Source organism: Blautia sp. HCP3S3_H10_2, assembly GCF_052122375.1.
Classification (GTDB): Bacteria; Bacillota; Clostridia; order Lachnospirales; family Lachnospiraceae; genus Blautia_A.
Window position 1 is genome coordinate 1 of record NZ_JBQKCL010000003.1, and the last position, 115,343, is coordinate 115,343.

The following is a 115,343-nucleotide window of genomic DNA, read 5'->3' on the forward strand; positions in this document are numbered from 1 at the left end:
CTCGATAATCAACCATGGTTATCGACCTCCTATAAATGATAGTCACACATATGTGTGCCATCTTCATTATAGGACTAATCTATGTCCATGCACTATGCAGCGGAAAGCGTGCACTGAAACACCGGAAAGCATGCACTCGATGACCGTGCAGTGTGCACTGATTCATCGGTATTTACAGATAACAGTGGTTCAGTACAAAGCGGAGAGCGTCCGGTGCTTGTCGTTCAGGCAGACGATTATAACCAGAATGCTCCAACGATTATTGTTGCAGCGGTTACAAGTGTAATCAAGAAAAGATATTTGCCATCGCACATTATTCTTGGCGAGGAGTTTGGACTGAAGAAACCGTCAATGGTTCTTCTGGAGCAGATACGGACAGTCAATAGAGAGGATTTGCGTGAATACATAGGTACGGTAGATGACGATAAACTTTTCAGGCAGATAAACGCAACTTTGAAAAAGACTTTTGGACTTTGGGTTTACAAGCCGGAGGGGAAAGAAAATATTCGTTGTCTATGCCCGAAGTGCCTGAATGATTACATCCACAATCCGGACTATATTGTAAGGCGACTTGACCCATTTGCAAAGCGAAAAGACAGATGTGATAAGTGTGATGGGGATGGTTGGGATTATGTTGTTACCGACAGATATTCATCCAAGAAAGAAAAGAGGTGCAAGAATGTCTAATAGCAGTGTAAAGAAGCTGAGTTATAATGTACCTCTTTGGCATAAGCCTAATTTGTCGATTGAAGAAGCATCTATATATTCCAATATTGGAACAGGAAAACTTTATGAAATGACGGAAAAGCAAGATTGCCCGTTTGTACTTTGGATAGGAAGCCGCCGAATGATAAAGCGAAAAATTTTTGAGGAATATATTGCAAATCAGTATTCTATTTAATGAAAAAGTCAAATCTGCGATGAGCAAATTCGCATCGTTGGCTCAGCGTAGATTTTTAAGTATGCTGTAACCACGCAAAGGAGGTTACAGCATATGAACAACGAAAAAGATGAAACAATCTATAATGTCCCACTTTGGGAGAAAGTAATGCTTACAATTGATGAAGCCGCAGCTTATACAGGTGTTGGAAGCAGAAAAATCAGACAGCTTACCGATAATGAAAGATGTCCGTTCGTTTTATGGAATGGCTCAAAGCGACTTATCAAGAGAGAAGAATTTGTTGAATTTATAAAAAAGCAGTATTCGATATGAGGAGGTATTATTGTGAGTAATCCAGTAAAAAAAGAAAGATTAGAAGTACCGATATGGCATAAGCCGTATCTGACCATTGATGAAGCTACTGCCTATACCGGCATTGGCAGAGAAAAACTTCGTGAAATGACAAGGTTTGCTGACTGTCCATTTGTGTTATGGGTGGGAAAACGCCGAATGATAAAAAGAGAATTGTTTGATGAGTACATTGAAAAAATGTATGAGATTTAGGAGGTGGAACGATGAATGTGGATTTTGCAGATGAAGAAATGATTGCTTATCGGGAAAGCCTTATAGAAAAGAAAAAAGAGCAGCCATTTTGGAAAAAGAAATGTTTGTCGGTAAATGAAACAGCCGCTTATACAGGTATCGGAAGGGGAAAAATACGAGAGTTGATGAAAAGGAAAGACTGCAATTTTATGACGACAGACGGTTATCAGGTGTATGTCATCATCGACAAATTTGTGGAATTTTTAAATAGCAGGAATGAAATATAGGAGGAACAGCCGTGGCAAGACCAAAACGAAAAGATAAAACAAGGACAGTTCTTCGCACGGGAGAACTTCAAAGAAGTGATGGAAGTTATCAGTACAGTTGGACTGATGAAAACCATAAAAGAAGATATGTCTATTCAAAAACGCTTGAAGCACTCAGGATTAAAGAGGAAGCGATTGAGAAAGACAAAAGTGATGGCATAAAAGCGGAAGCACGATATGTTACACTCGATGATTTATATGAGTTGTGGAAAGACCTGAAGAGAGGATTGAAAAACAACACTTTTGAGAATTACAAATATATTTATGAAACCTTTGTACGTCGGCAAATCGGTTCTAAGAGAGTTTCAACATTTTTGAAATCAGATATTAAGAGATTTTATAATTATCTGGTTGATGAGCGAGGATTGAAGCCAGCAACGGTTGATGGTGTCCACAACATTCTTCATCAGATATTTGATATGGCGGTTGATGATAACTATATCAGAAACAATCCGACAAATAATGTTTTAAGGGAATTGAAAAAAGCTCATTGCTTCAAGACAGAGAAACGCAGGGGACTTACTCGACCTGAGCAGGAATTGTTTATGGATTATCTGAAGAACTCTAATACAGCAGTGTATTGGTATCCGGTGTTTGCAGTAATGCTTGGAACGGGGTTAAGAGTTGGAGAAGTTACTGGACTCAGATGGTGTGATATTGATTTGGAAGATGGGATTATAGATGTTAATCACACGTTGGTTTATTATGACCACAGAACTTCTGAAGGAAAAAAGGGCTGCTATTTCAATGTGAATACTCCAAAGACAGAAGCAGGAAATAGACAAGTTCCGATGCTCGATTTTGTTAAAGAAGCATTTGTTATGGAAAAAGAAAGACAAGAACTGCTAGGGGTTCACTGCGAAGCGACCATAGATGGATATACAGATTTTATATTTCTCAATCGCTTCGGACAGCCACAACATCAATCGACTTTGAATAAGGCAATCCGACGCATAATCCGTGATTGCAACGATGAGCAGTTTTTGAAAACAGAAAACCCAGAAGTGCTTTTACCACATTTTAGTTGTCATTCGCTCAGACATACATTTACAACAAGAATGTGTGAAGCAGGTGTAAATATAAAAGTTATTCAGGATACACTCGGACATAAGGATATAACAACAACCTTAAATATCTATACTGATGTAACAAAGGAACTAAAAAGAACCGAGTTTGATGGACTGGATAAATACTTTAATAATTCAATAGCGTAGGGAAAAGTGGCGTACTTTAAAATGAAAATTGGTACGCTGCTTTTTTTGGTCTGATTGACTTATTCAATAATAAAGATTATAATTTAGTAAGTAATCCGATTGAAGAACCCATTCTCTCAATCGGGATTTACATCAAATACATCAAATAATACAACTGCTTATGCGGAAAGTAATCAATTTTAAAGGTAAACAAGGCTTTTTATCTGGTTGAAAAAAGCGAAGTAGGGAGTTGCTCAGGAATATGAGTGGCTTCGGAATTGCGTCGGAGAAAGTCCCGACAATGAAGTCACAGGGCGCAGCAAAGAACGAAGCAAACAATGCAGCACAGGAAACAAAGACAGTTGAGAAGATTGATTTTTCCAAGGTAAAAGTTGAGCCGTTATTCGAAGAAATGGTTGATTTTGACACTTTCAGCAAGTCAGATTTCAGAGCTGTAAAGGTAAAAGCATGTGAAGCTGTTAAGAAATCCAAGAAGCTGTTACAGTTCACTCTGGATGACGGAACAGGCACAGATCGTACCATTTTAAGCGGTATTCACGCTTATTACGAGCCAGAAGAACTGGTTGGAAAAACACTGATCGCTATTACAAACCTGCCGCCAAGAGCTATGATGGGAATTGATTCTTGTGGAATGTTACTTAGTGCAATTCACGAAGAAGAAGGAGAAGAAAAACTTCATCTTCTGATGGTGGATGACCATATCCCGGCTGGAGCGAAGTTATACTAAAAATCAAAAAATGTGTTTGTAAAAGTTGCATACTACAACAGAAGTACAACAAATTTTTGTTGTATAATACGTGATAACACTTGATATTACGTTGTTGTGCTTATGAGTTGAACTTTATAAATGTACCGCAAGGACATTTTCCTAAGAGAGATTTTAGGAAAGTGTCCTTTTTTGTTGTAGTCGAAATCCAAATTGGAGTTAAAAATAATATTTTAAAGGAGAAGAAGCTATGACAAACACAGCGTTAAGAGCAGAGAATAGCAATTCTCGCACAATTACTTTCAAGAGCATGGAACACGAAAAATTTTATGAAGAATATCTGAAAAAATGCAGATATCAGGATGTTTACCATCGGGCTTTGGTTTATTGCCTGGGTATCGACAGAGACACAAGAAATAATGTAAATAAAATCTATAATTTTAAAACTGGATGTGTAAAAACGGAATGCCTGCAGGAAGGGTGGCAGACCAGTGGAAGTTTACGAATTGTCCGTATGGTATTTAACCTGTATTGTAATGGAACACCAAGCGTCGGAGAGTACGAAGCAGAAGAAGATCAGTTGAAAGAATGTCAGTGTTATACCGTAGAAAATCTGTTTTGCTGTGGATATGCCCGGTATTTCTGGGAAGCCATTAAAATCCGTTATCCAGAGTATTGCTTTTACAAAGACTGGGAGGATACATATGCTGAAAATTAGATTACAGGGTACTTTAAAGGACATTCAATGGTTTCGCCGTATTTTGGAAAAGCATAAGGAATTGGATGTCCTGGAAGTATCTGATGCTTATGCAAATAAAGGAACAAGTAAATATTTTCGTGTTTATGTAGAAGTAGAAGAAAAACAGTAAATCGGAGGAAAGTATATGTGTAAAGTAATTGCTATTGCAAATCAGAAGGGCGGAGTAGGCAAAACAACGACAACCATCAATCTGGGAGCCGGACTGACAAAGAATGGGAAAAAAGTAGTGCTGGTAGATGCAGATCCACAGGGACATCTGACAATGGGACTGGGATTTCCCAAAAATCTCAAAGTGACTTTAAAGAGTATGATGGAAAATATCATCATGGGGCTGGAGTTTGACCCAAAGGAAGCAGTTTTACACCATGAAGAAGGGATGGATCTGATTCCGTCCAATAAATTGCTTGCCGGAATGGATATGTCCTTATTTACTGTTGAGGATAGGGAAAAAGTACTGAAAGAGTATCTGGAACTGTTGAAAGATGAATATGATTATATTCTGATTGACTGTATGCCATCATTGGGAATGCTGACAATCAATGCGTTGAGTGCAGCGGACAGTGTATTGATTCCGGTACAGCCACAATATTATGCGGCAGATGGACTTATGGAATTATTGAAAGTGGTAAAAGGAATTCACCAGAGATTTAATCCGGAATTGCAGATAGAAGGTATTTTGTTCACAATGGATAATTGTCGTTACAACAATGCAAAGAGAAATAAGCAGGCAATCATAAGCACATATGGAGATGATATTAAGATTTTTGAGCAGACAATTCCAAGAACAGAAAGTCTTGCAGAAACAGCATCTGAGGGTGTAAGTATATTTGCTTATGATGGAAAAAGCAAAGGGGCAGACAGTTACAGGGAACTGGTTCAGGAGGTGTTGAAACATGCGTAGACCGAAAAAAGAGATTCAGCTTACCTCTTATGATGAGTTACTGGGATTGGAAGAAGCACCGGAAAAGAGTATGAACCAGGTTGTGGAAATAGAACTAGAAAAGCTCCATCCTTTTAAAAATCATCCATTTCATGTAAGCGATGATGAAAAAATGGATGAGACAGCAGAGAGTATTAAAAACTACGGTGTTTTAAATCCTGCACTGGTAAGACCCCGATCAGAAGGTGGATATGAACTGATTTCAGGTCACAGAAGAAAAAGAGGCTGTGAACTGTGTGGCAAAACAACTATGTCGGTCCTTGTCCGAAACTATACAGATGATGAAGCTGTCATAATTATGGTCGATTCCAACATTCAGCGTGAAAATATTCTGCCAAGTGAAAAGGCCCATGCCTATAAGATGAAATATGATGCTATGAAGCACCAGGGAAGTAAAGGCGAAAAATATACGGCAGATATGGTTGGCGAAACAGCCGGGGACAGTGGAAGAACTGTGCAGAGATATATCCGTTTGGCTTCATTATCAGATGGATTATTGGAATATGAGAAGAAATGGTTTCTGATGGAACATGAGGAGTATGGAACAAGAGCTGCCTATGTGATTCTCAGTGAGGAAGGTGCCGTAGTCATGAATGACTGTTACAATGGCTTTGATGAAGAAGCCAGACGGAACATCCATAACTTCATGCAGCAACAGGCAGAGCAGGCACAGGAACAGCAGAAACAACAGGAAATGCAGGCACAATCCCAGATCGGACAATCACAATCCGAAGAAACACAAAAGAAGAAACCAGAGCTGGCGAACTGGCAGAAGGTTATGGATAATGGAGAATATCTTCGCAGTGCGGAGATGACAGAAGAAGCCAATTACAACATGATTGATGGACTAATGAACAACACTCTGAAGAAACAAGATAAGAACGCTCCACGGAGATCGGTACTGAAACGACTCCGTAATCATCAAAAGAAGATAGCCAGTCAAGGTAAAGGACAGCCACAGCAACAGAAGGCGATGGAAGAAGAGATGGAAAGAAAGAAGAAGTAAAAAAATTTTGCCGGAATTTTTGATGGTAAAATATAAAAAATGGTTGATTTTTTCTCTCAAATATCATATCATAATATTAACAGGACTCCCCGCACCTCTCACGCAAGTGATGTGTCCCATGGGGAGATATTTTTATTTTTGGAGAAATAATGGTGAATACAAGTGAAACTAAAAATGAAAAGTTGAAAAATAATGAAGCAACTGTACAGGTAATGAAACAACCGAAAACCTTTGCTCAACAAGTTGAAATTATTAAAGAAAAGGGTTTTATTATAGATAATGATACAGAATGTATCGGATTTTTAAAACAGGCGAACTATTATAGATTATCTGCTTATTTCCTTCCGTTTAGAAAAAAGGAGGGGACGTATTTTTCAAATATAAACTTTCACAGAATTCAAAGAATCTATGAATTTGACAGTAGACTGCGTGGTGTATTATTTAATTATATAGAAAAAGTTGAATTATATTTAAGAACGCAATTAGCTTATTACAGTGGACATGTTCATGGGGCTTTAGGATATATGGATGGGGCTATTTACAATGATAGGCACAATCATGAAAAGTTCGTGAAACTGTTAAATGTATGTATAGAGGAAAATAAAAGTACATAAGTAGTTCAGCACCATAAAGAAAAGTATGGCGGAAATTTTCCTATATGGGTTATTGTTGAATTTTTTTCAATGGGAATGCTGTCTTACTTTTATGCAGATTTACAGTCTGGTGACCAGAAATATTTAGCAAAAGAATTATATGGTACATCAGTTGCCTGTTTAAAAAGCTGGTTACGTTGCATCACGGATTTGAAAAACCGCTGCGCACATTATTCAAGGTTGTATTATTGGTCATTTCCCGCATTACCTAAAATGCCAAGGGAATTAGAAATATCACCAAACAGAAAATTGTTTTCACAAATACTTGTATTAAAATTATTATATCCAGACAAAAAAGAATGGATTAACAAAGTCTTGATAGAATTAAAAGCTATTATAGAAGAATATGAGAATGATATATCATTGAGACATATAGGGTTTCCAGAAGATTGGTATGAGCAGTTAGAAAAATAGAGATATATTCTTAGAGTTGATCTAAGAGGTGCTTTTTTTCGTCTTAAGGAAAATGAGACTTCTATCGGCTTTTCCGATAAAAGTGCAGGAGGAAGAAAAACTAATAGAATAAGAAAAAATATAAAGGTGGAAGCAATAGTTTCCACTTTTTCCATTGAAAAAGTGGGGGAAATGTGTAGGGGATCAAAATTAAAAACTAATACCAAAAATTGAATATTTTTAAAAAAGTGGGAATAGGAGATGTTGTTATGCAGATTATCGTAGTTGTCTGTCAGCGAGGGTATAAGGCACCGAAATCTCCATCAAGATGAAAACTCATAAGTGGAACAGTAGCCAAAAAGCCGATACTGTTAAACATGAGTGGATCTTGCTCTGTAACTACGAATCCTCTCACATATACAAGAGGAGAGAGGAAAAATACAGGGGATAAATTATTGATATTTTAACTAGTATGTGATAGCATTAATGTAGACTGTAGGAAGGCAAGGATGATGCCCGAATCCAAATATTCCATTGGCCGGATTAAGAATGGTATATCCATTCTTTTTTTTTACTATGAAAGAGCATGTAACGGATGCCGAATACAGAATTACCAATAGATTTGCATATAAGTAGACTTTTGAATAGTGAAAAAGTGGATATTGAAGAACGAAAAGTGGACATTCAAAGCAAGAAAGTGGACATTGAAAGTGTACTTCTGATAAGGAAATCGATTTTCTCTTAAAACAATTATTCATATCCATAGTTTTTAGCCAGTCGGAAGAATTAAGAATAACAGAAGGAGATAAGCGATATGGAGAATAAATTGCAAAACGTCGGGCAGAATAGCATTATGGATAATTTTGTGAAGACAGACGACATTTTTAAAGACATGTGTGGAATTATCGAAACCTCACAGAAAGCTGCGCATCAGGCGGTCAATACTTTGCTTGTTCAGAGAAACTGGTTACTGGGATATCGAATTGCCAGTGAAGAAATGCAGGGAGAAGATCGTGCTAAATACGGTGCTGAGATTATAAAGAAGCTTGCAAAAGAATTATCGGCTGAATATGGAAAAGGATTTACGAAGACAAATTTATATAACTTTTATCTGTTTTATAAAAACTATCCAGAAATTTTCCACTCAGCGAGTGGAAAATCTGCGATACTTCTTTCATGGACACATTATCGTATTTTATTGCAAGTTAAAGATAAAGAAGCTCGTGATTGGTATGAAAAGGAAGCGGCAGAGCAGAACTGGAGTGTTAGAACTTTACAACGGAATATTTCATCCCAGTATTACTATCGCATGCTCAAAACGCAGAAAAAAGAGCTCGTAGAGAACGAAATGGAAGAATTGACTGCGTCATATCAAAATGATAAGCTGGAATTTATTAAAAATCCGGTGGTCGCAGAGTTCTTAGGATTTTCACAGGACACGAATTTTACAGAAAGTGATCTTGAAAAGAGTATTCTTTCCAACTTACAGAAATTTCTAATGGAATTGGGAAAAGGATATGCTTTTGTAGCAAGACAGCAGCATATTCATACAGAGAAACAGGATTATTATATTGACCTTGTGTTTTATAACTACATACTGAAATGTTTTGTACTCATCGACCTTAAGACAGAGAAGATCACACATCAGGACGTAGGTCAGATGGATATGTATATTCGTATGTATGATGAATTGAAACGAAGTGAGGGGGATAATCCTACGATAGGGATTGTATTGTGCGCAGACACAGATGATGATATTGCTCGCTACTCAGTGATGCATGGAAATGAGTAGCTCTTTGCGTCAAAATATAAGCTATACCTGCCGACAGAGGAAGAACTGAAAGCGGAAATTGAAACGCAGAAAGCAATGTTTTATCTTCAACAGCAGGAAAATCAGAATCAGGAAACGGAATAGATAAAGCTAAGTTGACGGCTTTGAGTAAATTACTATAATAAAAAATATTATTAACGAGGATCATGTAGAGTTACATGGTCCTTTTAAATTTGGTAAAAAGAAAAAATCATCGGAGCCTGTATTTTACACCCTCTCCTTTTGTATATATGAAGGCTATTGATGATCATGCAAATCCAATCAGGTGATCTGGACCATAGAGAATGACCAAAAAGATTCATGTATGCGAAAGGAGATGTTTATATGCCTAAAAATTAGAAAAGAAATTCCGGAACTGGAAAAAACTGGTGTAGACAGGAAGAAATTTGTCCGATATGAGGAAGGTGCAAAACTGTATTCGATTAAAAGGGTGATGGTGGCAGAGTGATTACGAAAACACAGAGTTTTATAGATACCTTATCTGCCGTCTGCCACCTGCCAGCGTATGAATAATAAAAAAGATTGCGAATAGATTGCGATTTGCAATCAAACGAAATATAATGAAGAAAAAAGAAGACGATATCTATGGCAAGAACAGCAAATGTATTTGTACGTGTTGAGCCTAAAGTGGAAGAACAGACAGAGCAGGTGCTTGATCGACTTGGTATTCCAATGTTCAATGCGGTAGGAATGTTTCTGAGACAGATTGCACTCCAGAGAGGAACTTCTTTTGATATGAAACTTCCGGCTTATGAGGAACCTGTTGCGTATGGTTCTCTTACAAAGGAACAGTTCGATGCAGAAATAGAAAAAGGCATGGAAGATATTAAAGCTGGCAGAGTGTATTCAGCAGATGAAGTTGAAGCAGAAATGAAACGGGAATTTTTTTCGCTATTTCTCAAAATTTGAGAATTAAAGATCTGCAATTCGATGAGTTTGATGTATATTTTTGAAAGTAAGCTCGTTATAATAAATGTAATCATTAAGTGATGAAAGAAAATTATTATGTAGAGTCATTCATGAAATGGTGACGGAAGGAGAAAAAAGATGTTAACAATATTATTTACAATTTGTATGATTTGGTTTATTGGCAAGTTTTTTATATTTGGACTTAAAGCATCCTGGGGAATTTTAAAATTACTTTGTACGGTGGTATTTTTTCCTGTGATATTGATCGGAATGGTTGTTGGTGGATTGCTTTATATAGCATTTCCAGTACTGATCATTGGTGGAATTATTGCACTTATAGTATCTAAAGCATAAATCGGATGAAGGAGCAGAAAACATGTATGATTTAGAAAAAGAAAAAAGAGAAGCAATTGGTGCTGGAAACAGAGCTCTGAATAGTCTGCGAACAGCCAGAGAGAACCTGAACAGTGCAAAAAACTGGGGACTGGTTGATATGTTTGGCGGTGGATTTTTTACTACGATGTTAAAACATTCCAAGATGGATCAGGCAAAGCGGAATATGGAGCAGGCGAAATATGATCTTCGTAATTTTAGTAAAGAATTAAATGATGTCAACATGGCATGTGATCTGAATATAGATACCGGAGATTTCCTTTCCTTTGCCGATTATTTCTTTGATGGATTTGTAGTGGACTGGATGGTACAGGACCGAATCAATACTGCAAGACGTCAGGTGGATGAGGCAATTCGGAGAACGGAATACATAATAAACCAGTTGCAACGCATGTAAACAAAAAAGGCAGTGAACCTACTTGCTTAACTTCTCTTTTTCCGCATTGAGCAGGTCGATATTAAGCCCCTGTTCGCTGGCCGTTTTATCAACCCAGAGATTTAAGGAGTCAACAGCAAGAGAGATTTCATCCAGCTTTTTGCTGATAAAAGCGAAATCTTTTATTTCATCATCACTAATCTTGCCGTCTCTGGCAATCTGGATCAGGCGTGCGGTGAGCGGGTTGATCTCATTCAGACTGGCAATTGTCTCAAGAATAATATCTGGCAGATCGGAAATTTCTACTTCCGGAACATATCGATGCCCAATTTCACATTTATGAGAGCAGAAATAATTGCAAAGATCCGGACGCTTATAGGCATCAGCCATCTGAATGATATCGTATGGGGTAGGCTCCTGCATTTCATATTCGAATTTTTCAATTTTAGAGTCGGAAACGGCAGTCATCTTTTCGCTGGCTTCGGATCTTGTAAGACCAGCCTCTTCTCTGCAAATCTGGTAAATCGTCTTATTTTCCCTGGTGGATTGCTTTCCCATGAGAATAACCTCCCTGTATATCACAAACATGAGGAATACTGGTGAGGAAGTCCGCATGTTGTATGTGTGTTGGGTGTATAAGTTTTATTATATCGGAAACGCAGGGAAACAACAAGAGATTGGGAGTGCGAAATTTATAAGTTATGAAGATTTCTATCTGACAACCGGAATAATTAAAGTCCTCTGGTGTTTCTGTTCACTGGAAGCATTCCGTGAGGTGTTTTCTGTGCATTATGAAGTGGTTGCTGTGCGCGGAGTAAACAGTAACCCTTTGGTTATTCGCGTTATGTTTTGGCGAAAAAATCATATTGCACAACTATAATGCTAGCACTTATAATAAGAATATAAAAGAAAGCGATTACGATGATTTCTATATAGCGACAGGAGATGTTATAACAATATCGATAATGAAGTCACAGAGGTTGCAAAGAACCAGGCTAAAAGGGATACTACATTCAGGCTGCATACAACATGACTATTGTGGAATGACCAAGAGCAGATAAAATGTGTCGAAAAAAACAGGAGAACTTCAAATGATAAAACAAATTGTAAGAGACATTTTCTTTTTAAGTCAGCCTTCAGAGCCGGCTACGAAAGCTGACATTCAGGTGGGAAAAGATTTACAGGATACGTTGCAGGCGAATCGGGAACGGTGCGTAGGAATGGCTGCGAACATGATCGGCGTGAAAAAGAACATTATTATCGTAAATATGGGCTTTGTGGATGTGGTAATGTTCAATCCGGTGATCATTTCCAAAAGCGGTATGTACGAGACAGAGGAAGGGTGCCTGTCACTGGATGGCGTAAGGCCGACCACCAGATATCAGGAAATCGAAGTAGAATATTATGATTTCAGCTGGAAAAAACAACGTCAGAAGCTGTCCGGCTGGACGGCGCAGATCGCTCAGCATGAGATTGACCACTTATCAGGAAAGATTATATAGCGATGGATCAAAATGAAATACAATGGGATAAATTGCTGAAAATAAAAACAACAGGCCGGGATGATTCCCATTCAGACCAATACCGTTTCCCTTATGAACCCACGCCCTATTGCGTGTTGGAAAGACTGGCAAACAGCGGATTGATCGGAAAGAAAAATACAGTCTTAGACTATGGAACAGGAAAAGGCAGAGTGTGTTTTTACCTGTCTTATCAGACCAGATGCCAGTCTGTTGGAATTGAATATGATGAGCGGATTTTCGCAGGAGCCAGAGAAAATCAGGAGCATGCAGTGTCAGGTGGCAGGGCATCCTTCGTTAAGACGAATGCAGAAACTTATGCAGTACCGGAAAATGTTGACCGGTGCTACTTTTTTAATCCTTTTTCCGTAGAAATTTTGCAAAAGGTGCTGGCAAGAATATACGATTCTTTTTATGACAACCCAAGGGAAATGCTTTTATTTTTCTATTACCCATCGGATGAATATATCAGTTATCTGATGACAGAAGAACAGCTGCTGTTTTCAGATGAGATTGATTGTATGGATTTGTTCGAAGGGGAGAATCGGAGGGAAAGGATATTGGTGTTTGAGGTGGTTTAGGGCGTGTAGATTGCAGGAATGATTTTTCAAACAGGCTCTAGGGGCGACGTGCGGTAAGTAACTTTAAAAGAGGCACTGTTTTCCCGGGTATTGACCTTTACATAGACAGGAAAGCAAATGTTCCTTGCTTTTCTTGTTTATTCCAGTTATACTAAGCAGACAATACTTATGATAAATGGAGGGGTTTAGATTTGAAGATTGCAGTAACCTATGAGAATGGAAATATTTTTCAACATTTTGGAAAGACTGAATTTTTCAAAATATACGAGATCGAGGAAAATAAAGTAGTTTCCAGTGAAGTGATCAGCTCTAATGGAAGCGGACATGGTGCCCTTGCAGGACTTCTTGCAGAGCAGGGAATCGACGTGTTGATCTGCGGTGGAATTGGCGGTGGTGCACAGTCCGCTCTTGCGCAGGCTGGGATTGAATTCTGTTCCGGTGCGCAGGGAGATGCAGATCAGGCGGTAGAGAAATATCTTGCCGGAGAGCTGGTATCTGGCGGAGTAAACTGTGACCACCATGGAGAAGGTCATACTTGCGGAAACCACGGAGAGGGTCACAGCTGCGGAGACCATGAAGAAGGCCATACTTGCGGAAGTCACGGAGAAAATCACGGCTGTGGAAGCCATGCAGAAGAGCATTCCTGTGGAAGCAGCTGTGGAGGCTGTGGTTCCCATAATACACTCACCGGACGTAATGTGGGAAAAACCTGCCGTACCCACTATAGAGGAACTTTTAACGACGGAACCCAGTTTGATTCCTCTTATGACCGCGGCGAACCATTGGAATTTATCTGCGGAGCAGGACAGATGATCAAGGGCTTTGACGCGGCTGTTGCAGATATGGAAGTAGGAGAGATCAAAGAGGTTCATCTGATGCCGGAGGAAGCCTACGGTCTGGCTGATCCCAATGCGATTTTTACCGTTGAGATCGCACAGCTTCCCGGCTCAGAAGATCTTACAGTAGGACAGCAGGTATACTTATCCAATCAGTATGGACAGCCATTCCCGGTGAAAGTAACTGCAAAGGATGAAAAAAATATTACGTTTGATGCCAATCATGAAATGGCAGGGAAAGAGCTGAATTTCAAAATCGAGCTGGTTGAAGTGAAGTAAAAAAGAAAATGTAAGTAAAAATTTTATTCCACAAGCCTGCCATTCATTCCTTATATCAGAATCTACATTTTACCTGTGATATGATCGGTACAGTTAGATGCAGATCAACAGCAGAACAAAAGATATGGAGATGATGGGATATGAGAAATGAATTATGGAAACGGCTGGCTGTCATGGGAGTTTTGGTTTCGGTAGCGGCAGTGCCAGTCGGGGAAAATGTAGTGAATGTGACGGTACAGGCCGCGGAAAGTGAGGAAGAGCAGCTCCTCTTTGACCAGGCAGTTGAGGATGCAATGATCATAGACCAGGACGAAATCCTTCCAGTGGTAAGCCTGGATAAAGGAGAACCGTATGCCGTTTACGACCAGGAGGGCAGAGTTCTTCTTTATACATTCCATAAGTATCCGGACAGCTATCCAGATGGCACCGAGGTAAAGCTGGAATGGGGAAATGTATGGGCATTTACAGGTGGCGAACTAGAAGACTGGTATCAGAAAAATAAGGATGGTGTAACAGACTGGCAGACGAGAATGAAAGAGTTGATAGGTCTGCGCCCGGATAATGAATCCGATTATTTTACTGCCATGTGGGCAAATCCGGAAGATGTATTCCGGCCTGCATATGTGTGGGATATCGGAACGGTAGAGATGACAGATTCTTTTTCAGATACAGTCAGTGAAGAATATAAGGCGTGGTTTGACGGGAATATTATTTCCAGCTATTTCGATGGAAAGTATCCATGGACCAGACTGGGCTATACCTATGACTGGGCAGATAATGGCACGGAATATGGACTGTCTGAATTTATCATCAAAAAGGACAGCACAGTGAAAGTGGCCTATACAGTTGATCTTGAAGAGATGGTGAAAAAACTGGACGACAATTCATGGAATCCTGAAATGCCTGAATCCTGAAAGAGAGAAACTTTGAAATGCTAGAGCCTGTTTGAAAAATCATTCCCGCAATCTGCACGCCCCACTTTGCGGTATATTTTGCCTTCTTTCAGTCGGCGTAGCCCGCTACGCCTCCATCAATCAGACAAAATCTCCCACAAATTGTGACGTACATCTTGCAGAAAGCCTTTTCCAAACACGCTCTAGAGCGTGTTTGAAAATGGCTTTAGAGTCCTAATATAAAAATACTCCCCTCCAGACTGACAAGTGATCGAAAACTTGTCATCCGGAAGGGAGTATTTTTTATGAAAGATTCAAGATAACTTATTTAATTATACTTCTGAAGCGTCAATTATACTTTGGGGATTTCAATTAAGCTTCTGGCAATTCAATTGCATTTCTGGCATTTATGCCCCAATTGTAAATTCATAGCTTCCAGCTTCCAGTGTATAAACTGCGCAGGTAGTTCCGTTGTGTGTTGTCATTTCTACAAATGTAGCACCTTTCGGAGCGGTAGTAGCATTTGCCTGCTCCTCGGAAATTGGAAGATAAAGAGTAGCAGTTGTGTTTGCAGGAACAGTAGCGGTGTAAGTTTCCATAACGCCGTCGTTTGCAGTCCATCCGCTGTAAATTGTTCCGTAGTTGGAATCATAGGAACCATTTGCATAGGTGAAGGTGCCGCCAACAGTTGGCTGTAATACAAAGCTCTTGTAACCTGCCTGTCCGTCTTCTCTTGTAATACCAAGCTGGTAAGCCATCATCCACTCGGAGATTGCGCCAAGAGAGAAGTGGTTGAAGGAGTTCATGGAGTTGTTTCCGTTGAAGCCACCCTCTACAGTGTAGGAATTCCAACGCTCCCATACGGAGGTTGCACCCTGGGTTACCGGATACAGCCAGGAAGCATAATCTGTCTGCTCAAACAGCTTGTAAGCTTCTTCTGTGTAACCATATTTTGTCAGTACAGGAACCAGGTTCGGAGTTCCGGAGAAACCAGAGGTAATGGTGTAACCGGCTGCTTTTACAGTTTCAACATAGTTTTCTACTGCTTTTGCTTCGTTTTCTTCATTAAATACACCATAGCGGAGAGGTGTTGCGTAAGCTGCCTCTGTATCGTAGTAGGTGATTTCCGGCTCTTCCAGTTCATTTCCATCCTGATCGGTAGTAGTTGTAGTGTAAAGTCTGCAGGTGTCTGCTTCTACATAGCAGTCGTTCCACTCTGCTTTTGCAAGGTCGTACTGTGCAGCGTATTTGTCGTGAAGCTCGGTATTTCCGATGATGTCTGCCATATCTCTTGCAAGGCCGATAAGATATACATAAACAGCATTGTTGATCAGGCCTGCATCTGTGGAATCAACAGACAGCCAGTCAGCCAGGATACCAGTTCTGCTGGTAAGGTGGGTAAACTCTTCACTCATATCGTAGCTGTCAAGGTAATCCAGATATCTGTCAATGGCATCCATGTTGTCTTCGATGATGGCAGTGTTGCCAGTCTGCATGTACATGTTATAAGGAATAACAGTAAGTGCTGCATCCCAGGAAACACCGGAGAAGCCCATTCCGCTGTATTCATCTTCCTGTGGCTCTGCTGTAGGAGCGTATACCGGAAGGGAACCATCCTTACGCTGGCATGCACGAAGGGATTTCAGCCAGTTTCTGTAGAAGTTGTAAACGTCTGCATTGTAGGAAGCTGCCATGGAGAATACCTGTGCATCACCAGTCCATCCAAGACGCTCATTTCTCTGCGGGCAGTCTGTCGGAAGGGAAAGGAAATTGCTTGTCTGCGAATTCTGTACGTTCTTAAACAGACGGTTTACGTTCTCATTGGAACTATCATAGGTTGCGGTCATATTTACAGAAGAAATAACCTCTGTCTTGATGTTTTCAGCCGGGAGCTCTTTCTTAAGTCCGCTGATCTCGATATAACGGTAACCGTGGAAGGTGAAATGAGGCTCAAATACCTGATCTCCCTCTCCTGCGATATAGAAGTCTGTACAAAGGGCTGCACGAAGGTTTTCTACCATCATGGTTCCAACAAGTCCGGCTTCCTGATATTCCGGAAGATCCGGATAAAGGATCTCTGCGTAGCGGACAGTTACGGTGCTGCCTGGATCTACATACTCAGCAGGAATGGTGATCTGCGGAACACCGATAACGTTCTCGCCCATATCGTAGATATAGGAACCGGAGCCTTCCTTGGACTCACCAAGAGCTTCTTTCACATCCAGTTCTTTTACGATGGAAGCCTCTTCATCGTAGCGTACCACGAAATCAAAATCATTCATTCTTGGCTCATGGACAACAGGAGTTTCCCAGTCTTCGGACTCTGTATAATCTGCAGTTGCCCAGCCGTCATATTCAGCTTCTGTCTGAGCATCATATCTTTCACCATTGTAGTGGGATTCGGATTTCACAGGACCTTCAGTGGAAACAGACCAGTCATCCTCATTTGTAACAATGGTATCTGTAGTGCCGTCTGTGTAAGTGATATCCATACGCGCCAGAACTGCCTGGTAAGGATCATAATAGTTGTAATCGCCAGTGGTGTAATTCAGTTCGCCGCTCCACCAGCCCTGTCCCATCTGAACGCCGATGGCATTGTCTCCGGACTGGAGCATATCGGTTACATCGTAAACCTGATAAGGCATGTAAGTAGAATATTCTTCATTTCCAGGATTGAAAAGGCCATTTCCTACTTTGTCGCCATTGATGTACATTTCATAAGTACCCTGTGCGCTGACATACATTCTTGCGCTGGCAACCTCTTTGTCCTCTGTGGAGAATTTGGTTCTTACCATAGGAGAAGCGCCGTCGGAAGGATCTGCGTAAACGAGGGTTCCGTTTTCCCCGCCTTCTACCGTGATCTTGTCCTCTTCGCTGTCAACGGTAACTCCGTCAAGTCCTTCGAAGATGCTGTAGGTTGTGCCGGTTGTTTTGTCAAAAAGAACCACACCATCGTCATTGTCTCCGTACATGTCTACTGCCAAACCGTTATAATAAGCGGTTTCCCCTGCATTGACTGCGAAGCCGATGGAGTTCAGGTTCGGGAAGGTATTGGAGTTGTGGTCACCGCCAAGTGGATTCAGCTGGCGTCCGGTGTCTACGTCCACGCCGTTCATGGAAGCACTTAACTGGTTGCACTGGTTGGTCCAGATACGCAGGGTAATCGGATCATTTACAGATTTTCCGTCAAATACTTCTGCTGGAATCGCAACGGTAACGTCTGGTTCGTCTGCTGGATTTTCTTCTTCCTGGGTGATAAGGGAAGGTGTGAGTCCTCGTCTGGATTCTACCATAACAGGCTCTCCATTCTCATCCAGTTCATTTACGGTTGCCGGCATACCGACTACATAAATGTTAAGCTTAGGATTCTCAGGATCAGAAACGTCCACTTCGTAGCGGAAATAATTCTCGTTTTCTTTATTCCATACGTTCATGGCTTTGTTCTGAGGTCGGAAATCGTTTGCCCCCAGGATGACAGAAGCTTTGGTGCTTCCTTCCGGAATGGTCACGTCCACATGCATGTCGAAGAGATCGGCAGCAGTAGCATCCAGGTTTTTCTTGGAGGAGCCGATCCATTTGGCATCGCCCCAGGAATCATAGGTGGTGTCCAGGAAAGAGGTTTCGAATGTGTTCAGGTCAGATTCCCATGTGTTGCCCTCTTCATCTGTGACAGCTACCTTCCACTGGTATTCAGTTTTTGGCTGAAGGGTATCTCCTTCATATTTGATATTTGTGGATTCTCCACTTTCCACAACGCCGCTGTCCCAGACGGTATTTCCGTCCATATCCATTACCGTTATCTGGTAAGCGCTTTGGCTTGCACCTGTTTTGCCAGATTCCATCTGCCAGGTGAAAACCGGTGTCTGGGTGTCTACGCCAATTGGGTTAGTAAGTCCGTCTGTGGTCAGTGCCACGATACTTTTGGAATCATCTTCAGCAGCCATGACAGGAAGTGCGCTGGCAATACCGGAGCCAGCCATCACAGCGGTCAAAGCGAAGGTGACGCTTTTTTGAACCAAGTTTCTTTTTTTCATAAAAACCCTCCGTTTAATTATTTTGTAAGTTCATTATAATAAACGGAGGGTATCTTTTTGATTTTAATTTGGTATACAATTTTTAGGTATGAACTGTAGATTGCAAGTGAGAGCGTGCCTGGTTTAGCCATTTTCATAAGCTTTTTGCATTTGGGCAGTAATGTAATTTACGGAGATGGAAGCACCGGCGATTTTCTGGGAAAGTCCGTCTTCCAGCGTCCATTCCACGTCGCCCTTCCAGCCCTGGTTGCAGTTGTTGGTGTACTGGCCTTTTTCCTGAAGGTTAAGGAAAATCTGCCATATATTGTCTGCGCTGCTTTCTTCAGTGGCAGAAGCATCCGCTGGTGCATACAGCTTATTGAAAATTTGTTTACATAATTCAATATGCTTACTTCCTGAATAAACCGCGGTACCATTTCCTTTGGAAATAACCGTATAAACTGGCTGCCCGACATCATTGGCAGGTAAAGGAAAAGCGCCGACTTCATCCTCGCCCATAGCTGTTGTTAAAGAGGGGTAAGTGAAATTGGCATTGAAAAGCATAGCAGCTTCCCCGTTAGTAAAGCGCTCTATTGCTTCTGAATTACCCATGGTCAGGGAATGCTCCAGAACATAGTTGTTTTTGAAAAGCAGCAGATACTGGTCCAGAACCTTATCCCAGGTGCCAGGATCTGTAAAATGGGTGGTTCCGTCTGCCAGCTGTGCGTTAAAATCAGGATTTTCGGCATAAACCTGACTGGCCGCAATCTGATAAAGGCAGAACTGCATGGTGTAAGAATCTTTGTTTCCTGCGACAATAGGTGTGATACCATTCTGCTTCAGTGTTTCACATACATCGAGAAATTCCTGCCAGTTCTGAGGAATGGAGAGTCCTAGCTTTTGGAAAACAGATTTATTGTAATAGGTGCATAAGATCATGGAGCCGTCATCCAGAGAATAAATATGCCCATTGTAAGTGAACGGATCCGTGTTGTTTTTATCTGTGCTTTGTATGACAGGAAGGTCGTCCAGGGGAACCAGATAATCAGCCGGTGCCAGCTTCTGGACCGCGTTTGGACCTGCCCAGTAGGACTGGATACGGAAGAAATCGGGCCCGTCACCCATGCTCAGTTTCGTATTAAGGGTGCTGTAATATTGTTCATCCGGGTAGGCTTCCACTGTGATCTCGATATCTGGAAAATCATCCAGAAGCTTCTCCTCCAGTGATTCTTTGTAACGCTGGGCGTAATCTCCGGTTCCGCTGACCATAAAGGTAATTTCTGTTTTCTCCTGGGAAACAGTATCGGCCGGGGTGGCGGCTAAGACACTGGATAAAGGGCTTAGAAGTAAGCTTGCGGTTATAGCTGCGGTCTGAAACAGGACAGATAATTTTTTCATAAAAAATCCTTTCACTACCAAATTGAAGAAAGTTGTGATAATATGGCTCTAAACAATTAAATCAGCGGAGACACTGATGTTATTATTTATAAAGTATAAAAGTTCTCCCGAAATTTGTAAACAACAGATTTGGATTAAAGGAGCCACATATGAAACTGAAAACTCGCTTTTTTCTTATTTTTTCCGCACTGGCTGTGGTGCCTATGCTGCTTTTTTCCTATATTGCGTACACAAATTATACAAGACTGTCCAATGCCAGGATTACAGAGACATCTTCTAATATTATGGAACAGGCAGTGGAAGAGACCACCTCTGTGCTGAAAGGGATGCAGCATATTCTGGAAATCGTCCAGTATACATCACCGAATGAGGAAACGCTGATACAGGAACTGCGCAAATTTACCGGTTCAGAAGAATCCTATACAGACCGGGATATTTATGAAGCAAACCAGAATATGAAATACACCTTTCAGGATTTCACTTTTTCCACAGAAAATGTAAATGGTATTTTTATTTTTACCCCATCTGGCGTTGTGCTGGGCCAAGGCTATGGAAACGGAGTGGATGTCTACAGTGATTATGATCCGAAAGGGGAAGAATGGTATGAAAACACTCTGGCATTAAAGGGGAAAATATATGTGGAGGGAACCAGAGAACGGGACTATCTGCTGAACGACACTCCTTCTGTGTCTTTTTCCATGTGTATCTATGATGTATATTCCAGAGACTTTCTGGGCGTGCTGTATGTGAACTGTGCGCCGGAAATTTTTTCGCTGGATCAGATAAATGTGCTTCCTGACTCCGCAGAATTCTGTGTGAGCAGAGATGGAGAAGTGATATACCAGAGCGGTTCTGCAGGGGAAAAGAAGCAAAAAATTGAATACGAAAGAGAAATTTCGGAAGATGGACTGACACTTACAGCTGTTTTTGACAAAGCAAGCCTGGATTCAGATTTCAGAATCACATTGCTTGAGATGATTTCGGTTCTGGCAGTATTTTTTATTATGTTTATTATTCTGGCCTATTTCCTGGCCCGTTATCTGACGGAACCGATCACAGCACTGAGCCGGATCATGGCACATCCAAGAGAAAAGCACCGGATCGTGGAATCTCCCTATCTGAACCGGACGGACGAGATCGGGACATTATATAATCAATACCGGACGATGCTGGAGGAGAATAACCGGTACATAAAATCTGAGTATGAGAATAAAATCGTCCTCATGGATACCCAGATGAAAGCATTGGAGTCCCAGATCAATGCCCATTTTCTTTATAATACGTTGGAGGCAATCAACAGTCTGGCAGAAATTGAAGGCTCCAGGGACATTTCCGTAATGGCACTGGCGCTGGGGGATATGTTCCGATATAGTATCAAGACCAAGGGTGCACTTGTACCTCTGGAAAAAGAACTGGCTCATGTGCAGAATTTTGTTGCCATTCAGCAGATCCGTTTCGATAATGGATTCTCATTTCAGCTGGATGTTCCGGAGAAGCTGCTTTCTTGCAGGATACTGAAACTGATTCTTCAGCCATTGGTGGAAAATGCCCTGTATCACGGACTGCTTCATTGCAATGCAGGGAGTACGATCTGGCTGTCAGCCCGGAAACAGGGGAAAGTAATCTGCTTTTCTGTAAAGGATGATGGAGTGGGAATTCCCCGGGAAAAGCTTGAAAATCTTCAGCAGATGCTGGCTGGGAAACCAAAGTTCCAGGAATTAAACCAGAGAGAAAACGGAAGTATCGGACTGAAAAATATTAATTCCCGTATCAGGCTGTATTATGGGGATGATTACGGATTAGAAATTACCAGTGAGCAGGACAAGGGAACTACTGTGCAGATACGGATCCCGGAGATTGAGGATGGGAAGTAATTGCGATAGATGGAAAAAGAGGTTGGAAATTGCCTGGTAATGTGCCGGAAAAAGGCCGATAAGTGCCGGACAGATAAACGATGAGAGCTGACAGGAAGGAAGAGAACAGGATGTATACTTATATTGTAATCGATGATGAACCGCTGATCCGTCGTGGAGCGGTGAAAAAACTGGAAAATTATCCAGATGTTACATGCGTTGCCCAGGCTTCCAATGGAAAAAGCGCGCTGGAACTGATTGAGGAAAAGAATCCGGATTTTATTATCACAGATATGAAAATGCCGATCATGGACGGAACCCAGCTTTTGCCGGTTCTGTCTACCCAATATCCGGAGAAATATATTATTGTGATCAGCGGATATAAAGATTTCGATTATGCCAAGGAGGCCCTTCGCGCCAATACACTGGATTACATAGTGAAGCCCTTCAGTCAGGAAACTCTTTGGAACGCTGTGGACAAAGCAGTCCGGCTTTTGAAAAACCAGAAAAGCCTACATGAAAAATTAACATTGGATGAGCAGGAAAAGGAAAGCCTGAAGTATGAGTATGACAGGCAGATACTTCGCAATGCATTGTTTGGCGAAGGCAAGGAAATGCCGGTATTCAGTTCCCGCAAGATGTGCAGACTTAAGGAAGATCACCGGTTTGCAGTAATGACAGTCACGTTATCTGGTAAAACAAGAGAGAAAGCATTGACAGAATTTCTGACTATGCGGGAGGTGGAAGCAGAGACGATTCTGCTTGCCAGGGACAATATCGAGAATCTGTATTTTCTATTGCTGTTTTTCCCGAGGGAAAAAGAGGTGAAAGAAGAGGAAATCCTTCAGATAAAAAACCTTCTGGATTGTTTTCTGGAAAGCCTTCGGATTGAACCTTTTTATGGAATCAGTCAGGTACAGGAAAGTTTCACGCAGCTGAACCGGGCATATTCCCAGTCTCTGCAGGCACTGAATCAGATGACTCTGGGGATGAAAAGGGATTACCTGTTTTTTGAAGAAAAGACGCAGGAGAACTGTACACTGGAATGGCCTAAGCTGGAGCAGTTTCTGTTTCTGGTAGAATCTGGAAGAACCAGTGAAGTGGAGGCGGTGTTCCCGGAATTATTTCATTATTTTGCAAGAAATGAGAAATGCAGTCTGAAGGACGCAAAAGAATACTGTCTGGAAATCGCGGAGATCTTGAAAAAATCCCTTCCGCGGGATTTGCAGGTGCACAAAAGTGCCGCTACAAGCCTGAATCTGATCAGCAACCTGAATCTTATTTTCCGTTTCCAGGAACTGGAGGAGTATTTTGAACAGATTTTCAAAAATATGTCTATGGCATTTGAGAATGCTGGATTTTATTCGGAGAAGGACGTTCTGGAAAATGTGAAAAATTATATTGACCTGCATTATGAAAAAGATCTGACCCAGGAATTTGTTGCGTCATTATTCCGTCTGAACAGAAGTTATCTCAGTTCTGCGTTTAAAGCGCGGATGGGAATCAGTTTTGTGGATTATGTAAACCTGGTCCGCGTCAGCCATGCAAAAGAGCTGTTGAGAGGCACCAGCAAAAAGATGTATCAGATCGCACAGGCGGTAGGCTATGAAAATGTGAAGTATTTCTTCAGGGTATTTAAAAAAATAGAAGGAATTACACCAGAACAGTATAGAAACAGCCAGAATCAGTAAATAAAAAGAAATGGCAGAAGAACCTTCGGGTTATTCTGCCATTTCGCTTTCTGGGATCAATACGCATGCACAGAAATTCTCCAGGGGCTGGAAGGCCTTGATGAGAATATTTTTGCCGATGTGGGAGCTGTAAGTGTGCATATGGCATTTCCCGCCATTTACCGCTACATCTGTGTAGGTGGCAAGAAGCTTGCGGTCGCCATCTGGAAATACCTGATAGAAGGACTGATCGACTATGTCATTTGCAGTCAATTTTTCCAGACGGAGCAATTCTTTATTACAATAACGGAAGACGAAATCGATACCGGTTCCCCCTTGATTGAAAATAAGCTCGATCACACAAAATGCCAGCGGCATATTGTCCAGCACCGAAAAACGGGTACGGATATTGGTGGAAGCAATTTTGGAAAGATCCTGGTGAAGGGATTTGTTTAAAAGCTTATGGGTGGCAGCACCTCGTTTACGCCCCTCGAGACGGAGACCATCCCGCATATAGTAGGTGCAGTTTTCTATGTGGTCGATCTGGTTTCTGGCGACAACAGTGCCCTTATTTATGGAAAGATAGTCATAAGGTATCAGGACATCATACAGATCCTTGACTGTGATGAAGGTTCTTACGATACGTCCGTCTTTCATGTAAATGCAAGTCTTATTCTCCTGTCTAAGCAGATATTTGATATCATTGATATGGATCTTATGCTTTTTAAAGAATTTCAGAATTTTTTCATCCATTAAATATCCCTCCCGACTTTCCTTTATGGTGATATCTGCGTAAGCAGACATGCCTGTTTCGTTTATGATAAGATGTCAGGGAATGATATTGTGTATCCGACATCTGTAACGGTAGGCAACAGCATAAGTATACCATAAATGTAGAGATTTGTCAGTATGATTTCACCCCGAGATTTCGGATTTCTGTGATTTAGCTGCTTTTATGCAGCATTTTTAAACCGAGAAACGCTTTACCAAATTTGCTGAAACTTCAATTTTACAGGTATGCTGCTGCGGGGCATCAATCTGTGACAACAATTCCCTTGCGGCAACCTGGCCCATATAATGGCGTGGGATACTGATGCTGGTAAGGGAAGGGTCAATGATCCGGCCTTCTGAAATATTATCAAAGCCTACGATCGCTATCTGTTCCGGGACTTTATACCCACGAAGCTTCAGTGCTTTGATGGTTCCGATAGCAATCAGGTCATTGTCTGCGAAATAGCAGTCTGCCAGTGCGTCCCCACGATCGATCACAGCCAGCATATCTGCCATTGCTCCGTCGATGGTAGGGGAAAGCTGGTGAATGATACAACGGGAGCGTGACATTCCATTATCATGGACTGCATGGTAGAAGCCCTCCAGACGCTCGGAAAAGTTCCGGAGCGGATAGGTGGACTGCAGATATCCTGGCTGCTTCATCCTACGGCTGATGAGATAGTCCGTAGCCAGGTAAGCACCCTGCCGGTTGTTTGGAACAACATAGGTACAATCCAGATTCTCGAAATAGGCATCCAGGATTACCACCGGGAAAGGCAGCTTTAGGAAAGGACGTACCATTTCTTCACGCATTTCTGTTCCAAACAGGATAAGTCCTACGCAGTCTGTAGTCCGAAGGTCTTCCAGATAATGTTCCAGATTGTCTCTTTTTTCATAAAAGGTGATCACCTTCAGCTTGTAGTTATTCTTCTGGACCATGGATTCCATTCCTTCTACCATTGCGTCAAAAATAGGAGAGTAGGACATAATGGCATTGTGGGAACGGTAACTTACCGCGTAAATACTTCCTGCTTTATTTTTCTTTAAGGAAAGTCTGGTAAAGTCATAGCCGTACTTCTCAGCTGCCTCCACCACCATACGCCGGGTTTCTGTGCTGACTCCGGGCTTGTTATTGAGAGCCATGGAGACGGCAGTCTGGGAAAGCTTCAGCTTCTGGGCCAGTTCTTTTGCGGTAATGGACATTTTATGGACACCTCCCGGGAAATTTACTATGTTGCATCAATTGTTCAAAGCGAACCTTCAAAATATGTTGCATTTCGTTGATGCGGCGTATCTGTCAAGTGAATTATTGTATATATTGTACTTCTTAATTGAAAAATAAACAATATATTCACAATAAATAAAGTAAAAATAAAGTGGAAAATACTTTATTTTATATAGAAATAAAGTACAAAGAGCCATATACTAGAATCAAAGAAAAGCAAATACGAAAGTATCAAAAAAGATGAATTGCAAGAAAAAAATTCAATTGAAGCTTAAAAATCAGAAACTATAAAAATTATAAAATACAAGGAGGACACCCAGAATGGCAAACATTAAGATCGGCTACGCGCCAACCAGACGAAGCATTTTCAGTGCACCAGATGCAGTAAAGTATCGTGGACTTACTGCAGACAGATTAAGAGAGTTAGGAATTGATTTTGTAGATATCACAGATGTAAATGATGAAGGACTTCTGTATGATGAGGCAGGCCGCATCAAGATCGCAGAGAAGTTCAAAAAAGAGAAAATCGACGGACTTTTCCTTCCACACTGTAACTTCGGAACAGAGTTTGAGTGTGCAAGACTTGCAAAAGAGTTAAATGTACCGGTTCTTCTGTGGGGACCTCTTGATGAGCGTCCGGATGAGAACGGCGTACGTCTCCGTGATACACAGTGCGGACTTTTCGCAACAGGTAAAGTACTTAGAAGATTCCGCGTTCCATTTACATACATGACCAACTGCAGACTGAACGACCCTGTATTCGAGCGTGGCCTTCGCGATTTCATGGCTGTCTGTAATGTAGTAAAAACCTTCCGTAATATGAGAATCCTTCAGATTTCCACAAGACCATATGAGTTCTGGTCAACCATGTGCAACGAGGGCGAACTTCTGGAGAAATTCAACATCCAGCTGACTCCGATCCCAATGCCAGAGCTGACAGATGAGATGAAGAAAGCCAAAGCAGAAGGAACAGAGGTTGCCAAGGTTGTAGAATACTGCCGCGAGCATATGGAAATCTGCATCAAAGACAACGAGCTTGAAAATGTAGCAGCTCTTAAGGTTGCTATGAAAAACCTGATTACAAAATATGGCTGCCAGGCAGCTGCAATCCAGTGCTGGAACCAGTTACAGAGTGAAATCGGAATTATGCCATGTGCAGCAAATGCCCTTCTGAACGAAGAAGGAATCCCGGTTGTCTGCGAGACAGATATCCACGGTGCTATTACAGCTCTTCTTGTTGAGGCAGCAGCACTTGATGATACCAGAAGCTTCTTCGCTGACTGGACCATCCGTCATCCTGATATTGAGAACGGTGAGCTCCTTCAGCATTGTGGACCATGGCCGATCTCTGTTGCAAAAGAGACACCGAAGCTTACTTATCCGCTGGCATTCAGCCATCCGGGAAGTATTACAGCAGAAGCAAAACATGGCGAAGTAACTCTGGCACGTTTCGACGGTGATAACGGAGAGTACTCCATGCTTCTTGGAAAAGCCAAAGGCGTTGACGGACCGAAAGGAATGGGAACTTATCTCTGGGTTGAGGTAGAGAACATCAAACGTCTGGAAGCCAAGATCGTAGAGGGACCATACATCCATCACTGTGTAGGTATCCATAAGGATGTAGTTCCGGTACTTTATGAGGCATGCAAATATATGGGAATCACTCCTGATTTATATGATCCTATTGAAGAAGATGTGAAAGCATATTTAAGAGGTGAATGAGAATGGAAAATTTAAAGGCAAAATCTTTTGATTTAAGAAAAGATACTGTAGATATCATCGTTGCCGGAAAGGGCGGACACATCGGCGGTGACATGAGTGTGATCGATACTCTGATTAGCCTGTATTTCTGCCAGATGAACATCTCTCCGGAAAACATGGATGACCCGAACCGTGACCGTTTCGTACTGAGCAAAGGTCATTCTGTAGAAGCTTATTATGCAGTACTTGCAGCAAAAGGCTTCCTGGATCTTGAAGATGTAAAAGAGCATTTTTCTAAATTTGGTTCTAAATATATCGGACACCCGAACAACAAGCTTCCAGGAATCGAGATGAACTCTGGTTCCCTTGGACATGGACTTCCGGTCTGCGTAGGTATGGCTCTGGCTGGCAAAAAAGACAACAGAGACTACCGTGTTTACACCGTAATGGGTGATGGTGAGCTGGCAGAAGGCTCTGTATGGGAAGGCTTCATGGCTGGACATCAGTATAAACTGGATAATCTTTGCGCAGTCGTTGACCGTAACCGCCTTCAGATTTCCGGAAATACAGAAGATGTAATGGGACATGATGATCTGTGCGAGCGTATCCGTTCCTTCGGATGGCATGTGATCGATGTAAAAGATGGTAATGACATTGACCAGTTAAATGCTGCTTTTGAAGAAGCAAAAACTGTTAAAGGCAAACCAACCGCTGTAATTGCAAATACCGTAAAAGGCTGCGGCTCTTCCGTAATGGAGAACAAGGCAAACTGGCATCATAAGGTTCCTACCCAGGAAGAATATGATCAGATCATCGCGGATTTTGCAGCAAGAAAGGAGGCCACTCTTCATGAATAAGATTCCAAACAGACAGGCCATCTGTGAAGTACTGATGGACAAGGCAAAAGAAGACAAAGATATTATGGTGCTTTGCAGTGACTCCAGAGGATCTGCTTCCATGACACCATTTGCAGATAATTTCCCGGATCAGTTCGTTGAGACTGGTATCGCAGAGCAGAACCTGGTAAGTATTTCCGCAGGTCTTGCAAAATGTGGAAAGAAGCCTTTCGCATGCTCACCAGCCTGCTTCTTATCTACAAGAAGCTATGAGCAGGCCAAAATTGATGTTGCATATTCCAACACAAATGTTACCCTGATCGGTATCAGCGGTGGTGTAAGCTACGGCGCACTGGGAATGAGCCATCATTCCGCACAGGATATTGCAGCCATGTCTGCAATCCCGAACATGAGAGTTTATCTTCCAAGTGACCGTCATCAGACCAAGCACCTGATCGAGGCTCTGTTAAAAGATGAGAAACCGGCTTACATCCGTGTAGGAAGAAATCCGGTTGAGGACATTTATACAGAAGATAACTGCCCATTCGAAATGGACAAGGCAACTGTTCTCAGAGAAGGAACAGACGTAGCGATCATTGCCTGCGGTGAGATGGTCCGCCCGGCAAATGAAGCTGCCAAATTACTGGAAGCACAGGGAATCTCCGCAACAGTACTGGATATGTACTGTGTGAAACCTCTTGATGCAGACGGTGTGATCAAAGCAGCACAGAATGCGAAAGCAGTGATCACCGTTGAAGAGCATGCTCCGTTCGGCGGACTTGGCTCCATGGTTGCACAGGTAGTTGGTGCTAACTGCCCGAAGAAGGTGCTGAACATGGCACTTCCGGATGCACCAGTTATCACAGGAACCTCCCAGGAAGTATTTGATTATTATGGATTAAATGCTGAGGGAATTGCGAAGAAGGCTGTGGAAGCTTTGAAATAAGGCAAAATTTCCTGCAAAGTGAGTGTGCAGATTGGTGAAAGTTTTTTTCAAATACACTCGCGGAGAAGTGGTAAAAAGTGAATAACAAAACAAGCTTTAGCGTGACTGACAGACTGCAATAAATGCAGCTCCTGGGTATGTTCTGTTGCTGATAGATCGGAAATCGACAGCAGAGCATACCTGGTCAGGCACGCTTGTTGTTTTTTGAATAGTGATAAAGGGGATAGCAAAAATGGCAAAATATATCATAAGTATCGACCAGAGTACCCAGGGGACCAAGGCACTTCTTTTCGATGAGACTGGCAGTATCATGCGCCGTACTGACCGCCCGCACAGACAGATCATCAATGAAAAAGGCTGGGTTTCCCATGACCCGGAGGAAATTTACAGCAATGTACTGGCTGTTGTGAAAGAACTTCTGGAGGGTGTTGACAAAGAATGCGTAGTTGGTCTTGGAATCAGCAACCAGCGTGAGACTTCTCTTGCATGGAACCGGATTACAGGCAAACCGTACGGAAATGCAGTGGTATGGCAGTGTGCCCGTGCAGTGGATATCTGTGCCCGTGTAGAGAAAGCCGGTGCAGCAGAAATGATCCGCCAGAAAACAGGTATGAATCTTTCTCCGTATTTCCCGGCATCTAAGATTGCCTGGCTTCTGGAAAATGAAGAAGGCGCTAAAGAAGCGGCAGAACGCCATGAAATCTGCCATGGAACCATCGACAGCTGGCTGGTTTACAAGCTGACTGGGGGAAAAGAATATAGAACAGACTATTCCAATGCATCCAGAACCCAGCTTTTTAACATCTTTGACCTGAAATGGGATGAGGAAATCTGTGGGCTGTTTGGCATTGACCCGGCCAATATGGCTGAGATGACAGACTCTGATGCATGCTTTGGTGAGACCGACTTCGAGGGACTTCTCCCGAAGAAAGTACCGATTCACGGTGTGCTTGGTGATTCCCATGGTTCTCTTTTCGGACAGGGCTGCCTTCAGCCTGGCATGACAAAAGCTACCTATGGAACAGGCTCCTCCATTATGATGAATATCGGGGAAAAACCAACCCTCAGCACTCATGGAGTTGTAACTTCCCTTGCATGGAAAATCGGCGGCAAGGTAAATTATGTCCTGGAAGGAAACCTGAATTACACAGGCGCGGTTATCACATGGCTGAAAGATGACCTCCAGCTTATTTCTTCCCCAGGTGAAACTGGCAAACTGGCAAAAGAGGCTATTCAGGAAGATAACCTGTACCTGGTTCCGGCATTCAGTGGTCTTGGCGCACCTTACTGGGATAGTGAAGCAAGAGCTTCTGTAGTAGGAATGAGCCGTACTACCCGCAAGGCAGAGTTTGTACGTGCAGCAGTAGAGTGTATTGCTTACCAGATCACAGATGTAGTGCTGGCAATGGCAGAGGATGCTGGGGTTCCGGTTAAGGAACTTCGTGTAGACGGCGGCCCCACCAGAAATGATTACCTGATGCAGTTCCAGAGTAATATTGCGGACGCAGGTGTACTGGTTCCGGACTCTGAAGAGCTTTCCGCAATCGGACCGGCTTACGCGGCAGGACTTCGTCTTGGGGTATGGGATGAAAGGATTTTTGGCAAACTGAACCGTGTGTCTTACAAACCGGCTATGGATGCAGAGAAACGGGAAAAGAAGTATGCTGGATGGAAGAAAGCGGTAGCGTCGGTGATTACGAATAAATAAATTTGTAATTGCGCGATATTGTCCAGATAAAAAATGTATATTTAAAATGATATAAAACGGGATTTTACATGGCGGTATCATGCTTGTGAAATCCCGTTTATAAATATGGAATTAATAGAACTGTTCAGGGCAAATCGCAAAAATGTTTCGTATTTCGATGATAGGCTTTAACACAAATAAAAGTGACACTAAATAAATAAATTGGACTTGACGCGGACAGCTCCATAATCGTAAAATTTTTGTATAGATTATTAAAAGATTGGACGCAAAAAATCATATTTGATAGGCAAAATTAACAAGTGAAACTATAAAAGTATAAGATCAGAGAGCTTAACAGCGTCTTAAGAGAAGGAGAGAGATAAAATGAAATTAGGAATTGTTTACACAAGTACCACACCGGAATTAATTGAGTGCGTGAATGAAGAAATCAGAAAGAATCTGGGCGATGCACCGGAGATTTTGAATTATCAGGATCCGTCTATTCTGGCAGAGGTAAGAGAACATGGCTATGTAACTGCCGGAGCAGCAGCCCGCCTTGTTGGCATGTATATGCAGGCTGTTTCCGACGGAGCTGATGCAATTCTGAATTGCTGTTCTTCAGTAGGAGAGGTTGCAGATGCAGCGCAGAGTATCGGACGTTATACCGGAATCCCTATTGTGCGTATTGATGAGGAAATGTGCCGTGAAGCAGCCCGCCTGGGACTTCGGGTAGGCGTACTTGCCACTCTTCCTACCACTCTTGAACCGACGAAAAATACAGTTGCACGTGTTGCAAGAGAAATGAATAAGCATGTAGAGCTGGTAGATGGACTGGTAGATGCGTTCGGCGCAGATCAGGACAAGTTTAAAGCTTTACTTTGTGGAAAAGCAGCAGAGATTGCAGATCAGGTAGATGTAATTCTTCTGGCACAGGGCTCTATGGCTTATGCAGAAGATGCAATTCATGAGAAAATCGGCAAACCGGTACTTTCCAGCCCGCGGTTTGGTGCCCAGGCACTTGCTGCTGCACTGAAGGCTAAGGGATTATAAAATAATTTATATACATAATGATTTTTATCAGAATTAAGGAGAACAACCATGCTTACAGATACAACCAGATCCCCATACGCAAAGGTTCACGCCCTTGACGGAATGAAAGTAAAATGGACAGGCGGTCTTTGGAAGGAGCGCTTTGATACCTGCGCCAACAGCACAGTGCCCCAGCTGAAGCACATGTTTGACAGCAAGGATATCAGCCATGTAGTAGAGAATTTTAAAATCTGTGCAGGGGATGCGCAGGGGGACTTTGACGGAACCGTTTTCGGCGACGGAGACTTTTATAAATGGATGGAATCTGCCATCTATACAGCGTATCAGACAGATAACCGGCAGCTGAAGGACGAAATTGAGGATTACATAGACCTGATCGGCAGGGCACAGCAGCCGGACGGATACCTTTCCACTAAGCAGATCATTGGGGAAAGAAGCGGCAACGGTGTTTCCAGAATGGGAGATATTAACGATTTCGAGGTCTATAATTTCGGACATATGTTTACCGCTGCCTGCGTACACAAGAGAATTACCGGAAAAGATAATTTCCTTGCCATTGCAGCAAAAACAGCAGACTATCTGGAGCATCTTTATGAAGAGGCAGAGCGCACCGGGGAAGTGCAGACCGCAGTCTGCCCATCTCACTATATGGGACTTGTGGAAATGTACCGTACTACTGGTGACAAACGTTATCTGAAGCTTGCGAAACAGGCAATCGCTCTTCGCGATAGTGTGAAAAACGGTATGGATGATAATCAGGATAAAATTCCGCTGAAACAGCACGAGAAGATTCTTGGCCATGCAGTGCGTGCCAACTATCTCTATGCAGGCGTAGCGGATCTTTGTCTGGAAGAGGAGGATCCTGATTATATGGAAGTACTCCACAAAGTGTGGAGAAGCCTTGTGGATAAAAAAATTTATATTACCGGTGGCTGTGGAGCGCTATACAACGGAGCATCTCCCTATGGATATTTCTTTGACCACCAGCTTGTACATCAGGCTTATGGTTATGAATATCAGCTTCCGAATATTACTGCATACAATGAGACCTGTGCGTCTCTTGGCGGTGTTTTCTGGGCATACCGTATGTTCCAGCTGGAGCCGAAGGCAGAGTATTTCGATATTCTTGAGCGCATGATGTTAAATACCAATCTGGCTGCACTTAGCCTGGATGGGAAGAGATTTTTCTATGAAAATATGTTAAGACGTGCCAAAGAGCTTGATTATAAACTGATCTGGCCCCTTACCAGAAGTGAATATATCCTCAGCTACTGTTGCCCTCCAAACCTGGCAAGAACCATTGCACAGTCCAGCGAATATGCATATCTGACCTCTGATAACAGTGTATGGACTGGTATGTATGGTGCAAGTGAGGCACAGGTGAAACTGGAAAACGGTGGTGAATTTACACTTGTTCAGTCTACAGATTATCCTTTTGATGGAGCGATTCATTTCACTGCAAAAGATGTGAAAGTAAACGCACCGGTTCACCTGAGACTTCGTGTCCCTGGCTGGTCGGCAGGCGGTTCCATCAAAGGTGGGGCAGTAGATCGTGAGCTTACAAAAGAGGATGCAGGAACCTATCTGGATATTCTGGTGGAAGACCCACAGAATATGGATGTACAGCTGAATCTGGATATGGAAGTCCGCTATACAGTTGCCAATAACATGGTGGAGGAAACCGTGGGACAGGCAGCAATCGAGCGTGGACCGCTGGTATACTGCTGTGAAAGTGTGGATACACAGGCGGCCACTCTGGATGATATTTATCTGGATCTGAATGCAGAATTTACTCCTGTGGAGTACGAGATCCAGGGAAGAAAAATGATAGCTCTGGAAACAGAAGAATATGCCATTGACCGTTCTGAATTCGACAGAAATGCCCTGTACCAGTCGCTGAAATATCACGGTATGGGCAGGAAACAGGTACGCCTGATCCCTTATTATGCGTGGGATAACCGTGATTACGGCGAGATGCGGATCTGGTTCCCGATTGCGTATACAGTATAAAAGCTGCCTCTCAAAAAAGTAAAGATTCAGAATGGAGAATTTATAAATATGGAATATAAGATCATTCCTTTTACAACCATAGAAGAAAGAACCAAAACGGATGAGAGCAAAGCTGAAGATCTTCTTGCCCAGGCGATGGAAGGTTTCCATAAAAAACTGGTGGTACTGGATGACGATCCCACTGGTGTACAGACTGTTCATGATGTGTCCGTTTATACAGACTGGGAGGAAGAATCCATCCGCAAGGGATTTCAGGAAAAAGAATCAATGTTCTTTATCCTTACCAATTCCCGCAGCTTTTCCGTGGAGGAAACTACCAGAGTCCACCAGGATATTGCAAAAAGGGTGAAGAAAGTAGCGGATGAACTGGGACAGGATTTTATGATCATTTCCCGTGGCGATTCCACTTTAAGAGGCCATTATCCACTGGAAACCAGAATGCTTGCAGAGACATTGATGCAGAACGAGGAGACTGGGAAAGATAAGAATAATTGTACAAATATAGGCGATAGAAATCCTGTGACCTTAGAGATAGATGGCGAAATTCTTTGCCCGTTTTTCCCGGAAGGCGGCCGTTATACAATGGATAACATCCATTATGTAAAAGAGCAGGACAAGCTGATTCCAGCCGGGATGACAGAGTTTGCCAAGGACAAGACCTTTGGTTATAAATCATCTGATCTTACAGAATATGTGGAAGAAAAAACGGAAGGAAAGTACCATAAAGAGGACTGCATTTCTATTTCCCTGGAAGAATTAAACGCATTGGACGTACAGGGAATCAAGACGAAGCTTATGTCTGCGCAGAATATGGCGAAGATTATAGTAAATGCAGTTTCTTATGCAGATCTGAAAGTATTCTGCGCAGCACTTGTCCTTGCCATGAAAGCGGGAAAACATTATATGGCAAGAACTGCAGCTGCTTTCACAAAAGTAATGGGCCGTGTGTCTGACCAGCCTCTTCTTGGAAGAACGCAGTTAGAGGGGGATACCAAGAATGGGGGAATCGTGCTGATCGGTTCCCATGTGAAGAAAACCACAGATCAGCTGAACTGTCTGAAGGAGCTTGAAGGACAGGCTGATTTTATGGAATTCCAGGTAAATACCGTATTTGAGGAAAACGGACTGGAAAAAGAGGTAGAGAGAACGGTAAAAGCGGCAGAGGAAAAAATTCTGTCTGGCAGAACCGTTGTAATTTATACAAGCAGACAGCTTCTTGCCCCGGAGAATATGACTCCGGAAGAAAAACTGCAGATTTCCGTAAAGATTTCCAATGCAGTGACAAGTATTATTGGAAAGCTTTCTGTGAAACCCAAATTCATTATTGCCAAGGGCGGAATCACATCCTCAGATGTAGGAACCAAGGCGCTTCGCGTGAAGAAGGCCCGTGTTATGGGGCAGGTGAAAAAAGGAATCCCGGTGTGGATGACAGGGGAAGAAAGCAAATTCCCGGGAATGCCTTATATTATTTTCCCTGGAAACGTGGGGGAAGTTGCTACGTTGAAAGAAATTGTAGAAGAGTTGATTTGAATTAAATAGCAACGCAATGGGAGGTTTATAAAATGCGAAAAGTAATCATATCCCTGGCTCCGGTACAGGCGGGAACCAGTGTAGATGCAGTAAAACTTGCAGAAGATGTAGAGAAGAGCGTGAAGCTTGGTGCAGCCATGTGCCATCTTCATTGCAGAAAACCAGATGGCAGCCTGACTCCAGATATTACTTATATGTCTGAATGTTTTGATGAGATCCTGAAACGTACCGATGTGGTAGTCCAGGCATCTACAGGTGGTGTTTCTGACATGAATATCCAGGACCGCTGCAATCCCCTGGATTATCCAAAGGTAGAAAGTGCCTCCCTGAATGGTGGCAGCACAAACCTTGGAGAAGCCGTATACATCAATTCCTTTGATGATATCCGTTATTGTGCAGATGCAGTTTATAAAAGAGGAATCCTTCCGGAAACAGAAGTATTTGACATTGGAATGATCCATAATATGCAGATCGTAAGAGGAGAGCAGCCATTTGCAGATCCGATGCTGTTTAACCTGGTATTCGGACATAAAGGCGGTATGCAGCCAACCCCGGAAATGCTGGCAGCTTTCCGTTCTTTTGTCCCATCAGATTCCCTTTGGGGTGTTACTCATTTCGGACGTGACAATTGGACCTTCCTGGCTGCTGCAATTGCCATGGGTGCAACAGTAGTGCGTGTTGGCTTTGAAGACAGTGCTTATCTTTCTGATGGAGTTGAAGCCCAGTATAACTGGCAGGTTGTGGAGAAACTGGTAAATCTGATCCGCGCTATGGGTCTGGAACCTGCAACCCCGGATGAAGCAAGACAGATGCTGAAGCTGAGAAAGCGCTGATACATGAAAAAATTTTGGCGCGGAGCAATTGACTTTCATTCATGGAAATGTCTGCTACGCCGAAATTTCCGTTTAGATAAGTATTCGGCAAAATATAACGCAAGATAGATATGAGATAGTTACGAGAAAGGATCGGGAAAATAAATGCTGGCAATTAAGAACATCTACATGGATTATGAAACTGCCCCGGTGGGCGTTTCCCATATGCCCCAGTTTGCCTGGGAGCTTACAAGTGATAAGAGAAATGTAAAACAGAAATTCTACGAACTTCAGATCGCCAAGGATCCTGCTTTTGCGGAACTGATTTATGACAGCGGCAAAACTGAATCAGAGGAATCTGCACATGTTTATGTGGAAGGTGCAGCTCTTGAAAGCGGCAGACGTTATTTTGTCCGCGCAAAGGTAAGTGACGGTGAGGAAGAAACGGACTGGAGTGAGACAGCTTCCTTCGTAACTGCACTTGCAGGGGAACATGGTGAATGGGAAGAAGGCGCACCTGCGTGGAAAGCACCTTTCGTATCTACAGAAACAGATGATTCCTACAAAAGCGTTTCCAAGGGAACCTATGTAAGAGGAACCTTTGAAATCAAAAAAGAAGTAAAAGAAGCTTACGCATTTACAACTGCTCTTGGTCTGTATCAGTTCTATCTGAATGGAAGAAAAGTAGGCGAGGATGAGATGACTCCTGGATGGACCTCCTACAGAAGACATCTTCTTTATCAGACCTACGATGTAACAGAGTATCTGCAAAAAGGTGTCAACGGTGCAGGTGCAATGTTGGCTCCAGGCTGGTACAAGGGCGTAATGGGACTGACAAAGGCACGCAATAACTATGGCGACCAGACTGCTTTTACCATGGAAATCCTGGTTCGTTATACCGACGGAACTACAGAATCCATCTGTACAGATCCCTCCTGGAAGGGCTGTGATTCACCAGTCGTGTTTGCCGAAATTTATGATGGTGAAACTTATGATGCGGCTCTGGAAATTCCGGACTGGTCTAAGGCTGAGATTCCAAAAGGGGACTGGAAACCGGTACAGTTAGTATTTTTTGACACTCAGGTTATGCGTGCGCAGTATGGCGCCAAGGTACATGTAATGGACCGCATTCCTGCAAAGCGAATCTTCAAAACACCAGCAGGAGATACAGTAATTGATTTTGCCCAGAATATGGCAGGCCGTATTGAAGTAACTGCAACAGGAAAGCCAGGGGATGTGATCGAGCTCCACTGCTTCGAGGTTCTGGACAAAGACGGAAATGTTTATCTGGATAACCTCCGTGCAGCCAAGGCAACCATGAAATATACGTTTGCAAAAGAAGAAACCGTGACCTGGCATCCTACCTTTACCTATATGGGCTTCCAGTATGCACTGATCGTTTCCTATCCAGGTGAACCGAAAGCAGAGAACTTTACGGCATGTACACTGCATTCCGATATGGCGTCAAACGGAAGCCTGGAGTGCTCCAATCCGTTGTTGAATCAGCTTCATCACAATTTCCTGTGGGGACTTAAGAGCAACTTCCTGGATGTGCCTACAGACTGCCCGCAGCGTGACGAGCGTCTGGGCTGGACTGGCGATGCGCAGATTTTCTGCCGCACAGCTACTTACCTGATGAATACCTATACATTCTATAAGAAATGGCTCCGCGACCTGGAGGTTGACCAGACACTGGAGGGCGGTGTGCCCCATGTTATCCCGAACATTGAGGAAGGACGCACAGATGGCAACTGGCTTCTCAGCCAGGGACCTCATTCCGCAGCAGCCTGGGCAGATGCAGCGATCATCAACCCATGGACCATGTACCTGATGTACGGCGACAAGGATATTCTGAAAAAGCAGTACAACAGCATGAAAGGCTGGATTGATTTCATGCGTGCACATGCTGTGGATTATATCTGGAATTACAAGCTGCAGTTTGGTGACTGGGTTGCACTTGACGCAGAGGAAGGCAGCTATTTCGGCGCCACTCCAAACGACCTGACCTGTACTGCATACTATGCATATTCCACTGGACTTTTTGTAAGAATGGCCCGTGCACTTGGAAAAGAGGATGTGGCAGCAGAGTATGAAGCACTTTACAATAAGATCGTAGATAAATTCCAGAAAACCTTCTTTGATGAGGATGGAAATATGACAGCCCAGACACAGACTGCCCATATTGTGGCTCTGTATTTCCAGCTGACACCTGAGAAATATATTGAAAAGACAGTAGAAGGTCTGAAAAAACTTCTGGATAAAGAGAATGGCCATCTGGTTACCGGATTTGTGGGAACCCCGTATTTCTGCCATGCACTCAGCCAGAATCACAGCCTGAAAGAGGCCTATGACCTGCTTCTGAAAGAGGATTTCCCATCCTGGCTGTATCAGGTGAAAAAAGGTGCCACAACCATCTGGGAGCACTGGGATGGACTGAAGGATGATGGAAGCATGTGGAGCGCAGATATGAACTCCTTTAACCATTATGCATACGGTGCGATCGGTGAGTGGATGTACCGCGCAATGGCAGGAATTGAAGCTGACCCGGATCAGCCAGGCTTTAAGCATGCGATCCTTTATCCGAGAATCGGTGGTAACCTGGAATATACTGTCGGAAATTACCATAGCATTTATGGCAATGTTGGTGTAAAATGGGAAGTCCAGGGAAAACAGATCGTGCTGACGGTTCATATTCCGGTAAATACAACGGCCCAGATCCGTCTGGATGAAGCGAAACTGGTGAAAGAGAGCGACGGACTTACCTTTACCCAGGAAGCCGATTATATGGCTGCGGAAGCTGGAAGCGGTATTTATCGTATTGTATTTGAACAATAAAAATTTCTGCCAATTTTACTGAAAGGCAGATTGGGTTTGCTGCGCCAGAGCGAAGGCAAATGAATTTACGTTGTGAGCGTATTCTTTAATACGCCTTAAAATACGAGAGGGTGATGGAAATATGGAAAAAAAGAAACAGGTTTCGGGAATACAGAAAGCATGGAGGCAGCTGAGTATTCAGAATCAGATTTTTCTTTCCATGTTTCTCATCACCCTTTTGGGTGTGGGAGTTTTGATGAATATTGTATACAAAACTTCTATAGAAGCCATCGAACAGAACTACCGGGCATCCTACCAGTCCACGCTTAAGAATTCCAGTCGTGTTATGGACATGAATCTGAAAAATATCGTGGATGTGGGACGTAATTTCCTGAATGACGAAGCTCTTCAACAGATACTGGAAAAGGGAGATGAATATGGTGGAAGTAAATTCTCTTCCACTGACCGTGTGAATTTGCGTAAGATCGCAAATGAGATGGCGAGCCAGCAGGTCTGGGTAAATTATATTGTGTTTACAGATCTTTATGGTCATGTTTTCCAGTTAAATAATGTAAATGAAGGCACCTATGATTTTTATAATTATTATGAAGACAAAGATATCCTTGAAGAGGACTGGGTAAAACAGGCTCAGGCAGCAAGAGGAAAAGAGGTGTTTTTCAGAGACAGTATTCTGAGCGCAGGTACCAAAACCGGATTTTCCTATGCGAAATATATGATCAATCCATCCGATGGAAAGGGAATGGGATATATGATCATTGGACTTAGTCAGAAGCTGCTTGGCCAATCTTTTGTCATGGGAAACGAGAGCTTTGATTCCAGTAATTTTATGGTGGTGAATGAGGCTGACCAGCTGGTTTATTTTGTTGGAAATGAGGAACAGGAAAATGCGATCATGGAGGCATTTTCCAATCCGGAAAAGAATCGGGCGTATCTATTTTCTTCTGTTAATAATGGGACTACAGGCTGGAAAATAGTGAACGTAGTAGAGAAAGACGAGATCAGCGAAGAAAGCAAAAATGTCCGCCTCACTTCCTTCTGGGTGGCAGGCTGTGTACTGCTCGTTGGTTTTATCATGGCAAGGATCATTTCCAGAACAATCAGTCATCCGCTGAAGCAGCTGGAAAATACCATTGCCAAGGTCGGAGAGGGAGAGCGTCATATTACAGAAGAGTTTGATTACAGTGAGGTTGGCCGGATCGGACAGAAATTTAAAGAGATGGTTAATACAAACCTGGAACTTTCCGAGCATCTGATGGCGGTGAAGCTGAATGAGCGTGAGGCAGAGCTTTTGCTTTTACAGTCCCAGATCAATCCTCATTTCCTTTATAACACTCTGGATTCCCTGTATTTTGTGGCAATCATGCACGGGGATGACCAGATGGCGGAAATGGTGGAGGCGCTTTCAGACAATTTCAAGCTGGCACTGAATAATGGAAGCAAATACATTACAGTTGCGGATTCTGTGAAATGGATGCAGGGGTATATGAAGCTGCAGAATATGCGTTATAATAACCGTTTTGAGTTATTTGTAGATATCAGCCGTGAAATCCTCCCGCGGGAGACCATCACCTTTATTTTCCAGCCATTTATCGAAAATGCCATGTATCATGGCCTGGAGCCGAAAATCGGAAAAGGTAAGATTTCTCTGCGTGGCTGGCAGGAACAGAACAATATGATCTTTACCATTGAGGATGATGGTGTGGGAATCGATGATATGTCCAGATTGGAAAAAGGATATGGAGTGAAGAACGTAATTGAGCGTATTAAGCTGAATTATGGTGAAAAATACGGAGTGACCTTTGAAAGCAGTCCGGGAGAAGGGACAAAGGTGACGATTGTGGTGCCAGTGAGGTAAAATATGCAGAAAGCTTTTTCAAAAATGTTTTAGAGATACAGGAGGGATTTTCATGTATCGCTTGGTAGTAATTGATGATGAATATATAGTTGTGCAGGGAATCAAGGCTTTAATTTCCCGGCTGAAGCTGGATTATGAAGTGATAGGTGCTGCCTATGACGGAATCCAGGGGCTAGAGGTGATACGGAATGAGAAACCGGACGTGGTAATTACGGACATCCGTATTCCAGGACTGGACGGACTGTCTGTAATTGAAGCCGCAAAGGAGGAATGCCCGGAGACTTGTTTTGTGGTAATCAGCGGCTATTCTGAATTTGTTTATGCGCAGCGGGCTCTGACCCTTGGAGTAAAAGACTATATTGATAAGCCTGTAACTGCCGAAAAGCTGAAAAATGCTCTTTCCAGAATTGAAGAGGAATGGGCAAAAAACCGCCACGAAGACAATCGCAAGGCACAGGCGAACCGGGAGAAATTCCAGGAACTGGAAAAGATTTTTGAAGGAGGCATTAAAAGCATCACAGGCTGTGACGCAGGAGCCTTCCGTGAATATTCCAGAGAGGCAATCCGTTGCCTGAAAGAACTTTATCCGGAAATGCAGGATTTCCGCAGGGAATTTTATAAACATCTCTGTGTACTCAGCGATGTATTGATCGAGAGTCAGAAACAGGTAGAGCGCGGCTCCCTGGTATCCTTCCAGGAAATGGAAAAATGCCAGAGCATTGAAGAAGTGCAGGCATATGGAGAAAGTGTGCTTTCTGATATTGGCAAGCATCTTACAGCAGACCAGACTGGCAGCAAGCACCGTGTGATCCTGGAACTGCTTACTTATCTGGATGAACATTATAACCAGGATATCGGGCTTAGTGAGCTGGCAGACCGGGTAGGCATGAGCACGGCATATCTGAGTGTCCTTTTTAAAACAGAGGTGGGTACTTCCTATGTGAAATATCTCACGGATCTGAGGATCAAGAAAGCGAAGAAGCTGCTTCAGGACGGCTATAAGGTCAATGAGGTCAGCGAGATGGTTGGCTATAATAATTACCGGTATTTTTGCGATATTTTCAAGAAGCATGAAGGCATGACACCGAATGAGTACAAGGGGAATGTGTGGAAGGCGGAGAATTAGCTTTGATGCGATAGTTTTGCTCAAATAGAATATTGTGCAAAAAACATATTATAATCTTGTGTAAAATTACCTAAATGTATAAAACATATAACAAACAGCTTTTGAAAACATAATTTTTTAATACAAAACAGTCTAAAAAATCTGCACATTACCAAAAAAAATAGGCACTGGTAAAAAAAATGAACAATGGTATTATATAACCATAAGATATTTCCCGGGGATAAAAAAGAAACAAACATGACCGAAAAGTAAATTGGCTGAAAAGTAACAGAGGGAATCTTAGAAGATTCCGAACACAAACTCAAAAATTGAAAAATCGGAGGTTTTTACAATGAAAAAGAAAACTTTAGCTCTCTTAATGGCAGCAATCACAGCAAGCACCATGTTCGCAGTTCCAACATTCGCAGCAGATTATTCAGGCGATGATCCGCAGCTTGAGAAGAACGTTAAGATCCTTACCATCTGGGCAGAGGATTCCGATAACGGTGCGCTGATCAATAAGATCTGCGAAGACTATCAGAAAGATGTAAACCCGAACTTCACATGGGACTATGAGATGGTTGCTTCTGATAACCTTCAGCAGAAAATCGCTACACTTGCAGCATCCAATGACCTTCCAGACCTGTTCGCTTATGAAGCTGGTGCTCCACTTAGCGTACTGATCGATTCCGGAAAGGTTAAAAATATCACAGAAGCAGTTGATGAAATCGGAACAGCTGATTATCTGAACAGTGGTGCTGTTGAGCTTCTGAAAGGATTATCCGGAACAGATGATCTTTATGATCTTCCACTTGGACTGAACGTAGAGGGCTTCTGGTACAACAAAGCTCTGTTCGAGCAGGCAGGCTGCGAAGTTCCTACTACATGGGCAGAATTCGAAGATGTTCTTCAGAAACTTTCCGATGCTGGTATCCAGCCTCTTACAACAGGTGGATCTGACAAATGGGGTGCAACCCGTCTGATCAACGCTTACGCAGTAAGAACAGCAGGAAACGACATCATGACAAAAGCAGCTAACGGCGAAGTTGATTATACAGATGAGAAACTTGTTGCAGCAGCTGACAAACTTGCAGAGTGGGCAGAAAAAGGATACTTCGGAGAAGGTATCACAACTGTAGATATGAACACAGCAGGATCCATGCTGATGAGCGGTAAAGCAGCTATCTTCTACAATGGTTCCTGGTTCACACAGAACCTGACAGATGATTCCCAGAACCCGGCAGGCGAGGACGGAATTGGATTCTTCAACATTCCGATCGAAGATGAGTCCATCAGCTCCGCTACTTCTTATTCTATGAACTGTGGTAACATCCTTGCACTTGACAATGACAAATATGATGAAGGTACCGCTTGGTTCCTGAAATACTTCATGGAGAACATTGGTAACGTAGCAATGGAAGAGCAGGGAACAGTTAAAGGTTACACCTATGATGTAGCTGCTGATGATATGGACAACTACACCAAACTGGTTCTTGATGAGATTGACAAATCCACAGAGGGATTTGCTTGGTGGGAAGCAAAAATGCCTAGCGAAATCTCCAAGACTGCACAGGAAAATGTACAGCCTCTGCTGAATGGCGAAATGACCGGCGAAGAATATATGCAGTCCATCCAGGATGTATATAACATGCAGTAAGACACAGCCTTGGCAATATAAGCTTTGAACTTTACATGGGAGTGTTTGCCAGCAGACACTCCCTTTTCTATGGGGAAAATCCATTTAAAGGCAGCATCAATATTTATTTAGACACAGAAAGAAAGGAAGGAATTTTATGAACAAGGTATTAGGTAATAAGAAAGCGATATCCCTTTTCGTAGTTCCGGCACTGATTATTTATACCATTATTGTAATGGTACCGGTTATCTGGTCACTGTATTACTCATTCTTCAGCGGCAGCCCGGGACTTCAGTGGGAATTTGCAGGCCTTGACAACTATGCAAGACTTTTCAAGGATAAGAACTTTTTGAACGCATTAACCGTAAACTGTAAATATGTACTGGTAGTAACCATCGGTCAGGTAGGAATGGGGCTTCTTCTTTCCCTGATGTTTAAATTCTGGCTGAAGAGATGCAAAACCATCGTAAGAACACTGGTTTTCTTCCCGGTAGTACTTCCTACAGTTGCAGTTGGCCAGCTGTTTGCGAAGATCTATGAGATCCAGCCAAACTACGGTCTGTTAAACTCTTTACTGGATTCACTTGGTTTCACAAACCTTGTTCAGCCATGGATTGGTCAGTCCAGCACAGCTCTGTGGGCATTGTGCGTAATGGATATCTGGGTAGCCATGGGCTTCTATTCTGTAATTTTTTATGGTGCACTCCTTGATATCTCCGATGATATCCTGGAAGCAGCCAGAATCGACGGCTGTGGCGGATGGCAGTTATTTAAGAACATCCTTCTTCCACTGCTTCGTCCAATGGTAATCACCAGCCTTGTATTCAGTTTCTCCGGAACTGTAAAGATGTTCGAGTCTGCTATGGCTCTTACAAAGGGTGGTCCAGGAAGTGCGACAAAATCACTGTCTATGTACATGTATGATGTTGCGTTTACCTACAATAAGGTTGGTTACGCCAGCGTTATCGCCATCGTAATCTTCCTGATCTGTGTAATTGGTTCTCTTGTAATCAACAAATTTGATGTAAAAGACTGAAAGGAGGAAATATTATGAAAAAAGTAAAAGCAGCTTTACGAGGAATTGTAATTTTCCTTCTTTGCATGGTTGAGATTTATCCGTTATTCTGGATGTTGACAGCATCCTTTAAGAAACAGGCAGAGTGGAGTGAGAAACCGGCATATGCATTAAATGATGGTTTCTATGTACAGAACTACGCTGATGCATGGACCAGAGGTCACATGTCCACATTCTTTAAGAACAGCTTGATCACCACACTGGTGGCACTGGTATTTATCGTGTTCTTCTCTGTAACAGTTGGTTTCGCAGTAACCAAGATGAAATGGAAATTCAGAAATGCAGTTGCACAGTATTTCCGTTTCGGTATCATGATCCCGGTTGCGATCGCATTGATCCCGCTGTTCCAGATTTATTCCAGATCAAATCTTCTGAATACCAGAACCTGTCTGATCATTACCTACATAGCATTTGGTCTTTCCTTGTCAATTTATCTGGTTCAGGGCTATCTTCGTTCCTTCCCGGATGACATTATGGAAGCAGCAGTTATTGACGGATGCGGTATTTACAGACTGATGTGGCACATAGTAACACCCCTTATGAAGAACTCTATTGTAACCGTACTGGTTCTTCAGTTCTTCTTCAAATGGAACGATCTTCTGTTTTCCATGACATTCATCAGCGATTCTGCACTGAAGACTGTGCAGACAGGACTTCTGTACTTCTCTGATGAGTTTGGATCCAAGAACTGGGGCGCGATCTTTGCATCCGTATCCATGAGTGTATTCCCACTTCTGATCCTTTATATGGCACTGAATAAGAAACTGATGGAAGGTATGACAGCTGGAGCTGTAAAGGGTTGATATTATGGAAGACAAAAGGACAGAGCAGTACAGACAGAATCTGAAAAAATTTGTAATGTCTCACACGGAGGATGTGCTTAAGAATCCGCGAAGCTTTATCCGTTACCCATTTATTGATCCGGGTTCTATTTATGATGGAAATGTATGGGACTGGGATACTTACTGGTCCGTATATGGCTTCTTAAATCTGGCGGATTCCTATGAGGATCCGTCAGTGAAGCCAAGAATTATAGAGCATGCACAGGGAAATATCCGTAACTTCTTTGATCATCAGCTGGAGGATGGTTACATCCCTATGATGATCGAGGTGGCTGAATGGCCGGAGCCCTATCTGAATATGCGGCACAAGGAAGGCAAGATCATGAATATGCATAAGCCTTTCCTTTGCAGCCAGATGTGCCTGATCAGTGATTATATTGGTGATTACGCCTGGACCGAGGAGTTTCTTCCCGGCGTGGCGAAATATTTTGACTGCTATGATCATTATTACTTCCATGAAAACACTGGACTGTATGTATGGGCTGATGACATTATGATCGGTATGGACAATGATCCGGCGACTTTTGGCCGTCCGCCATTTTCTACTGCAAATATCTATCTGAACAGCTTCATGTGTGTAGAACTGGAAGCTGGCGCCAAATTATACAGACAGTTTGGAAAAGAGGAAGCGGTTAAGAAGCTTCTTGAAAAGCGGGGCGCGCTGATCAGTGCAATCCAGCAGGAATGCTGGGATAAACGTGACCACTTCTTCTATTCTGTTGATGTGGACGTTAAGACCAGAAAATATGACTGGTTCCACCAGGGACTTGGGGTTTTCTGGAAGACACTGCCGATCAAGGTTCGTGTATGGTCTGGCTTTATTCCAATGTATGCAGGAATTGCTACCAAAGAGCAGGCGGCAGATATGGTGAAACATATTTTTGATCCGGATACCTTTGGTTCTGACTTCGGTCTGACCACGCTTTCAAAGGATGAAAAAATGTTTGACCTGTCTGTTACCAATAACCCATCCAACTGGCTTGGCCCGATCTGGCTGGTTGCAAACTATGTGGTATTCCGCGGACTTTTGAATTACGGATACCGCATGGAGGCGGAAATCATGTACAAACGCACTATGCGTCTTCTGGGAGAGGACCTGGAGAAAACAGGAAGCCTTCATGAATACTACAATCCATTTAATGGAGAGCCGGTTATGAACGGTGGATTTATTAACTGGAATGTGCTGGCACTGAATATGGCAGATGAGCTGGAAGGGAAGAAACCTATGTGTCTGCCGGAGCTGTGTGCGGAAGTGAAAAAGTGAGAAATTGCGCTGTGCGCTAAGTGAAATAAAACCCTTACTGGTTTTTGAAGTAGAACCAGTAAGGGTTTTTTGTCAGGTAAATTTAGAATTGGTTTTATACTCAGGCTTTCTTCAAAGCTTTCTGTTTCTTAAAGGTCTGTACGCCTTCAGCTACCAGGAACAGTGCCAGGATAGCCATTGCAGCTGCAAAGAATAACTGGAACCAGTCGCCCCACAGAGCCTGTCCTGCACCGATCATAACGATCTTGTTTTTCACGGTGATCAGAAGACTGCACAGGGTAGCTGCAAGCATGAATACCATGGGAACATAGAACATTTTGTTGTTCTTGCCTGCCTGACCAAGCCATGCGCATACTGCCATAAGTGCAATACCTGCAAGAAGCTGGTTGGCTGCACCAAACAGTCCCCAGATCTGGCTTAAGGAAAGACCGCCAAGGATACATCCGATGATAACCAGAAGAGAAGTTCCAACAAGGGGATGAGCCAACACTTTGCGAACGCCTGTGGCATCCTTCCAGGTCTTTTCATCTTCTTTAAGGAAAAGCTCAGAGAACAGGAAACGTCCAAGACGGGTTCCTGTATCCAGGGAAGTTAAAGCAAATACAGATACTGCCAGGGTAAGCAGTGCGTAAATGGTGTTGTAAGCACCAGATCCCTCATCAGAGAACATGGTTGCGATACCTGCCGCAAATGCTGCCGGAGGCCCACCAAATGCGCCGCCTGTGTACTTGTCAAATACCATACCGACTGCAATCAGAGCAACGATGCCAAGTGCAGATTCGATCAGCATGGAGCCATAGGCAATTGGTTTAGCATTTTTTTCATTATCAAGCTGCTTGGAAGAAGTACCAGTCGCAATCAGACTGTGGAAACCGGAACATGCACCGCATGCAACTGTGATAAACAATGCCGGGAACAGGCTTCCGATGGAAGTGTTCCAGCTGGTAAATGCCGGAATATTGAAGGTAGCGCGTCCTGTGAAGCCACAGACGAAGATTCCAAGAAGAGCCAGGATCATCATTCCGTAGAGAAGGAAGCTGGAAAGATAATCACGAGGCTGCAGAAGGATCCAGACTGGAACCAGGGAAGCAACTGCGATATAAATTCCAATAAATACGATCCACTGGATACGTGTCATTACGAAACCGAAATTCAGACCAAGAATCACGATGGCAACGATTCCGATGATGCCGCCGATGGTTGCTGGCAGAGTGCCAACGCCAAGACGGTTGGTGATGTATCCGTAGATAACAGCGAGTACGATAAACAACAGGGAAATCATGGCTGTGGTCTGGTTTCCGGTTGGAGCGGCATCCACTCCGAAACCACTTTCGCTCATGAAGGTACCGGCAACAACATTTACGAAGGAAGCGATAACCAGGATCAGCACCAGAAGTGCGAAGATGGTGAAAAGCTTCTGGGCTCTGCGGCCCATGGAATCACGGATGATCTCACCTACGGATTTACCTTTGTGACGAATGGAAGCAAACAGGGAACCAAAGTCCTGAAGACCTCCGAAGAAAATACCTCCGATGATACACCAGAGGAATACCGGAACCCATCCAAACACTGCGGCCTGGATTGGTCCGTTGATAGGACCTGCACCTGCGATAGAGGAAAAATGATGTCCCATCAGAACTGCTGGTTTGGCTGCCACATAGTCAACACCGTCTTCCATTTCATGGGCTGGTGTTGGCTTCTTCGGATCGATGCCCCATTGCTTTGCAAGCCATGAGCCATAGCCTACATAACCGATCAGGAGCAGTACGATCGCAGCCAGAATGATCAATATAGCTGTCATTTTTGTTTCTCTCCTTTCCCAGTGGGAGTTTAATATGGATGTTAGGGTTCCAAGGTCAAAAGCTTTATCGTGCAAGCACGAACAGCTTTTTGACTTTGGAACCCTTGGCATCATAGTTTGTTAAAGATTTTTCTTAGAGAGCGCCCTTGCCGGTTACAGAAGGTTTTCCCTGAGGAAAGATCTACAACAATCAGGTGGTAATGACTGAAGCCCTGGAGACTCATGCGGTAACTCTTGTAATGCTTGAGAGCCCGCGCCAGCTTTCCGGCTTCTTCTGTAACGGAATCAGCGATCACGATCAACGTGACGTCGGTGTTGCGGTGATTAGCATGTGGCTTTACACGGGAAATCCCTTTCTCCCAGGCGGCATGATCCAGATCTGCCAAAAGAGATGCATCCAGATTTTCAGATGACGCAAAAAAAACGTATTCGTGAGACTCTGCTTCCCCCAGGGTGGCACTTTTTACCAGAAAATAGGCGTCACTATGGGAATGAAAAGCGGCTTCCGCTTGAAATGGCGCTTCAGGTGTCTCCCTGTTAATGTCATAATAGGCAGAATATGAGCGCAATGCTTTCTCAAATACTTCTTCTCTGTTCATTTGTTCTATGTACTCCCTAATCCGTTACGTTTCGTCAGGGCTTAGGTATAGAGAAGTTTTCTCATTAAGCCTGACACTTTAACATAATAACACATTAAGCTGTAAAAACCAACTGGTATATGAAATTTCTCACACATATTCGGATTTGATCCAGATAGGTATCTTCATTGTAGCTCTCATAGGATTGTGCTATACGATCTTTGGGAAAAGAAAATAGCCGCCCACTACTCCCAATAGTGAACGGCTGATGCTGAAAAGCATTTAAGTATTCATTGTCGGAAGGTAGGCCGTGTGTCGTTGGCTTCCCTTTCTTTAATTAAATATAGCACATCTGACATCTGGTGGCAAGTAAAATTGTCAAAATGGCTGGCTTTGAACAGCAACATGCGTAGCAGAATAAATATCAATGATTTTATAAAATGGATTACAGCAGATGGAAACTATGGTAAAATATATAGCAATGAAAGCATTGGAAAATCAACACAAGGAGGAAACCGAAAATGATCCATAATCCCATCCTTCCGGGCTTTTGTCCGGATCCAAGCATTATCCGTGTAGGGGATGATTATTATATTGCAAATTCCAGCTTTGAGTGGTGGCCGGGAGTGAAAATTTACCATTCAAAAGACTTGAAACATTACGAGCAGCTTCCATCTCCGCTGAACAGAATGAGTCAGCTGAACATGGTGGGAGAAGGAGATTCCTGCGGTGTCTGGGCACCGGATATCTCCTGGGACGGAGAGTATTTCTGGCTGATCTATACAGATGTGAAGACCCGCACAGGCGGACTTTTTAATACACATAACTATCTGGTGAAATCGAAAGATATCCGTGGTGGCTGGTCTGAGCCGGTTTATCTGAACAGTTCAGGTTTTGATCCCTCTGTTTTCCATGACACAGATGGGAAAATGTACATTGTAAATATGATCAATAATTTCAAGGGAATTCTGGTGCAGGAGTATGATCCGGCACAGGAATGTCTGGTAGGAGAAGCGAAAAATGTTTTTCCGGGAACAGGAAGAGGCTATACAGAGGGACCGCATATTTATCATATTGGAGAATATTATTATCTGCTAATGGCAGAAGGCGGAACCGGTTATGATCATATGGTGACAATGGCCCGTGCGAAATCCATCTGGGGACCTTATGAGGAAGATCCGGGGAACCCGGTGCTGACTTCAGATATGGAGAATCCAGATGAGCTGCAGCGTTGTGGACATGCAGATATTGTGTGCACCCAGAATGGCGAGTGGTATATGGTTCATCTTTGCAGCAGACCGCCGAAAGGCAGCAGGCAGTGTGTATTAGGCCGTGAAACTGCAATCCAGAAAATGGTATGGAACGAAGAGGGCTGGCTGAGAATGGCCTGCGGTGGTAACTTCGGACAGTGGGAAACGGAAGAGCCTGTGGGACTTGCAGAATGTATTTTCCCTGAGGAAGCGGGAAAAGACTACGGAAGAGATGATTTTGATATTGCTACTCTTTCATCCGAGGTTCAAAGAAGCTGCGTGGAACATGACAGTGCTTTGTGGGAGAAGATAGAACGAAATGAAATTGTTACATCGGAATATCTGGATGTACGTTATACCTCCCTGCGTCAGCCTTATGACAGCTACACAAGTCTGACAGAGCGCCCAGGCTACCTGCGCCTCTACGGACAGGAATCCCTGAACTCCTGTTATAACGTAAGCCTGGTGGCAAGACGACAGATGGAGCGTCATGTACAGGTGGAAACATGTGTTGAATTCACCCCGACCTGCCGGGAGCAGATGGCAGGTCTTGCCTACATGTATGATACCGGTAATTTCTATCTCCTGGTAAAAACCAGAGACGAAGAGTTTGGAAATCAGACTCTGGATCTGAAAAGTCCGGCCAAGCTTCGCCTGATAAAAAGCGATCATTTTGACGTCACAGACGTGATTCCGGAAATTTCTATTCCAGAAGAAACACCATTGTTCCTGCGGGTTGTGACAACCCAGGAAGGTCTGTATGCGAAGTTTTTCTACTCTCTGGATGGAAAAGAGTATAAAGAACTGGCAGAACTGCCGACCAAAATCCTTACAGATGAGCAGAGTGATGGTTTCACTGGGGCACATTTCGGAATGTATTGCCATGATATGACAGGGTTGAGACGGTATGCGGATTTTGATTATTTTGAAATGAAGCTGTATTAAAAAGGCTGTATTGATCAGGAATAATTTTTACTAATAAATTCTAACATTTTCATAATAAAGTAGCATTGCAGAACCTATGCTTTCTGGGGTATGATGATACCAGAAAGTATAGGCTTTTGTATGTTAGGAGGAGCAAAAAACTATGGGAATAAGCTATGCAAAAACAGTGGAAAAATGGGGCGTTTTTGAAGTGACAGTGACCGGCCCGAAGGAGGGGAATCCGTTCTGCGACCAGTGGATCCGGGGAATTTTTGAGTGCAAAAACGAGAAAAAAACAGTGGATGGTTTTTATGATGGGAATGGAATTTATAAGGTGAGGTTTATGCCTTCTTTTGAGGATACATATAACTTTGAGATTGAGGCATCCTTTGAAATTGGAAATGCGGAAAAAACAGCTGATCGAGGCAAAACATCAGAACATGAAAATAATGAAACTGGCAGCTTTACTGCTACAACTCCGTCAGCAGACAACCATGGCCCAGTCCGTGTTGCAGGCACATACTACCTGGCATATGAGGATGGCAAGCCATATCACTGTATCGGAACCACCTGCTATGCATGGAATCTGCAGAATGAAGAATTACAGAAGCAGACCTTGAAAACTCTGGAAGAAAATGCATTTAACAAGATCCGTTTCTGTATTTTTCCCAAGCATTACGACTATAATCTTCATGAGCCAATCACTTATCCCTATGAAGGAACACCATGTGACAGCTCTGTATTAAATGAGGAGAATTTTGCAGAATATAATGGCTGTGCACCTGGAAACGACTGGGATTTTACCAGATTTAACCCGGCGCATTTCCAGCACATCGAGAAGTGCATTCAGGCACTTATGAAGCTTGGAATTGAAGCTGATCTGATCGTGATGCATCCTTATGACAGATGGGGATTTTCCATGATGAAAGCAGAGGATGATGACCGCTATTGGAAGTATGTGCTGGCCCGTTTTTCGGCATACCGGAATGTGTGGTGGTCCCTGGCAAATGAGTACGACCTGATGAAAGAGAAAACCCTTGCTGACTGGGAAAGATATGCGAAAATTATTTGCGAAAAGGATTCTTATCATCATCTCAGATCAGTCCATAACTGCAAGGATTATTATGATTATAACCGCCCATGGGTGACTCATTGCAGCATCCAGCGAACCGAAACCTACCGTTCCTCTGAGCTGGTGAATGATTGGAGAGAGAAGTACCACAAGCCGGTAGTTCTGGATGAAATCTGCTATGAGGGAAACATTCAGTTTGGCTGGGGAAATATCAGTGGAGAGGAAATGACAAGAAGATTCTGGGAGGCATTTTGCCGTGGCGGATACCCGGGACACGGGGAAACCTACCTTAGTCCGGACCGCATTCTCTGGTGGTCCCATGGCGGAGTTCTGCACGGAACCTCACCAGAACGTATTAAATTCCTGGCACAGATCATGGAAGAAACACCAGGCCTTGGAGTGGAACCGATGCCATGCAAATGGGATGAGGTAGCATGCCGGGCTGCAGGGTTTCCTGCAAGAAAAGATTATTTTATCTATTATTACAGCTTTATGCGTCCAGGCTTCCGTGACTTCTATTTTGATGATACCACAGAGTATCAGGTGGAGATTATTGATACCTGGGAAATGACCATCACAGATGGTGGTGTACATAAGGGGAAATTCAGAGTGCAGCTGCCGGGGAAAGAGTATATGGCGGTAAGATTGCGGGCAAAGAAATAAAGACTGTACAAAAAATCCAGAACAGTTATACCTAAGTCACCAATAAAAATATGGAGGTGTCAGGAAATGATATGCTCCCTTTGAGGGAGACAAGTGAAATAATATAAAACTTGGTACCTGGAAGTGAGTATTTTATTTGATAGATTTCCCTTAAGTAGACAAGGTAAATAACCAAAATCTACTTAAGGGAAATTTTTTTTAGGAAAGACCATATGTGGCGGTCTATTGTAACACTTCTTTCATTTTTACTGCTATTATGCATTCTGCTTCTTATAATTCTCTCCCCAGTCCCACATTGCATCCAGAATGGGTTTTAGGCTGTAGCCGAGGTCAGTAAGGGTATATTCTACTCTGGGTGGAACCTCAGCGTAGACTTTACGGGAAACCAGCCCGGATTCCTCCATCTGGCGGAGCTGAGCTGTGAGAACCTTCTGAGTCACATGTCCAATAGATTTGCGCAGCTCGCCGAAACGCTTAGTTCCAGGCATAAGGTCACGGAGAATGAGAACCTTCCATTTATCACTGATCAGGGTGAGAGTAGTTTCCACCGGGCAGGCTGGAAGTTCGTGGATAGTTTGCTTTGAAGATGTAGTGGTTGAATTTTCCATGGGAAACCTCCTGTTTTACACAATAGTATTCTTTGGTATCAGTCAATGGTATCATTTTGGTAACTATAGCACAATATTGTGCCTACTTTACGTTTGGTCTGTATGGGCTTATTATAAATTCATCGAAAGGAAAAAACAACCTTTTAGGAAAGAAAAACTTTTAAAAAGAAAAGCTTTTAAAAGGAAGAATTTTTCAGAAAAAGGAAGCCCCCTTTCAAAACCCAAAAGAAAAATAAATGGAGGAATTTACAATGAGCAAAGTAGTAGAATTTTTAAACGCAAACCCTGTACAGTATCTTGCAACCGTAGGTCGTGATGGAAAGGCAAAATGCCGTCCGTTCATGTTCGCTGGTGAGATGGATGGAAAATTATGGTTCTGCACAAATAACACAAAGGACGTTTACAAAGATATGCAGGAAAATCCGGAAATCGAGATTTCCACTTCCAGCCCGGAATATGCATGGATCCGCCTTCACGGAAAAGCAGTATTTGAAAACAATATGGCAGTAAAAGAAATGTGTATTGCAAACCCAATCGTAAAAGGTCAGTATCAGACTGCTGATAACCCAATCTTCGAGGTATTTTACCTGGAAAATGCACACGGTGTTATTGCTGATTTCTCCGGAAATCCACCATATGAGTTTTAATAGATTCAAATAAATAGTGTTAGAACATTCATAAATCTCATAGATTAAATTTTAGAGCGTGTTTGAAAATAACTCCTAATATTTTTCGAACATGGCCAAGTGTAAAAGCTTTAGATATTTAAAATTGGATGATGAGAATATGAATATAGTTTCATGTATGTATTGAGTGAAGAGTGGAGCAGTGGTTGCCTTTTATGGAAATAAACCTTCCATTGGAATTACTTATTATAGATAGAAAAATTTCTCTATATTAATAGTCTGTATTGTTTTGTGATGGTGAAAGAAGAAGGTAACTCTGCTCCAAATGAGAAGTAATAAGCCAAGAAATAAAATAAGATACAAAACAAAAATAAAAATCAAGTTCTTCGGGGCAGGGTGCGATTCCTGACCGGCAGTATAGTCTGCGAGCCCATTTTGGCGGCTGATACGGTGCAATTCCGTAACCGACGGTAAAGTCCGGATGAAAGGAGAAAAAAATGAGTACAGAAACAGTAAATATAGAAATAACGAACAAAAAAAATATAAATGTAAGAATGCTGACAATGACCGCTGTACTGGCAGCAATCGCATACATTCTGGCATTTCTGGAATTTCCGGTGCCGTTGGCACCATCTTTTGCAAGGATGGATCTTTCGGATTATCCGGCACTGATCGGAGCTTTTGCATTTGGCCCTCTTTGCGGGCTTTTAGTTGAACTTGTAAAAAATGCCCTGCAGCTGCTTTCCAGCTCCACCGGTGGAATCGGCGAGCTTGCCAATTTCCTTATGGGAGCATCTTATGTAGCTGCAGCTGGCTTCATATATAAATATAAGAAAACGAAAAAAGGAGCAGGAATCGCCTGTGTTGCAGGTAGCTTTGCAATGGGAATCGTGGCAGCAGTAACGAATTATTTTATTCTTTTGCCATTATTTGAAAATTTCATGCCGCTTGACCAGCTGATTGCTTCTTTCGGAGAATTTCTTCCTTTTATAAAAACAAAACTTGACATTGTATTGTACAATGCATTTCCGTTTAATCTGCTAAAAGGTCTTGTAATTGGCGGATTCACTATGATAACCTATAAGCAGATCAGACCGGTTTTAAAAGGAATGCACTAATTTGTGCCTGGAATATGAACTTCATGATGTTATGGGCAAAGCTCTTTTGCCTATAACATCATTTTTGTAAAAGAGATTAAATGAAATATTTTCATATATAGAGTAGAAAGGTGCGGGCTGTTATGGAGAAAAAAGATTATCTGAAAATACTGGTGGAGCAGATACACTCCACAACAATTGCTACAATTGGAGCTGACAGTCATCCTCAGACACGGGTGATCGATATGATGCTTTGGGATGAGGATGGCGTGTATTTTCTTACTGCGAAAGGGAAGGCTTTTTATACACAGCTGATGGAACAGAAATATATCGCGCTGTCTGCAACAAAGGACAAAATTTCAATCTCACTTCGTGGAAAAATCCGCAACATCGGCAGTGAGAAGCTGGATGAAATATTTGAAAAAAATACATATATGCAGGGGATTTATCCTGGAGATACAAGGTCAGCGTTGGAGGTTTTTAAGCTGTATGAAGCAGAAGGGGAATACTTTGACATCAGCGAGCCATCCCACATTGTAAGAGATAGCTTTGTGATTGGAAATGCGGTAAAAACCCAGGGCGGCTACTATGTAGGAGATGGCTGTATCGGCTGTAAACTATGCTATTCAGTCTGTCCACAAAAGTGTATCAATATAGATAAAATTCCTGTAGAAATTGACCAGAATCATTGTCTGCACTGTGGAAGATGTGCGGAAACCTGCCCGAAGCAGGTAATTGTAAGAAGAGCCTGATGATTAATATTAGAAGGGAATGACAGCCATGAACCAAAACGAAAGACGAATCTTTTTAATACAGGAGCTTTTAAAGGAACGGGAGAACGAAAATTACGGTACGATGACCATTCCCCGGGAAAAAGAAGACCAGAAGCTGCTTCTTCGTGTTCTTATGAATGTACGTCCGCCGCGAAAGATAAATCCCAGATTTCTACAGGTTCAGGATGAATATCTGACAGAGGAAACAAAGGCAAAAGGAATCGTGGAACTGGATGAATTACAGCCCGTTCAGCCTGGAATTTATGTATGGCAGGGCGATATTACGACCTTGCATTGTGACGCCATCGTAAATGCAGCGAACAGTGGAATGACAGGCTGCTATGCACCAAATCATGCCTGCATCGACAATTGCATCCATACTTTTGCAGGAGTCCAGCTGCGGCTTATGTGTGGCGAGATCATGGAAAAACAGGGTTATGATGAGCCAACCGGTCAGGCGAAGATCACACCTGCATTTAATCTTCCATGCAGATATGTTCTCCATACAGTTGGTCCTATTATCAATGGAAAATTACGGAAAGAAGACTGTGAATTACTGGCAAGCTGCTATGAATCCTGCCTGAAGCTGGCAGCAGAAAATGGCCTGGAGAGCGTTGCTTTTTGCTGCATATCTACAGGTGTATTTCATTTTCCAAATGAAAAGGCAGCGGAAATTGCAGTGAAAACCGTGCAGGAATTTCTGAAGAAAGAGACAAGTGTGAAGAAAGTAATCTTTAATGTATTTAAAAATCTGGATTTGGAAATATATAAGAAATTGTTGACAAGAGCTTAGAGCCTGTTTGAAAACATGACTGGTAGTATTGAATATAAGAGGAAAAAATGACGATATATAATAATATATTTGGTGATAAAGAAACTTTATCCAACAGGAAATATCAGGGAAAAATGGAAAAATTAAGAACAGTAATCCAGGAAGCAGATGCAGTGCTTATCGGAGCCGGAGCCGGACTTTCTACATCCGCAGGATTCGTATATACAGGAGAAAGATTTACAAAATATTTCTCCGATTTCGCGGCGAAATACGGCTTTAAAGATATGTATTCCGGTGGCTTTTATCCCTTTGATTCTTTGGAAGAGTACTGGGCTTATTGGAGCAGATATATTTACATCAACCGTTATATGGATGCGCCGAAGCCGGTTTATGAAGACTCGCTGAAGCTGGTACAGGGCAAAGACTATTTTGTACTTACTACCAATGTGGATCATTGCTTCCAGAAGGCTGGATTTGATAAGCACAGACTGTTTTATACCCAGGGCGATTACGGCCTCTTGCAGTGCAGTAAGCCATGTCATCATGATACTTATGATAATGAAGAAATCGTGAAAAAAATGGTAGAGGAGCAAGGATATAAGATCGCAGAAGATGGAACGCTTGTTTTGCCGGAAAATTCTATTTCCGGAAGTGCTTCTAATCGCTCGTTGGAGGATTCTTCCAATGTTTTTTCAACAGGTTCTGTAAAAATGAAAGTACCCTCCCAGCTGGTTCCTCACTGTCCGAAGTGCGGTGCACCAATGACCATGAATCTGCGTGCTGACAGCACCTTTGTGGAAGATGATGGATGGCATAAAGCCGCTTTCAGATATGACGATTTTGTCAGAAGGCATAAAGGAATGAGGATGGTTTTTCTGGAGTTAGGGGTTGGCTATAACACGCCCGGCATTGTGAAATACCCGTTCTGGCAGATGACAGCAGAGAATCCGTCTGCAGTGTATTGCTGTATCAATTACAGGGATGCTGCGTGCCCGTTGGAACTGCAGAATCAGGCGATTTGTATAGAGGGTGATATTGGAGAAGTTCTATCGCTTCTGTGACCGGCTGCTAATTGATATATGCCATTTTACAGTGTATTTGGCGAATTATGTCACACCGACGAAATGTGAAGCATTTTGGAGAATAGCTCAGAATAGTTGTGGACAAAAATGTGCGTTTCGACGATATTGTCGGACGCACATTTTTGTAAGTATCTAAGAAAAGGTGAGAAAATAGCTTACTCAAATTTGATGACATAAATTGTTCCGCAATTAAGCTACTTCCGTAATTCCTTTATTCTAGATATTATAAAGCTTAAACAATAGACATGAACCACTCCACTGTCTTCGGATCATAATGTGAGAAGAATAAACTTTCCCCTCCATCAAGAGCTTCAATAGCAGCCATATCTTCTTCTGTCAGTGCAAAATCAAACAATTCAAAGTTCTGCTGCATACGATCCTTATGAGTGGACTTTGGAATGATGACAACATCACTCTGGAGCAGGAAGCGCAGTGCTGTCTGTGCAGCTGTTTTTCCATATTTTTTGCCAATCTCAGTCAGAACCGGGTTGGTAAACATATCCTTGCGGCCTTCTGCAAATGGTCCCCAGGACTCAATCTGGCAGCCATATTTTTTCAGATATTCTTTGGCAACCTTCTGCTGCTGGAATACATGAGTTTCCACCTGGTTGACTGCTGGTTTGATTTTTGCAAAATGCTGGATATCCAGATAACGGTCAGGTCCAAAGTTGGAAACACCGATGGCGCGGAGCTTTCCAGCCGCATACATTTCTTCCATAGCACGGTAAGTGCCGTAGTAATCTCCGAATGGTTGGTGAATAAGAAGCAGGTCAAGATAATCTGTGCGCAGGTTTTTCAGGGATTCTTCGATGGAAGCTTTTGCAGCTTCATAGCCTGCATTTGAGATCCATACCTTTGTGGTAAGGAAGAACTCTTCACGAGGCAGACCGGATTCGGCAATTGCGGTACCGACACCTTCTTCGTTACCATAAGCCTGTGCAGTATCAATGCTGCGGTATCCAACATCAATCGCATCCAGCACGCAGCGTTTTGTATCTTCTGGCGGTGTCTGATATACACCGTAACCAAGCTTAGGCATTTTGATTCCATTATTCAAAGTAACATATTCCATAAAATAATACCTCCTGTTTTAATAGGTGATTTTAAACTGTGATAATTTGCGGCTTCCGTGCATGAAGCGAATCGTGACAATTTTACTGTTCCCATGCATGATGTGTACCGTGATGGACTTACTTTTTCTGTGCATAAAATGAACAGCGGTATTGCTTTTGGCTCACATGCAATTTATTACAATTCATACTTTACAACCATTCTTTGATATTGTACATTATTGATAACGCAAACTGCTTTTCATAATATGAAATGTGTGGAGGAGAATATGCTGGATTTATATGAATTACGTCAGCTGGTAGCATTTGCTGACCTTGGGACACTAAGCCGTGTGGCAGAAGAATTTCATATTTCCACACCCTCTGTCACCCGTTCGATGCAGCATCTGGAGGATGCTTTTGGAGTTGCACTTTTTACCCGGGGAAAGAATCGGATCGAATTGAATAAGACGGGGGAAGAGGCTGTGGAAGTTTCAAGGAGACTTTTGCAGGAAGCTAGGAAGAGTGTGCAGCAGGTGCAGGATTTCGATCAGCGTCAGAGGACGATTGTGATCCGTTCTTGCGCTCCAGCGCCGTTGTGGGAATTACAGCAAAAGCTGAATATCCTTCAGCCAGGTACGATCGTGTCATCTGTTATCTGTCAGAACGATGAGGTATTGGCTGCCTGGGAGGACGGTTCCTGCGACATTGCTATCTTGCCATTTCCTGTTGAAGGGGCGAAGGCTTTTATGAGGGAAAATTTGTTTGTCTGTGTACCACCGGGGCATGATCTGGCGAAATATCATTCACTGACTTGTACTGAAATTAATGGGTTTAATTTCTTACTGCGCACAGAGCTTGGCTTTTGGGACACTTTCTGCCGGGAAAAAATGCCTGCATCTAAATTCCTGGTGCAGCCTGATCCGGTTGTGTTTGATGAGCTGGTCAATGCATCTTCTCTTCCCTGCTTTACTACCGATTATGGCATGCTCCAGGGAAATTATCCGGATCGTGTCAATATCCCATTGACGGACGCGGAAGCCCATGCCACCTTTTATGTGGTAAGCAGAGTGTCTGGTATAGCATTTTCGGATAAACATAATATTCCAGAGCATGCTTGAGAAAGGATTTTTGCAAGTGGGGTATCATAATTAGCGAGAGAATTTGTCCGGATGAGAGCGTTGTAGTTGGATTACGCAGGTCGAATTCTGATGAAATATACTGTAAATTGGGATGTGCAGATTGCAGGAATGATTTTTCAAACAGGCTCCAGGGCTTGGAATTATAGGAGGAGAAATATTTTTGGAAACAAAAGAGATAAATCAGGGGCAGAATCCCCTGGGAACAGCGCCGGTAGGCGGCTTGATCACGAAGTTCGCTATTCCGGCAATTATCAGTATGCTGGTCAGTGCATTGTACAATATTGTAGACCAGATTTTTATCGGTCAGGGTGTGGGAATGCTGGGAAATGCAGCTACCAATGTGGCATTTCCTGTGACGACTATTGCCACTGCATTAGCACTTCTTCTTGGAATCGGAAGTGCATCTAATTATAACCTGGAAATGGGAGCAGGAAGGGAGAAAAAGGCCAGCTCCATTGCAGGAACAGGACTGTCTTCCCTGGTAATTATGGGTGCAATCTTAGCTGTTATCGTCCTGCTATTTTTGCGTCCGTTGCTTAGCTTATTCGGGGCAACGAAGGATGTTATGCCTTACGCTGTAGATTATCTTGGCATAACAGCAGTGGGACTGCCTTTTTATATTTTATCCATTGGCGGCAACCACATTGTACGTGCAGACAGAAGTCCTACATATTCTATGACTTGTGTACTTACAGGTGCGATTATCAATACGATTCTGGACCCTTTGTTTATATTCGGCTTTGGATGGGGAATAAAAGGGGCTGCCTGGGCTACCGTGATCGGACAGGTTGTTTCCGGAATCCTGGTAGTCATATATTTCTGGAAATTCCGCAAAATGTATATGGAAGCGGGGATGCTGAAGCCTTCTTTTACTTGCCTGAAGGCCGTTGTTTCTCTTGGAATGGCGGCATGTATTAACCAGATTGCCATGGCTGTTGTGCAGATCGTAATGAATAATATTCTGCGCTATTATGGTGGAATGTCCGTCTATGGAAGTGATATTCCCATTGCCTGCGTAGGGGTTATTTCCAAGGTAAACCAGGTGTTTATGGCAATCTGTATTGGTATTTCCCAGGGCTGTCAGCCAATTTGGGGGTTCAATTATGGAGCCGTTAAGTATGACCGGGTAAGGCTTACATACCGTTATTCAGTGACTGCATGTACTGTGATTGCTACCATATTTTTCATTTGTTTTCAGCTGTTTCCACACCAGATCGTCAGCATTTTCGGAACTGGAAGTGACCTTTATTTCCAGTTTGCAGAGCGTTATCTGAAGATCTTTATGTTCATGACATTTGCCAATGGAATCCAGCCTATGTCCTCCGGATTCTTCACTTCTATCGGAAAAGCGAAGCTTGGAATCGTTATGTCTCTGACCAGACAGGTACTGTTTTTACTGCCACTGATCCTGATCTTCTCCCTGCTTATGGGAATTGACGGGGTGATGTATGCGGGACCAATTGCGGATGGAGCTGCCTTTGTACTGGCGGTGATATTTGCGAGAAGAGAACTGGTAAAGATGAAAAAGTAAGAAATTTACGCAATCAATTTCTCAAATTTTTTCATTTCCATAGGCTTATAATAGTAATATCCCTGTAATTCATCACAGCCTTCTTCAACCAGAAAATCCACCATATCTTTCGTCTCCACTCCTTCGCAGACGATAAATTTATGGGTTCGTTTCAGCAGATGGAAGATCTCCTGAAGTACGATTTTTCCCTTTTCGGTCAGGTCGTCAGACAGGAATCTTTTGTCAATTTTGACCTCATCAAACAGGATATCCTTTAAAGTATTTAAGGATGAATAGCCGGAACCGAAGTCGTCCATGGAGATCCGGATATTCTGGTCATGGAAGAACCGGATCATCTGGTTGACTGATTCAATATTATGGATATAGGTAGTTTCTGTGATCTCAAAAATCAGATACTGGGAAGAAATTTGGTATTTCTGGATCAGTTCCATAACCTTTCTGGTAAAGGTCTGGATCTTCCGGAAATGCACCGGAGATACGTTTAAGGATAAAGGAATCAGTTTAAGACCAGATTCCTTTCGGGCAGCAAGCCATCGGAAAGCTTCCTCATAAACATAGTAATCCAAAGCTTCAATCTCACCAGTTTCTTCCAGTATAGGAAGAAAACTATCCGGAAACCAGAGTTCTCCATTGCTTCGTTTCCAGCGTACCAGAACCTCTGCACTGGCGATTTTCTGTTCCTTTCCATTGATCTTAGGCTGGAAATAAATCTGGAATTCTTTATCTGAAAGTGCTTCCTGAAAAGAGTGGATTGTATCTGCTCTTTTTTGCTCTTCCAGGGCAATTTCTTCTGTGTATTCGCATACTCCAAGGAGAGAAGATTTTGCTTTTCTGCGTACGATATTCGTATGGGAAATAATCTCATCGCAGGGAATCTGACCATTTTCCAGATAATAAATTCCGGTATTCAGGGAAAAATAATTCACCGGATAACTGCCAAGAACTTCCTGCGCAGTCTGTTTATTATAGGCAGTGATTTCCTTTTTTACATCTGCATATTCCTGTCCGGTGATGTCAATAATGCTGACAAAAATATCGGAATGATAGCGGTTGACGAACAAAGTTTTCGGGAAAAGTTCGAGTTTTTTTAGGATAAAATTCAGAATATCAGTACCCGTTTCGTATCCCCAGTAATCATTGATCAGATGAAAATTATTTACATCTGTCATCAAAAAAGCATATTTCTTTTCACCATTGCTATTGGTTAAAATGGTAAAAAGCTTCTCTTTCAGGGATTCTGTGGAGATGCTTTCAACCAGACGGGAACGGAAATGCGCTTGTGTTTTTCCTGCAAGAATTTCCTTTTTATAGCGTTTGTCCTGGTACATTTTCTGGTCTGCGATCTGCAAAAGATCCATGATCAGATAGTAGTGGTTTTTGCAGCTGATATCGTATCCAACAGCATAACTGATGGGGTGATCCGCTGTCTGATTGTAGGCATCCAGCATGGTCTGGAGCTGGATATTCATTTGCTCCAGCTGGGACCAGGTGGCATGATTCTGGACGATCACAAACTCATCTCCACCGAATCTGGCGAGAAAACTATCCTCAGTGAGAATGCGGGTAAGATAAGAAGCAAAGGTCTGGATAAACACATCTCCCTGTTCGTGCCCATAGGTGTCGTTGATTTTTTTCAGATTATTCAGATCGAACATCATGATTCCCACATCCAGTGTATCGTCTGCATTTTGAAGCTGAAGAAGCTTCTTTTCCAGAGATTTCTTGTCGTGGACTCCAGCCACATCAAAGCCAGAGTTCTGGATCATGGTTCTGAGATAATCTGCCAGCGTAAGGGAAACGGCACATCCAACAAGAGATAAAATTACCAGCAGAGCGAAGATTTTTCCGTTCCTGCTATATTTATGATGCGCAACCAACGAGATTAAAGATACGATATAAAGTGCTGTCTGCAAATAGCAGAGTTTCATGATTGTTTTATTTCTTTCCATACATTTCTCCGTAAAATCATAACTGACGTGAAGTCTGGGGACAGAGAAACTGACACCAAAAAACACGTTTTAGTAATAAAAGTTAGTAACTGTCCAATGCTTTCACAGTTATAAGTTATTAGATTGCCAGATAAGTCTTATATTCATGGCGGCCTCAGCCTGCATACACGATAATTTTCTTTGCCAGGTCCTTATCCAGGCCAATCTTACTTCCTTTTATCATCACCACATAATAGCCGTGCAATTCGGATAAAATCGTAACCTGGGTACCTGGCACAAATCCCAGGGATTCCAGATAATGGCGCTGTTTTTCCAGTCCGCAGACTTTGTTAATGATGTAGAAATGGTTGAATTCGGTTAAGCTTAAGGGCACGAAGATACCTCCTTTGTATTGGGAATTTCATAATAAACACATATATTTTCGAATGCGTTATATGAGCGATTGCTTTATTTATATAGTTAGAACAAACTAACAAAGAGTATACCACGTAATTATAAGAGGTGATACAGAAAAAGCTTTGTTGAGAAATTTTTTCAGGGGTGATCAGACAAAAAACGGCGTTTATTTTGTTTACGTCTTATGGTAAAATCTGTAAGGATATCTTTCACATCTGAAAGTTTGCGTATGAAATGTACGTTATCTGGATGCAATAAAAAGTTGGTAATAGAAAGAATGGAAAACTTTATGAATCATTTACTTGAACAGATAAAAAGAAACAATGCCAGTGCCTTCACCCACAGTGGAAAATTCCATGCGGATGACGTATTTTCCGCAGCATTACTGCTGTATCTGAACCCGGAGATCAGCATTACCAGGGGAAATAAGGTGCCGGAGGATTTTGAAGGAGTCGTGTTTGACATCGGCCGTGGGCAGTATGACCATCATCAGAAGGACAGCCGTATCCGTGAAAATGGAGTCCCTTACGCGGCATTTGGACTTCTCTGGGAAGCTCTTGGAGAGGAAATTTTAGGTGAAGAACTGGCGGAAAAATTCGATCAGTCTTTCGTTCAGCCGTTGGATAATAATGATAATACTGGTGAGAAAAATGAGCTGGCAACCCTGATCGGAAACTTTAATCCGGCCTGGGATGCACAGGGAAATAATGATCAGGCCTTTTTTCAGGCAGTCAGTGTAGCAGGAATGATCCTGGAAAATAAGTTCGAACGGTATCGTGGAAATGAACGTGCGGATAAACGTGTGGAAGAGCTTCTGGAAGCTCATGAAGAGGAAATCCAGTCTGGGAAAACGGCAGAAAAAGAGGCAAAAATCCTTATTCTTCCGGAGTTTGTGCCTTGCCAGAAACGTTTATCAGAGACGGAAATTGCTTTTGTTATTTTCCCATCTAACAGAGGTGGTTATTGTATTCAGCCGCAGAAAAAAGAGTATTCCCTAAATTATAAATGCAGCTTTCCTGTGGAATGGCTGGGGCTGGAAAATGAAGACCTGGTGCGTGTGACCGGGCTTGAAAGTGCCGGATTCTGCCATAAGGGCGGCTTTCTTATGACAGCCGGAACCCTGGAAGATGCGGTAAAAGCATGCGAGATCAGCCTGAAAGAATTCCATGAAAAGCCGGTTGTGGTGAATTTTGGCGGAGATATCTCTGTGGATGAACTGCTTCTGCAATTGCCCAAATTGCAGGCTGCAAAGGTGGTACATATTGATTTTCCACAACTTCCAGAACTGGAAATGCAGGGGATTTATGGAGAAGTTCTGATGGAAAAACAGGAGTGGAAAGCAGCTGTTAAAGAGCAGGTGAAGGAGATCCTGAAGTATAAACCGGAGGCAGTTTTCGTTGGAAATACTACTTTTTCTGCGTACCCCGTGGTGCATATGCTGCGGAAAAAACACATTCCGGTGCTGACGATGGTGGAGAGAAACGGAGAAAAAATATTGGTCAGAATACCTTCTGGTTCGTAAGTTGGATCTTAAGAAGTGATTTCGGATTTTCTATATGCATTTTGAAGAAAAAACGTTTTGAATATTCTATAAAGCATCTTCTTGAATTATTTGAGAAAGAAAACAGGAGCTAAAAAGAAATGACAGAAGAGAGAAAACAGATCGCAGGCCATGTTCTTGCCTGCGGAACCCAGATCATGTGGGGCGCAACCTTTGTATCCAGCAAAGTATTGCTTGAATATTTTTTGCCCTCAGAAGTTTTATTTACCCGTGTGGTGCTGGCATTTCTGGCATTATTGATCGTGTACCCCCATCATCTGAAGCTGGAGAACCCAAAGCAGGAGGTGGTGTTTGCAGGAGCCAGCCTGTTTGGAATCGTGCTTTATTTCATGCTGGAAAATACGGCATTGACATTAACGTATGCTTCAAATGTAGGGATTATCGTGGCATGTGCGCCGTTTTTTGTAGCGGTGATGGTTGGATTTTTCTTTAAGAATGAGAAATCCGGACTGTTTTTTTATATCGGTTTCGTAATCGCAATGGCTGGTGTCATTATGATCAGCATGAGCGGCCAGAAAAGCTTCAACCTGAATCCCCTTGGAGATGGACTTGCATTTCTGGCAATGATTTCCTGGGGTGCATATTCTGCACTGGTGAAAAAAATCGGGGAGTGGGATTATCCTACAGTTGCAGTGACAAGGCGCATTTACTTCTATGGAATCGTGTTTCTGATTCCGGTGTTGATCTTCCAGAAGTCCTCCTGGGATCTGAGCATTATGCTGAAACCCCAGATCGCAGTGAACTTCCTGTTCCTTGGACTTGGTGCAAGTGCTATGGGATTTTTGCTTTGGAATCTGGCAACGAAATGGATCGGGGCGGTGAAGACAAGCGTGTATATTTATGTTTCACCGGTGGTAACGGTGGTACTGTCCGTGTTTGTGCTTCATGAGAAAATGACGGTGGCTTCCATTATTGGATCGGTGCTGATTTTTGTGGGACTGATCGTGTCACAGAAAAAGACAAAAGAAAATGCATAAAAAAAGCCAGGTTAAAACCTTTTTTCAGAGGTTATAACCTGGCTTTTTTTATTTAAAAGTAGTATCAGTTCCGGTCTTCAAGTACACCCTTTTTCTGTAATACAAGCATAAATCCCACACAAAGAATCAGCTGCAATACAGAGGACATTGGGGTTGCCAGTCCGATGTGGAACAAGGAGGGCCTGGCCTGGATACTCATGATGTAAGATACCGGCACTCTGACACAAAAGGCACCGATAATTCCCTGTACCATAACGAATCTTGTCTTGCCAATACCATTGTAAAATCCGGTGTAGCAGAAGAAAATGGCAGTAAACAGACAGTCAATGGCGTAAGCCTTCAGGTAATCAGCTGCGGCCAGGATAACTTCTTTGTCAGAGGAGAAAATGCCCGCCAGTACATTTCCATGGAAAAAGGTAATTACGAACATTACCACACCAACAGAGAATGATACCAGGATGCCATAGTGGAGCGCTTTTTTTGCCCGGTGCATATGCCCTGCGCCGTAGTTCTGGGCTACAAAGGCAGACATGGACTGCATAAAAGCAGAGGAGATCAGCATGATAAAAGCACAGACCTTTTCTGCCACGCCTACACCTGCGGAGGCGATAACTCCCATGGCATTTACGATAGCCAGAATGATCAGGAAGGAAATGCTTACCAGAAGATCCTGCAACGCGATCGGTGCACCGAAGCCCACCATTTTACACAGATAGGCTTTGTGAATCCGGATATTTTTCCTCTTTAAAACAAAGGGCAGCTCTTTTTTACTGATAAAAAGCAGGGATGCCACCACACTTATGGCCTGGGCAAACACAGTGGCAATCGCAGCTCCTGCTGTGCCAAGGTGGAAAACAGCGCATAAAAGCAGGTCTCCGGCAATGTTAAATACACAGGCGATAGCGACTGTGATAAGTGGTGTGTTGGAGTCGCCAAGACCACGGAAAATACAGCCGATCAGGTTGTAAGCTACGATGACCAGCATACCGCCGCCGCAGATCCGGATATAATCGACAGTTTTCTGGAAGGCTTCCTCAGGCGCATTCATCATACGGCTGATCCCGGGGGCAAAGATCACCATAATGATGGACATTACCACTGCAATTATGGCAAACATGAGAATTGCAGTTCCTACGGTGTGCCCGCCTTCTTCCCGTTTTCCACTTCCAATCTGCTGTCCAAGCAAAATGGTCGTTCCCATTGCAAAGCTGCTGATCAGGTTTGTCAGGGTGGACATGATCTGGGAACCGGTAGATACGGCGGATACATCAGCTGAGGACGCAAATTTTCCTACAATGAGCAGATCCACAGCACCATACATAGCCTGGAGAAATAAGGCAAGCAATACCGGAAATGCAAATAAGATCAAGGGCTGCAGGATTTTTCCTTCAGTGAAGGATGTGTTTTTCTTCATTGGAACCTCCTTAAATTTACTAGGTAAATCGTTGTTTCTTTGTATTTGAGGGGGCACAGGCTCAAAAGCATTATTGGGTAAAATGGATAAAGCTTTTGGGCCTTTTTTCTTAATATCAAAAAAGCTGGATAGGAAAGCAGACATCTCAGTCTGCCATCTTATCCAGCTATTGTTTCTAATTGAACAAATTGCCCTCCGATGAACACTCACGATTATATAGGATACAATTTTTATTGTCAATTTCTATTTGTTTATTTTTACAGCACTTTGTGTCCTGTGGCTGCTTCGAAATGGTATTTCACGATTCCAAGGTCGATTTTGGAATAAAAACCATTTAAGGCTTTGGCAGTTACTTTCCCATTTTTCAGCTCAAACAGGAATTTTTGCTGGTTCATGGCAGTGGGAGCCAGGCTGACAGCTTCCATTCCTTTAAGAAACCAGTCGGTATCCTGGTCTGCTTTGCTAAGCTCAGACAGCCCCTTACTTTTGTGGGGAACACCTGGGTTTGCCCCATAGCCAAGGGAGAGAACGATCAGAAGCTTCTGACCTTTTTCGATTTTTGCCTTTGTTTTACCGTGGGTCATAGCTACCCAGCAGGTATTCAGTCCCAGGCTCTGGCATTCCAGAACCAGTTTTTCCCCATAATATCCGGCTTTTTCCTGATCCTGCCTGGAACCTACGATAGCGATATAGTTGGAGACACCTTTAAATTTTCCGTAGTGGGCCATAAAGGAATCAAAGCAATCTGGCTCATCGAAAAATACCTGCATATGCAAGCCACTTTCCTGATTGAGTTCGGAAATGCTCTCAGTAAGTGTGCTTCTTAATTCTGGTGTGATCGGCTGGTCTTTGTATTGACGTACACTATGTCTTTCTTTCATTAACTGTAAAATGTCCATGAATCATTTTCCTTTCTCATATAATATTTTCCTAACTTAATTCTCTGGTGACTTACAGAATACCACAGTAAGAAAAACTTACGGTAAACTATAAAGGCAGATACACAGAAAAAGCGGCGCCTTCACCAGGCTGGCTTTTTACAGTAATGGTGCCCTGGCAAAGATCTATGATCCGCTTAACCAGTGCCAGTCCAAGTCCATTTCCTTCTGCCTGCCTGGAATTGTCACCCTGGTAAAATTTTTCAAAAATGTGTTTTTGCATTTCGGGAGTCATGCCATCTCCATGATCGGTAATGATTACCGATATTCCTGTTTCCATGCGGGAAATCGTTACCTGAATGGTGCCACCGGCAGGTGAGTGCTTGATCGCATTATCCAGAATGTTGATCCACACCTGTGACAGGAGTGTTTCACTGCCATAATACATCTGCCTGGGAAGCTCCATGTCAAATTCAATATTCTTGTCAGCCCACTTTCCTTCCAGTGTCAGGATGGCTTTTCGGATCTGTTCGTCCAGCCGGAAATCTTTTTTATCCACGATCATTTCCTGATTTTCCAGCTTGGAAAGTGTGAGAATGTTGGTGGATAAATTAGTAAGGCGTCTGGAATTATCCAGAATGATCCGCACATAACGGTCATATTTCTCCTGGGTCAGATTTGGATTTTGAAGCAAGGTTGCATATCCTTCAATGGCCGCGATGGGGGTTTTAAATTCGTGGGAAACATTGGCAACAAAATCACTTCTGAGAGTTTCTATGTGGGAAAGATCATGGGCCATGGCATTGAAATGCAGCGCCATTTCCCGAATCTCATCCACCTTCTGATCGGTGGGAATCCTTACGGAAAAATTCCCCCTGGAAAGCTCGTTAAAAGCGTCCCGCATAGTCTGGATCGGCTGGATCATCAACTTTCCCACAAACAATGCAATGATGGTTCCAAGCAGTGTGCTGCCAAGGCAAAGCAGCAGAATTGGAATGTGCTTGGTCTGAGGATCTACATGGATCAGCTTCAGCTGGAACAGGGCGAGCCAGATCAGGGTAATGAAGGTGAAAACGCCGAAAATAGTGGCAAAAATAATTCCGGTAAAGTACAGCCAGAGCCTGGAGTGGGGTTTTCTATTCAACTTTTTTCACCGCCTTATAACCAAGTCCACGTATGGTAACGATCTCGAAGTCAGAGCAGTCAGAGAAACGGTCACGCAGACGATTGATGTGTGTGTTAATGGTACGCTCATCCGTCTCGGAAAACATTCCCCAGATTTCATCCATAAGCTGCTGGCGTGTAAAAATCTTATTGGGATAGGAAAGCAGTTTATAAAGTAAGTAAAATTCTTTTTGGGGAAGAATGGTCTCTTTGCCATGAATGGTTACGGTCAGTGCATCATAATTCAGCACGGTAGAACCGATGGTGATCTTCTTTTCGCTGGAGATCTTTGCCCGGCGAAGCAAGGCTTCTACCCGCAGAACCAGTTCCCGGACATCAACAGGTTTCACCATATAGTCATCGGTTCCGGCACGGAACCCCTGCTGCATATCGGCAAACTGATCCTTGGCTGTTACCATCAAAATGGGAGTCTCCCATTTGGAATCGCGAAGAGTTCTGGTAAGCTCATAGCCATCCATATTTGGCATCATGATATCTGCGACGATCAGATCGATATATTCTTTTTCCATAATATCCAAAGCCTCTAATCCATCAGAAGCCGGGAGACAGCGATAGCCGCTGTCAGATAAAACCGTGCAGAACAGCTCTCGCATGTCTGGGTTATCTTCTGCTACAAGTATATTAAACATAAGGAAACCTCTCTTTTGGGTGTGGTTAGATTGAAGTATGTCATGAAAAAATTCTGCAGTCTGTGAGCTTGGTTTGTCCACATATTTTGTGTTACTGGGTATGGCGTAAACGGTTACTATCTGGCAGTGTGGGACATACTCCGGATTTAACACAAGTATATCATAGGAAGGACAAACCAAGATAAACAAAATACATATCTGGCACATTTTATAGAGGATTTTTTCGTTTATTTTCAGTTTATGGTGACGTGTCCTTGAGTTTACCTGAGCATGTTATAGTCGGGAACGTGGCTGACGGATCGTGAAACAGCATAACTGTGAAACAATCTGTGACAGTAAAGAAGGCGCGAAAGCTACCGAAAAGTGTGGCGTGCTCTGACATCATATTCTCACGAAAGGAAATATACGACATGCTTCAGTTAAAAAACATTGTAAAAACCTATGTCACCGGTGAAGTGAAGCAGGATGCTCTCAAAGGTGTATCCATAGGCTTCCGGGAAAATGAGTTTGTGTCGATTCTGGGACAAAGCGGTTCTGGCAAAACAACCATGTTAAATATTATCGGCGGACTGGACCGGTATGACAGCGGTGATCTGATCATCAATGGCGTTTCGACCAAAAAGTATAAGGATTCAGACTGGGATTATTACCGGAATAATTCCATTGGTTTCGTGTTTCAAAGCTACAATCTGATCCCGCATCAGAGTGTGCTTGTGAATGTAGAGCTGGCACTGACTCTGGCTGGTGTTTCCAAAAAGGAACGGCGGCAGAGGGCGATTGAGGTGCTGGAAAAAGTAGGGCTGAAAGACCATATCCACAAAAAGCCCAATCAGATGTCCGGTGGCCAGATGCAGCGTGTGGCGATTGCCAGGGCGCTGATCAACAATCCGGATATCCTGCTGGCGGATGAAACGACAGGAGCCTTGGATAGTGAAACCAGTGTGCAGATCATGGAACTGTTAAAGGAGATTGCGAAGGATAAGCTGGTTATTATGGTAACCCATAACCCGGAACTGGCAGAGCGGTATTCTACCAGACTTGTAAAGCTGCTGGACGGCCAGATCGTCAGTGATTCCAATCCATATACACCAGATGAGACGCCTGCCGTCCCGCAGAAGCGAAAGAAAATTTCCATGTCCTTTTCCACGGCACTGTCTCTCAGCTTCGATAATCTGCGCACCAAAAAAGGACGCACCTTGCTTACCTCTGTGGCTGGTTCAATTGGAATTATCGGGATTGCATTAATCCTGGCTCTTTCAACAGGAATGAGCACCTATATTTCCGATATCCAGAAGGATACCATGGCTTCTTATCCCCTGACCATCAGTGCCCAGATCATTGATATTTCCAGTGTGATGGGACAGCGGAGGGAAATGATAGAGAGCAGGCGTGACACAGATGGGGAAAATACGGAATCTGCAAGCCTTTCTGCAGTTTACGCGGATTATTCAGATATGGAAGCCAGGGAAAAGATGGCCTCCAGTATTGTAGAAAACAATTTAACGGAGTTTAAGAAGTATCTGGATGACCCGGATAGTGAGATTCAGCAATATCTGGGAGAGCATGGTGTAAATTATACTTATGATGTGAACTTCCAGGTATATTCTAACAATAAAGATGGTGTATTGGTAAACAGTGATGCAGATACTGACGCGTTGCTTCTGGATGAAAGCGAAATGGACAGTATGGCAGGAATGGAGAGCCAGTCGGGTGTGAATAGCCAGTCAGCGGTGGGAAGTCAGTCAGCTGTGAGCAGTCAGGCAGGAATGATGTCCGCTGTTTTAGGAAATACCTCCTCTGGTGCTGAGAATTTCTCTGAACTGATGGCAGGCACAGATAATAAGACAGTCAGCCCGGTAGTAACAGATAATTATGACGTTTTATATGGAAGCTGGCCGGAGAATTATGACGAAGTGGTTCTTGTGCTGAATGAAAATAACGGAATCTCTGCGGGAACTTTATATCAGCTGGGGCTTATCACAGCTGAAGAATATGAATCTGCAGCAGAAAAAATAGAAGCGGAAGAAGAGGCAGAAAACGCGTCTATTTCCACGGCAGTTGGTTATACCTCAAAACTTACGGAGTACATTATTGACCATACAGATGAAAGTGCAGTGGTTACGGCACAGGAGGATACACCGGAAATCAATGTGCTGACAGGGCTGAGTTTTGATGTCGCGAATGATACAGCGCAGACAAGTCCTGTAATTGAATCATCAGATGCTGCAAAGGCATATAATGTCAAATCAACATATGAGAAAAATCTGGAAGCATTCGGAAAAGTCAGCTATGACGCACCTGCTTCTATCAGCATCTACGCTGATAGCTTCGAAAACAAAGAGGCAATTGCCGACTGTATTGCAGATTATAATGAAACAGCCGAGGAGGACGCACAGATCACTTATACAGACTATGTTGCACTGCTTACCTCTTCGATCACAACCATTATCAATGGAATATCCTATGTATTGATTGCGTTTGTTGCAATTTCCCTGATCGTTTCCTGTATCATGATTGGCATTATTACCCATATTTCTGTCATGGAACGGACAAAGGAGATCGGTATTCTGCGTGCTCTTGGAGCTTCGAAACGTAATATCTCCCAGGTATTTAACGCAGAAACCTTTATTATCGGTTGCTGTGCCGGAGTGCTGGGCATTGGAATTTCTTCCCTGCTGCTATTCCCGATCAATTCACTGATTGAGAAGATTTCCGGAATTTCAGGAATTACAGCCAGAATTCCAGCAGCATCAGCAGTTATCCTGATCGTGATCAGCATAGTGATCACACTGCTTGGCGGCCTGATTCCGGCGAAAAAGGCAGCGAAGAAAGATCCGGTTATTGCGCTGCGCACGGAGTGACGGGGCACTATTAAAGTAATGAAAAATGATTACCTAAAGCTAATTCCAATACCTACCGCGCCAGGCCCGGTATGAACACTGATGCTGGCAGAAAGTGGCTGATAAGCGATATCAGCATCCGGGAAAGCGGCATGCAGCAGCGCCAGCCATTCTTTTTGCTGGGAATTGGTCAGTCCGGCGCCTGCGGCTCCAATATGTAATCTGGACATATCCTGGCTGGCAAAGCGGTTTCTAAGGTCAGACTGAATGGCAAGGATCATTTTCTCCTCGGCTTTTTTCATGGAACCACGGGATTTGGCGTAAGAATCCAGCTTTTCTCCCTGTATCGTTAAGATCGGCTTGAGGGAAAGTATGGTTCCGATCAGAGCCGCCGCAGGTGTGATACGCCCGCCTTTTTTCAGGTATTCTAATGTATTTACGGCAAGATAGATGCTTGAATTGTAAGCATCGGCCTCTAAAACAGTTTTAATTTCCTGTGCAGAAGCGCCTGAAAGAGCAAGCTCCCGAGCCTGCAGAACGGACTCGTACATGGTAACAGAGATTCTGTGATTGTCAATAACCACTACTTTTCCATCGTATTCCTGGGCGTAGCCCATAGCGGCAGCACATGAGTTGGACAGACCGCTTGACATGGGAATATATACAAGCTCGTCATATCCATCATCCAGAATCTGATTCCACAAATCCATTACATCTCCAGGAGAAGGCTGGGAAGTGGTGATACATTTATCACTGGAAAGAGCCTGGAAAAACTCAGCCTCGGTGATATTATCATTTTCGTAAAAAGTTTTTTCTTCGATAATTACAGGCATATGTATTACATATATTCCAAGTTCTCTGGCGGTCTCCTTTGTGAGACCGCTGTTTGTGTCAGTCATGACAGCTGTTTTCATGATATTTTCCTCGCGCGGTTTTTGCATAATTGGTAACTGTTCAAGGCCAAGCGGATTTTGTATAAAAGCTATTTGGCGGCTAAACCTCAACGATAAAATGCGAAACATTTGAGAGGTTTGCTTGAACAGTTATATTTTAAGTAAAATGAATCAAAGTCGGATTGTAAAAAACAATAAATTGTTTTATAATGATGTTACAGATTGTAACACTAAACGAGAGGGATTTCAATATCATGGTATTAAAAAATGACAAATAAAAGGCAAAGCCAGACCAATATTCAAGTAAAACAGGACATGTATAAGGCATTATTGAAGCTGATGGGAGAGAAAGCATTTTCGGCAATTTCCGTTTCCGATATTACAGCAGAAGCGGACGTTTCGCGGATGGCATTTTACCGGAATTACAATGCTATTGAAGAGATTCTGACCGGACATCTGGAGGAAGTGGTAGAAGAGTATCGGGAAGAAGATGTGGCTTCCATAGATAATGAGAATGTATTTTACGATAAGAAATATATGCTTCACTGCTTTCAGTTTTTTTATGAACATCGTGAGTTTATAAATGGGTTGCTGTCAAGCGGGATGGGAGATCTGTTTCTGGCGAAAATAACAGAATATCTGGTTCACAAATGGGTAGATGAAAAAAGCGGAACAAGAGAAGAAATGCTGAAAATCTGCGCATTTGCCGGCTCTATTTATAATATGTACCGGGAATGGAGCCATGGGAAATTTAAGGAATCGCCGGAAGAAATTGCAGGGATTTTGTATGATCTGATGAAGTAATCAACAGCTGGAAAATATTTTATACGAATGAGGATGATAAAAGGCGTGATTCAGACAAAGAAAATGATTAAGGACACTTTCTGGGAAATACTGGAAGAGAAGCCATATAATAAGATTACAGTACAGGATATCGTAAATCGCTGCCATGTCAACCGGAATACATATTATTACCATTTCCAGGATATTCCCACCTTGATGACGGATTCGATCGAGGACTGGATGATGGATGTAATTCAAAAATATGGAACACTTGAATCACCGGTAGACTGTCTCACTTATATGGCACAGGAATGTATGAAAAGAAAAAAGGCATTTTTGCATCTGTTTCGTTCTGTACAGAAGGATGTTTTTTTATCCGGTTTAAGCAAAATGGGGGATGATATTATCCGCTCTTATGTAGAGAAGCTTGGAAAGTATGAGCGGGTTTCAAAAGCAGAGAAAGAAATACTCATCAAGTGCTACAAATGTGTATTTATAGGAAGCATTCTGGACTGGCTGGAAGAAGGAGCATCTTATAATCTGGAAGAACTATATGAAGAAATGTGTAAAATGTTTGCCGGATCTGGCAAACGTGTGCTGTCTGCATATAAGGAATAAAGTGGAATTTTATAGTTTTATGCAAGGGAAAACCTGCCCCCGTGGCCAGGTTTTTCCTTGCACTTTATGAAATATATAGTAGGAAGGAAAGAAAATCCAATATATTATTTAAGCTTTGGAATGTTTTTCATTGTATTTCTTACGGTTCTCTTCCCAGAGCTTATCCGCTACCGGTTTCCAGTGTTCTGCATAGTGGTCACATTTGGCACAGAGATGTTCGGCAGTTTCCGGTGACTGCATGTCGGTGGAGTGGGCGCCGGCAGAAGCAACCATTTCACGGAGCTTCTGGGGATTTTCCAGCATAGGACATGGACGAAGCATATTTTCATTGAAAGGCTGGTTCTTGTGGTACGCCATCATCATTGGAGAACGCAGGGCTTCCAGTAGAGATTTTTCCCGGATATTGGAATCTGAATAATGAATGAATACGCAGGGATCAATGTCACCATTGGCATTGATATGTAAATAGCGGTAGCCGCCGGCAATACATCCGCCCACATATTCTGCGTCATTCTGGAAATCCATTGCAAATAGTGGCTTTGTGGCACGGTAATGACGGATTTTTTCGTAAACGCCGGTCCGCTGCTCTGGCGAGGGGAGCAATTCCGGAGCAGCGTCATTTCCTACCGGCATATAATGAAAATACCATACAAAATAGGCACCCAGGTCAATCAGCGAATCGTAGAATTCTTCTGAAGTGATGGATTCATAATTTGCACTGGTATAACAACAGGAAATGCCATAGATCAGCTTTTTCTCGCGAAGAAGAGCCATCGCTTTTGTTACCTTCTGGTAAACGCCATCACCACGGCGGCCGTCGGTTGCCTCTTCAAATCCTTCAAGAGAAATAGCAGGAACAAAATTTCCCACGCGGAGCATTTCATCCGCGAATTCCTCATCGATCAAGGTTGCATTTGTGAAGCATAAGAATACACAGTCAGAGTGCTTTTCGCAGAGCCGGATCAGATCCTTTTTCCGCACAAGTGGTTCACCGCCAGTGTAGATATACATGTAGACACCAAGCTCTTTTCCCTGGCAGATAATATCATCGATCTCGTCATAAGTCAGATTAAGCTTGTGGCCGTACTCTGCGGCCCAGCATCCGGTGCAGTGCAGATTACATGCAGACGTGGGATCAAGAAGAATTGCCCAGGGAATATTACAGTCGTATTTCTCGCGGAGTTCTTCCTCTTTCGGCCAGCCAACCAGCGCTGCATTGATAAAAAAGTTCACAGCCAGTGTTTTGGCTACATTGGGATCAACTTCTGTAAAAATTTTGCGGATATAGGAATAATATGGGTGCTCCGGATTTTCAATTGCTTCCCGGATGGCTTTTCGCTGGGATGGAAAACCGCCTTTGGAAAATTTGTCAGCCCAGTCCATCAGCTTTCCCATGTTTTTATCCGGGTCCTTATAAATGTAGTTGAAGGTCTGTTCGATTCCAAGCTTCTTCAGTGTGTTTGCTGCATTCATAGTTATGATCTCCTTCTATAAATCTGTTATTTTGATAGCTCATTATCATTCAGGTAACGGTAATCAGGCAGCTGGGCAGTATGTCTTACAATGTAATGGCGCATACCTCCCTCTGCCAGAAGTGCACAGCCTGCAAAGAAAAGTGTATTTTTCAAAAGAACGATAACTCCAAAAGTGCCAGACACAATAGAAAACAAAAGAATATATTTCCATGAGGACAATCCAAATCTTCTGGAATCAAGTGCGGTCTGAATACTCAGGAGACTGTCAAGTAAAATAAGTGTGCCAAGTGCGGTGAGAAAGAATGAGGATTTAAATTTCTTTCCAATACATAACGTGGTAATTCCAAGCACGATTAAGAAGATTCCGCAGGCAAGGTCGTATTGAAAGGCCAGACAGTAGAGATCCTTCGAAAAATAGGCGATGATTTTAATAATGCCGTATGCGATTAAAATAATTCCGGCTAAGAATCTGCCATAGGACTGTATGAAATCCGGGAATATGATACAAAACAGTCCTGTGATATAAAAAACGATGGAAATCAGAATATAGCCGGTACATGCAAGCTTTATCTGCTTCAGAGTTATCACCTCGCTTGTTTGATTGGTATGAGGCTATCTTAAGACAGGAATTCAGATCAGACAATGGACAATTGAAGGGCTGGTATCCAAAAACCAGACAAAGAGACGCCGCCTGTCTAATTTATAATGGGTGGGAGTTTGCTATACTATAACCTGTTGAAAATTTTGATGTGAGGTAAAATAAGATGAAAGAAAAAACAGCCAGAATCATCCGGATCATAACGATTCCGCCCATTGAAGCGATGGTCATGCTTCTGATCCTGTATGGGTTTAGGAAAACTGAGTTTGGAAATGCAAAAAATTTACTGGTGGTAATAACATTTTTGACGATCATACCGCTTTGTGCATATCCGATCTCATCAATAATAAAAAAGAAAGGTGATACACGGGAAAGTCAGAGAAACATGGCATTTATTTTCAATTTTGCTGCATATCTTCTGGCAATGCTGACCGGATATTATATGGGATATTCCCCGATGCTGCAATGGATCTTGAATGATTATTTTCTGTCAGTTCTGGTACTGACCATTGTAAACAAAGGCTTTAAGATAAGGGCAAGCGGACATGCCTGCAGCTGTACACTGCCCTATTTGTTCCTGAGCTATTATTTTGGCGGATATGTGGCAGGAATTTGTGTGCTCTTTTATCTGGTGGAGCTTTGGGCTTCTGTGGAATTGAAAAGACATACCAGAAAGGAATTTTTCCTGGGAAGTATTGTGGCGTGTCTGGTATTTATGATTAGGCCATGAAATTTTTTTACTTTAAAAATGTTGGCGTAAACCTATATTAGTCCAACTGTTGTTTTTATAAAACGTGAGAAAAGAGACAAAATATGATCATAAAACGTGAAAAAAAGGATAAAATAATGCAAAAAAACGTGAAATCAAAATTGACACGGTGTTAGGAAGGATGGTAAACTCTTAGGAAAAGGGAGGGGCACCATGTATTTAAAAAGAAAAATTGATGATTATTTAATGGAGTGGAAAAGAAAGGAAGACCGCTTTCCGCTGATTATAAAAGGTGCAAGGCAGATTGGAAAAACAGAATCCATCAATCATTTTGCTGCACAGAATTACACAAGCGTTGTCTATATTAATTTTGTATTGGAACAGAAGTACAAAACCATATTAAGTGAAGGGTATGAAGTAGACGAGATCATCAAGAATATTTCCATGATAGATCCTTCAAAAAAATTTATTGAGGGAGATACCTTAATCATTTTTGATGAGTTACAGGAATACCCCGATATAGCCACATCTTTGAAAGCATTCAAAATAGACGGAAGGTTTGATGTTATATGCAGTGGCTCCTTACTTGGAATTAACTATAAAAAAATTCATAGCAACAGCGTGGGATATAAAATAGATTATGAAATGTTTTCTATGGACTTTGAAGAATTTTTGTGGGCAAAAGGCTATTCGGAAGAACATATCAGAGATATGTTAGAGCATATGCTTACTGGAAAAGCTTTTTCAGAAACGGAACTATCTGTTTACAGAAAATTGTTTTTAGAATATTGTGTGCTTGGGGGAATGCCGGCCGTCGTCCGGATATATATCGAGAAGAACGTTTTTACAGATACTCTGGAAATTCAGAAACAGATACAGCTGGATTATGAAGAAGATATCAGAAAGTATGCAGAAGGGCTGGATCAGACTAAAATTGTAAGCGTTTACCGTAATATACCAGTACAGCTTGCAAAAGAAAACAAGAAATTCCAATTGAGTAAAATAGATAAAAAAGCAAGAAGCAGGGAATACATGGGATGTATAACCTGGCTTGAGGATGCCGGGGTAGTATCTGTGTGCTATTGTCTCCAATATCCGGAACTCCCATTGAAAGGAAATTATGATGATTCGAAGTTTAAACTTTATTATCCGGATACTGGATTACTAATCGCGTCACTAGATGAAGAAGCGCAGGAGGATCTAAGGGCAAATAAGAATCTGGGGGTATATAAAGGCGCTCTATATGAGAATTTTGTTGCAGAAGCATTTAGAAAACAAGGATTGGGACTGTATTATTATAAAAAAGAAAATGCAACGCTGGAGGAAGATTTTTTTGTAAGGACGAAAGATGAACTGGTGCCGGTAGAAGTGAAAGCAAATAAAAACCGTTCTAAATCTTTACGGCAGTTAATATCGAATGATTCTTATGGGGACATTCACTGGGGCATAAAGCTTGCAGACAGTAATGTGGGAATAGAAGATGATATTTGCACGTTTCCATATTTCTGTGCATTCCTGTTGAAAAGATATCTGAGGGGAAGAGAAAAATAATTATATGTGTGATATAATGTTGCTGAAATATGGAGGGTGACATTATGATACGTGTTGCGATCGTTGAAGATAATCCGGCGGACAGAATGCAAATAGAGCAGCATACCAGAAGATTTTTTGCAGAGAATGAGGAAGCGGTTCAGATATATACATTTGGTAATGGTATTGATTTTTTAGAACATTATCGTGCCCATTATGATGTGATCTTTCTGGATATAGAGATGCCATTAATGGATGGGATGGAAACCGCTGAGAAAATAAGAAAACTGGACCCGTACGTTATACTTATCTTTGTTACGAATATGTCACAGCTGGCATTAAAGGCATACGAGGTAAACGCATACGATTTTATAGTAAAACCAATGGTATATTCCGCATTTGATTTTAAAATGCGAAAAGTAAAGCGAATTTTGGACAAACGGAAAAGAAAATTTGTAATGCTGCCGGTAAAAGGAGCATTGGCAAAAGTATCTACGGACGATATATATTATATTGAAGTAGAAAACCACCGTTTATATTGTCATACGAAGGAAGGGCGTTTTCTGTTAACCGCAGGAAGCCTATCGGGAATGGAAGAGAAGCTTGAAGGGGAGCATTTCTGCAAATGTAACAGTTGTTATCTTGTCAATTTACAGCATGTAACTGCTGTTGAGAAGGATTTTGCAGTTGTAAAAGATGTAAAGCTGGCAATAAGCAGGGCGAAGAAAAAAGGATTCATAAAAGCATTGACGGATTTTGTGGAGGAATATTAATGCTGTATTTTTACATTAGTTTTGGAATGCTGCTGCTGGCTGGCTTTATTTTCTTACTGTTCTTTTCAGAAAAAAAGTATAGAGTGCTGCTATTTTTGATGGAAGCAGTGCTTTCCATGGTATTTTATATATTTTTATGTGGACTTCTTTTATCAGAAGCGGATGGAATACCTAGAAATGAATTCCGGTTGGTAAGACCTGTTCTTTCCTATCTTTTTATTTTTATTGTTATAAAAACATGTAGTGGACTAAAAATCAGTGTCAGCGTATATTTAGCAGGATGGGCATACCTGCTTAGAGAATTGTGTTATGATTTTGGCGAAATTGCAGGCTCTTATCTTAAACTATGGGAAGATACGGAAGTGCATACATTTTCAGCAGTACATATTTTTATATATTCAGCGGTGTATACGTTGACAATGTGTTTGATTCTATATCAGAAGAATAAGATGGTGAAATCAGCTATTACGCAAAAACAGGTAGTATGGTCGGTTATTTTTTGCGTTGTTGCAATATTGCTGAAGATTTTTAGTCTGTCGCCTGTATTTCATACACAGCAGTTACAGGATAGTTTTTTTGTAATGATACTTGGGTGGCTGCTTTTCGCACTTCTAATCATGTATCAACAGTATACGGTTGAGCAGGAGATGCTTTTGCGCGTAGAACTTTCTGTACAGGAACGATTATGGAAAGAGCGGGAAGCCCAAATGTGGGAAGAGAAGGGAAACCAGGAAGTACTGAACAGGAAATATCACGATTTAAAGCGTTTTATAGCGTATTTGCGGACAGAAAAGGATCATACAATTACAGAAAAAGTCTTAGATGAGCTTGAAGATGCAGTGAGAAAAGCAGATATTTCAATTCACACAGGAAATGAAATTCTGGATACGATACTCATGGAAAAGAGTCTGGAGTGCGAACATAAGAACATAACAATGACCTGTATAGCAGAGGGAAAATTGTTGTCAGGAATGGAGAATGTTGATCTGTATGTGATGTTTTCCAATATATTGGATAATGCCATTCAATATTTGGAAAAACTGGAAGACTTGGAGAAACGCTTACTTTCGGTAGCTGTATTCAAAACAGACAAATTTGTAAAAATTCAGGTGGAAAATTATTGTGAAAAACCGCCAATTGTAAAAGACGGGAATCTGGTGACCACTAAGCTTGATAAAGTTAACCATGGACTTGGCTTAAAAAGTATAAGAAGTATTGCAGAAAAATATAACGGTAATGTATCTACACAATGGGAAAATGAAATATTTATTTTAAACATTCTGTTTCTGTCTACACCAATGAAACTGGGGAGAACCAGTTACGAGGAAAAAATGACCGATTAGAAGAAGAGACTTGTACCAATTATAGTTTTTTAATAATATCTAGGCATATGAAGCTTACACCCGGGAGTAAGTGAAGTTGAAAATCACAAAAGGGAGGAGCCATTATGCTCGAGATTAATATCAATGATATAATTGGCGTATTGAATTCATGCAAACAATACTTAATTGCAATGGCAGTTGTATTGCTTCTGGCTATTGGAATTTGTGTAGGCTGTAGAAAACGTTCTGCGAAAACAAAGTATCTTTTTAGAAGTCAGTCTGTAATATGCGGATTTTTGGCACTGATTCTTATTGCAAATTTAATTGCTGTTGGTCCTATGTCAACTTTAATCAGTCTTGCAGCAGGGAACGGAACAGTAACACAGGAAACTGCTGATGAGGCCTCAGGAATTGCAGAAGATATTGCTGGTGAGGGAATGGTTCTGTTAAAGAATGATGACATGTTACCACTGAAAGACCAGAGAAATATAAATTTGTTTGGCTGGTCATCAATTAATCCGGTATATGGCGGTGCCGGTTCTGGCTCAATTAATGACTTATGGCCAATCGTAAGTCTGGAAGAAGGTCTTGAAAATGCAGGCTTTCAGTTAAATACAGAACTTCATGATTTCTACGAAAATTATACTTCAAGCCGTCCGAAAATGTCTGAAAGCAAACAGGCGTGGACATTACCTGAGCCAACTGCAGATATGTATACAGAGGATTTAATGAATAATGCCAAGGATTTCTCTGACGTTGCAGTAGTGGTTATATCAAGAATTGGTGGAGAAGGCTATAATGATATGCCGAAGGATTTAAGCCAGGTTGCATATGATTCCAATTCTGATAAGTATGATGATTTTCCAGAAGGACATCATTATCTGGAACTTTCACAGACAGAAAAAGATATGGTAGATACAGTATGCAATAACTTTGACAATGTACTTTTACTTTATAATTCAGCACATTCATTTGAATTGGGATTTGTAGAGGAACATCCGGAAATCAAGAGTGTTATCTGGTGCCCGGGAACAGGAAATGTAGGTTTTAATGCACTTGGAAAGATTTTGACCGGAGAGGTGAATCCTTCCGGACGTACTTCTGATACTTTCGTATATGATCTGACCAATACTCCATGGTGGAATAATTCAGATCAGTTGGTATACACCAACATGGAAGATATGGCTGTTACCTCATACAGACGTGATGGAACAGAAATGGTGACAAAGCCGAAATTTACCAACTATGTAGAAGGAATCTATGTAGGATATAAGTGGTATGAAACTGCGGCAGCAGAGAAGTTTATCGATTATGAGAAGACAGTCCAGTATCCGTTTGGCTATGGTTTAAGTTACACTGATTTTACCCAGACTATGAGTGAGATTCAGGAAAACGGAAATGAGATCAGCTTCGATGTAACAGTGACTAATGTTGGAGATACAGCAGGAAAAGATGTGGTTGAGGTTTATGTAAATCCCCCATATACCAATGGTGGAATTGAAAAATCAGCAGCTAAACTGTTAACATTCGAAAAAACAGATTTACTGGAAAGCGGAGAATCACAGGAAATCCATATCAGTTTTTCAAAAGATGATTTAGCTTCTTATGATGACCAGAATGCGAACGCATATGTTCTGGAAGAGGGAGATTATCAGATTTCAATTAATAAAGATTCCCATAATATTCTGGATTCCAAAATTTATACTGTAGAGAAAGCACAGGTATATGATAAAGAAGCAAGAGAGTCCGATAATATTCCAGCTGTAAACCAGTTCGATTTTGCAAATGGTGGAGTAACCTATTTATCCAGAAAAGATGGTTTTGCTAATTATGATGCTGCTACAGCTGCACCAGCGTCAGTAGAATTACCAGAAGAGTATATTGATACATATTACAATAATGATAATTTTGATTACTCAATGTACATTGACGACAGTGTAGAAATGCCGGTTACTGGTGCCAACAATGGAATCAAACTGGCAGATATGCGTGGACTTGCTTATGATGATCCGAAATGGGAAGATTTCCTGGATCAGCTTACTGTAGATGAAATGAGTGATCTCTCAGGAATGGCAGGATTTCAGACCGCAGCAGTTAAGTCTGTAGATAAAGTAGCTACAGTTGATTGTGATGGACCAGCTTCCATTAATAATAACTTTACAGGAACAGGTTCTATTGGTTTCCCGGTTGCAGTTATGATCGCATCTACATGGAATAAGGATCTGGCTTATAAGTTTGGTGAAAGTATTGGTAAAATGGCCAATGAAATGAATGTTAATGGCTGGTATGCACCGGCTATGAATACCCACCGTACACCGTTTGGTGGAAGAAACTTTGAATATTATTCAGAGGATGGTGTTCTTGCAGGAAATATCGCAGCAAATGCAGTTGCGGGTGCAAAGAGCAGAGGGGTATATTCTTATATCAAACATTTTGCAATGTATGATTCAAATGCCATGATGGTATCTATCTGGTCCAATGAGCAGGCAATGCGTGAAATTTATTTAAAACCATTTGAATATGCAGTAAAAGATGGCGGTGCAAATGCAGTCATGGAAGCATGGTGTTATATTGGAAACCGATGGGCTGGAAGCTGTAGTGAATTACTGAAAACAGTATTACGTGATGAGTGGGGCTTTGAAGGTTTCGTGCTTACAGACAACTTTGCTAACAGTGGTTGGGGTTATATGAATGCCGACATTGCATTTAATAATGGAGTTGATGCACTTTTGACTACATATGATTCCGGGCTGAACAGAATGTCAGATTTAACTGCTGCATCAAATGTAGCTGTATTAAGAAATGCAAGTAAAAACATTATGTATACAGTTGTCAACAGCAGTGCATATGAAAGTGAAAATATTAATGCTGGTATGGAAAACTGGAAATATGGTCTGATCTTAGCTAACGTAGTAGTTCTGGCGATTCTGTGCCTGATTGAATGGTTCGTAGTAAGAAAGCACTATAAGAAATTAAATAGTGTTGAGGCGTAAAAAGATAATTTAAGAGAAGCTGGGAAAAGAGGCTGTCGCACTTAGTGTGACAGCCTCGTCCATTTTCAGCGTTCTTTTTTACAGTGATCTCCAAGAATCATTGCAGTCAGAATCATTATGCGAACTAAATCGCTCCAGCTGTTGTTTCTCTCATAAAACGTGAAAGCGAAATTCAAGCAGCTCTAAAACCCAGCTCGCAGCATCTTTGCAAAATCTTCAATATAATACCCGGAATTATCCTTTCGCCAGAACGCACAATATGTTTTTTTGACAGGTTCTCCATTTCTGACGAGAGGAATCCGGTCAATGGAAGTATCAAACCAGGCCTGTTTTCCAATTACGTCCACAGGCATATATCCCTGGCCGGTAATGATCTTTAACCGTGCTTCCTGAATGGAATCTGCGAAAAGATAGTCTCCCTTTATTCCGACGATGTCTTCATAATACGCTCTTTCCTCCTGCTGTCCGGCTGAGGTGATCACCAGGATGCAGGGGGTATTTTTTAATTCAGATACTTCGATCTGGTTCAGCTTACTCAGTGGATTACGGCTGGAAATTTCAATGTACATGTGACTCTGGGAGAGTATTTCGTTATTGTATGCATCTGAGAAAGCACGCCTTTGGTCATTTAACACCAGATCGACTTTATCATTTTCCATTGCTTTGTACAGTTCTTCATGGCTTCCTACCATGATACTTATTTCTACGGATGGGTATTTAGAAGAAAATTCGGCTGCTGCTTCTGAAAGCTCATTGCCATGATAGCCCTTATAATAGCCGATTCTAAGGATGCTATGCTCCTTGTCTGCAATCTTTTTTGTTTCCCGTTTCATCTGCTCGATATCATTTGTGATGACCAGACTTTTCCTGTAAAAATGTTCTCCTGCTGGAGTCAGGGAAAAAGTCCGGTTATGTCTGTGGAGCAGTTTCACACCAAGTTCATTCTCCAGCTTTATGATCTGCTGCGATATGGCAGATTGTGAAACATTGCATTTCTCGGCTGCCTGATAAAAGCTTCCGGTTTCGATCACTGCCTGTAGATATTCAATTTGTCTAAATAACATTGGATTGTTCCTCTTTTTGAAAAGATTTGCACGTTGTTGTCGGCATTAACATGAATAAAAGATAGTTGCGCGTGTTGGTTCCTATAGATTTTGCATCGTAGTCTTAGCTATATCATATATCAATTACTTTAACTTATCAATATGAGAAGTATAAAGAATTGATTGAACACTTATACTTGATTATACTAAAGCCCAAATAGAAAGCAGGAGGAGAAACCAAATGAAGGAAGTAATGATTCTAACCGGAGCAGGACAGATCGGTATGGCAATTGCCCGAAGAATGGGATATGGAAAGAAAATTGTGATCGGGGATAAAAACTTAAAAAATGCCCTGGCAATTTCCAAAATAATGAATGAGGCTGGTTTTGACACGGAACCAATAGAAATGGATCTGTCTTCCCGTGAATCCATCCAAAATATGATCCAGAAAGCACAAAGCCTTGGAGAAATCTCCATGCTGGTCAATGCAGCAGGAGTTTCCCCAAGTCAGGCACCCATTGAAGCAATACTGAAAGTAGATTTGTACGGAACTGCAGTCTTGCTTGAAGAAGTAGGAAAGGTGATCAAAAAGGGCGGTGTTGGTGTGACAATTTCCAGTCAGTCCGGATGGCGTATGCCAGCTCTCACACAGGAGGAAGATGAACTGTTTGCAACCACACCTACGGAAGAGCTTCTGAAGCTTCCCCTTCTTGCGCCGGAAAATATCCGCGACACCTTACACGCATACCAGATGGCAAAGAGATGTAATGAAAAACGTGTCATGGCACAGTCCGTTGAATGGGGAAAAAGGGGAGCCAGATTAAATGCAATTGCACCTGGAATCATTGTCACACCCCTTGCCATAGATGAATTTAATGGTCCAAGAGGCGATTTTTACAAAAATATGTTTGCCAAATGTCCGGCGGGAAGACCAGGGACAGCAGATGAAGTGGCAAATGTGGCAGAGCTTCTGATGAGCGATAAAGGAGCATTTATCACAGGGGCTACCTTCCTTATGGATGGCGGTGCGACGGCAAGCTATTTCTATGGACCTCTCAGACCGGAATAATTACTAAAAAATCAGCAAGCCAATATGATAAACAATACAGGAAATCAGCAAAGCAGATACCGTATAGAACACCCCGATTTTTGCAGTCCACTTCACAGAGTGGGTTTCCCTTGAAGTTGCAGCCAGGGCACTGACGCAAGGCATGTTGAAGCTGATGGCATAGATGAAGGCCAATCCCTGTGCTTTGGTGAAATTGTCAGAGATTACAGATGCCACAGCACTTCCACTGCCCGCAATTTTTGCACCAAAAGTGGAGCTGACCAGGTTTCCCCCTGTTCCGTGCAGGGTATTCAATACGCCAAGCAGAGATTCCTTTGATATGGCAGAAGCCAGGAAAGCCAGGAACGCCTGCCACTTCATACCAAAGAATAAGGTCACCGGTTCTATAACGACTCCAAGCTTATACAAAATACTGGATTCTGCGTTGCCGCCAAATCCATATGTCAATATGAAGAACACAACGGATACAATTGTGATAACCCGCAGTGCCCGGACGAAAATGTCTAAGGTACGTTCAAAGGTTACATACAGAGTGTTTCGGAAATTTGGCTTGTGGTAAGGCGGCAGTTCCATGATCATTCCCACACGTTCTGCTTTTGGAGACAGTGTATTTCCAAAAATCTTATATACGATCCACATCATTAGAACCATAAGAAGGAAAACAGATACAATAACCAGGAAACCGCCAGTGCTTCCGAACATGGCAACAGCAAGCATAGGTACTACTGACAGGGTAGCGCCGCAGGGAACTGCCCAGCTCATGGCAATGGCAAGAACACGCTGCCCCCAGTTGTCTACAACTCTCGTACCGGTTGTACCGGCTATAGTACAGCCTAGTCCCATGAAAAATGGCATAATGGTTTTTCCCTGGAGACCTACCTTCGACATGGTATGGTCAAAGAGAAAAGAAATTCTGGCAAGGTAGCCGGTTTCCTCCATAAGATTAAAGCCCAGGGAAATTCCCAGCACAAAGGATGCCATCATAGTTGCGAAATAGAGCACATTGAAGAAAACATCAAGGATCAGGGAAATTAAAAGCTGGGGAATGTGACACCCAGTCATAACAGGTCTTAATCCGTCTGATACCATATTCAGCAGAGCACCGACGGATCCGCCTATAATACCAGAAAATATCATAGCTACGAGGAAAACTCCAAGGACGATTCCGAAGGCAATGAATTTTCCCTTCACAGGAGATAATGCAATCTGGTCAAATCTGGAATATGCTTTTTGCTGTGTTTTGGATGCAGTAACTACATCTGAGAGCAGATCATCAATGAAAGCTATTTTTTCAGAAACAGAGTGCATTTTTCCATGGGAAATCATTTGCGGGTTTTTCAAACTGTTTTCAATTGTTTGGTATAACTGGGAATAATCTTTTTTCTTTATTGCAGACATAGGAACTACTGGAATCCCAAGCTTGTGGGAAAGCCTGTCTGTATCAATACGGATTCCCTGTCCTTGGGCTACATCCATCATGTTTAATATCAGGATGGCGGGAAGCTTGGTTCCTGCAAAATCAGCCAGCATATAAAGACTTCTTTTCAGCTGTGAGGCGTCTGCCATAACCAGAACAAGGTCGGCTTTTCCGGCATTTATGTAGCTTTCTGTGATTACCTCTTCGTCGGAATCCGCAGACAGAGAGTAGCTTCCAGGCAGGTCGGCCAGGATCATCCGCTGCCCATCTAACTGAAATTCTCCTTCTTTTTGATCTACAGTTTTTCCAGGCCAGTTTCCTACATGCTGGTGGGAACCGGTAATAAGGTTAAAAATCGTTGATTTACCGGAATTTGGCTGGCCAAGCAATGCGATAACAGGAGTATCTGCATCCTTTTGGTAATAAGTACTTTCTCCATGATATTTACAGGAATTGCAGGAACCGCACGCTTCACATTTACTCATCTGAATCACCACCTATCTTTATTTTCGTACATTCCTCACGTCCGATTGCCACCAGAGTATCCCGGGCAAACAGAAGAACAGGCTGTTTTTTCTTGTTCTGGCATATTTCAATTTTGGTTCCGGTCAGGATTCCCATAGAGGATAACCGGTTATTAAGCCGGAGTTCATCCTTGATTTCCCTGATAAAATAGCTTTTTCCAGGAACAGCCTCTGAAAGCAGGATTTCTTTCATTACGCATTCTCCAATCCGAATAATATTTGTTAGACTTTGCTAACTATATGAATTAATATTACATAGATTACCAGGTGGTGTAAAATCCATTTAGACATTTTGAGCCCGTTTAGCAATAAAAATGTGTGGTGGGATTGTGATAATTGGGAGGAAATGGTAGGATGAGAAAGAAGAGAAATCTCCTACAAATTGTGACATACATCTTGCAGAAAGCCCTTTTCAAACCAGGAATGATTTTGGAGGTATACTCTAAGGCATAAGTAAAAAATGGAGGAAAATTATGGAACCATGCGCACAGACACATCTGGCATTTGAAGGCGATAACGACAGCAGAGTAGATTATTACATACTTGCACCCGGCGTCAGTATTCTATTTAACCGTATCTATGTCAGCAGCTGGGGAAGAGAGGGAATGCCTGTTTCGGACCGGATACTTAATCTGAACTTTTGCATAAATGGAAGATGCGATGTCAGCCTTGCCGGAAATCAATATGCCATTGTGAAAAAGAATCAGCTGTGCATTAGTACTATGCCGCCAGACAAAGATTTCTACTATCCGGGGAAAATATATGAAGGAATCCAGCTGTTTATTGACCTTCAGCTGTTGGAAGAATTAAAACAAAATTATCTTGAGTATCTGGGAATTGATCTGAACTACATCGAGAAGGTCTTTTGTTCGAAGAAGGGGATTTACTTTCAGCAGATGGATGACCATATATCTGGAATCATTATGAAAGCATGGGCCACAAAAGACGATCTGGATATTCCGGCGCTCCGCTATCTGTCTGCGCAGATTCTCCATGAGATCATGGTGCTGCCAGTCAAAAGTGAGGGGGAAACCTTTTTTACAAGGTCACAGATCGCCATCGTAAAAGAAGCCGAAGCACTGATTCTGAAAGATCTGTCACAAAGAATTACTGCGAAAGAGATGGCTGACCGGTTCGGAATCAGTGAAAGCAGTTTTAAGCTTTATATAAAAGGAATTCTGGGAGACAGTTATCTGTCCTATTTTCGCAAAAAGCGAATGGAGAAAGCCGCGGAATTGCTGGAATCAACCAATATGAAGGTAATTGATATTGCAATAAGTGTAGGGTACGAGAATCAGGGAAAGTTTGCCAAGGTATTTGCAAATATGTATGGGGTTTCTCCGTTGGAATTCAGGCGGCTTTCGAAGTAGCGCATAGCAATCAGTGAAACACTCTTTTAAAGTAGTCAATCTGGCTGCGAAGATACACGGCATAATATCTGATAAATTTAGCTGGTAGTATCCCTGCGAATCAGCACAGGGGTAATCTGTTTATGAACCGGTTCCAAAAGAGGAACCGGTTTTCTTTTTTTGCGCTCCTCCATTTGCTGTACCAAAAGCTCCATTGTAGTTTTGGCAATAAGGTCAATTTGCTGTCCGATTGTTGTGATGGGAAGGATGGCTTCGCTTGCAATAGGAGAGTTATCGAAGCCGACAATTTCATAGGTGTTAGGCAAGCATCCGTATTTTTGAAAAATCAGATTTAAGAACATATTTGCATATGTGTCGTTTGCAAGGAAAACACCCTTCTTTTTGTCTGGATATTTTTGGTCTATGGTAGAAAAAATATGTTTCATTTGTGTATAGATATCCTGATAAGAGTCTCCAACTACATTCAGATTGAGTTCATATGGGACATGATATTCTTTACAGGTATCCTGGAAAGCACGAATTCGATCATAGGAGGGGATTGATTTATCAACATTTGTGTTAATGTGTATTAAAATGTCGCATTTATTACGGATTAAAAGCGTGGTTGCCTGAAGTGCGCCCATATAGTTATCGGTAGTCACACCACAGATATTCTTTGCTTCACGTTCAATGGCTATGACTGGAATCTGATACGATGCCAGTTTTTCGGAGGAAAGAGTGTGACTCAATACAATTAGTCCCTCAATCTGGTATGCCATCAATTCTTCGATATACTGTTCTTCCTCGGCTGGTCCCTTATCACTGACGAAAACAAGAAATTTATAGTGGAAATCGCTATAGCTGGAAAGAAGCTGTGTAAGCATTTCGGAATAATAATGCAGATAAAGGTTTGGAACAATGATTCCGATAAATTCACTTTTCCCATTGGCGAGTACTTTCGCAAGCTTATTTTTTTTGTAGCCTAAAGCATCAAGAGCCTGTGAGATCTTTTCCTGATTTTCCAGAGTCAGAGAGTCTGGATGATTAAAGTATCTGGAAATTGTTGTTTTTGAAAAATGAGTATATTCGGCAATGTCAGCAAATGTTACTTGTTTTTTTCCCATATGGAAGTATTCTCTCCTTTTTATATGCTATGTATTATAGTATAGCAAGGAGAAAGAAAAATAGCAATCAAAAATAACTGGTTACGTAATCGGTTACTTTAATAAAGAAAAGTATTGACACATATAACAGTTTGTAGTACTATCAAAACATAAAGTAACCGGTTACTTTACCGGTTACACAAAACTGGTAAATAAAGGGAACGGAGGAATAAACGCATGAAAAGAATGCAAAAACAAGCCGGCAGCAAGCTGGCTTATGTGAAGAAAAACTGGCAGTTGTATGTCTTTTTTCTAATGCCGGCACTTGTACTGACAATTATCTTTAAGTATCTTCCGATGGGAGGTCTTTTGATTGCATTTGAAGATTACAATGTAATCAAGGGTGTTCTGGGAAGTCCATGGGTAGGATTGGAATATTTCCGAAGATTTTTATCTTCGCCGGACTTCATGAGCTATTTACTTAATACGCTGAAGCTGAGTATCTATGGTTTGTTATGGAGTTTTCCAGTGCCAATTATTCTGGCACTTCTGTTAAATAGAATCCGCAGGGAAGGAATGAAGAAAAAGATACAGCTGTTAATCTACGCGCCGAACTTTATTTCAGTCATTGTTCTTTGCGGTATGGTGCGCATGCTTTTATCTCCGGTAGGACCGTTAAACCGTGTACTGGGACTGAATACTAACTGGATGACAATGCCATCTGCATTCCGGACCATTTATATTGCAAGTGGAATATGGCAGGGAGCAGGCTGGGCATCAATTATGTATACGGCAGCATTAGCAAATTCAAGTAAAGAATTGGAAGAAGCGGCTATTATGGATGGCGCGAATCTTTTGCAGCAGATCTGGTATGTTGAACTTCCTGCAATTAAGGATATCATTGTGATTCAGTTTATTTTACAGGCTGGAAATATTATGAGTATCGGATTTGAAAAAGCGTATGCATTGCAGACAGATATGAACTTACCGGCTTCTGAGATTTTATCAACATATGTATACCGGATCGGTCTTTTAAATGGTGATTATGGATATTCTACGGCAGTAGGCTTGTTTAACTCAGTTATAAACGTGATTCTGCTTATTTTTGTAAACTGGGTAGTAAAGAAATTAAACGATGGAGAAGGATTATAGGAGGAACGTGGAATGGAAAAAGCTAAAAAAATAAAATATTCACGGACAGACCGAATGGTGCTTGGAATCGGCTATGCTATTCTTGGTATATTTGTTCTTTCAATCGTTATACCATTGGCTTACGTGCTTCTGGCATCTTTTATGGATCCGACAGTATTAAATAATCAGGGCCTGAGTTTTAAGGTAAAAGACTGGACATTGAATGCTTACACGCGTGTGCTGGAAAATGGAATGATCTGGAGAGGATTTTTAAATTCATTTTTGTATTCAGTTGTATTTGCAGCAATTTCAGTATTTGTAACACTTCTGGCAGCTTATCCTATGTCAAAGAATGATTTTGTTGGAAGAAAATTTTTCAATGTCATTTTTCTGATAACCATGTTTTTTGGCGGCGGAATGATTCCGACCTTTATTTTGATAAATCAGCTTCATATGGTAAACACGGTCTGGGCGATCTTGCTTCCGGGGGCTTTTAATGTCTGGAATATGATTCTTGCGAGAACCTATTACCGGTCTATACCAGGTGAGTTAAGAGAAGCATCTGCAATCGATGGTGCAAATGAGATTCAGCATTTCTTCCATATTATGCTTCCGGTATGTAAGCCTATCATTGCAGTATTAGCATTGTGGTCTTTTGTTGGTATGTGGAACAGTTATTTTGACGCTATGATTTACTTAAATGATGCAAATTTACAGCCATTACAGCTTGTTCTCCGTTCGATACTTGTACAGAATACTCCGCAGCCGGGAATGATCGCTGATATTCAGAGCACAGCAGAGCTGGCAAAGGTTGCAGAGCAGCTCAAGTATGCAACAATCGTAGTATCAAGTTTACCATTGCTGGTGATGTATCCATTTTTCCAAAAATATTTTGATAAAGGAATTATGGTAGGTTCGGTAAAGGGATAAGCAGAAAGGACGTGGATAGCTATGTACAAAAATAGTATAAAGAAAGGTTTGGCAATAGGACTTGCAGCTGCTATGATGACCAGCATCGCAGGATGTGGAAAAGAACAGCAGCTTGCGGCGGAGATCAATCCGGATACACCTGTTTCACAAGTGCAGTTTCCATTGAAAGAGCAGGCTGAATTGTCTTTTATTACAAGTGCTCCGGCAACATCGACGCAGGATCCGAACGAGAGAATTATCTTCCAGAGAATGGAGGAACAGACGAATGTACATATTGACTGGACCTGCTTTGTAGCAGATCAGTTTTCCGATAAGAAAAACCTGGCATTGGCGCAGTTTGGAAATCTTCCGGATGGTTTGTTTAATGCGGGGATGAGCGACTATGATCTGTTGCGTTATGCGAAACAGGGAATCATTATTCCTCTGGAGAATCTGATTGATAAATATATGCCAAATTTGCAGTCCGTATTTGAAAAATATCCGGAATATCGGACGATGTGTACGGCTCCTGACGGGCATATTTATTCATTCCCGTGGATTGAGCAGCTTGGGTCTGGAAAAGAAGCGATTCAGGCAATCGGAGATATTCCATATATCAACAAAAAGTGGCTGGATTATCTGGAACTGGATATGCCGACCACCACAGACGAACTTGAACAGGTATTGATCGCATTCAGGGATCATGCAGACGAGCTGCAAAAGGAATTTGATATAGAAGGCGATGTTATTCCTATGTCATTTATCATAAATAATGGCGATCAGGATCCGGCCATTCTAATAAATGGATTTGGTGAAGGATATGGAGATACCGGCGATCACTTTGCCGTTACGGATGACGGACAAGTGATTTATACAACTGTCCAGGAAGGGTATAAAGAAGGAATTGAGTGGCTTCATAAGCTTGTAACAGAAGATCTGGTGGATCCGGAAGCGTTTACACAGGAATGGTCAACTTATGTAGCAAAAGGAAAAAATCACAGATATGGACTTTGCTTTACATGGGATATTGCAAATGTTGATAATAATACAGATTATGTGATGCTTCCAGCATTGACAGGCCCTGATGGAGTCAGAAATATTACAAGACAAAATAATAGCGAAACAAGTGGATTTGACAGAGGGCGTTGCGTACTCACTTCCAGTTGCAGAGATACTGCACTTGCAGCTGCATGGATCGACCAGATGTATGCACCATTGCAGTCTCCGCAGAATAACTGGGGAAGTTATGGCGAGAAGGATTCCTTTAATATTTTTGAGTTATCTACAAACAAAGATGGCGGAGAAATGCTTAAGCATATGGACTTGGGAGAACAGTCACCGGTAGAGGTGCGTGAGGCTCAGTCTGTCAATGGACCTCTTGCGGTACTTAATGAGTATTATGATGTGTATGTTACACAGCCAGAGGATGCAAAATGGCGTCTGGATAATATGCATGAGACTTATCTGAAGGATATGAAAAGCAAATATGTATATCCAAATGTTTTTATGAGTATTGATGATACCAATAAAGTATCCCAGTATGATACGGATATCAAGAAATATGCGGAACAGAAAAAAGCTGACTGGATTTTAAACGGCGGTATAGAAGAAGAATGGGATTCCTATTTAGATAAAATGGAAAAATATGGACTTTCCGATTATCTGAAGATCAAGCAGAAATATTTTGACCAATATCAGGAATCTTTAGCAGAAAAGTAGGAGAATTTGTATGAGCGATATGTTAGAAAAGGCAAGAAAGTATGAGACGGAAAAACTGGCACATACCGACAAAAATACGAAACCATTATTTCATATTTCGGCACCAGTCGGCTGGATAAATGATCCAAATGGATTTTCTGTCTATGACGGAAAAATTCATCTGTTTTATCAGTATTATCCGTATGAACGGGCATGGGGGCCAATGCACTGGGGGCATAGTGCTACGTCAGATATGATCCGCTGGGAGCAGCTTCCGGCGGTACTGGCTCCGGATCAGGAATACGACAAAATAGGATGTTTTTCAGGAAGTGCTATTGAAGCAGATGGGAAACACGTACTGGTATATACTGGTGTTACAAAAATCAATATGCCTGATGGAACCGTGCAGGAGAGACAGAACCAGTGTATTGCGTTTGGTGATGGTATAAATTACGAGAAATATGAGAAGAATCCTGTTATTACGGGAGATACGCTTCCAGAAAACTGTAGTCGGATTGATTTTCGTGATCCGAAAGTCTGGAAAGAAGATGATACATATTATCTGATTGTTGGAAGCAAGGGCATAGGTCAGATTGGACAGGTGGCAATTTATTCCAGCAAGAATCTTACCGATTGGAAATTCGAGATGATGATTTCAGATGATAGTACTGGAAAAGTTGGAAAGATGTGGGAATGTCCGGACTTTTTTCCACTTGGGGATAAGCAGGTACTGATTTGCTCTCCGCAGAACATGAGAGCAGAAAAATATGAATTTCATAACGGACATAATTCTGTTTATTTTCTTGGTGATTATGATAAGAAACAGCATACCTTTAAGAAAGAAGAACCATATGCATTGGATTATGGCCTTGATTTTTATGCACCGCAGACAACCTTACTTCCAGATGGAAGACGGGTTATGATCGCATGGATGAAATCTTGGGATGCCTGTGTGGTACCAGATACGCAGGACTGGGAGGGGATGATGACGCTCCCACGTGAATTGGAAGTTAAAGACGGACAGATCTGGCAGCAGCCGGTACGTGAATTGGAGGCTTATCGTAAAAATCTTTGCCGATATGAGAGCGAGACCATAGAAGGAGAAACGATCCTTGACGGTGTAAATGGACGTACCATTGATATGACTGTCACAATAAATGATGGAGAGTATACGACTTTTTCCATGAAACTGGCTTGCAATGATGAATATGAGACAAGCTATACATATTATAAAGCAAGTGAAATATTGGAAATTGACAGGACTTATTGCGGTGTGACAAAAGATATCGTATGTGTGCGTAGGCTAAAAATAAAAGATACCAAAAGACCATTGAAGCTTCGCTTTGTATTGGATCGCCAGTCTATAGAGTTATTTATCAATGATGGACAGCAGGCGGCAACAACTGCCATTGGTACACCTCTTGAAGCAGATGGCATACGTTTTTTCAGTGATAAAGCAGTTGCGATTGATGTAGAAAAGTACGACATTGTATTGTAGGAGAAAACAGCATGGATGTAGTAGCATTGGGTGAATTACTGATCGATTTTACGGAGAATGGTGTCAGCAGACAGGGAAATCCATTATTTGAGGCAAATCCAGGAGGCGCACCCTGCAATGTGCTTGCAATGTTATCCCGTTTAGGTCATAAAACGGGTTTTATTGGGAAAGTAGGAAACGACTTTTTTGGAAAACAGCTGGAGGATGCGATTACGGAAGTCGGTATTGATGTGACTGGACTTCTAAAAGACGATAAAGTGCATACCACATTGGCAATGGTTCATACATATCCAGATGGTGACAGAGACTTTTCATTTTATCGTAGTCCGGGAGCCGATATGATGCTGTCGGAAGAAGAGCTACCGGAGGAGATGATTCGAGAGGCAAAAGTATTCCATTTTGGAACTTTGTCCATGACACACCCGGGAGTACGTGCTGCAACCAGGAAAGCAATTAAAATTGCCAAAGAAGCAGGTGCGGTTATTTCTTTTGATCCCAATATCCGTGAGCCGCTTTGGGAATCTATGGAAGATGCCAGAAAACAGGTTCTATATGGACTGGGGCAGTGCGATATCCTGAAAATATCTGACAACGAAATCCAGTGGCTGACAGGTGAGAACGACTATACGGATGGTGTTGGCCGGATCAGAGAAAAATATAATATTCCGTTAATTCTGGTTTCCATGGGAAAAGAAGGAAGCCGGGCATATTATAAAGATCAGATTGTAGAAGTAAAGCCTTTTATTCAGGCGAACACAATTGAGACAACCGGTGCAGGGGATACGTTCTGTGGGTGCGTTCTTCATTATATATGCGAGTATGGATTGATGCAGCTTAAAGAAGAGAATCTATATGAAATGCTGACATATGCAAATGCAGCTGCATCAATTATTACAACGCGCAAGGGTGCACTTCGTGTGATGCCCAGTTCGGAAGAGATTGAGCAGTTAATAGCCTCTCGTGGATGAATTTAATCGAACATTGGGAAGCGGCATTTTGAGAATTATTTGCAAAGTAAAGAAAGCCGGACTGCGGGAGCCAGATCAGTGAAACACCCTTTTAAAGTAGTCAATCTGGCTGCGAAGATGGAAGCTCCAATGGTGCCAACAGATAACGTACTTTCCATAACCTATGGATACATCAAAGCATGGTTACTATACACTGGGAAAACGTGTAGGTAGTGCCTGAATGCAGAACGCAGAAGTCAATTTGTGGCATTAACAATTCTGAAACAAAACTTCAATAAAACCCAAACATTAAAATCCTATGCTATACAGGAAATGTGTAGTATAGGATTTTTTTGGAGTTTTTAATTTATGAAAGAAAAAATACTCAAAATTACGAAAAAATTATTTTTTCTGCCACCAGTACCAACGCTTGTCATAGCGATTCCGTCATTCGCATTTGTAATCGTAGTGCTGGCAGGACGGATAAAATCTCCAGTACTTGAATATATAGCGTATTTGCTGTCTGCATATGCATTTGTCATTAGTGTGACGGGTATTTTCAAGATTGTGAGCTTCATAAGGAATGGGTTCACGGAGCAGTCGTTCATAAAGAGGCTTTGTTCAATTACAATAGTGGACAAGCTTATCCATGAAAATACATTTCGGACAGAAATAGGATTATACATGGGCTTTTGCATCAATGTGGTATATGTTATTTTCAAAACATCAATGGGAATTTATTATCGGTCTGCTTGGTTTATATCGCTGGGCGTGTATTATCTGGCACTGGCTAGTATGCGTTTTTTGTTGATACACTATATACGATTCAGAAAACAGGATTCTGATATAAAGGATGAACTGCGACGATACCGTATGTGTGGATGCCTGCTTTTCCTGATAAATGTTGCGCTTGCTGGAATTACAATACTTGCTGTGAAAAAGAACGCCGGTTTCTCTTATCCAGGCTATCTTGTATATGTGATGGCAATGTATGCGTTTTATTCCGTTGTTACGGCTGTGATAAATCTTGTGAAATACAGGAAATACGGAAGCCCAGTATTATCTGCAGCAAAAGTTATAAATATGTCAACAGCACTTGTTTCTATTTTTTCCCTGGAGACGGCCATGCTTGCCCAGTTCGGTGGCGAGAATTCGGAGAGCTTCAGGTTGGTTATGACCTCACTCACTGGAATTGGCGTAAGCCTTATTGTGCTTGGGATGGCAGTATTTATGATTGTTCGCGCGAACAGTTTGCTTAGAAACAGTACTGCGGATTAGAGCCTGTATTTCCACACCAGCATCTGGTATTATAAGGACAAGCGGCCAGAGTGACCTGTATCTGTAAAGAAAAGTAAATACAAAGAATTCACACGGAGGAACCGACATGGTACATATATTAGTCGTAGATGATGACGAGAAACTAAATAAAACCATATGTAAGTGGCTGAATGATTGCGGCTTTGCGGCAAAAGGCGTATTAAACGCAGGGGATACATTTGAAGAAATGTATAACAGCCTATACAGCCTGATCATTTCCGATATTATGATGCCGGAAATGGATGGCTTCGAATTTGCAAAAAGGGTGAGGGAAGTAAACAAACATATTCCGATTTTATTTGTATCAGCGAAGGATGACCTGCCCTCCAAGCAGAAGGGGTTCCAGCTGGGAATTGATGATTACATGGTCAAACCCATCGAACTGGCAGAACTTGAGATGCGGGTACGGGCGCTGCTCCGCCGGGCCAATATTGAGATGGAGCGGAAGCTTACAATAGGAAATCTGGTGCTTGATGCCGACGCCATGACAGCAGAGATTGACGGAGAAGAAATTCCGGTTGCGACGAGAGAGTTTAATATTCTCTACAAACTTTTGTCATATCCGAAGAAAACTTTTACCAGGGCACAGCTGATGGATGAATTCTGGGGACTGGATACAGATACAAGCCTTCGGGCCGTGGATGTCTACATTACCAAGATCCGGGATAAATTTTCTGCCTGTGACGGATTTGAGATCAAGACCGTAAGAGGCCTTGGATATAAGGCGGTGCTGCTGTGAGGGTAAAAAATAAAGTAAACGGACAGACAACAGAGGATACGGTCTCTATGGAGAAAGAGAAACAAAGAGACCAGCGGATTAAAAAAGAGATATTTCCAGTTTCCATTTTTATAATCTCTCTTGTATTTTTCGCAGTGATCACAACCATACAAATGAAAATCATAGGAAACTACATTAATTATACAGAGATTTCCAAGACTGCACTCATAAGTGTATTCGGATTCTGGTTTCTTGGTTCCGTCGCCTTTACTTTCTTTACAGGCTGGCAGACCAAGAAGAAATATACAGACCCACTGGAAAAATTATCGGATGCAGCCAGAAAAGTGGCAGAAGGGGATTTTTCCGTCTATCTGCGACCGTGGCATACGAAAGACAAGGCAGACTGCCTGGATGTGCTGGTACAGGATTTTAACAAAATGGTGGAAGAACTGGGAAGCACCGAAACTCTGAAAACAGATTTCTTTTCCAATGTTTCCCATGAGTTTAAAACGCCGCTTTCTGTGATATACAGCAATGCCCAGATTCTGCAGCGGCAGTCTCTTGCCAGCGAGCAGAGGGAATGCGTGGATAATATAGTAGATTCCAGCAAAAGAATGTCAAGTCTGGTCCAGAATATGCTGAAGCTGAACAAGCTGGAAAAGCAGACGATCACACCGGAAGTAGAGGTTTATGATGTATGTGCGCAGCTTTGCGAATGTGCAGTGCAGTTTGAAGATAGCTGGGAAAAGAAAAATCTGGAATTTAATGTGGAAATGGAAGACCGAGCATTCGTATCAGCGGATCCAGGGCTGATGGAACTGGTCTGGAATAATCTGTTGTCCAATGCAATCAAATATAACCAGGAAGGTGGGACAATCACACTTTCTGAGATCAGTGATGAAGAGTATGTGAGGATTTCTGTTGCAGATACAGGATACGGAATGAGCAAGGAAGTGATTCGCCACATTTTCGACAAGTTTTATCAGGGAGATGAAAGCCATTCGTCTTCTGGAAATGGGCTGGGTCTTGCACTGGTAAAAAGAATTCTTGAATTGTCAGATGCGTCTATTACGGTGGAGAGTATTCCGGAAAAAGGTTCTGTATTTACTGTGATGTTGAAAAAAGAAGAGAAAACAGAGCAAAAACGAGAATAGAACATAATCGAGAATAAAACATAAATGAGGTGGTAAAAGTGGAAGAGAAGAATAAGAAAGAACAGACAATGTTTATCGCTTACGAATACAAAGACCTGAACGTGAAGAAAGAACTGGCTTCTTTTTACCTGGATTGTTACGAGAATTTCGGCTGGCAGCAGGACGAGAATTTTCCACCTAAGGAAAATGGGGAGAAGATAAGCCTGAAACTGAAACGCAACCGAAAAATTGTAAACAAGGTGGAGCTTACCCGCCTGCAGCGTCATTTTGAAGCGGATATGGAAGATATTTTTTCACTGGAAAATTCAAAGACAACGAAGGCGCTGATCATAGCCCTCACAATAGGTATCCTTGGGACTGCATTTATGGCAGGCTCCGTGTTTGCTGTAACAGCAACGCCGCCGATTATCTGGCTGTGCATTATTTTAGCAATTCCCGGATTTGCGGGATGGATTTTGCCATATTTTGCTTACAAAAAAGTAAAAGAGGACAAGGCCAGGAAAGTAACCCCATATATCGAAGAAAAATACGATGAGATATATGAAATCTGCGAAAAGGGACATTCTTTATTATGATACCAGAACGTGCCCACAAAATCACTTTTGCAAGTTGCACGTTCTACTGTATTTCGCCTGAATCTGGTCTATGCGACTGTTACGAAGAACTTATCCAGACAAAATTTCAAACAAATTGTAATGCACATTTTGTAGAAAAGCTTTTTAGGTCTAAAAGATCTTTGTCATAAAAATTTTACTATAGGAGAACAGGAATATGAGAGCAGCATTATATAACGGACAAAAAAACATTGTTATGACAGAAATTGAAACGCCGGTAGCTGGCGACTACGATATTGTAGTGAAAAACATCTATGCAAGCATCTGCGGGACAGATGTGGCAGTTTATGAGCATGGCCCAAATACCGGGCATAGGATTACCATTGGTAGTGAATTCGGGCATGAAATGGTATCAGAGGTTGTGCAGGTTGGAAAAAATGTGAAAAATATCAAAGTGGGAGACAGAGTGTATCCATATCCAAGACTTGCGAAGGGAGATCCCAAAAGAGCGGGAACTACAGGTGGATTCTCTGAATATGTGCTGATTCCCAATGCAGAACTGGGAAAAGGCGTGTATGCAGTACCAGATGAAATTTCATCAAAGACAGCAAGCCTGATCGAGCCATTTACAGTCGGATGCAGAGCGGCCAGACGGTCTTTTCCACAAAAAGGGGAAAAGGCAATTGTATTCGGCACTGGAACAATTGGTATTGCGGCAGCAATCGCACTGAAATATTTCGGATGCAGTAAAGTAATGATCTGTGATCACTCTGACTTCCGCCTGGAAAAAGCGAAAGAGCTTGGATTTGAAATTTGCAATAATGGAAAAGAGAACCTGCAGGAAAAAGCGGTGGAAATATTTGGCACAGCAATGTCTGCACTGGGAGAAACTTGTGATGTAGATATTTATATTGATGCTGCAGGTGCAGATGGCATTATTGAGGCATACCAGAGTATGGGAAAAGTGGATTCCCGCATGGTTGTAGTAGCAGTAAAAGCAGGGCTTCGTCCGATCAATGTGCTTGCAATGACATACGGACAGCACGCACTTATCGGTTCCGGCGGATATAACCCGGAGGATGTGAAAGATGTTCTTGCAATTATGAAAAGTGGAAAATGGAACATAGAGAGTATTATCACAGATGAATATCCATGGGAGAAACTGCCAGAAGCGATTGAAAAGGCAGCGAAGGTGGACGAGGCGCTGAATGTGGTAATCTATTATTAGAAGATATTGGATATACAGAACTGGCTTTTGGAAAATTTTCAGAAGCCAGTTTTTTTCCTCTTTTATTCTGAAAAAGGAAGATTAATATTATCGAAACAAAACTCAAACAGTTCTTAAAAATTACACAGGTATCCTATACCCATAATACAAAAAGGAAAGAAACGAGGTAAAACAAAATGAAAAAAAGCAATTTCACAGCATTAATACTTGGCACTATCGGAATGGTATTTTTTGCACTTGGTATGTGCATGGCACTGATCGAAGAATGGGGAATGTTCCGCCAGGGAATCGTATCTGGCGTCATTGGATTGGTAGTTCTTTTGCTCACATTAATTGTGTGGAGAAAAATGGAAGGCAAGGCTCCGATTAAATTAAGTGGTAAGACAGTCGGCACTGTTATCCTGGCAGTTTTCGGAGCATTGATTCTGGGTGTTGGAATGAGCCTTTGCATGGTATTTGGAAAAATGGTGCTGGGCGTTGTTGTTGGACTTGTTGGGATTGTAGCATTATTAATGTTGATTCCGATGACAAAAGGACTGAAATAAGAAAGGTAGTATTTGAAATGGCAAAATCTAAATTAGTAGCAGCAAATAAAAAAATCGCTGATAAGGTTGTAGGTGGATATAAAAAAATAGAGACCGGTGTTGTAGACGGATACAAGAAAATAGAAAACGGTGCCGTAGGTGGATACAAAAAAATAGAAAACACGGTTGTAGATGGATACAGGAAAATAGAAACAGCATTCATAGACAGATATCTGGCATATGATGGGGAGTCTGCCGAAGAGGCACGGAGAAGACTTTGTAAAGAACAAGAAAGACGCTAAAAAGAGCATGAAATAATGGAGAGAGTTATAGACAGACACAAATAAAACAAAAACTCCTTTGGAGTAAGAACGTCAGTGGTGACAATTCTTACCCAAAAGGAGTTCTTTTATTTTTTAGATATTGGGCGATCATTCGCCCAGGTGGATTGCAGACAAAATTATGAAATAGCAATTACCCGCCCCATTTTTGCATTCACACGGTGGGAAATTGAAATAACTGTTCTGTTTGCAGCTGACCGCTGCAATGCCTGAAGTACTTCTTTTTCTGTCTGGACATCCAGGCTGGCGGTGATTTCGTCCAGAAGAAGGAGTCTTGGATCTGCAACAGTTGCGCGGGCAATGGAAAGAAGCTGCCATTGTCCCTGGGAAAACAGTTCCTGTGTACAAGGTGTATCATAGCCAAGTTCTAACTGTTCGATCACCGTATCCAGTCCCACCATCTGGGCAGTTTTACGGACTGCTTCCATACTAATGGAGGAGTCATATAAAGTGATCTGGTCTTTGATTGTCCCCGGAACCATATGAAAGGATTGCTCTACATAACCGAAAATACGGCGTTTGTCTGTATCGGGGATATGGGCAGCAGGCATTCCTTCTATTAATACCTGACCCTGTTGCGGCTCATACAGGCCTAACAGCAACTTGAAAATGGTACTTTTTCCAGCCCCGGTTCTGCCGGATAAAGTGACCTGCTCACCTTCCTGGACAGAAAAGCTTAGATTTTTTAACACTTCCCGATCAGTTTCATGGCCATAGGAAAAGGTTACATCTTTAAATACTACACAGGGAGATGCGTTTTCTGGCGTGTGTGATGTGTTAATCTGTGTTTTTTCCCAAGAGCACTCATCCAGCTGGAAGAACTCGTTGATCCGGTGTACGCCTGCAATAGCAGACTGGATCGTCTGAATCTCCATGCCAAGACTTTCTACAGGAGTGAAAATCTGGGAAATATAATTGATTACGGAAACTGCGGTACCAGCTGACATTCCAAACAGTGTGAGTACGGCTGGATTCCCAGATGCGGAAAAGAGCATGACCACAGCGACGACCACTGCATTGAGGATTAAAATAACAGGTGAATAAATGGCATCATAGAAGTTTGTCTTTTCCACAGCCCGGAAACTGTCCACAATAGCGTTGTCATATCGTTCTTCCATATAATCTTCTTTGGCAAGACAATGAATCGTCCGGATATTATGGACTGTTTCCGGCACGTAACCAGAGGCACGGCCAACTGCCTGCCGGTTCTCAATCTGGGCTGCCAGCATACGCTTCTGCACCGTACGCGTAAACCAGAAAAGAAATGGTAACAGAACCAGCAGCACCAGTGTCAGTCCACGGTTACGAAACCAGATTACACTCAGGATACTGATGATCTTACAGGCATCTGCGAACATACTGACAATGCCTGAGGTGAAAAGATTTTCTACAGTATCTACATCCCCTACGAAGCGGGATACGATGGTTCCTGGCTCCTGCGCAGTCAGCTCATCCGTTGTAAGCCGTGTGTATTTGTCCATCAGGCTGCTGCGGAGGGCGTGGGTGATCTTTTGTCCGAATACGGTCAGCAGGCTTTCACGTGCGCTTTCAGTTATGCCGGTCAGTGCCAGAAAAATATAATAAAGTATCACCAGAAAAACTGGCAAAGCCTGTCCGGTAGTCAGCGTATCGATCACGATTCCGAGAATCATAGGGGGCAGCAGAGCCATTACAATGGCGCCAATTACTGCGAACAGGATACCAAGTGAAAGTAAAAGATGCAGCCGTATGGTTCTCAGGATTACTTTGCTTACCCGTTCTTCATGTTTCATGCTTTTGCACCTCCTTCCTGTTCCAGATACAGCTTCGCATATTCTGGTTGTGACTGCATTAACTCTTTATGTGTGCCGGTTCGCCCATGACCATTTTCCATCCATACGATCTGATCCAGCTCTGGAAAAAGATATAGCCTGTGTGACAGTAAAATTACAATACTGTCTGCGGTCAGCTCCTTCAGGTGATCAAATACCTGGCGTTCTGTAGCCCGGTCCAGAGCTGAAAAGGGGTCATCCAGGATCAGGAGCGGTTTTGCGTGGCATAAGGTTCTTGCAAGTGCAAGCCTTTGTGCCTGACCGCCAGACAGCCGTACGCCGCCGTTTCCGACAACGGTGTCTGCTCCCTGTTTCATCGAGGAAACTTCCAGATCCAGACATACTGCTTTCAGATACTGTTTTACATCAGTGTTTTGCTCTCCAAGCAGAATATTGTTTTTTACAGTGTCGTCAAAAAGTTCCGGATCATGACCAAGATATCCCACAATGCCTGTGCGCTGTTCTGGTGTCATCTGCTGAAGCTCTTTGCCTCCGAAGCGGATACTGCCTTCGTAGGGTGACTCACAAAGAAAAGTTTTGCCCAGAGTGGATTTTCCGCAGGCCACAGCTCCTGTGACGCCAATGATCTGTCCTGGTTTTGCCGAAAATTCAATGTTTTCATAAATGCGTGTGCCATCTGGAGAGGTAAAAGCCAAGTCTGAAACCTCCAGAAGGGAAGGTTTCTGAATACTGATTTTGTGGCTGGCTTTTTCCTGCTGCATCAGTGGCTTGATACGTTTCCATGATACCTGGGCCTTATGAACCGCATTGAACAGCTTTGCCGCGCTGGAGGATTTTACCGCCAGCTTGGTGAAACAGGATAAAAATGTGGTGAATGCTGCAATATCCCACGCTGTCCAGCCAGTCCCAAGTACGTTCCGGCCTCCGAAATACAGGATAAACAGTACGCCAGTCAGGGAAATTGTCCGGTACAACGGCTGCATGGCGGAACTCCAGATATTTGCTTTCACTGCAGCCCGTTCGTACTGTGTCAGATGCTGTTCATAGGCTTTTTGCCGTTCCTGTTCGCAGCCATACACCCGGTATGTCACAGCATTGGAAGCCCGGTCCAGCGTTGCTGTGCTTAAAGCTCCTGCCTGAACCTTATATTCTGCACTTGTGCGCTGTACGATGGTTTTCATTTTCTCTGCCAGCAGATAGGAAAACGGGGTAAAAAGCATTCCAAGAAGTGCCAGGCGCCAGTCATAGTATAGGAGCATTCCGGCGTAAGCTGCCAGTGCTACGCCGGTATCGAAAAATTCTGTTGTGAATTTCCGCATACCTTCAACACAGTCGTCTACATCCAGAATGGCCTTTGTCATTACGCTGCCGGTAGCTTCCTGGTTCAATTCCTGTCTGCTTTTGTGGACAAGTGTGCCATACAGGATCTGTTTCATCTGGCGGTTTACATTATTGGCGAAGCGTCTGACATAGAGCCGCTTCAGGTATCGGGCAATCTGCACGATTGCGATTACCAGGGCATAGGAAACGGCCAGTGTGAGCATATCGCGGAATTCTGCTTTATCCCCCAGGATATCTGCCAGGCAGCCTGCCATTTTTCCCTCGAACCACGGTCCTGCCAGAAGTCCAATATTATAGATGAGTCCGGAGATGGTAACAGCGGCCAGTATGCGCCATTCTTCCTGAAAATAAGACAGGATACGGTCTGGCTGAAAATTCTTCTGACTTTTTTCTTTACTTTCCATGGGCAGTCACGCTTTCTGAGGGCGATAAGGAAGAGGTGCCTGTATGTCTGGCAATCACCTCTGTCATGTGAATGAAATCCGCTTTACTTTCTTTCTTTGAACGCTGGTATAATTTATCCAGTGTTTTACAAAAGGCAGCTTTTTCTTCCTCCGGTAATTCTGCCAGAAGCCATTCATAGTAAAGAGACTCGATCTGCGCCTTGGAGTTTTTCAGATTTTCAGCCTGAGCTGTGGCATATAGCAGGCGGCTTCGACCATCGTCGGGATTGTCTCTTCGTTCCAGATATCCTTTGGCTTCCAGATTAGCTGTCTGACGGGCAACAGCACCTTTGTCCAGCCCTGTGATCTTGCAGACTCCGGCCTGGGTGATGCCGGGATTTTTGCGAATGGCATGGATCACATCAAATTCACCAGAGCCGATTCCATCAGCCCGCATGGTCCGCACTGTAAATTTGCTGATCTCACGGGCGATTTTCGTTATTTGTCTTTTGGTACTGTCCATGATAACCTCCTTGCAAAAAAAAAGATGTAGTATCAACTAAAATTAATTAGATGATACCACATCTTTTTTGCTTGTCAAGAGAAATAGAAGCTGTAATTTTAAATCACAAATTCTTCACAAAAAAATAGCACTCACCTCTTGACAGTGCTAACAATGCGTGTTATATTACATACAGAACAAAGGAAGAGAGAAAAAGAAAGCTTCCAGTTCCAGTGAAAATGTTAATAAAACACATAAGTGTTCACAATATAAGGAGGAATGAGTTATGTTAATGCCTAGTATTTTTGGAGAAGATTTATTTGATGATTGGATGAGAATGCCGGTAGAAAGAGAGAATCGCAGAGATTACAGAACTGCTGAATTGATGAAGACAGATATTAAGGATGTAGATGGCAATTATGAACTGAGCATAGATCTGCCAGGCTTTCATAAAGAGGATGTGAAGATTCAGCTGAAGGATGGTTACCTGAATATTCAGGCGTCCAGAACCGAGAATAAAGATGAGAAGGATAATAATGGCAAGTTTATCCACAGAGAACGTTACACCGGACAGTGTTCCAGAAGCTTTTATGTAGGCAAGGATCTGGAGCATGAAGACATCCATGCGAAATACGACAATGGTGTTTTGACCGTCACCTTCCCGAAGGAAGCGAAGAAGAAAGTGCCGGAAGAGAAGAAATTCATTTCCATTGAAGGCTGATCTTGCAAGAATGACTTGAAGATTATCTGAGTGACATAGACGAAATAAATTAAGTGCGTTGTCCGTGAACCAGAAGCGGCGGCCGGCGTAAAGAACTGATGTGATTGCAGTACGAATAACATTTATAGGGCAATCACGAGATGCTTGAGGACAGCTTCTTTTCATATAGATTTGGTATTGCTTATTTCTTAAAATTTACATAGATTTTGTTTCATACCCCCCTCATTTACCTGCCGGTTACCCGCCGGCAGGCTTTTTTAATCTGTCTATCCCCTTTTTTCACATCTTTACATCAATTCCCTTGTCTGTTATACTTGTCTGGACTTATTACGTGATTTTCCAGAAGAAGGGATTTACCCATGAATTACATTGTATTTGACCTGGAGTGGAACCAGAGCCCAGGAGGAAAAAGGTGGTCTAACAGCCGTCTGCCTTTTGAAATCATAGAAATCGGCGCCGTAAAACTGAATGAAAAGAAAGAAATCGTGGACAGCTTTCAGTGCCTGATCAAGCCCCAGGTGTACAATTGGATTCATGACAGCATTCATGAAGTCATTCACATGAATTATAAAGATCTGCAGAATGGGACACTTTTCCCACAGGCTGTTACAGAATTTCTGGAGTGGTGTGGAGAAGACTATATTTTTTTTACCTGGGGAAACCAGGATGTAATGGAATTGCAGCGCAATATGAAATATTATGGTAAGCTGCCATTACTACCGGGACCGGTAACTTACTATGATGTGCAGAAACTATTTGCCATCCGCTATAAAGAAAATGACGAACGCCGTGCTCTGGAATTTGCCGCTGACCAAATGGGTGTGGAGAAGAAAATGGATTTTCACCGGGCACTTGGGGATGCTTATTATACAGCATGTATTTTGCAGAAAATAGAAGATGAGTACATTTTTCCAAATTCATCTCTGGATGTATATCAGAACCCAAAAAGCAAGAAAGAAGAAATCCATATCTCTTATCCTGGCTATGATAAGTATGTATCCAGAGAATTTTATTCAAGGGAGCGGGCCATGAAGGACCGGGAAGTGACCAGCACGAAATGTCCGTTGTGCCACAATCCTGCCAAGCGTAAGATCCGCTGGTTTATGAATAATTCCAAGGTATATTACAGTGTTTCTGTCTGCCAGGAGCATGGCTTCGTATTAGGCAAGATCAGAATCCGCCGGACTGAGGAAAATATGTATTATGTAATAAAAAAACTGGCGAATATTACAAGTGAAGAGGCGGATGAGATCCGGCAGAAGAGGGACGCCCACAGGGCAAAGAGGAAGCTAAAGAAGGAACAGGAATAGCGTTGTAAATGCGAAAAGAGCGATCAAACCAGTAGAAGAGAAGTATTAATAAAAGACGGAACATATGGAAGAGTCTAAAGGTTAGAAGAAATCTAACATTTGAGACTTTACCATATGCTCCGTCTTTTTGAATGGGTGCTTAAACGCCAGGATTACAAAGTGGGAATCGTCAGCAAATCTTTCATAACTGACCGTTCATACTGCATTCCCCATCCCACCATTTGTCCATTAAAGTAATACTTACTCTTTAATCGCAGAGGTCCTACAGCATTGGAAAGAATCGCCTGTTTCTTACTAAGAGTGCCCAGTTCGGTCCCGGTGGGAACGGTCACGTAGACATTTTTAGTATAGTAGAATGGATACGTGTTTCCACAGTTATTCAGCAGATACTGTTCACTGGGAAGATTCTTCTTCGGAACAGGATTTTTGCTCAGCTTAACTTTCTGGACTTCGAAATTATCAAATCCATAATCTAAAAGGCTTTTCGTGTCACTCCATGCACCGTTCACGGAGTTCAGGACAACTGCTACCAGAGTCATATCACCACGTTTCGCATAAGTGATAAGAGTGGCACCTGCCGCATCTGTGTAGCCGGTTTTTCCACCGAGAACGCCATCATAAGCGTAATCCCTGCCTGCCATCATCTTGTGATGATTCAGAAGATAACGGGTTTCTGTGAAAATATTCGTCGGCGGAATGTTATACAGGTCTGTGGTAAAAAATTTCCTGCAAAGGGGATTCTGCCACGCTGCCTTGGCTATTTTCGTCATGTCGTTTGCTGTTGTGACATGGGTTTCATCCGGGAGTCCGTTCGGGTTATTAAAATGGGAGTTGGTGCAGCCAAGCTGTGTAGCCCTTGTATTCATTAGTTCAACGAACTTCTTCACGGATCCGGAGACCTCTTCGCCAATGGCAAGGGCCATTTCGTTGGCCGATTCCAGCATAAGAGCCATGAGACATTGCTCAACTGTAAAAACTTCTCCTGCATCACCGTAGATGGTGGAGCTTCCTGCTTCAATACCGTAAGCCGCCTGCTGCGACAGGGTAATCTGGGCATTCACATCCAGGTTCTCACAGCCAAGAAGGCAGGTGAGAAGCTTGGTAATACTGGCAGGATAAAGCTGGGTGTTGGCATTCTTGGAATAAAGAACCGCCTCTGTATTCAGATCCATAAGAACTGCCGCCTGTGCTTCGATCTTTGGTCCCTCAGGCCAGCCCTCAATAGAATCGGTGTCAGCCGCCTGGGAATAGTACTGGGTGTGCGGATCCGGAGTGGGTGTGACAGAAGTGGCTGCATTGTCAGAAACGGCAGTGTCTGTCGATTCTGCCCATATGGCGCTTGTCTGGGTAAGAAGCATACCAGTTGCCAGAACTCCGCAAAAAATCCGCTTTATTTTCATATGAAGTTTTTTTCTGTTCATATAAAATCCTTTCTTATAAATGCTTGTAACTGTTTAGAAACAAGCTCAGAATGCTTGAAAAATTATTCGCATGCCCTGCTCGAGGTACCCTGCGCAAAGTTATATGGTAATATTGATTTCTAAACTATCGTTTTATTATACCACTTTTCCTTATGTAAAACTATTAAAAGAGTGTGAATTGTTCCCTGGTCTTCTGAAAATAGACAAATTCAGCAGTATTTTCCCCTATTCGAGCAGCTTTTTCAGCGGAAAAACACTTGACATATAGAAATTCTCCCCCTTATAATAGACAGGAAAACATGATAGGCAAAGACTGCGATGGAGACAGTAAGCTGGTTTTGAACGTCTAAGATCACTGGGGGAAATGGCCTGCGATCTTTTCAGCGAGACGGGGATGGTGCAAGCCCGCCGCAAGTAGAGTCAGCCGAAGATCACTCCGGAGTTTTATCTCTGAATTTAGCTGTGTTAATTATACAGACACAGAAATAAATGCAGATTATGTTCGGCATTTTCAAGTAGTAAGAGATAACGGTATTCCCCCGTTATAAGGAGCATGTATCGGTCGCGGATGCGAGCCCGTACAATGTAACAGGTGGTATAACGAGTGCTGACAGCCTTCGTCCTTTTGCAGGATGGAGGCTTTTCTTATATAGATAGAGGAAACTCCTCTGGCGTTTCGCACGTGCTCTGGAAGTCCTGACAGCAATCGACTTCATCTAAAAAAGACAAGGAGGAAAAAACTTTGTACCAGAAAGTAGACACGAATCTGAATTTCGTAGATCGCGAGAAAAAAGTAGAAGAATTCTGGAAAGAAAACCATATTTTCGAGAAAAGTATGGAAAACCGTAAAGAAGGCCCGACTTACACATTCTATGACGGACCGCCAACTGCAAATGGCAAGCCACATATCGGTCATGTGCTCACCCGTGTTATCAAGGATATGATCCCGAGATACCGCGCAATGAAGGGCTACATGGTACCTCGTAAAGCTGGATGGGATACCCATGGTCTTCCGGTAGAGCTTGAGGTAGAGAAGAAGCTTGGTCTGGATGGAAAAGAGCAGATCGAGGAATATGGTATGGAGCCATTTATCCAGCAGTGTAAGGAAAGCGTCTGGAAATACAAAGGAATGTGGGAGGATTTCTCCTCAACAGTTGGTTTCTGGGCAGATATGGAGCATCCATATGTAACTTATGAGGATAATTACATTGAGTCCGAATGGTGGGCGCTGAAAGAAATCTGGAACAAAGGCCTCTTATATAAAGGGTTCAAGATCGTTCCTTATTGCCCACGCTGCGGAACCCCGCTTTCTTCCCAGGAGGTTTCCCAGGGCTATAAATTAGTAAAAGAGCGTTCTGCGATCGCACGTTTCAAAGTTATAGGCGAGGACGCATATTTCCTGGCATGGACCACTACTCCGTGGACATTGCCATCTAACGTTGCACTTTGCGTAAATCCGGATGAGACCTACTGCAAAGTAAAAGCAGCAGACGGATATACCTATTATATGGCAGAAGCCCTTCTGGACAAAGTCCTTGGCAAGCTTGCAAAGGATGAGGAGCCTGCTTATGAAGTTCTTGAGACTTATAAAGGTAAAGAGCTGGAATACAAAGAATACGAGCCGCTTTTCAAATGTACAGGCGACTACGTAGCAACAAAAGGCAAAAAAGCACACTATGTAGTATGTGATAACTACGTTACCATGAGTGATGGTACCGGTATCGTTCATATCGCTCCTGCATTTGGTGAGGACGACAGCCGTGTTGGCCGTGAGTATGATCTTCCATTCGTACAGTTTGTAGATGGAAAAGGTAATCTGACAGCTGAGACACCATATGCTGGTGTATTTGTCAAGAAAGCAGATCCGATGGTACTGACTGACCTTGACAAAGAGGGCAAGCTGTTCGACGCTCCGAAATTCGAGCATGACTATCCTCACTGCTGGCGTTGTGATACACCACTGATCTACTATGCAAGAGAATCCTGGTTCATCAAGATGACAGCTGTTAAGGATGACCTGATCCGCAACAACAATACTATTAACTGGATTCCGGAGAGCATTGGTAAAGGCCGTTTCGGAGACTGGCTTGAGAATGTTCAGGACTGGGGTATCAGCCGTAATCGTTACTGGGGAACTCCACTGAATATCTGGGAGTGCAGCTGCGGTCATATGGAATCTGTTGGAAGCCGTCAGGATCTCTATGAGAAAACAGGTGACGAGCGTGCCAAGACGGTAGAGCTTCATCGTCCATACATTGATGAGCTTACCATGAAATGCCCGAAGTGCGGCGGCACTATGCACCGTGTACCAGAGGTTATTGACTGCTGGTTTGACTCCGGAGCAATGCCATTTGCACAGCACCACTATCCATTTGAAAATCAGGAGCTGTTCAAACAGCAGTTCCCTGCAAACTTTATTTCCGAGGCTGTTGACCAGACAAGAGGATGGTTCTACTCCCTTCTTGCTGAGTCTACCCTTCTGTTTAACCAGGCTCCATATAAGAACGTTATCGTTCTTGGACACGTACAGGATGAGAATGGCCAGAAGATGAGTAAGTCCAAAGGAAATGCGGTTGATCCGTTTGAAGCACTTCAGACTTACGGTGCTGATGCGATCCGCTGGTACTTCTATATCAACAGTGCACCATGGCTGCCGAACCGTTTCCATGGCAAAGCTGTACAGGAAGGTCAGCGTAAATTCATGGGTACTCTGTGGAATACCTATGCATTCTTTGTACTTTATGCAAATATTGATGGCTTTGACGCTACTAAATATACACTTGACTATGACAAGCTTCCGGTTATGGATAAATGGCTTCTTTCCAAGCTGAACACACTTGTAAAGACTGTTGACGAAGACCTGAACGACTACAAGATCCCGGAGACTGCAAGAGCACTTCAGGGCTTTGTAGACGAGATGAGTAACTGGTATGTAAGACGCTGCCGTGAGCGTTTCTGGGCAAAGGGAATGGAGCAGGATAAGATCAATGCTTACATGACTCTTTACACAGCACTGGTAACAGTTGCCAAGGCAGCTGCTCCGATGATTCCGTTCATGACAGAGGATATCTATCAGAACCTGGTAAGATCCCTGGATAAGACTGCACCGGAGAGTATCCATCTCTGCGACTTCCCGGAAGTAAAAGAAGAGTGGATCAACAAAGACCTGGAAGACAGCATGGAAGAGGTTCTGGAGGTCGTAGTTCTTGGACGTGCCTGCCGTAATACAGCAAACATCAAGAATCGTCAGCCGATCGGAACTATGTATGTAAAAGCTCCGAAGAAAATGGATGCGTATTTCACTGATATCATTGCAGATGAGCTGAATGTAAAAGAAGTGAAATTTGCAGATGATGTGGAATCTTTCATTTCCTATAGTTTCAAACCGCAGCTTCGTACAGTAGGACCGAAATACGGCAAGCTTCTTGGCGGCATCCGTACTGCACTTGCAGAGATCAATGGAAGCCAGGCTATGAACGAGCTGAAGACAAATGGTGTACTTGTACTTGATATTGATGGAAACAAGGTTGAGCTTACAGAGGAAGACCTGCTGATCGAGACTGCACAGACAGAGGGTTATGTAACAGAGACAGAAGGTGAGACAGCTGTTGTTCTGGATACCAATCTGACACCTGAGCTCATTGAAGAAGGCTTTGTCCGCGAGATCATCAGCAAGATCCAGACTATGCGTAAAGAGGCTGGCTTCGAGGTTATGGACAAGATCC

99 protein-coding genes, 5 pseudogenes and 1 riboswitch (1 of these 105 running past the window's edge) are annotated in these 115,343 nt (G+C 42.5%); of the genes and pseudogenes, 76 read left to right on the forward strand and 28 right to left on the reverse strand.

Going from position 1 to position 115,343, the window contains the following annotated elements; all coding sequences use genetic code 11:
- The first annotated feature begins 150 nt into the window (after window positions 1–150).
- The 16 genes and pseudogenes from ACTQWB_RS03565 (at window position 151) to ACTQWB_RS03640 (ending at window position 10,951) form a co-directional block, all read left to right on the forward strand.
- Window positions 151–687 (forward strand): type II toxin-antitoxin system PemK/MazF family toxin, encoded by a 537-nt coding sequence (locus tag ACTQWB_RS03565; protein ID WP_441500402.1) that lies wholly within the window; start codon window positions 151–153, stop codon window positions 685–687.
- The gene (locus ACTQWB_RS03570) at window positions 680–901 is read left to right on the forward strand and encodes an excisionase (protein WP_022146404.1); all 222 of its coding nucleotides are present in this window, start codon (window positions 680–682) and stop codon (window positions 899–901) included. The genes ACTQWB_RS03565 and ACTQWB_RS03570 overlap by 8 nt, the downstream gene beginning before the upstream one ends.
- 93 nt (window positions 902–994) lie before the next feature.
- Complete coding sequence (locus tag ACTQWB_RS03575; protein ID WP_022146405.1) at window positions 995–1,213, forward strand: excisionase; 219 nt, start codon at window positions 995–997, stop codon at window positions 1,211–1,213.
- Window positions 1,214–1,225: 12 nt separating this feature from the next.
- A complete protein-coding gene (locus ACTQWB_RS03580) occupies window positions 1,226–1,444 on the forward strand; it encodes an excisionase (protein WP_022146406.1) in 219 nt (72 codons plus the stop codon).
- 11 nt (window positions 1,445–1,455) lie between these two features.
- A complete protein-coding gene (locus ACTQWB_RS03585) occupies window positions 1,456–1,710 on the forward strand; it encodes an excisionase (protein ID WP_024853349.1) in 255 nt (84 codons plus the stop codon).
- 11 nt (window positions 1,711–1,721) lie between these two features.
- Window positions 1,722–2,963, forward strand: coding sequence for a tyrosine-type recombinase/integrase (locus ACTQWB_RS03590; RefSeq protein WP_022146408.1), 1,242 nt, complete (start codon window positions 1,722–1,724; stop codon window positions 2,961–2,963).
- 274 nt (window positions 2,964–3,237) lie between these two features.
- Window positions 3,238–3,690: pseudogene (locus ACTQWB_RS03595) on the forward strand (lysine--tRNA ligase); the annotation flags it as partial.
- A 229-nt stretch (window positions 3,691–3,919) separates the two neighbouring features.
- Entirely contained in the window at window positions 3,920–4,387 is a 468-nt protein-coding gene (locus tag ACTQWB_RS03600) for a DUF6075 family protein (protein ID WP_441500403.1), read from the forward strand.
- Window positions 4,374–4,538 (forward strand): hypothetical protein, encoded by a 165-nt coding sequence (locus ACTQWB_RS03605; RefSeq protein WP_004612805.1) that lies wholly within the window; start codon window positions 4,374–4,376, stop codon window positions 4,536–4,538. The genes ACTQWB_RS03600 and ACTQWB_RS03605 overlap by 14 nt, the downstream gene beginning before the upstream one ends.
- 15 nt (window positions 4,539–4,553) lie before the next feature.
- Window positions 4,554–5,330, forward strand: coding sequence for a ParA family protein (locus tag ACTQWB_RS03610; protein ID WP_441500404.1), 777 nt, complete (start codon window positions 4,554–4,556; stop codon window positions 5,328–5,330).
- On the forward strand, window positions 5,323–6,375 hold the full coding sequence (locus tag ACTQWB_RS03615; RefSeq protein ID WP_441500405.1) for a ParB/RepB/Spo0J family partition protein: 1,053 nt from the start codon (window positions 5,323–5,325) through the stop codon (window positions 6,373–6,375). The genes ACTQWB_RS03610 and ACTQWB_RS03615 overlap by 8 nt, the downstream gene beginning before the upstream one ends.
- Before the next feature lie 212 nt (window positions 6,376–6,587).
- Window positions 6,588–7,442, forward strand: a pseudogene (locus tag ACTQWB_RS03620) (Abi family protein).
- Window positions 7,443–8,235: 793 nt separating this feature from the next.
- Window positions 8,236–9,213, forward strand: coding sequence for a PDDEXK nuclease domain-containing protein (locus ACTQWB_RS03625; protein WP_441500406.1), 978 nt, complete (start codon window positions 8,236–8,238; stop codon window positions 9,211–9,213).
- Window positions 9,214–9,837: 624 nt separating this feature from the next.
- On the forward strand, window positions 9,838–10,161 hold the full coding sequence (locus ACTQWB_RS03630; RefSeq protein WP_441500407.1) for a type II toxin-antitoxin system RelB/DinJ family antitoxin: 324 nt from the start codon (window positions 9,838–9,840) through the stop codon (window positions 10,159–10,161).
- Between the two features lie 138 nt (window positions 10,162–10,299).
- Window positions 10,300–10,515, forward strand: a complete 216-nt coding sequence (locus ACTQWB_RS03635) for a hypothetical protein (protein ID WP_441500408.1) — start codon at window positions 10,300–10,302, stop codon at window positions 10,513–10,515.
- A gap of 22 nt (window positions 10,516–10,537) precedes the next feature.
- Window positions 10,538–10,951 carry a hypothetical protein gene (locus ACTQWB_RS03640; protein WP_441500409.1) on the forward strand — a complete coding sequence of 138 codons (414 nt, stop codon included), beginning with the start codon at window positions 10,538–10,540 and terminating at the stop codon, window positions 10,949–10,951.
- 18 nt (window positions 10,952–10,969) lie between these two features.
- On the opposite strand, the gene ACTQWB_RS03645 is transcribed toward ACTQWB_RS03640, so the two are convergent.
- A complete protein-coding gene (locus ACTQWB_RS03645; protein WP_441500410.1) occupies window positions 10,970–11,488 on the reverse strand; it encodes a helix-turn-helix domain-containing protein in 519 nt (172 codons plus the stop codon).
- Window positions 11,489–12,021: 533 nt separating this feature from the next.
- On the opposite strand from ACTQWB_RS03645, the gene ACTQWB_RS03650 reads away from it, so the two are divergent.
- The 4 genes from ACTQWB_RS03650 to ACTQWB_RS03665 all read left to right on the forward strand — a co-directional run bounded on the left by ACTQWB_RS03650 (window position 12,022) and on the right by ACTQWB_RS03665 (window position 15,060).
- Window positions 12,022–12,432, forward strand: a complete 411-nt coding sequence (locus ACTQWB_RS03650) for a peptide deformylase (RefSeq protein ID WP_441500411.1) — start codon at window positions 12,022–12,024, stop codon at window positions 12,430–12,432.
- Window positions 12,433–12,434: 2 nt separating this feature from the next.
- A complete protein-coding gene (locus ACTQWB_RS03655) occupies window positions 12,435–13,031 on the forward strand; it encodes a class I SAM-dependent methyltransferase (protein WP_441500412.1) in 597 nt (198 codons plus the stop codon).
- 191 nt (window positions 13,032–13,222) lie between these two features.
- The gene (locus tag ACTQWB_RS03660) at window positions 13,223–14,146 is read left to right on the forward strand and encodes a NifB/NifX family molybdenum-iron cluster-binding protein (RefSeq protein WP_441500413.1); all 924 of its coding nucleotides are present in this window, start codon (window positions 13,223–13,225) and stop codon (window positions 14,144–14,146) included.
- Window positions 14,147–14,286: 140 nt separating this feature from the next.
- Window positions 14,287–15,060, forward strand: a complete 774-nt coding sequence (locus tag ACTQWB_RS03665; protein ID WP_441500414.1) for a hypothetical protein — start codon at window positions 14,287–14,289, stop codon at window positions 15,058–15,060.
- Here ACTQWB_RS03665 and ACTQWB_RS03670 read toward each other — a convergent pair.
- Window positions 14,957–15,202, reverse strand: a pseudogene (locus ACTQWB_RS03670) (DUF6783 domain-containing protein). The gene ACTQWB_RS03665 and the pseudogene ACTQWB_RS03670 overlap by 104 nt on opposite strands.
- Between ACTQWB_RS03670 and ACTQWB_RS03675 the strand changes: the two are divergent.
- A pseudogene (locus ACTQWB_RS03675) lies at window positions 15,152–15,277 on the forward strand (DUF6783 domain-containing protein); the annotation flags it as partial. The pseudogenes ACTQWB_RS03670 and ACTQWB_RS03675 sit on opposite strands and share 51 nt — an antisense overlap.
- A gap of 169 nt (window positions 15,278–15,446) precedes the next feature.
- Here the strand turns inward: ACTQWB_RS03675 and ACTQWB_RS03680 are convergent.
- A complete protein-coding gene (locus tag ACTQWB_RS03680; RefSeq protein ID WP_441500415.1) occupies window positions 15,447–19,073 on the reverse strand; it encodes a family 78 glycoside hydrolase catalytic domain in 3,627 nt (1,208 codons plus the stop codon).
- A gap of 123 nt (window positions 19,074–19,196) precedes the next feature.
- Window positions 19,197–20,450 (reverse strand): ABC transporter substrate-binding protein, encoded by a 1,254-nt coding sequence (locus ACTQWB_RS03685; protein ID WP_441500416.1) that lies wholly within the window; start codon window positions 20,448–20,450, stop codon window positions 19,197–19,199.
- A 149-nt stretch (window positions 20,451–20,599) separates the two neighbouring features.
- Between ACTQWB_RS03685 and ACTQWB_RS03690 the strand changes: the two genes are divergently transcribed.
- Both ACTQWB_RS03690 and ACTQWB_RS03695 read left to right on the forward strand, forming a co-directional pair.
- Window positions 20,600–22,324, forward strand: a complete 1,725-nt coding sequence (locus ACTQWB_RS03690) for a cache domain-containing sensor histidine kinase (protein ID WP_441500417.1) — start codon at window positions 20,600–20,602, stop codon at window positions 22,322–22,324.
- 110 nt (window positions 22,325–22,434) lie between these two features.
- Window positions 22,435–23,994 carry a response regulator transcription factor gene (locus ACTQWB_RS03695; RefSeq protein ID WP_441500418.1) on the forward strand — a complete coding sequence of 520 codons (1,560 nt, stop codon included), beginning with the start codon at window positions 22,435–22,437 and terminating at the stop codon, window positions 23,992–23,994.
- A gap of 30 nt (window positions 23,995–24,024) precedes the next feature.
- Here the strand turns inward: ACTQWB_RS03695 and ACTQWB_RS03700 are convergent, their stop codons facing one another.
- Together ACTQWB_RS03700 and ACTQWB_RS03705 are read right to left on the reverse strand one after the other, a co-directional pair.
- Window positions 24,025–24,726 carry a LytTR family transcriptional regulator DNA-binding domain-containing protein gene (locus tag ACTQWB_RS03700; RefSeq protein ID WP_441500419.1) on the reverse strand — a complete coding sequence of 234 codons (702 nt, stop codon included), beginning with the start codon at window positions 24,724–24,726 and terminating at the stop codon, window positions 24,025–24,027.
- Window positions 24,727–24,939: 213 nt separating this feature from the next.
- The gene (locus tag ACTQWB_RS03705; protein ID WP_441500420.1) at window positions 24,940–25,947 is read right to left on the reverse strand and encodes a LacI family DNA-binding transcriptional regulator; all 1,008 of its coding nucleotides are present in this window, start codon (window positions 25,945–25,947) and stop codon (window positions 24,940–24,942) included.
- Window positions 25,948–26,290: 343 nt separating this feature from the next.
- Between ACTQWB_RS03705 and ACTQWB_RS03710 the strand changes: the two genes are divergently transcribed.
- The 15 genes from ACTQWB_RS03710 (at window position 26,291) to ACTQWB_RS03780 (ending at window position 47,153) form a co-directional block, all read left to right on the forward strand.
- The gene (locus ACTQWB_RS03710) at window positions 26,291–27,691 is read left to right on the forward strand and encodes an L-fucose/L-arabinose isomerase family protein (RefSeq protein ID WP_441500421.1); all 1,401 of its coding nucleotides are present in this window, start codon (window positions 26,291–26,293) and stop codon (window positions 27,689–27,691) included.
- 2 nt (window positions 27,692–27,693) lie between these two features.
- Window positions 27,694–28,527: a transketolase gene (locus ACTQWB_RS03715; protein WP_441500422.1), complete on the forward strand. Its 834-nt coding sequence runs from the start codon at window positions 27,694–27,696 to the stop codon at window positions 28,525–28,527.
- Window positions 28,520–29,452, forward strand: coding sequence for a transketolase family protein (locus ACTQWB_RS03720; protein ID WP_441500423.1), 933 nt, complete (start codon window positions 28,520–28,522; stop codon window positions 29,450–29,452). The genes ACTQWB_RS03715 and ACTQWB_RS03720 overlap by 8 nt, the downstream gene beginning before the upstream one ends.
- A gap of 232 nt (window positions 29,453–29,684) precedes the next feature.
- On the forward strand, window positions 29,685–31,160 hold the full coding sequence (locus tag ACTQWB_RS03725) for an FGGY-family carbohydrate kinase (RefSeq protein ID WP_441500424.1): 1,476 nt from the start codon (window positions 29,685–29,687) through the stop codon (window positions 31,158–31,160).
- 363 nt (window positions 31,161–31,523) lie between these two features.
- Window positions 31,524–32,189 carry an aspartate/glutamate racemase family protein gene (locus ACTQWB_RS03730; protein ID WP_441500425.1) on the forward strand — a complete coding sequence of 222 codons (666 nt, stop codon included), beginning with the start codon at window positions 31,524–31,526 and terminating at the stop codon, window positions 32,187–32,189.
- A gap of 48 nt (window positions 32,190–32,237) precedes the next feature.
- Complete coding sequence (locus tag ACTQWB_RS03735) at window positions 32,238–34,199, forward strand: glycoside hydrolase family 127 protein (RefSeq protein ID WP_441500426.1); 1,962 nt, start codon at window positions 32,238–32,240, stop codon at window positions 34,197–34,199.
- Between the two features lie 48 nt (window positions 34,200–34,247).
- Window positions 34,248–35,729 (forward strand): four-carbon acid sugar kinase family protein, encoded by a 1,482-nt coding sequence (locus tag ACTQWB_RS03740; protein WP_441500427.1) that lies wholly within the window; start codon window positions 34,248–34,250, stop codon window positions 35,727–35,729.
- 32 nt (window positions 35,730–35,761) lie between these two features.
- Window positions 35,762–36,562: a 3-keto-5-aminohexanoate cleavage protein gene (locus ACTQWB_RS03745; RefSeq protein ID WP_441500428.1), complete on the forward strand. Its 801-nt coding sequence runs from the start codon at window positions 35,762–35,764 to the stop codon at window positions 36,560–36,562.
- Between the two features lie 144 nt (window positions 36,563–36,706).
- Window positions 36,707–39,376, forward strand: coding sequence for a family 78 glycoside hydrolase catalytic domain (locus ACTQWB_RS03750; RefSeq protein ID WP_441500429.1), 2,670 nt, complete (start codon window positions 36,707–36,709; stop codon window positions 39,374–39,376).
- 121 nt (window positions 39,377–39,497) lie between these two features.
- The gene (locus ACTQWB_RS03755) at window positions 39,498–41,231 is read left to right on the forward strand and encodes a sensor histidine kinase (RefSeq protein ID WP_441500430.1); all 1,734 of its coding nucleotides are present in this window, start codon (window positions 39,498–39,500) and stop codon (window positions 41,229–41,231) included.
- Window positions 41,232–41,283: 52 nt separating this feature from the next.
- Window positions 41,284–42,357, forward strand: coding sequence for a response regulator transcription factor (locus tag ACTQWB_RS03760; RefSeq protein WP_441500431.1), 1,074 nt, complete (start codon window positions 41,284–41,286; stop codon window positions 42,355–42,357).
- A gap of 331 nt (window positions 42,358–42,688) precedes the next feature.
- Entirely contained in the window at window positions 42,689–43,993 is a 1,305-nt protein-coding gene (locus tag ACTQWB_RS03765; RefSeq protein WP_441500432.1) for an ABC transporter substrate-binding protein, read from the forward strand.
- Between the two features lie 136 nt (window positions 43,994–44,129).
- Window positions 44,130–45,008, forward strand: coding sequence for a carbohydrate ABC transporter permease (locus ACTQWB_RS03770; protein WP_441500433.1), 879 nt, complete (start codon window positions 44,130–44,132; stop codon window positions 45,006–45,008).
- Window positions 45,009–45,022: 14 nt separating this feature from the next.
- Window positions 45,023–45,850 carry a carbohydrate ABC transporter permease gene (locus ACTQWB_RS03775; protein WP_441500434.1) on the forward strand — a complete coding sequence of 276 codons (828 nt, stop codon included), beginning with the start codon at window positions 45,023–45,025 and terminating at the stop codon, window positions 45,848–45,850.
- 4 nt (window positions 45,851–45,854) lie between these two features.
- Window positions 45,855–47,153 carry an MGH1-like glycoside hydrolase domain-containing protein gene (locus ACTQWB_RS03780; RefSeq protein WP_441500435.1) on the forward strand — a complete coding sequence of 433 codons (1,299 nt, stop codon included), beginning with the start codon at window positions 45,855–45,857 and terminating at the stop codon, window positions 47,151–47,153.
- A gap of 100 nt (window positions 47,154–47,253) precedes the next feature.
- On the opposite strand, the gene ACTQWB_RS03785 is transcribed toward ACTQWB_RS03780, so the two are convergent.
- Window positions 47,254–48,954, reverse strand: coding sequence for a carbon starvation CstA family protein (locus ACTQWB_RS03785; RefSeq protein ID WP_441500436.1), 1,701 nt, complete (start codon window positions 48,952–48,954; stop codon window positions 47,254–47,256).
- A 110-nt stretch (window positions 48,955–49,064) separates the two neighbouring features.
- The gene (locus ACTQWB_RS03790) at window positions 49,065–49,553 is read right to left on the reverse strand and encodes a hypothetical protein (protein WP_441500437.1); all 489 of its coding nucleotides are present in this window, start codon (window positions 49,551–49,553) and stop codon (window positions 49,065–49,067) included.
- A gap of 124 nt (window positions 49,554–49,677) precedes the next feature.
- Here ACTQWB_RS03790 and ACTQWB_RS03795 point away from each other — a divergent pair, with 124 nt between their 5' ends.
- The 3 genes from ACTQWB_RS03795 (at window position 49,678) to ACTQWB_RS03805 (ending at window position 53,441) form a co-directional block, all read left to right on the forward strand.
- Complete coding sequence (locus ACTQWB_RS03795; RefSeq protein ID WP_441500633.1) at window positions 49,678–49,770, forward strand: putative holin-like toxin; 93 nt, start codon at window positions 49,678–49,680, stop codon at window positions 49,768–49,770.
- A 283-nt stretch (window positions 49,771–50,053) separates the two neighbouring features.
- Complete coding sequence (locus tag ACTQWB_RS03800) at window positions 50,054–51,727, forward strand: glycoside hydrolase family 43 protein (protein ID WP_441500438.1); 1,674 nt, start codon at window positions 50,054–50,056, stop codon at window positions 51,725–51,727.
- Window positions 51,728–51,869: 142 nt separating this feature from the next.
- The gene (locus ACTQWB_RS03805) at window positions 51,870–53,441 is read left to right on the forward strand and encodes a DUF5605 domain-containing protein (protein ID WP_441500439.1); all 1,572 of its coding nucleotides are present in this window, start codon (window positions 51,870–51,872) and stop codon (window positions 53,439–53,441) included.
- A 254-nt stretch (window positions 53,442–53,695) separates the two neighbouring features.
- Here the strand turns inward: ACTQWB_RS03805 and ACTQWB_RS03810 are convergent, their stop codons facing one another.
- Window positions 53,696–54,049 (reverse strand): winged helix-turn-helix transcriptional regulator, encoded by a 354-nt coding sequence (locus ACTQWB_RS03810; protein ID WP_441500440.1) that lies wholly within the window; start codon window positions 54,047–54,049, stop codon window positions 53,696–53,698.
- Between the two features lie 251 nt (window positions 54,050–54,300).
- Here ACTQWB_RS03810 and ACTQWB_RS03815 point away from each other — a divergent pair, with 251 nt between their 5' ends.
- The 5 genes from ACTQWB_RS03815 (at window position 54,301) to ACTQWB_RS03835 (ending at window position 58,378) form a co-directional block, all read left to right on the forward strand.
- Window positions 54,301–54,696, forward strand: coding sequence for a pyridoxamine 5'-phosphate oxidase family protein (locus ACTQWB_RS03815; RefSeq protein WP_441500441.1), 396 nt, complete (start codon window positions 54,301–54,303; stop codon window positions 54,694–54,696).
- A gap of 357 nt (window positions 54,697–55,053) precedes the next feature.
- Window positions 55,054–55,172, forward strand: a riboswitch (FMN riboswitch).
- Window positions 55,173–55,793: an ECF transporter S component gene (locus ACTQWB_RS03820; protein WP_441500442.1), complete on the forward strand. Its 621-nt coding sequence runs from the start codon at window positions 55,173–55,175 to the stop codon at window positions 55,791–55,793.
- Between the two features lie 122 nt (window positions 55,794–55,915).
- Window positions 55,916–56,524: a 4Fe-4S binding protein gene (locus ACTQWB_RS03825; protein ID WP_441500443.1), complete on the forward strand. Its 609-nt coding sequence runs from the start codon at window positions 55,916–55,918 to the stop codon at window positions 56,522–56,524.
- Window positions 56,525–56,552: 28 nt separating this feature from the next.
- Window positions 56,553–57,338, forward strand: coding sequence for a protein-ADP-ribose hydrolase (locus ACTQWB_RS03830; protein ID WP_441500444.1), 786 nt, complete (start codon window positions 56,553–56,555; stop codon window positions 57,336–57,338).
- Between the two features lie 113 nt (window positions 57,339–57,451).
- Window positions 57,452–58,378: an SIR2 family NAD-dependent protein deacylase gene (locus tag ACTQWB_RS03835; protein WP_441500634.1), complete on the forward strand. Its 927-nt coding sequence runs from the start codon at window positions 57,452–57,454 to the stop codon at window positions 58,376–58,378.
- Between the two features lie 253 nt (window positions 58,379–58,631).
- On the opposite strand, the gene ACTQWB_RS03840 is transcribed toward ACTQWB_RS03835, so the two are convergent.
- Complete coding sequence (locus ACTQWB_RS03840; RefSeq protein WP_441500445.1) at window positions 58,632–59,471, reverse strand: aldo/keto reductase; 840 nt, start codon at window positions 59,469–59,471, stop codon at window positions 58,632–58,634.
- 267 nt (window positions 59,472–59,738) lie between these two features.
- On the opposite strand from ACTQWB_RS03840, the gene ACTQWB_RS03845 reads away from it, so the two are divergent.
- Window positions 59,739–60,569: a LysR family transcriptional regulator gene (locus ACTQWB_RS03845; RefSeq protein WP_441500446.1), complete on the forward strand. Its 831-nt coding sequence runs from the start codon at window positions 59,739–59,741 to the stop codon at window positions 60,567–60,569.
- 30 nt (window positions 60,570–60,599) lie between these two features.
- Here the strand turns inward: ACTQWB_RS03845 and ACTQWB_RS03850 are convergent, their stop codons facing one another.
- Entirely contained in the window at window positions 60,600–60,683 is an 84-nt protein-coding gene (locus ACTQWB_RS03850) for a hypothetical protein (protein WP_441500635.1), read from the reverse strand.
- A gap of 67 nt (window positions 60,684–60,750) precedes the next feature.
- Between ACTQWB_RS03850 and ACTQWB_RS03855 the strand changes: the two genes are divergently transcribed.
- On the forward strand, window positions 60,751–62,121 hold the full coding sequence (locus ACTQWB_RS03855) for an MATE family efflux transporter (RefSeq protein ID WP_441500447.1): 1,371 nt from the start codon (window positions 60,751–60,753) through the stop codon (window positions 62,119–62,121).
- A 5-nt stretch (window positions 62,122–62,126) separates the two neighbouring features.
- On the opposite strand, the gene ACTQWB_RS03860 is transcribed toward ACTQWB_RS03855, so the two are convergent.
- Window positions 62,127–64,070, reverse strand: coding sequence for an EAL domain-containing protein (locus tag ACTQWB_RS03860; RefSeq protein WP_441500448.1), 1,944 nt, complete (start codon window positions 64,068–64,070; stop codon window positions 62,127–62,129).
- A gap of 154 nt (window positions 64,071–64,224) precedes the next feature.
- Window positions 64,225–64,443: a FeoA family protein gene (locus ACTQWB_RS03865; protein WP_441500449.1), complete on the reverse strand. Its 219-nt coding sequence runs from the start codon at window positions 64,441–64,443 to the stop codon at window positions 64,225–64,227.
- Window positions 64,444–64,755: 312 nt separating this feature from the next.
- Here ACTQWB_RS03865 and ACTQWB_RS03870 point away from each other — a divergent pair, with 312 nt between their 5' ends.
- Both ACTQWB_RS03870 and ACTQWB_RS03875 read left to right on the forward strand, forming a co-directional pair.
- A complete protein-coding gene (locus ACTQWB_RS03870; RefSeq protein ID WP_441500450.1) occupies window positions 64,756–65,988 on the forward strand; it encodes an MYG1 family protein in 1,233 nt (410 codons plus the stop codon).
- A gap of 119 nt (window positions 65,989–66,107) precedes the next feature.
- On the forward strand, window positions 66,108–67,004 hold the full coding sequence (locus ACTQWB_RS03875) for a DMT family transporter (protein WP_441500451.1): 897 nt from the start codon (window positions 66,108–66,110) through the stop codon (window positions 67,002–67,004).
- A 64-nt stretch (window positions 67,005–67,068) separates the two neighbouring features.
- Here ACTQWB_RS03875 and ACTQWB_RS03880 read toward each other — a convergent pair whose 3' ends face one another.
- From ACTQWB_RS03880 to ACTQWB_RS03895, 4 genes are all read right to left on the reverse strand, one after another.
- Window positions 67,069–68,418: an MATE family efflux transporter gene (locus tag ACTQWB_RS03880; protein WP_441500452.1), complete on the reverse strand. Its 1,350-nt coding sequence runs from the start codon at window positions 68,416–68,418 to the stop codon at window positions 67,069–67,071.
- A gap of 257 nt (window positions 68,419–68,675) precedes the next feature.
- Window positions 68,676–69,317: a nitroreductase family protein gene (locus ACTQWB_RS03885; protein ID WP_441500453.1), complete on the reverse strand. Its 642-nt coding sequence runs from the start codon at window positions 69,315–69,317 to the stop codon at window positions 68,676–68,678.
- A gap of 88 nt (window positions 69,318–69,405) precedes the next feature.
- A complete protein-coding gene (locus ACTQWB_RS03890; RefSeq protein ID WP_441500454.1) occupies window positions 69,406–70,440 on the reverse strand; it encodes a HAMP domain-containing sensor histidine kinase in 1,035 nt (344 codons plus the stop codon).
- Complete coding sequence (locus ACTQWB_RS03895; protein WP_441500455.1) at window positions 70,433–71,110, reverse strand: response regulator transcription factor; 678 nt, start codon at window positions 71,108–71,110, stop codon at window positions 70,433–70,435. The genes ACTQWB_RS03890 and ACTQWB_RS03895 overlap by 8 nt, the downstream gene beginning before the upstream one ends.
- Before the next feature lie 410 nt (window positions 71,111–71,520).
- Here ACTQWB_RS03895 and ACTQWB_RS03900 point away from each other — a divergent pair, with 410 nt between their 5' ends.
- Window positions 71,521–73,971: an ABC transporter ATP-binding protein/permease gene (locus ACTQWB_RS03900; RefSeq protein WP_441500456.1), complete on the forward strand. Its 2,451-nt coding sequence runs from the start codon at window positions 71,521–71,523 to the stop codon at window positions 73,969–73,971.
- A 29-nt stretch (window positions 73,972–74,000) separates the two neighbouring features.
- On the opposite strand, the gene ACTQWB_RS03905 is transcribed toward ACTQWB_RS03900, so the two are convergent.
- Complete coding sequence (locus ACTQWB_RS03905) at window positions 74,001–74,864, reverse strand: DegV family protein (protein ID WP_441500457.1); 864 nt, start codon at window positions 74,862–74,864, stop codon at window positions 74,001–74,003.
- 246 nt (window positions 74,865–75,110) lie between these two features.
- On the opposite strand from ACTQWB_RS03905, the gene ACTQWB_RS03910 reads away from it, so the two are divergent.
- Window positions 75,111–75,647, forward strand: a complete 537-nt coding sequence (locus ACTQWB_RS03910; protein ID WP_441500458.1) for a TetR/AcrR family transcriptional regulator — start codon at window positions 75,111–75,113, stop codon at window positions 75,645–75,647.
- A gap of 45 nt (window positions 75,648–75,692) precedes the next feature.
- Window positions 75,693–76,244: a TetR/AcrR family transcriptional regulator gene (locus tag ACTQWB_RS03915; protein WP_441500459.1), complete on the forward strand. Its 552-nt coding sequence runs from the start codon at window positions 75,693–75,695 to the stop codon at window positions 76,242–76,244.
- A gap of 108 nt (window positions 76,245–76,352) precedes the next feature.
- Here the strand turns inward: ACTQWB_RS03915 and ACTQWB_RS03920 are convergent, their stop codons facing one another.
- Both ACTQWB_RS03920 and ACTQWB_RS03925 read right to left on the reverse strand, forming a co-directional pair.
- Window positions 76,353–77,717: a radical SAM protein gene (locus tag ACTQWB_RS03920; RefSeq protein ID WP_441500460.1), complete on the reverse strand. Its 1,365-nt coding sequence runs from the start codon at window positions 77,715–77,717 to the stop codon at window positions 76,353–76,355.
- A gap of 26 nt (window positions 77,718–77,743) precedes the next feature.
- Window positions 77,744–78,307 (reverse strand): DUF308 domain-containing protein, encoded by a 564-nt coding sequence (locus ACTQWB_RS03925; RefSeq protein ID WP_441500461.1) that lies wholly within the window; start codon window positions 78,305–78,307, stop codon window positions 77,744–77,746.
- Between the two features lie 176 nt (window positions 78,308–78,483).
- Between ACTQWB_RS03925 and ACTQWB_RS03930 the strand changes: the two genes are divergently transcribed.
- From ACTQWB_RS03930 to ACTQWB_RS03950, 5 genes are all read left to right on the forward strand, one after another.
- Entirely contained in the window at window positions 78,484–79,047 is a 564-nt protein-coding gene (locus ACTQWB_RS03930; RefSeq protein WP_441500462.1) for a hypothetical protein, read from the forward strand.
- Between the two features lie 192 nt (window positions 79,048–79,239).
- Window positions 79,240–80,577 (forward strand): ATP-binding protein, encoded by a 1,338-nt coding sequence (locus tag ACTQWB_RS03935; protein WP_441500463.1) that lies wholly within the window; start codon window positions 79,240–79,242, stop codon window positions 80,575–80,577.
- A 44-nt stretch (window positions 80,578–80,621) separates the two neighbouring features.
- Window positions 80,622–81,329: a LytR/AlgR family response regulator transcription factor gene (locus ACTQWB_RS03940; protein WP_441500464.1), complete on the forward strand. Its 708-nt coding sequence runs from the start codon at window positions 80,622–80,624 to the stop codon at window positions 81,327–81,329.
- A gap of 653 nt (window positions 81,330–81,982) precedes the next feature.
- Complete coding sequence (locus ACTQWB_RS03945; protein WP_441500465.1) at window positions 81,983–82,672, forward strand: ATP-binding protein; 690 nt, start codon at window positions 81,983–81,985, stop codon at window positions 82,670–82,672.
- 104 nt (window positions 82,673–82,776) lie between these two features.
- Window positions 82,777–85,644, forward strand: coding sequence for a glycoside hydrolase family 3 N-terminal domain-containing protein (locus tag ACTQWB_RS03950; protein ID WP_441500466.1), 2,868 nt, complete (start codon window positions 82,777–82,779; stop codon window positions 85,642–85,644).
- 182 nt (window positions 85,645–85,826) lie between these two features.
- Here ACTQWB_RS03950 and ACTQWB_RS03955 read toward each other — a convergent pair whose 3' ends face one another.
- Window positions 85,827–86,708, reverse strand: coding sequence for a LysR family transcriptional regulator (locus ACTQWB_RS03955; RefSeq protein WP_441500467.1), 882 nt, complete (start codon window positions 86,706–86,708; stop codon window positions 85,827–85,829).
- 220 nt (window positions 86,709–86,928) lie between these two features.
- Between ACTQWB_RS03955 and ACTQWB_RS03960 the strand changes: the two genes are divergently transcribed.
- Window positions 86,929–87,756 (forward strand): SDR family oxidoreductase, encoded by an 828-nt coding sequence (locus tag ACTQWB_RS03960; protein WP_441500468.1) that lies wholly within the window; start codon window positions 86,929–86,931, stop codon window positions 87,754–87,756.
- 3 nt (window positions 87,757–87,759) lie between these two features.
- Here ACTQWB_RS03960 and feoB read toward each other — a convergent pair whose 3' ends face one another.
- Window positions 87,760–89,658, reverse strand: a complete 1,899-nt coding sequence (gene feoB, locus ACTQWB_RS03965; protein ID WP_441500469.1) for a ferrous iron transporter B — start codon at window positions 89,656–89,658, stop codon at window positions 87,760–87,762.
- The gene (locus ACTQWB_RS03970) at window positions 89,651–89,890 is read right to left on the reverse strand and encodes a FeoA family protein (protein ID WP_441500470.1); all 240 of its coding nucleotides are present in this window, start codon (window positions 89,888–89,890) and stop codon (window positions 89,651–89,653) included. The genes feoB and ACTQWB_RS03970 overlap by 8 nt, the downstream gene beginning before the upstream one ends.
- A 175-nt stretch (window positions 89,891–90,065) precedes the next feature.
- Here ACTQWB_RS03970 and ACTQWB_RS03975 point away from each other — a divergent pair.
- Together ACTQWB_RS03975 and ACTQWB_RS03980 are read left to right on the forward strand one after the other, a co-directional pair.
- Window positions 90,066–90,143, forward strand: a pseudogene (locus ACTQWB_RS03975) (DUF6783 domain-containing protein); the annotation flags it as partial.
- 27 nt (window positions 90,144–90,170) lie between these two features.
- Window positions 90,171–91,067 carry a helix-turn-helix domain-containing protein gene (locus ACTQWB_RS03980; RefSeq protein ID WP_441500471.1) on the forward strand — a complete coding sequence of 299 codons (897 nt, stop codon included), beginning with the start codon at window positions 90,171–90,173 and terminating at the stop codon, window positions 91,065–91,067.
- A gap of 77 nt (window positions 91,068–91,144) precedes the next feature.
- Here the strand turns inward: ACTQWB_RS03980 and ACTQWB_RS03985 are convergent, their stop codons facing one another.
- Window positions 91,145–92,170: a LacI family DNA-binding transcriptional regulator gene (locus tag ACTQWB_RS03985; RefSeq protein WP_441500472.1), complete on the reverse strand. Its 1,026-nt coding sequence runs from the start codon at window positions 92,168–92,170 to the stop codon at window positions 91,145–91,147.
- 216 nt (window positions 92,171–92,386) lie between these two features.
- Here ACTQWB_RS03985 and ACTQWB_RS03990 point away from each other — a divergent pair, with 216 nt between their 5' ends.
- The 12 genes from ACTQWB_RS03990 to ACTQWB_RS04045 all read left to right on the forward strand — a co-directional run bounded on the left by ACTQWB_RS03990 (window position 92,387) and on the right by ACTQWB_RS04045 (window position 104,129).
- Window positions 92,387–93,301, forward strand: a complete 915-nt coding sequence (locus ACTQWB_RS03990; protein ID WP_441500473.1) for an ABC transporter permease — start codon at window positions 92,387–92,389, stop codon at window positions 93,299–93,301.
- A gap of 12 nt (window positions 93,302–93,313) precedes the next feature.
- Window positions 93,314–94,210, forward strand: coding sequence for a carbohydrate ABC transporter permease (locus tag ACTQWB_RS03995; RefSeq protein ID WP_441500474.1), 897 nt, complete (start codon window positions 93,314–93,316; stop codon window positions 94,208–94,210).
- A 21-nt stretch (window positions 94,211–94,231) separates the two neighbouring features.
- The gene (locus tag ACTQWB_RS04000) at window positions 94,232–95,908 is read left to right on the forward strand and encodes an ABC transporter substrate-binding protein (protein WP_441500475.1); all 1,677 of its coding nucleotides are present in this window, start codon (window positions 94,232–94,234) and stop codon (window positions 95,906–95,908) included.
- A 10-nt stretch (window positions 95,909–95,918) separates the two neighbouring features.
- Entirely contained in the window at window positions 95,919–97,385 is a 1,467-nt protein-coding gene (locus tag ACTQWB_RS04005; protein ID WP_441500476.1) for a glycoside hydrolase family 32 protein, read from the forward strand.
- Between the two features lie 11 nt (window positions 97,386–97,396).
- Window positions 97,397–98,353 carry a carbohydrate kinase family protein gene (locus ACTQWB_RS04010; protein ID WP_441500477.1) on the forward strand — a complete coding sequence of 319 codons (957 nt, stop codon included), beginning with the start codon at window positions 97,397–97,399 and terminating at the stop codon, window positions 98,351–98,353.
- Between the two features lie 348 nt (window positions 98,354–98,701).
- The gene (locus ACTQWB_RS04015) at window positions 98,702–99,610 is read left to right on the forward strand and encodes a hypothetical protein (protein ID WP_441500478.1); all 909 of its coding nucleotides are present in this window, start codon (window positions 98,702–98,704) and stop codon (window positions 99,608–99,610) included.
- A gap of 106 nt (window positions 99,611–99,716) precedes the next feature.
- Window positions 99,717–100,388, forward strand: a complete 672-nt coding sequence (locus tag ACTQWB_RS04020) for a response regulator transcription factor (RefSeq protein ID WP_441500479.1) — start codon at window positions 99,717–99,719, stop codon at window positions 100,386–100,388.
- On the forward strand, window positions 100,385–101,521 hold the full coding sequence (locus ACTQWB_RS04025; RefSeq protein ID WP_441500480.1) for a HAMP domain-containing sensor histidine kinase: 1,137 nt from the start codon (window positions 100,385–100,387) through the stop codon (window positions 101,519–101,521). The genes ACTQWB_RS04020 and ACTQWB_RS04025 overlap by 4 nt, the downstream gene beginning before the upstream one ends.
- A gap of 38 nt (window positions 101,522–101,559) precedes the next feature.
- Window positions 101,560–102,096, forward strand: coding sequence for a hypothetical protein (locus ACTQWB_RS04030; RefSeq protein WP_441500481.1), 537 nt, complete (start codon window positions 101,560–101,562; stop codon window positions 102,094–102,096).
- Window positions 102,097–102,292: 196 nt separating this feature from the next.
- Window positions 102,293–103,303, forward strand: coding sequence for a zinc-dependent alcohol dehydrogenase (locus tag ACTQWB_RS04035; RefSeq protein ID WP_441500482.1), 1,011 nt, complete (start codon window positions 102,293–102,295; stop codon window positions 103,301–103,303).
- A 176-nt stretch (window positions 103,304–103,479) separates the two neighbouring features.
- Window positions 103,480–103,848, forward strand: coding sequence for a hypothetical protein (locus tag ACTQWB_RS04040; RefSeq protein WP_441500483.1), 369 nt, complete (start codon window positions 103,480–103,482; stop codon window positions 103,846–103,848).
- Window positions 103,849–103,865: 17 nt separating this feature from the next.
- Window positions 103,866–104,129: a hypothetical protein gene (locus ACTQWB_RS04045; RefSeq protein WP_441500484.1), complete on the forward strand. Its 264-nt coding sequence runs from the start codon at window positions 103,866–103,868 to the stop codon at window positions 104,127–104,129.
- A gap of 158 nt (window positions 104,130–104,287) precedes the next feature.
- Here ACTQWB_RS04045 and ACTQWB_RS04050 read toward each other — a convergent pair whose 3' ends face one another.
- Genes ACTQWB_RS04050 through ACTQWB_RS04060 form a run of 3 tightly spaced genes read right to left on the reverse strand, consistent with a single transcriptional unit; the run spans window position 104,288 to window position 108,187 of the window.
- Window positions 104,288–105,940 carry an ABC transporter ATP-binding protein gene (locus ACTQWB_RS04050; protein ID WP_441500485.1) on the reverse strand — a complete coding sequence of 551 codons (1,653 nt, stop codon included), beginning with the start codon at window positions 105,938–105,940 and terminating at the stop codon, window positions 104,288–104,290.
- Window positions 105,937–107,685, reverse strand: a complete 1,749-nt coding sequence (locus tag ACTQWB_RS04055; protein ID WP_441500486.1) for an ABC transporter ATP-binding protein — start codon at window positions 107,683–107,685, stop codon at window positions 105,937–105,939. The genes ACTQWB_RS04050 and ACTQWB_RS04055 overlap by 4 nt, the downstream gene beginning before the upstream one ends.
- Window positions 107,675–108,187: a MarR family winged helix-turn-helix transcriptional regulator gene (locus ACTQWB_RS04060; protein ID WP_441500487.1), complete on the reverse strand. Its 513-nt coding sequence runs from the start codon at window positions 108,185–108,187 to the stop codon at window positions 107,675–107,677. The genes ACTQWB_RS04055 and ACTQWB_RS04060 overlap by 11 nt, the downstream gene beginning before the upstream one ends.
- Before the next feature lie 265 nt (window positions 108,188–108,452).
- On the opposite strand from ACTQWB_RS04060, the gene ACTQWB_RS04065 reads away from it, so the two are divergent.
- Together ACTQWB_RS04065 and ACTQWB_RS04070 are read left to right on the forward strand one after the other, a co-directional pair.
- Window positions 108,453–108,887: an Hsp20/alpha crystallin family protein gene (locus ACTQWB_RS04065; RefSeq protein WP_441500488.1), complete on the forward strand. Its 435-nt coding sequence runs from the start codon at window positions 108,453–108,455 to the stop codon at window positions 108,885–108,887.
- A 359-nt stretch (window positions 108,888–109,246) separates the two neighbouring features.
- Complete coding sequence (locus tag ACTQWB_RS04070) at window positions 109,247–110,197, forward strand: exonuclease domain-containing protein (protein ID WP_441500489.1); 951 nt, start codon at window positions 109,247–109,249, stop codon at window positions 110,195–110,197.
- Window positions 110,198–110,349: 152 nt separating this feature from the next.
- Here ACTQWB_RS04070 and ACTQWB_RS04075 read toward each other — a convergent pair whose 3' ends face one another.
- Complete coding sequence (locus ACTQWB_RS04075) at window positions 110,350–111,618, reverse strand: D-alanyl-D-alanine carboxypeptidase family protein (protein ID WP_441500490.1); 1,269 nt, start codon at window positions 111,616–111,618, stop codon at window positions 110,350–110,352.
- A gap of 742 nt (window positions 111,619–112,360) precedes the next feature.
- Between ACTQWB_RS04075 and ileS the strand changes: the two genes are divergently transcribed.
- On the forward strand, window positions 112,361–115,343 hold the 5' portion of the coding sequence (ileS, locus tag ACTQWB_RS04080) for an isoleucine--tRNA ligase (RefSeq protein ID WP_441500491.1). 170 nt of this gene lie beyond the right edge of the window; 2,983 of the gene's 3,153 nt are visible here — the first part of the coding sequence; its start codon is at window positions 112,361–112,363; its stop codon lies beyond the right edge, outside the window.

Excerpts from the sequence above, each read along its gene's own strand:
- ACTQWB_RS03570 (WP_022146404.1), top strand. The coding sequence starts at position 680 with ATGTCTAATAGCAGTGTAAAGAAGCTGAGTTATAATGTACCTCTTTGG.
- ACTQWB_RS03575 (WP_022146405.1), top strand. The coding sequence starts at position 995 with ATGAACAACGAAAAAGATGAAACAATCTATAATGTCCCACTTTGGGAG.
- ACTQWB_RS03585 (WP_024853349.1), top strand. The coding sequence starts at position 1,456 with ATGAATGTGGATTTTGCAGATGAAGAAATGATTGCTTATCGGGAAAGC.
- ACTQWB_RS03600 (WP_441500403.1), top strand. The coding sequence starts at position 3,920 with ATGACAAACACAGCGTTAAGAGCAGAGAATAGCAATTCTCGCACAATT.
- ACTQWB_RS03605 (WP_004612805.1), top strand. The coding sequence starts at position 4,374 with ATGCTGAAAATTAGATTACAGGGTACTTTAAAGGACATTCAATGGTTT.
- ACTQWB_RS03610 (WP_441500404.1), top strand. The coding sequence starts at position 4,554 with ATGTGTAAAGTAATTGCTATTGCAAATCAGAAGGGCGGAGTAGGCAAA.
- ACTQWB_RS03615 (WP_441500405.1), top strand. The coding sequence starts at position 5,323 with ATGCGTAGACCGAAAAAAGAGATTCAGCTTACCTCTTATGATGAGTTA.
- ACTQWB_RS03625 (WP_441500406.1), top strand. The coding sequence starts at position 8,236 with ATGGAGAATAAATTGCAAAACGTCGGGCAGAATAGCATTATGGATAAT.
- ACTQWB_RS03630 (WP_441500407.1), top strand. The coding sequence starts at position 9,838 with ATGGCAAGAACAGCAAATGTATTTGTACGTGTTGAGCCTAAAGTGGAA.
- ACTQWB_RS03635 (WP_441500408.1), top strand. The coding sequence starts at position 10,300 with ATGTTAACAATATTATTTACAATTTGTATGATTTGGTTTATTGGCAAG.
- ACTQWB_RS03640 (WP_441500409.1), top strand. The coding sequence starts at position 10,538 with ATGTATGATTTAGAAAAAGAAAAAAGAGAAGCAATTGGTGCTGGAAAC.
- ACTQWB_RS03645 (WP_441500410.1), bottom strand. The coding sequence starts at position 11,488 with ATGGGAAAGCAATCCACCAGGGAAAATAAGACGATTTACCAGATTTGC.
- ACTQWB_RS03650 (WP_441500411.1), top strand. The coding sequence starts at position 12,022 with ATGATAAAACAAATTGTAAGAGACATTTTCTTTTTAAGTCAGCCTTCA.
- ACTQWB_RS03655 (WP_441500412.1), top strand. The coding sequence starts at position 12,435 with ATGGATCAAAATGAAATACAATGGGATAAATTGCTGAAAATAAAAACA.
- ACTQWB_RS03665 (WP_441500414.1), top strand. The coding sequence starts at position 14,287 with ATGAGAAATGAATTATGGAAACGGCTGGCTGTCATGGGAGTTTTGGTT.
- ACTQWB_RS03680 (WP_441500415.1), bottom strand. The coding sequence starts at position 19,073 with ATGAAAAAAAGAAACTTGGTTCAAAAAAGCGTCACCTTCGCTTTGACC.
- ACTQWB_RS03685 (WP_441500416.1), bottom strand. The coding sequence starts at position 20,450 with ATGAAAAAATTATCTGTCCTGTTTCAGACCGCAGCTATAACCGCAAGC.
- ACTQWB_RS03690 (WP_441500417.1), top strand. The coding sequence starts at position 20,600 with ATGAAACTGAAAACTCGCTTTTTTCTTATTTTTTCCGCACTGGCTGTG.
- ACTQWB_RS03695 (WP_441500418.1), top strand. The coding sequence starts at position 22,435 with ATGTATACTTATATTGTAATCGATGATGAACCGCTGATCCGTCGTGGA.
- ACTQWB_RS03700 (WP_441500419.1), bottom strand. The coding sequence starts at position 24,726 with ATGGATGAAAAAATTCTGAAATTCTTTAAAAAGCATAAGATCCATATC.
- ACTQWB_RS03705 (WP_441500420.1), bottom strand. The coding sequence starts at position 25,947 with ATGTCCATTACCGCAAAAGAACTGGCCCAGAAGCTGAAGCTTTCCCAG.
- ACTQWB_RS03710 (WP_441500421.1), top strand. The coding sequence starts at position 26,291 with ATGGCAAACATTAAGATCGGCTACGCGCCAACCAGACGAAGCATTTTC.
- ACTQWB_RS03715 (WP_441500422.1), top strand. The coding sequence starts at position 27,694 with ATGGAAAATTTAAAGGCAAAATCTTTTGATTTAAGAAAAGATACTGTA.
- ACTQWB_RS03720 (WP_441500423.1), top strand. The coding sequence starts at position 28,520 with ATGAATAAGATTCCAAACAGACAGGCCATCTGTGAAGTACTGATGGAC.
- ACTQWB_RS03725 (WP_441500424.1), top strand. The coding sequence starts at position 29,685 with ATGGCAAAATATATCATAAGTATCGACCAGAGTACCCAGGGGACCAAG.
- ACTQWB_RS03730 (WP_441500425.1), top strand. The coding sequence starts at position 31,524 with ATGAAATTAGGAATTGTTTACACAAGTACCACACCGGAATTAATTGAG.
- ACTQWB_RS03735 (WP_441500426.1), top strand. The coding sequence starts at position 32,238 with ATGCTTACAGATACAACCAGATCCCCATACGCAAAGGTTCACGCCCTT.
- ACTQWB_RS03740 (WP_441500427.1), top strand. The coding sequence starts at position 34,248 with ATGGAATATAAGATCATTCCTTTTACAACCATAGAAGAAAGAACCAAA.
- ACTQWB_RS03745 (WP_441500428.1), top strand. The coding sequence starts at position 35,762 with ATGCGAAAAGTAATCATATCCCTGGCTCCGGTACAGGCGGGAACCAGT.
- ACTQWB_RS03750 (WP_441500429.1), top strand. The coding sequence starts at position 36,707 with ATGCTGGCAATTAAGAACATCTACATGGATTATGAAACTGCCCCGGTG.
- ACTQWB_RS03755 (WP_441500430.1), top strand. The coding sequence starts at position 39,498 with ATGGAAAAAAAGAAACAGGTTTCGGGAATACAGAAAGCATGGAGGCAG.
- ACTQWB_RS03760 (WP_441500431.1), top strand. The coding sequence starts at position 41,284 with ATGTATCGCTTGGTAGTAATTGATGATGAATATATAGTTGTGCAGGGA.
- ACTQWB_RS03765 (WP_441500432.1), top strand. The coding sequence starts at position 42,689 with ATGAAAAAGAAAACTTTAGCTCTCTTAATGGCAGCAATCACAGCAAGC.
- ACTQWB_RS03770 (WP_441500433.1), top strand. The coding sequence starts at position 44,130 with ATGAACAAGGTATTAGGTAATAAGAAAGCGATATCCCTTTTCGTAGTT.
- ACTQWB_RS03775 (WP_441500434.1), top strand. The coding sequence starts at position 45,023 with ATGAAAAAAGTAAAAGCAGCTTTACGAGGAATTGTAATTTTCCTTCTT.
- ACTQWB_RS03780 (WP_441500435.1), top strand. The coding sequence starts at position 45,855 with ATGGAAGACAAAAGGACAGAGCAGTACAGACAGAATCTGAAAAAATTT.
- ACTQWB_RS03785 (WP_441500436.1), bottom strand. The coding sequence starts at position 48,954 with ATGACAGCTATATTGATCATTCTGGCTGCGATCGTACTGCTCCTGATC.
- ACTQWB_RS03790 (WP_441500437.1), bottom strand. The coding sequence starts at position 49,553 with ATGAACAGAGAAGAAGTATTTGAGAAAGCATTGCGCTCATATTCTGCC.
- ACTQWB_RS03800 (WP_441500438.1), top strand. The coding sequence starts at position 50,054 with ATGATCCATAATCCCATCCTTCCGGGCTTTTGTCCGGATCCAAGCATT.
- ACTQWB_RS03805 (WP_441500439.1), top strand. The coding sequence starts at position 51,870 with ATGGGAATAAGCTATGCAAAAACAGTGGAAAAATGGGGCGTTTTTGAA.
- ACTQWB_RS03810 (WP_441500440.1), bottom strand. The coding sequence starts at position 54,049 with ATGGAAAATTCAACCACTACATCTTCAAAGCAAACTATCCACGAACTT.
- ACTQWB_RS03815 (WP_441500441.1), top strand. The coding sequence starts at position 54,301 with ATGAGCAAAGTAGTAGAATTTTTAAACGCAAACCCTGTACAGTATCTT.
- ACTQWB_RS03820 (WP_441500442.1), top strand. The coding sequence starts at position 55,173 with ATGAGTACAGAAACAGTAAATATAGAAATAACGAACAAAAAAAATATA.
- ACTQWB_RS03825 (WP_441500443.1), top strand. The coding sequence starts at position 55,916 with ATGGAGAAAAAAGATTATCTGAAAATACTGGTGGAGCAGATACACTCC.
- ACTQWB_RS03830 (WP_441500444.1), top strand. The coding sequence starts at position 56,553 with ATGAACCAAAACGAAAGACGAATCTTTTTAATACAGGAGCTTTTAAAG.
- ACTQWB_RS03835 (WP_441500634.1), top strand. The coding sequence starts at position 57,452 with ATGGAAAAATTAAGAACAGTAATCCAGGAAGCAGATGCAGTGCTTATC.
- ACTQWB_RS03840 (WP_441500445.1), bottom strand. The coding sequence starts at position 59,471 with ATGGAATATGTTACTTTGAATAATGGAATCAAAATGCCTAAGCTTGGT.
- ACTQWB_RS03845 (WP_441500446.1), top strand. The coding sequence starts at position 59,739 with ATGCTGGATTTATATGAATTACGTCAGCTGGTAGCATTTGCTGACCTT.
- ACTQWB_RS03860 (WP_441500448.1), bottom strand. The coding sequence starts at position 64,070 with ATGGAAAGAAATAAAACAATCATGAAACTCTGCTATTTGCAGACAGCA.
- ACTQWB_RS03870 (WP_441500450.1), top strand. The coding sequence starts at position 64,756 with ATGAATCATTTACTTGAACAGATAAAAAGAAACAATGCCAGTGCCTTC.
- ACTQWB_RS03875 (WP_441500451.1), top strand. The coding sequence starts at position 66,108 with ATGACAGAAGAGAGAAAACAGATCGCAGGCCATGTTCTTGCCTGCGGA.
- ACTQWB_RS03880 (WP_441500452.1), bottom strand. The coding sequence starts at position 68,418 with ATGAAGAAAAACACATCCTTCACTGAAGGAAAAATCCTGCAGCCCTTG.
- ACTQWB_RS03885 (WP_441500453.1), bottom strand. The coding sequence starts at position 69,317 with ATGGACATTTTACAGTTAATGAAAGAAAGACATAGTGTACGTCAATAC.
- ACTQWB_RS03895 (WP_441500455.1), bottom strand. The coding sequence starts at position 71,110 with ATGTTTAATATACTTGTAGCAGAAGATAACCCAGACATGCGAGAGCTG.
- ACTQWB_RS03900 (WP_441500456.1), top strand. The coding sequence starts at position 71,521 with ATGCTTCAGTTAAAAAACATTGTAAAAACCTATGTCACCGGTGAAGTG.
- ACTQWB_RS03905 (WP_441500457.1), bottom strand. The coding sequence starts at position 74,864 with ATGAAAACAGCTGTCATGACTGACACAAACAGCGGTCTCACAAAGGAG.
- ACTQWB_RS03910 (WP_441500458.1), top strand. The coding sequence starts at position 75,111 with ATGACAAATAAAAGGCAAAGCCAGACCAATATTCAAGTAAAACAGGAC.
- ACTQWB_RS03920 (WP_441500460.1), bottom strand. The coding sequence starts at position 77,717 with ATGAATGCAGCAAACACACTGAAGAAGCTTGGAATCGAACAGACCTTC.
- ACTQWB_RS03930 (WP_441500462.1), top strand. The coding sequence starts at position 78,484 with ATGAAAGAAAAAACAGCCAGAATCATCCGGATCATAACGATTCCGCCC.
- ACTQWB_RS03935 (WP_441500463.1), top strand. The coding sequence starts at position 79,240 with ATGTATTTAAAAAGAAAAATTGATGATTATTTAATGGAGTGGAAAAGA.
- ACTQWB_RS03940 (WP_441500464.1), top strand. The coding sequence starts at position 80,622 with ATGATACGTGTTGCGATCGTTGAAGATAATCCGGCGGACAGAATGCAA.
- ACTQWB_RS03950 (WP_441500466.1), top strand. The coding sequence starts at position 82,777 with ATGCTCGAGATTAATATCAATGATATAATTGGCGTATTGAATTCATGC.
- ACTQWB_RS03955 (WP_441500467.1), bottom strand. The coding sequence starts at position 86,708 with ATGTTATTTAGACAAATTGAATATCTACAGGCAGTGATCGAAACCGGA.
- ACTQWB_RS03960 (WP_441500468.1), top strand. The coding sequence starts at position 86,929 with ATGAAGGAAGTAATGATTCTAACCGGAGCAGGACAGATCGGTATGGCA.
- feoB (WP_441500469.1), bottom strand. The coding sequence starts at position 89,658 with ATGAGTAAATGTGAAGCGTGCGGTTCCTGCAATTCCTGTAAATATCAT.
- ACTQWB_RS03970 (WP_441500470.1), bottom strand. The coding sequence starts at position 89,890 with ATGAAAGAAATCCTGCTTTCAGAGGCTGTTCCTGGAAAAAGCTATTTT.
- ACTQWB_RS03980 (WP_441500471.1), top strand. The coding sequence starts at position 90,171 with ATGGAACCATGCGCACAGACACATCTGGCATTTGAAGGCGATAACGAC.
- ACTQWB_RS03985 (WP_441500472.1), bottom strand. The coding sequence starts at position 92,170 with ATGGGAAAAAAACAAGTAACATTTGCTGACATTGCCGAATATACTCAT.
- ACTQWB_RS03990 (WP_441500473.1), top strand. The coding sequence starts at position 92,387 with ATGAAAAGAATGCAAAAACAAGCCGGCAGCAAGCTGGCTTATGTGAAG.
- ACTQWB_RS03995 (WP_441500474.1), top strand. The coding sequence starts at position 93,314 with ATGGAAAAAGCTAAAAAAATAAAATATTCACGGACAGACCGAATGGTG.
- ACTQWB_RS04000 (WP_441500475.1), top strand. The coding sequence starts at position 94,232 with ATGTACAAAAATAGTATAAAGAAAGGTTTGGCAATAGGACTTGCAGCT.
- ACTQWB_RS04005 (WP_441500476.1), top strand. The coding sequence starts at position 95,919 with ATGAGCGATATGTTAGAAAAGGCAAGAAAGTATGAGACGGAAAAACTG.
- ACTQWB_RS04010 (WP_441500477.1), top strand. The coding sequence starts at position 97,397 with ATGGATGTAGTAGCATTGGGTGAATTACTGATCGATTTTACGGAGAAT.
- ACTQWB_RS04015 (WP_441500478.1), top strand. The coding sequence starts at position 98,702 with ATGAAAGAAAAAATACTCAAAATTACGAAAAAATTATTTTTTCTGCCA.
- ACTQWB_RS04020 (WP_441500479.1), top strand. The coding sequence starts at position 99,717 with ATGGTACATATATTAGTCGTAGATGATGACGAGAAACTAAATAAAACC.
- ACTQWB_RS04035 (WP_441500482.1), top strand. The coding sequence starts at position 102,293 with ATGAGAGCAGCATTATATAACGGACAAAAAAACATTGTTATGACAGAA.
- ACTQWB_RS04040 (WP_441500483.1), top strand. The coding sequence starts at position 103,480 with ATGAAAAAAAGCAATTTCACAGCATTAATACTTGGCACTATCGGAATG.
- ACTQWB_RS04045 (WP_441500484.1), top strand. The coding sequence starts at position 103,866 with ATGGCAAAATCTAAATTAGTAGCAGCAAATAAAAAAATCGCTGATAAG.
- ACTQWB_RS04050 (WP_441500485.1), bottom strand. The coding sequence starts at position 105,940 with ATGAAACATGAAGAACGGGTAAGCAAAGTAATCCTGAGAACCATACGG.
- ACTQWB_RS04055 (WP_441500486.1), bottom strand. The coding sequence starts at position 107,685 with ATGGAAAGTAAAGAAAAAAGTCAGAAGAATTTTCAGCCAGACCGTATC.
- ACTQWB_RS04060 (WP_441500487.1), bottom strand. The coding sequence starts at position 108,187 with ATGGACAGTACCAAAAGACAAATAACGAAAATCGCCCGTGAGATCAGC.
- ACTQWB_RS04065 (WP_441500488.1), top strand. The coding sequence starts at position 108,453 with ATGTTAATGCCTAGTATTTTTGGAGAAGATTTATTTGATGATTGGATG.
- ACTQWB_RS04070 (WP_441500489.1), top strand. The coding sequence starts at position 109,247 with ATGAATTACATTGTATTTGACCTGGAGTGGAACCAGAGCCCAGGAGGA.
- ACTQWB_RS04075 (WP_441500490.1), bottom strand. The coding sequence starts at position 111,618 with ATGAACAGAAAAAAACTTCATATGAAAATAAAGCGGATTTTTTGCGGA.